We start from the raw sequence: 114680 nt of genomic DNA, 5'->3' as shown, positions 1-114680 counted from the left end.
GCCTCAGCGAGCTGACGCGCTGGCAAGCCCCCGCCGATATCGGTCGGCGTTACGCCCGGGTGTCCGGCGACTACAACCCGATTCATCTGAGCGCCGTGAGCGCCCGAATGTTCGGTTTCCCCCAGGCCATCGCCCACGGCCTGTGGAACAAGGCGCGGACCCTGGCGGCATTGAGCGAGCATTTGCCGGCGGCCGATATCGAGATTGCCGTGGACTTCCGAAAGCCGGTGCGCCTGCCCAGCGAGGTGTGCCTGCTGGCAAGCGCCGCGGGTTCGAGCGGTGACCTGCGCCTGATCGGCGTGGGCGACCTGGAGCATATGAGCGGGCATTGGCAACCGCTGGCCTGAGCCCACCTCAACCGCGACGAATCAGGAACACACCCGCCAGGATCAGCACCAGCCCGGCAATCTTGCCGAGGCTGATGGGCGCCTCGCGAAAACCCGCCCAACCGAAATGGTCCAGCGCCAGGGCCATGCCCAACTGCCCGGCCAGCACCAGGGCCATGAACAGCATGGCGCCGATCCGCGGCCCGGCGAAGGCCGCGGTGGCAATGAAAAACGCCCCCAGCAGACCGCCACACCAATGCCACCAGGTCAGGCTTTTCAAGGCACTCAGGCCGGGCACTTCGCGCTGGGCCATGGTCAGGACCAGCAAGGCCAGGGTACCGACAAAAAACGAGATCAACGCCGCCGCCAGCACGCTGGAAACCTGCTTGGCCAATTGGCCGTTGATTCCCGCTTGCAGGGGTAGGAAGGCACCGGCAATCACCGGCAGGCAAAGCAGCCACCAGACAGGGGCAGGCATAAAGTTTCTCCAAAGAAAGTCCAGGCTGCGGATTATAAGGCAAGTTGACGCCAAATCCGTGACGGGGTCGCCTGGCCATTAATTGTATATATATAACTTTCGTTGAGGCGCCCTGAGACTTTGCAATCAAAAAACACAAGTTACTGATTAATAACAGTTTACTAAGAGCAGATGCGCTCACCACGCCTTTGGCATTAATCCCTTCGCAGGAGCAAAAACAGTCGATATATAAGTTGTTAATACCAAGTTGAGAATGGTGAAAAAAAGCCCTTGGACCTTTTATAGCGACAACGGACGAAAACATCTCCAGCAACAGAACTGGGGAGTTATCGAAAACAACAAAACGTTGTAACAGGTGCAAGGAATCTCACTCATGAAAACTCAAGTCTGGTTGAAAACAAGCACAGCACTGGCCCTGATCCTGGCCCTCGGCCTGACCGGCTGCAGCAGCGGCGGTGGCGGCCACAAGAGCAGTTCCGGCAGCTCCTCGCCTGACAGCGCGGCAGGTGCCGACAGTGGTTCCGGCGGCGCAGGCGATGGTTCGGGTGGCGCAGGCGGAACCGGTGGTGGCACCGCAGGCACAGGCGGTACCGGCGGCACTGATGGTACAGGTGGTACCGGCGGCGGCACCGCAGGCACCGGTGGCACGGGCGGCACTGGCGGGACCGGAGGCACGGGTGGCGGGACCGATCCGACCAATCCAACGGATCCGACCGGCCCGACTACACCCACCACCACCCCGTTGGTCACCTCGACCCTGGTGTCTGACCTCGGCACCACCATCAGCGGCGTCGGCGACGGTGTCAGCACCCTCAGCAACGCGCTGACTCCGCTTCCGGTAGTCGGTGGGGTACTGCAAAGCGCGGTGAACACCTCCGGCAATGTGGTCGACACCGTAGGCGATGGCCTGACCAATGGCCTCGGCCAACTGGGCAGCGATCCACAGGCCTTGAGCAAGACCACGGCCATCGTCGGCAACGTGGTATCGGACGTCGGCGACGGCGTCTCGGACATCAGCGGCAGACTGGCCACCAGCACCAGCAGTATTCCCCTGGTGGGCGGCGTGGTCACCCGGGTGGCGCCGGTACTCGACGGCGTCGGCAGCAAGGTCAGCATGCTCGGCGACACCCTCACCACCGTGACCAGCAGCGGCCCCCTGGGGACAGTGACAGACAAGGTGGGCAACAACCTGCTGGTACCGGTCGTCACCCTGGCAGAAGGCCTGACCGGCAAGGTGGGCAGCACGACCGGCCTGGGTACCCCGGTCGACGGGCTGGTCACCCAGGTCGGCAGCGTGGTCGACAGCCTGGGTAACAAAATCACCGCCACCGGCGGCGGCAACCCGCTGACCAATACCCTCGGTGGCGCCCTGAACAACATCGGTACCACCGCCACCACGGCAGGAGGCCTGGTGACCACCAGCGGCTCGGGCACAGGTGGCGGTATCGGCGGCGCAGGCCTGCTGGAAACCGTCGGCGGTGCGGTGGTCAACCTGGGTAACGGCTTGAATGCGGGCAACACCAACACCCTGGTCAGTGCCGCGGGTGTAAGCGGTGCCTCGGTCGGCAACGTCGTGGCCTCGGTGGGCGGAGCCCTGGGTGGCACCGGTGTCGCCAATGTCGGCGCCACTGCGCCACTGGCCGGTGTCGGCGCCACGGTCGGCGCAGCGTTGAACCCGGTCACCAGTACCGTCACTGGCCTGACCCAGCAAGCAGGTGCCACAACCGGAGTGGGCAGCCCCGTCGCCGGTCTGCTCACCCAGGTAGGCGGCGCCGTCAGCACGGTAGGCACCAGCATCACCGCCAGCGCCCCCAACCCTGTGGTGAGCACCGTCGGCCAGACCGTCAACACCGTGGGCGCTACCGTCGCCACGGTCGGGACCCTGGTCAACGGCGGCACCACCAGCGGCAGCGGGACCACAGGCACCACCGGCGTGCTGGGCGGTGTACTCGGTGGCTTGACCGGAACCCTGGGCGGCAGCCGATAAGCGTTTTGCACCTGGCCGATTCGACGGCCCTACCTACAGCGCCTACGCTTGGTTGGAGACGAGGGATTCGATTGAGTCTCTCGTCTTTTTCTTGTCTGGAGCATGACGGTTGCAGTACTTGATCAAGGCCAAGACCCTGACAAGCGCCGCCGACTGAAGTACCTCTCGCGTTGCTGCGACTTGACCATGGAGTGTCCTATGCGCGCTTTGGCTCCCTTGCTGTTAGTCTCCCTTTGCTCATACGTCCACGCCGAAAACCTTCCCAGCTTTCTCAATAGCAACGAAACCATCCGCAACCTGCCGGTGCCCAACCTGCCGGCCGACGCCTATCGCCCCACGACCCCGGTGCCCAAGCTGGCGCCGCCCATGGAACCCCAGGCCCAGCCCCTGATGATGGGCACCACGGTCAACGTCAGCACCGTGCAGATCGAAGGTGGCACCCTCTATCCGCTGAACGAGCTGGCGGAGATCTACAAGCCGCTGATCGGCCATGCAAGCACCCTGGCGCAACTGATCGAGGCCACCCGGGCAATCACCCGCCGCTACCAGCAGGACGGCTACCTGTTGTCCTATGCGTTCCTGCCGCAACAGAGCTTCGAGCAGGGCACCGTGCGCGTGGTCCTGGTGGAAGGCTACATCAAGGACTATCAATTGCAGGGCGATATCGGCCCGGTCTCGGCCTACCTCGACAAACTGGTGGCAAAACTCAAGGCCGAACGGCCGCTGACCCGCAAGACCTTCGAGCACTACACCACCCTGATGAGCCGCATTCCCGGGGTCACCCTGCAAGCCCAGGTGCCGCCACCGGGCACCACCGACGGCGCGGCCTACCTGATTGCCCAGGCCAGCCGCAAACCCTTCACCAGCAGCCTCAGCACCACCGACGACAACCGCAATGGCCTGCAAGCCCTGCTGGCGCTCAGCAGCAACTCGCAGACCTCCATGGGCGAGCAGGTAACCCTCAGCGGCCTGTTCCCGCCGGGGGACGATCATGAGCACTACTACCGCCTGGACTACAACCAGTTTCTCAATGACGAAGGCACCCAACTGAGCCTGTACGGCACACGCTACCGCGCCGACCCGGGGACCAATGTGCGGCTCACCAACGGCCTCGAACTCAAGCCCCACCGAGAGAACGATCGCTACTCCATAGGCTTGAGCCACCCGGTCATCGCGTCGCCCAACGAGCTGCTGATCCTGGGTTCGCGCCTGTACGCGGTCAACGACAAGACCCGCTATCAAGTGGTGGGTTATCCGCAGAGCGTCGAACTGAAAACCGACGTTCGCGCCCTGGCCTTCGAGGGCGATTGGCGCAAGGCCAATGCACGACAACTGAGGATTCTCAGTGCCGGGGTGTACCAGGGGCTGGACGCCCTGGGCGCCAAGACCAACAACGACCTGTATGACCTGGACTTCTTCCGCGTGCGCCTGTCCGGCGTGCAGAGCGACAAGTTCTTCGACAACTGGCAAGGGGTGATGTCGGCGGCCCTGTACTGGAGCCGCGACAACCTGCCCGACAGCGAGCGCGCGGTGTTCGGCGGACAGAACTTCGGCCGCGGTTACCCCGACGACCAAGCCTCCGGCGACAAGGGTTGGGGCGTGGCCTACGAGGTGAACTACAGCTTCAATCGCGAAGACCGCTGGTTGCGAATCCTCCAGCCGTACGTGGTGCTGGATCGCTCGCGCACCTGGTTCAACGAGCTGCCGGTCAAGGGCAACAGCCTGTCATCGGCCGCCGTCGGCCTGCGCTTTGGCGACGCCAAGTACTACAACATCTCCCTCGAAGCGGCCAAGCCGATGTCCGATGAAGCGCTGGACACCCACAACCGGCGCCCGCGCTACACCCTGAGTTTCAGCTACCAACTGTAAGAAACCCCTCAAGACAAACGAAAACGACCCGCTCGAAAGCGGGTCGTCTTGTTCCGGCGAGCATCAGAAGTCGTAGCGCACCTTGGCGGTGAAGGTGTCGGCAGAGAAGTCGGTCTTGGTCAGGTAGTTGTACGAACCGCCCAGGCTCCAGGCACCGATACGATAGGTCGCGCCCAGGCTCGTTTCGTAGCTGTCGCGTACCGACGATGCAACGCTGGTGGTAACGGTGTTGAGTTGGCTACTTGCTGAGCACCTGGCCGGTGATGGTCGACTGATAGAGGTCCAGGCCCACGACGCCGCTCATAGACTTGTATAGATTTTCAGAATTGCCCTACAACACACCTGCCCTTCCCTGCAATAGGATTGCTCGGCTGACTAAAAGGAGTGTCACGTATGGCTAACCACGGTTACATGACCATCACCGGCAAGACGCAAGGACTCATTTCTGCAGGTTGTTCAACCCAAGACTCTATCGGTAATAAGTGTCAGGCAGGACATACCGACGAAATCATGGTGCTCTCTTACAGTCACAATATGATTAATATCGAAAACATTAATAAACCAACACATAGCCCAGTCACAATAACCAAAAATGTTGACAAGTCCTCGCCGCTCATCGCTCAAGCACTTTCAAGCAGAGAGGAAATAAACTGCATCATCAACTTTTACCGAGTATCGTCTTTGGGCATGCAGGAAAAATTCTACTCCGTTTCGATCAGTGGTGGAGTCATTGCCGATCTGACACTTGAAATGCCCCACGCTCTATTGCAGAACGATGCTGAACCGCAAGAACATGTCGCCATTCGTTATAGGGAAATCACCTGGACCCACCACTCTGCTGGGACCAGTGGACACAGTACGTGGGGAAACAACGAGTGAGGCCAATAGATGACAATTGCCAACCCAGCCGTTGCGATTATTGGCTGGTCAGTGACGCCGCTAGAAAACTAGGAAGCCAGGCCAGCACATTAGGCGCTAGGCACATCAAAGACGCTACTCTACGCTTGCAATTCAACCGCGAAGTTGCTTATTACGCAAAAAGTATTGTTAATGACGTTGCACAGGGTAAAAAAAGCCTTGAGCAAGGCCTGGAGGATATAAAAAACGAACAGAGCAGTTTGCTGAGTCAGTCATGGGAGGTCGCCAAAAAAGGGGCAGGCACAATTGCAGGGGCAATGCAAATTGTAACAGGCGCAGGGATATGCTTCGGCTCAGCCGGCACACTGTGTCTCGTGGCCGGCGTGCCGATCATGGCCCATGGAGCCAATAATGTTTATGAAAATGGGCGCAACCTCTTAGAGGATCGTACGGATACAGAGGGCCCAATCAGGAAGGGGTATCAAGCAGCAGCAAAATCCATTGGTTACGGAGAACGCGAAGGGAATATAGCCTATGGGGTAACCGATCTAGGGCTGTCTGTACATGCTCTTAGTCAATATGTATTAAAACCAGATGCTTGGCGCTTGTTCAGGTATGTCAAAGCAGACTATGTGCGATCCTACAAAGGCATGGGGGCTAGCGCTATGGGCTTTGAAATATATACCGATTTCCAAACAGGAAAGCAGGTATACCAAGAGACTGAAAAATGATTTTATGGGTATTCCCTGTATTGGCCGCCTGTGGCATCTTTGTTGCCTACCTCTTAAAGATACGTCTATCTGGCAGCAACTTAAATCATGCCAAACTCTATTCCTGCCTAATATTTAATGGATTATTTGTTGTGCCTTATATGGACATTCTTCAAAACAATGACTTTCTATTTCTGGGTCATCGACCGGAGATAGTTTCAGAATACCCACTCATTGGCTGGATTGCTTTTATCTGCATTTTTATACATCTATTTGCACTCCCTGCTAAACGGGACGTTAAATGGTGGTTTTCACGAAAGTAAACTCACATCGAGTCGTTCCCCATCCAAGAGGATGTTTCAAAGGCACATCCTGGTTATTCCCACAGGTCATCGGTTGGTTTATGCAGTGACCGCAGAAACGCAGACGACAAGTTTCGGCAGGCGCACCGGTGTCTTTCAGGCAGCCCTGCCGGCTTCTCCGCAAAGCGCCGGAACAAGTGGTGGGGAATGCAGAAAAGCCATCATTATGGCTTCATCAAGAAGTCAAACCGGCGGCACCAAGAATAGAGCATGGGAAAGAGCGGGAAGACTCAGGGCTTGACCAGATGAACGTACGGCTGCGGGAACAGGGTGTTCAGGGTTTCCAGCAGGCGCACGTGGTAGATGGGTTTGCGGAACAGGTCCAGCACTTGAAGGCGCAACAGGTCGCTGACGTCATCCATGTCGGCATGGCCCGAGGTGACGATCACCGGCAGGTGCTGGCGGGATGTGTGATCGCGCAGTCGCCTGATCAGCGACAGGCCACTCTCCTCCGGCATGCGCAGGTCGGTGATGACCAGCGCGATGTCCGGGTGTTGAGTGAGATGGGCCAGGGCGAGCTTGACCGAGGTCGCGGTGAAGCAACAGAAGCCTTCACCCTCCAGCAACTCGGCCAGCTCGAGCAGCACGTCCTCTTCATCATCCACGAGAAGAAGCTGCTGGCGTGGTGAAGAAGAGGAGCTCATGGGCAATACCTGAAAGTGACTGCGTACTGATACGCCTCGATAAAACCTTGAGGACCGGTATTACTAGCCGCCACCACTAGGAGCAGTGGTAGTGCTGCCCTCCAATGCCGCTTGCAGAGTCTCGAAGGTACCGGAGATAGCCTCCGATATGCCAGGTACAAATGTCGAGATGGCCACGGCCACCATGCCGGCGATAAGTGCGTATTCGATCCCTGACGCCCCCTCGTTGTTCTTGAGCAAACGCAGGAGCCGGGAGGCCTGAAGGGTGATCCATTGGGTGGCGAGAATGAAGAACATCTGGTTTCTCCTCAATGCACCGAGTGTTGCAGCGTTGCAACATGACTCCCATGTGCCACCACAGCATTGTCAACAAACCTCCAGCCAACAACTGTAAGAACGAATTAATCATTAAGTATTAGTTCGTCTCCCTGGCGTCAAAAAAAATGCGACATCGGACAGGGCACGGATGAGCCAAGTTATTTTTTCCGGCAGTAATGGCGTTTTGCAGCAGCTGTTCTACCTTCCAAATAGCGAAATAGTTGCATGTTCATAGCTGCCTGATTGCGAAATTGGCTCGTTGGAATCTGCGAGTCGGTAATGCGGCAGGAAAGGGAGAGCCGTCATGAACAGTCGTATCACCATGGGGTTGGCTGGAGTGTTTCTGGTGGGGGCCCTCATTGCCGGTTACTGGGGGGTGGCATTGAGTCGTCGGCCCGCAGCGGAGCCTGTAGCGCAGCCTTCCCCCGCCATCGTGCAAACCGTCACGGCTTCCGCCGAAGATGCGACACGCCAGCCCGTCGTGGTGCTGGTCCGCGACATACCTCCGTTCGTTCCCATCAAGGCCGGCGATGTCACGCTGGAGCGGCTGCGCACCGCCCCCGCCGGCAGCCTCAAAAGCCTCGATCAGGTCATCGGACGCACCCCCTGGCGGGCGCTGCCGGCGGGGACCTGGCTGAGCGAGGAAAGCTTCGAAGCCGGCGGTAGCGTGGCCCGCATGATCCGTCCCGATGAGCGCGCCCTGGCGGTCGCGGTAGACGAAGTCATCGGCGCCAGCGGGCAACTGAGCCCTGGCGACTACGTCGATGTGCTGCTGTTCCTGCGCCAGGACAGCAACAACCTGTTGCCCTCGGCCCAGGTCGTGGTGCCGGCCCTGCGGGTGCTTGGCATTGGCGAGCAATTGGGCCTGACCAACGATGGCAAGCCGGGGTCGCCACCCACCAGTGCCGAGGAAAAACTCAAGCAGGACCAGCGTCGCCTGAACGCGCGCAGCGTGTTGCTGGCCGTCCCGGAACCCTTGCTGAGCCGCTTGATGCTCGCCGCCCAAGCCGGCGTGCTGCGCCTGGCGGTACGTAGCGCCGACGAGAAACGCCTGGCGCATTACTGGGCGGGCGAAAAAAGCGCGTCGAAGCATCTGCAAAACCTCGACAGGTCCTTGATCCAGTTCAACCAGCTGGCCCTGTCCACACCCCGTCCCGCCACCGGCAGAACGTTCGACGCCACAGCGCGTCGCGCCCAGATAGAAGTCATACGCGGCATCGAAGCGAGTCAACAAACCCCCTGATCATGCAAGGACACCTCCTCATGCCCAATGATTCCAAGCCCCCGTTCAAAGGCCTGATCCGGGCCCTGATGTCGAGCGGTGTGCCTGTCGAGGGCGACGTCCCACCACGCAACCACGACCCGGACGGGCACCGCCCGTACTCCCTGGAAAACCGCAACTTCAATAAATGCAGTGGGCTATCGCAATGAGTCAGAACCTGAGCCAGACCTTCCTCGCGATCACCCGCAACGGCACCGACCTGGAATGGCTGCAAGGCGCCCTGGCGCCACTCGGGCAGGTGGTCAGCGCGGGCAGCGGCAGCCTCGACGAGTTGCTGGCGCTGGTGGATGTGACGTTCGCCAGCCTGGTCTTCGTCGGCCTCGATCGCGAGCATGTGGTCACCCAGTCGGCGTTGATCGAGGGCGCGCTGGAGGCCAAGCCGATGCTGGCCATCGTCGCCCTGGGCGACGGCATGGACAACCAACTGGTACTCAATGCCATGCGCGCCGGGGCTCGTGATTTCGTGGCCTACGGCTCGCGCTCCAGCGAGGTGGCCGGCCTGGTACGGCGCCTGAGCAAACGCCTGCCCCAGGTCACGCCAAGCACCCAGCTCGGCGGCCTGACCGTGCTCTACGGCACCCAGAGCGATGCCGATGGCGCGCTGCTCGCCAGCCATCTGGCGCTGGTGGTGCAGAAGAGCGGCCAGCAGACCCTGTTGCTCGACCTGGGCCTGCCGCGCGGCGACAGCCTGGCGCTGCTGGGGCTGGAAAGCTCGTTCCACTTCGGCGATGCCTTGCGCCATCTGCGGCGCCTGGATGCAACCCTGATCGACAGTGCCTTCACCAGCACCGAAGCCGGGCTGCGGATCCTGGCCTACGCCGGCCATGACGAGCCGCTGGAGCGCACCAGCGCCGCCGAGTTGTACATGCTGCTCAGCGCCCTGCGCCAGCATTTCCAGCACATCGTGGTGAACCTCACCGGACAACCGGACAGCGAAGCCCTGCGCACTTTCGTCGGCCATTGCGACAAGTTGCTCTGGTACACCGACCAGAGCGTGCTCGACTGCCGCCGCAACCTTGCGGTGCTCAACCTCTGGCGCGAAAAAGGCATGAAGCTGGAACACGCGTGCCTATTGGTCGACCGCTACCTGCGCGGGGTCGCTCCGGATGCGCAAACCCTGGGCAAGACCTTTGCCCTGGAAGCGATCGCGGTCCTGGCCTATAGCCCCGAGGTGCGTCTCAACGCGAAAAACCAGGGCGTCACGCTGTTCGAACTGGCCCCTCGCGAAGGCCTCACCCAAGCCCTGAAAACCCTCGGCGAGCGCCTGGCCAGACGCTCCCAAGGGCTGCCCGCGGCGAAGCCCGGCTGGTTCGAGCGCCTCAGGGGAAGTCGATGAGCAGAGAAAAACTTTTCGGCGCCCAGTCCCACAGCCCGGTCGGCAACACCGATCACGAGGGCCTGAAACTGGTGCTGCATCGCTACGTCATCGACGCCATCGAAGAGTCGGGAAAAAACCTGCTGGAAGGTTCGCGCCAGGCACTGGCGCGCTTCATTACCGACAAGGTGGCCGAGTACATCTCCCGCCTGCACCTGGCGATTTCCCGCTATGAAATGGAGCGCCTGGCCGAAGAACTGGTGGACGAACTCACCGGTTTCGGCCCATTGGAAGTCTTGCTGCGCGATCCGGCGGTGACCGAGATCCTGGTCAACGGCCCGCACCGGGTGTTCGTCGAGCGCGATGGCGTGCTGCACCAGAGCGACCTGCGTTTCATCGACGCGCACCATGTGGAGCGGGTCATGCAACGCATCCTCGCGCCCCTGGGCCGACGCCTCGACGAGTCCTCGCCCATGGTCGATGCGCGGATGCCCGACGGTAGCCGGGTCAACGCCATCATCCCGCCGATCGCCCTCGACGGCCCTTGCCTGTCGATCCGCAAATTCCGCAAGGACATGCTCAAGAGCAGCGACCTGATGGCCATGCAGACCATCGACCAGGCGATCTTAGAATTTGTCCAGGAGGCCGTGGGCAAGCGTTGCAACATCCTGATCAGCGGCGGCACCGGCACCGGCAAGACCACCCTGCTGAATATCCTCAGCCAGTTGATCGACCCTCACGAACGCCTGGTGACCATCGAGGACGTGGCCGAACTGCAACTGGGCCACCCCCATGTGGTGCGCCTGGAAACCCGTCCGCCGAACGCCGAAGGGCACGGCGAGGTCAAGGCCAGCGACCTGATCCGCAACGCCCTGCGCATGCGTCCGGACCGGATCATCCTCGGCGAGATCCGTGGCGTCGAAGTGCTCGATGTACTGACGGCGATGAACACCGGCCACGATGGTTCCATGAGCACCGTGCACGCCAACAATGCCCAGGATGCCCTGCTGCGCCTGGAAACCCTGGTGGGCCTGACCGGTCGCCAGGTGGCCGAACGCACCCTGCGGCAGATGATCTGCGCGGCCCTGGACGTGGTGATTCAACTGACGCGCCTGCCCGATGGCCGGCGCTGCGTCAGCGAGGTGGTGGAAGTGGTCGGCGTACGCGAGAACATCTACGTCACCAACACCCTGTTCCGTCTGAACCGTCGTAGCGGTTTCGGCTTTCTGCGCGAAGCGGCCAACCCCGCTGGCGACAAGCTGCGACGCGACGCCGACCTGCCCGTCAACTGAGCCAGGGAGCACCATCGCATGCTAGGTCCCGTGCTGCTTGCCGTCCTGTGCCTGACCTTGCTGGGGCTGTCGGGCTGGATGTTCTACCGCGGCCTGCGCCAGGCCCGCACCGCCCGGGTGCTCGACCGCCTGGCCCAGGGGCAACCGCAATCGAACGTGGAAAAGACCTCCTGGAATCGTCTCGAAAGGGCCTTTCTGCGCGCGGGCCTCGGTCGTCCCACCGAACGCCTGGGGCTATGGTTGGCGGTCTGGGGCGCGGGCTGCATGCTCGGGTATGGACTGGGCAAGTGGCCGGGGTTGCTCGCCCTGCTCGTCGCACCGCCCCTGCTGCTGCGCCTGTACATCAGTTGGCTGTACCGGCGGCGCCTCAAGCGCATGATCGAACAGCTGCCGCCATTGCTCGACCATGCCGTGCGCAGCCTCAAGTCGGGACGCACCCTGGCCGACGCGGTGCTGGGCGGCATCGAGGCTGCCGACAATCCATTGAAGCACGCCATGGGCCGGGTCCAGCGCAACGTGCTGCTGGGGGTCAACCTGCCGGATGCAGTGGCGGACTTCGCCGAACTGTACGAGCGCGATGAACTGCGCCTGCTCGCCCTCGGGCTCAAGGTCAATCACCGCTATGGCGGCAATGCCAGCGAGCTGCTGGAAAACCTGATCAAGCTGATCCGCGAACGCGACCAGGCCGCCCGGCAGCTGCGCGCGATGACCGGCGAAACCCGCATCACCGCGATGGTCCTCGCTGCCCTGCCGGTATCATTGGCCGGCTATTTCCTGATCGCCAACCCGACCTACCTGATGAGTATGTGGAACCAGAGTTCAGGCCAGATGATGCTGCTGGCCGCCTTCGGTTTGCAGGTCGTCGGTTGCGCGCTGCTCTGGCGCATGCTGCGGAGTGTTTGACATGACGGCCTTGCTGATCAGTGCCCTGTTGTTTCTCGCCGCCATGCTGCTGATGCTGGGCAGCTTGCTGGAACAGCGCCGGCGAACTCGCCAGGTGACCGAACGCCTGCAGGGACACCTGGCGCGCCACAACCCACTCGGCAACTGGCTGCACGTGCTGGGCGACAGCAAGGTCGGCCAGCACGCGATCAGGCTCGACAACGAAACCCAATTGCTGCTCAACCGCCTGGGCTGGCGCAGCACGCAGCAACGCTCGCTGTTCGCCGCCTGCCAGATCGGCGTACCGATTCTCGCCCTGGGCCTGACCCTGGTGATCCAGGGAGTGTTTTTCCCGGCGGTAAAAAACCACTGGATCGCTCCGGTATTCGCCCTGAGCATCGGCTACCTGTTGCCCAAGCGTCTGTTGGCCATGGCCGCCGGCAGGCGGCAGAAACAACTGGCGGTCGATATCTCGACCTTCATTCCCCTGGTGCGCATCCTGTTCGAGTCGGGCATGGCGGTGGAACAGGCCCTGCGGGTGTTGAGCAAGGACGCACAGAAGCTGCTGCCGGCCCTGACCCAGGAGCTGCGCCTGGTGCTGGCCCGGGTGGACTCCGGCCTGGAACTGGGAGAAGAACTGAACAAGTCCGCGCGGCTGCTGGCCGTCGATGAGTTCACCGATACCTGCGTGATCCTTCAACAACTGATCCACCAGGGTGGCGGGGCGATGAAGTCGTTGCAGTCGCTCAAGCTGCTGCTCGATGACCGGCGCCTGACGCGCCTGCAGGAATACATCTCGAAGATGTCCGCGAAAATGTCCGCCGTGATGATGCTGTTTCTCTTCCCGGCGTTACTGATCGTCCTGGCCGGACCTGGCGCCAGCGCCATTGCCCGGGCTTTCGCCCAATAGATAAAAGGAAAGACGCAGCGGCTCACACCGAATGGTAAACGCCGACATGCAGGGCGCAGCAAGCCCTCGGGGCTACCGGGGTTTGCTGCGCGTCGGGAGGGGTCAGTGCGCGGTCACGTGCTGGCGCAACCCCGAGTTGCTGGGGGCCAGCGCCAACGCCAGTTGGGTGCGGTTGTGCATATGGGTCAGGCGCAGTACCTGGGACACGTAGAGCTTCACGGTGTTTTCCGTGATCCCCAGTTCACAGGCAATCTGGTAGTTGGTCTGCCCCTTGCCTACCAGGCGGGCCACATCCAGTTGCCGGGGCGACAGCTGATTGAAGATCGCCGGGATTTCGCTCTGTTTCCCCTCGCCGCTGCCCTTGTCCGATGCCTGCGGCGCCGGTGGTGCGAGTGGCGCGCGACGTACTTTGTCCAGGTCCTGGTAAAGGTCGTCGATGGATTCGGAAAGGAACTGCAGCTTCTGGTTCAGATGCCCCAGTTGCAGGCTTTTCTGCCGTTCCTGCAAGGTCGCCTCCTGGCGTTGCAGGCCGGCCAGCAGCTCATCGAGGTCGATCGGTTTCTGGTAGTAGTCGGCGATGCCGGCGCGCAAGGCCTTGATCACATCCTGCTTGTCGGCCTGGCCGGTGAGCATGATGGCTTCGAAGACCCGATGCTTGCCGGCGATACGCTGCAGTTCCTGCACCAACTGGATGCCATCGAGATCGGGCATGTGCAGGTCGCACAGCACCAGGCCGATTTCGGCATCTTCATTGAACTGCTGGATCGCCTGACGGCTGGACTCACAAGGGACGCAGCGATAACCGCTGCCTTCAAGAAACTCGCAAAGTTCTTCGACTATCAGCGACTGGTCGTCGACCACGAGTACTTTGATGCGGGATACAAGCTTGTTCACGCGCAACTCCATGCCTGGCAAGCCCAAGACGAATGCTCCTGCCCTGCCGCGTCCACTTCGGGCAGGTACAGAATAAACGTAGACTACTTTGCGACTATGTACATAGCGATAGATGGCACAAGACTAGCGGGTCCACAACAGGGTCAGGGCCATGCCGACAAGGACAAAAGGGGCAAAGGCGTACTTTTGCCCCTGCCGCGGATCGAGGTGGCGCAAGGGTCTTGCCAGCGGTTGGTCGACAGCAGGCAGCAGCCTGGGAGCGAGCAGCCACCACAGGCCGCTGGCCAACGCGGCACCGATGAAGCTACCCAACAGGTGCAGAGGGTCGGACGCCAGCCCCAGGGCTGCCAGGAGCTTCACGTCACCACCGCCCATTCGGCCCAGCACGTAGCCTGGCACGGTCAGCAGCAACGCCAGCAACAGCGCCCTGCCCCCTTCCACCGCGTCGGCGCCCAGCCAGGTGTTGCCGGCCCATAGCAAGTAACCCAACGCCAGCAGCGCGCCCCCCAGGGTCAAGCCGTTGCCGAGATGACGCTGGCGGATATCCTGCACCGCACACAGCCCCAGCCAAGCCAATAAAATCCAATGCTGCATCGGTTAAAAAACATCCCTTCTGGCTGAATGATCCTATGCTGAAATCACCTACTAGCAGTCAGGGTAGACGCCTCCATGAAAGTGAACCTGCCTGGAAAACAAAAAGGTGCCGTGGCCATCGAATTCGCCATGGTCTTCATCATTTTTTTCGCCGTGTTTTATGGCCTGGTCAGCTACAGCGTGCCGCTGTTGATGGTGCAGTCCTTCAACAAGGCCACTGCCGAAGCGGTGCGACGCAGCGTCGCCCTGGACCCTGCCACGCCCGGCTATGACGCCGCCCTGATAACACGCGCGAGGGACACCTTGCGTGAGCAACTGACCTGGATTCCGCAGGCCTTCGGCTTCGACGCCAACAGCGCCAGCGATGCCAGCGTGACTTACGTGGGCGGCCTGCTCACGGTCCGTGTCCACTACTCCACCGACAAGCTCAGGCAGGTCATCCCCTTCCTGGTGCTGCCGGGCATGGGCAGCGTGCCCGCCCTGCCTGCGAACCTCAGCGCCCAGTCGAGTCTGCAATTTTGAGCTCGGGCGACAAACTCCTCGGGCGTTTTCTCGGCCGGACGCCCGCCCAGGCGCTTCCTCCCACGCTGCCCCTGGCCACGCCCGGGGTCGGCCTGCTGGTGCACCTGGACCACAACGCCCAGGTGCTGCAAATGACCGGCCCGCTGCGCCACGCCCTGGCCCAGCCGCCGTCCGCCAAGGGGCCGGCGCCGCTGCTGGATTACCTGCTGGCGCACAGTGCGCTGAGTGCCGAAGGCAGCCCTGGCGACTGGCAGGGGCACATGCTCGACCTGGACTTCCATGGCGCTGGCGGACAAACCCTGCACCTGCGCGGCTGGGTGCAACCGTCCCCCCAAGGCTGGCTCCTGCACCTGCTGGATATCGGCGACCTGTTGCTGGAGCGCCAGCAGGCGCAGCAACGCCAGGACTGCCAGCAGTTCGCCGCGCAGATCAACGAACAGCTGCGCCTGTGCAGCCTCTTCCGCCTGCCCGAGGTGCTGCATGAACAACTCCATGCCCTGGCCCAGCACTGGCATATCCCCTGCCTCGCCCTGGCACTGCTCGACGACCAGGAACAGGGCTGGTACATCCATGGCCTGTATCAGGCCCCCGATGCACCGCAGCTGTGGCACAAGGGCCAGGTCCTGGGCACCGGGCTGGACAGCCTGAACGGCAATGCCCCGCAGTCGCTGACCTTCACTCAAGGCCTGGGCGACTATCCGCGCCTGCAACGTGCGTTCGGCAACAGCGAAGGCTTTGTCGTGCCCTTTCGCGACGATCACGGCGTCGCGGCCTGGCTGCTCTGCGGTTTCTACCCGGTACGCCAGCAGGCACCGCAGTTGAGCGAACGGGACTGGCTGCAATTGAGCGCCGCCCTGGCCGGGCCCTTGCTCGGGCGCTTGCGCGAACAACAGCACCATCACCAACTGGAGCGCCTGGAAGCCTTGCAAGGTTTGCTCGGCACCGGCTGGTGGGAGCTGCTCCCGCAGGACAACGAGATCCAGCTGGCGCCGCAGCTGGCCCTCAACCTGCTGCTGGAACCCCAGACCCGGCGCTTGTCGCTGCCGGCCTGGCTGGCCCTGATCCACCCCGCCGATCGCCAGGAACTGAGCAGCCGCCTGCAAGAGTTGCGTCAGGGCAAACCCCTGCTGCTCTGCGTACGGTTGCAACGGGCCGACCCGCAGTCGCCGGCCCTCTGGTACCGCCTGCAGGGGCAGGCCCTGGGCATTGGCCAGAACCAGCGTTTTGTCGGTTTCATGCTGGACATCAGCGACATCAAGAACCAGGAACAGCAGGCGGCCGCGGCCCACGCCCGGCTGGACAACCTGATCGCCCATTCGCCGGCGGTGATCTATGTCCAGTGCTATGTCGAGGGCGCGCTGCAGCCGACATTTTTCAGCGACAGCCTGCAGCCGTTGCTCGGCTGGAGCCTGAACGACTGCAACGACGGCGCCCTGGCGGAACGGGTGCATGCCGATGACCGCGACCGCTATTTCGAGCGCAACCGGCAACTGCTGCGCGAAGGCGCGGTGCGCAGCCGCTACCGCCTGCTCGACAGCCGTGGCGAATACCACTGGGTGCTCGACGAGGCCAGGCTGCTGCGCGACGACCTGGGCATGCCGGTCGAGGCCGTCGGCCTATGGCTGGACGTCACCGACGCCACCCTGGCCGCCGAGCAGATACGACTCAGCGAAGAGCGCTACCGGATCCTGGTGGAAGACTCCCCGGCGATGATCTGCCGCTACCTGCCCGACCTGACCCTGACCTTCGGCAACCGGCCCCTGGCGACCTACCTGGAATGCCCGCCCGAACAACTGGCCGGGGCCAACCTCGGTGACTGGCTGTCCGCCGAACAACACGCCGCCTTCGTGCAACGCATCCGCCAGCTGACCCCGGAATTTCCGGTCAGCACCGCGGAAATCAACCTGCAACTGCCGGGGCGCGAACATGCCTGGTGGGTCTGGTCCGACCGTGGGGTGTTCGACGCGCAAGGGCGCCTGCGGGAGATCCAGGCCGTGGGCCGCGACAACACCGAAGTCCGCCGCTCCCAGCTGCAACTCATGCAAAGCGCGAAGATGGCCACCCTGGGTGAAATGGCCACCGGGCTGGCCCATGAAATCAACCAGCCGCTGAATGTCATGCGCATGGCCATCGTCAACGTGCTCAAGCGCCTGAACAACGGCGACGTGCAGCTCGACTACCTGCAGGACAAGCTCAAGCGCATCGATGCCCAGGTCCAGCGGGCCGGCCGGGTGGTGGACCATATGCGGGTATTTGGCCGCAGCTCGGAGATCGAGCAACAACCTTTCGACCCGGCCCAGGCGGTGGAAGGCTGCCTGTCGCTGCTGGCCGATGGCATGCGCGGCAAGGGCGTTGAATTGCGTATCGCGCCAATCGACTTCAACGTGCAGGTCCGGGGCCATGTCGATCAGCTTGAGCAAGTATTGATCAACCTGCTGGTCAATGCCCGGGACGCGCTGCTCGGCCGGCGCGAGCAGGATCCGGACCTGCGGCCGTGGATCGCGATACGCGCCGAACATGACGCGCAGCAGGTGCGGCTGCTGGTCGAAGACAATGCTGGGGGCATCGACCCACGCCTGCTGGGGCGCATCTTCGAACCCTTCTTTACCACCAAGCCGGTCGGCGTGGGCACCGGGCTCGGGCTCTCGGTGAGCTACGGCATAGTCGAGAACATGGGCGGGCGCCTGAGCGTCAGCAACACCGACGAAGGCGCGTGTTTCTGCATCGAACTGCCACTGGTACAGCGCGATCAGATCACCAGGTAAGCCCGGCCGGCCTGGCCGCAGCTGAGGTTGGCGCCCACCTCGACCCGGCCCAGATCGACGCCCAGTACCGCCAGGACATTGTTCAGCAGCGGATCCAGCAGGGGGCCGAGCAAGGCGCCGATAGCCGTGGCCAGCAAGCCGACCACGCCGTTCAACGCCGACAGCAGGGTATTGAGCACCACGCCGAGCAGGTTGCCGATGGTGGGCGGATGCTGAATCAGCGAGATGCCGGTCAGCGACGCACGCAGGCTGCCGACCACATTGGACGCGGTCACGCTGTGCCAATCGTCGTCCGCCAGTTCCTGCTTCATTTTCGGTGGATTGACGAAGGTGAAATTCGGCTCGTGGGTGGCGGCGATCGAGGTGTCGATCATCAACTCGCTACCGCCCCCGGCAAACGGGGTACGTGCCCCGCAAGGACCCAGCAGCCCCTGGCAGGTCTTCGCTCCGATATCCACCAGCGGCAACGGGCTCACGCTGACCTGAGCGGTCGAAGACAGCCAGTTGCTCGCGTCCACCCGACCGACCTTGAGCTTGACCGCGGAGGTGGTGGTGTCGACGGACAGGCTGTTGTCGCTGTCACTGACACAGGTATAGCCGGTGACATGACTGTCGCCGGCCGCCACCTCAAGGCTGATATCCAGGTTCGCGCCGTCCGGCAGGATCAGCAGGTCGGTCTTTACGCAGGAGCCGCCGAGTACACAATTGAGATCGAGGCTCAGCACTGTATTGAGCGTACCCACCACCGGCGACAGCAGCGCATTCACCGCCTGCAGCACGTTATTGATCAGCGAGAGATCCACTGTCAGCAACGCACGCACCTGGGCGGTTCGCACATAGATGCGATTGGGCCCCAGCGGGTCGGCGGCGGCCAGTTCCGGGTCGCCTATCGCAAACTCGGGGGGCGACACGATCTTGACCCGGGTGGTGACGCCCGCCAGCCCCAACACACTCACCGGCAGCTCGACGGCCGCGGCGCTCTGGCTGCTGGCCAACTGCAAGAACGCCTCGACCAGGCTCAGCAGTTGGACGTTGGCATCCAGCCCGGAGTCCGCGGTGCCGGTCTGCAACTTCAACAGGTCACCCAGTTTCACCGGGACCGTATTGATCGCAGCGGCCTTGATGCTGCCCAGGGCCGTCAGGACCTCGAGGGTGGCGCCATTTCTCTGGGCCACGCTGATGGCGGTCTGGAGCAGTTGGGTAATGTCGGTGTCGACGTCGAGCAGTTCGCTGTAGTTTCCGGCACTCACATCAAGGTCGATGGCCAGTTGCTTCAGGTAACTCAACAGGTTGATGTCGGCATCGACCAGGCCTTGCCAACCGAGCAGGCTGACATTGACCGCGCTACCCGCGAGGCCGCTGAGGGTCTGGTTCAACAGGTTGAGATCGAGCAATGTGCTGCGAATCGTCAATTGCGCCAGCGGCGGCTTGGGTTGGGCGGCTACCGCCGTGGCACTCAACGTAGTGGTAGCACTGAGGGGGTTGTCGGAGAACAGATTGGCAATACCAACGGCGATACTGGTGCGCACCGAAGCATCACTGACGACCACCCGGATGGCGCTGGCCTGGCTGGCATTGGGGCTGAAGGTGCGCAGGTTGTCGGCGCCGGTCTGCAGCGAGCCGCAGGTGGCGGTCAGCGGTCTGTTCTCTCCCACCACAAAGCCATTGCGCGCCGCGCTTTCTCTTGCGAATACCGCCGCGCTGCCCCCCGCCAGGCAATTTCCGCCCCGCGCCACCGCCTCCAGCGCCGCGTTATCGGCCACCCGCTGCAACTTTCGCTGTTCCAGGTAGAGGCTTGCGCTGTCGACCACCACCAGCGTGCACAACACTGCCGTGCTCAGCGCCAGCGCCCCTATCAGACCAATAGCGCCACGCTGCCGAGCCGGTCCGGAAAACTGCGTGCGGGGAAACATCGAGCACTCCTTTGCCGGCGCACCGCCGGGCGCAACCTCCGCTGGGTGAAAGGAGTGTAGTCAAGGCTGGAGCACAGCGCTGGCGATCTGCCAGTGCTGTGTTTGGGAAGTGGGCCGTATCGGGGCGAGAGCCTGTGCAGCCCTCGCCCCCGTGGTGGAATGCAGCGACTTACCTGGGCGGATAGTTCGCCAGGATCCGGCCGACGGTCTCCCTGATCGCCGTGCTGCGATCGGCGGGTTTCGGCGTGCTGCTGAGTATCTGCTCGTCACTGCCGCGCCACACCAGCTTGCCGTCCTTGCCATCGAACAGGTCGATCTGGATGGTGGCGACCTTGTAGGTGATGTTGCGGGTTTCGTTGTACATCGGCGCGCCCCAGTAGCCGTTCCACGGGCCACCCCAGCCACCGCCATAGTTAGTGGTGACCTGTTGCTGGCGGTTCTCGACGATCAGGTAAGTCTGGACGTCGAGATCGGCCTTTTTGCCCGCCGCGGCCGGACGCAGGCCGCGCTGGTCCAGTTGATCGCTGACTGCCTGGCGGATGCGCTGTTCGGTCAGGTCGCTCTTGATCCGTGGATCGTCGGGGCGGTATTGCAGGGCGGGTTCCTTGAAGCTCCAGCTGCGATAGGCAGCGAAGTCGCGACTGGCGTCGAAGTCATGGTTGACCTGGTTGGCGGCGCAGGCGCTGAGCAGCGCGGCCAGGGCCAGTAAAGCAAGAGGGCGGAACATGATGTGTCTCCAGAAGAGCCAATGCACCTGAAGGGATGTCGCCAGGGCCAATAAGAAAGTTGGCGAGCGAAGGCCAGGCAAGCCTGTTTTTAACCCAGCCCGGCATGCAGCCACGTTTCCTACAGAGCCTAACCAGGAGGATACGCCGCCATGGCCTTTTCCACAGCCTCGCGCAACGCATCGGCGCGCTCGCTCAGGCTGCCCTGGCTCGAGGTTTCCGCGCTGGCGCTCCACACCGGCTGGCCGCTGCCGCCGTCGAACAGGTTGACCCGCACCACCACGACTTCCACCTCGTAGGTGCGCACCACCGGCACTGTGTTGTACATGCCGTAGCCGGGGCCGTAGCGGTTGTAGCCATAACCTCCGTAACCGTAGCCGTAGTCGTCCTGCACCTGGCGCAAGCGCTTTTCCAGGTGCAGGTCGGCGCTGACCCACAGGTCCGCCGGGCGGTTGTCGTGCCGCGGGCGCAGGCCGCGCTGGTCGAGGGCGTTGCTGACCGCCTCGGCGACCTGCGCCGCATCGGCCCAGGCCGAACCGTTGGGCAGGCGCCCGTCGCGCCAGGCCCAGCTGCGATAGCGGCCATAGTCGCGCTGGGGCGCCGGATAGGCGCTGCGGTCGAAGGTCGTTGCCGCCTGCGGGGGCGCCGGCGGCAGCGGATTGGAACTGGCGACATAAGGATTGGGGCTCTGGCAGGCCGCCAGCCCCAGGAACATCACAAGCAAACCAGCGTGGCGTTTCATTTCGGGCTCCGCTCAGACCGGACGGCAAATCCAGTGCAGGTAACGCCCAAGCCCGGCAAAGCTTGGGTGACGACGATAGGCCAATTCCATTTCCAACAGATCCAGCAACTCGGCGCGGACCTGGAATTCCACCGGCATGTAGTCATGGAAAACCCGTACCCCGCTCTGGGTTTCGACCCGCCACAAGCCATCGAGTTGCGCCGCCAGTTCCCGCGGATCAAGGGGCTGTTGCGGGGTCAGGCTCTGCTTCTCGCCGGCCATGTCGTTCTTGCGCATCTTGCGAAAGTGGCCCTTGAGCAGGTTGCGATAGATCAGCGCATCGCGGTTGTAGAAGGCCAGCGACAGCCAGCCGTCCTGGGTGGTCAGTTGATGCAGCACCGGCAGGATCGCGTGCGGCTCGGCCAGCCATTCCAGCACTGCATGGCACAGCACCAGGTCGTAGGGTTCGGTGAGCTGGCCCAGCAGGTCCTGCCAGGGCGCCTGGATAAAGGTCGCCTGCTGGCCGGCCTCGGCGAAGCGCTGGCGGGCGCCTTCGAGCATGGGCTCGGCCGGCTCGGCCAGGGTCACCTGATGGCCACGCTGGGCCAGCCACAACGACATGTGCCCCAGCCCGGCGCCGATATCCAGCACCCGCAGCGGCCGGTCCGGCAAGGCTTCGGCCAGGTCGGCCTGGAGCACCGCCAGGCGGATCGCGCCCTTGGCGCCGCCGTAGATCTTCTCTGCGAAACGGGTCGCCAACTGGTCGAAATGACGGTCGCTCATCAGCTGAACCGCCGTTCGCTGTCGGCCAGCTTGCTGCGCACCACCTGCTCCAGGTCCAGTCCCAGTTCGCTGCACAACAGCAACAGGTACAGCACGATGTCACCGACTTCCTGGCCGGCGTGGGCCAGCTGATCGGCCGGCAGCTGCCGCGACTGGTCCTCGCTCAGCCACTGGAAGATTTCCACCAGCTCGGCCATCTCCACGCTGGCGGCCATGGCGAGGTTCTTCGGGCTGTGAAATTGCCGCCAGTCATTGCGGTCGCGAATGGCGTGCAGGCGTTGGGTCAGTTCGTCTAGGTTCATCGGGGTCTCCTGAAGGCGTATAGCTTCGGGGGGATGGCGAATGAAGGCAAGGCCCGCACCGCCCCTCTCAATCGATAACGCTGAACTCGACCCGCGCCGTCTGCCCGCCTTCGTCCAGCACGCTCAATTGATAAGGCCCCAAGCGTTCGAAGCTGGCGTTGATGCTGTCCTGGTTGGCACTCTCGCCCAACGGCTCGCCGTTGACGAACCACCAGCGCCGGCCGCTGCCGCCCAGCGCTGACAGCTTGAGCCGCAGCAGTTCCTGGCTGGCCGCCGGGCGGCGCAGCCGATCGCCCTCGCGCACGCCGACGATGGACAAAGGTGCAGCCGCCGCCAGGGCCGGCCCCGGGCACTCCGGGTCGTTGGCCGGCAGGCGCGCTTCACGCCGTTCGATGCGCGGCAGCCAGGGCTCCAGCGGCGCCGGCCACAGTGCGATATCCCGCGCCCGGGCGCCCGGGCACTTGGCGTCGACCCGCAGGCCCTTGGCATTGACCCAGACTTTTTCCAGCAGGCCGACGCCCAGGGGTTGATCCGCCGCCTGCAAGGTCGGCGGCGTGGTGCCGTCCAGGGTCCAGGCGAAACGCTGGCGGCGGCAGTTCGGATCGCCGCGGCTCATGGGCTGGCCCAGCGGCCAGCAGATCGCCGCCACCCCCACGTTCATCGGCACCGGCTGCACCAGCGCGCTGATGCCGCGCTGGCTGTCGCGGTTGATCAGCACATCGTGCACTTGCAGCATCAAGGGCGCCGCCGAGGCCAGGCCGAACTGCCCCGGCACCGGGGTGCCGTCCGGGCGGCCGATCCAGATGCCGATCAGGTAGCGCGGCCCGACCCCGATTGCCCAGGCGTCGCGAAAGCCGTAGCTGGTGCCGGTCTTCCAGGCCAGCACCGGGCGCTGCACCAGCTCGGCCCGCGGGTCGCGATCCGGACGCGCCTGACCGCTGAGAATGCGCCGCACGATCCACGCCGAACCGGGGGACAACAAGGGCCGCTCGCGCAGCCCATCGTCCGGTTGCAGGCGGAGGCTGGCGCTCTTGCCGCCACGGGCGAAAGCGCTGTAGCCGCTGACCAGGTCCTCCAGGCGGCTGCCGGCGCCGCCGAGAATCAGCGCCAGGTTCGGTTCCGCCAGCGCCGGCAGGGTCAGGGGCATGCCGCCGATGCGCATCTCGGCGGCAAACCGTTTCGGCCCGTAGGCTTCCAGCAGTTGCACCGCCGGCAGGTTCAGCGAGGTGGCCAGGGCCGTGCTGGCCGACACCGCGCCGCTGAAGCCCATGGAGAAGTTGCCCGGCCGGTAGTCGCCATAACGCCGGGGCACGTCTTGCAGCAGCGACTCGGAATGGATCAACCCGGCATCCAGCGCCATGCCATAGAGGAAGGGCTTGAGGGTCGAACCCGGCGAGCGCATGGCGCTGATCATGTCCACATGGCCGAAGCGCCGCGCGTCGTTGATATCCACCGAACCCAGGTAGGCACGCACGGCCATGCTCTGCGCCTCGACCACCAGGATCGCCGCCGAGGTGTGTTCCGGCAGGCGCGCGCGCCAGCCCAGCAACAGGTCTTCAAGACGGCGTTGCAGGTTGGCGTCCAGGGTGGTGCGGATCAGCGGCGGGCTGTCCGGGCGGTTCAGCCGGCGCGCCAGCAAGGGCGCCAGGCTCGGTTCCAGCCGCGGCGCCAGCAACAGGGGTTCCTGCAAGGCTTCATCCACCGCCGACTGCGGCCAGACCTGGAACTGCGCCAGGCGCTGCAACACCTTGTCCCGGGCCGCCTGTGCCCGCGCGGCATGCCGGTCCGGGCGCAGCCGGCTCGGCGCCTGGGGCAGCACCGCCAGCAGCGCGGCTTCGGCGTGGGTCAGGTGTCGCGGCGACTTGCCCAGGTAAGCCCAGCTGGCCGCGGCCACCCCTTGCAGGGTGCCGCCGAACGGCGCGCGGTTGAGGTAGAGCGTGAGGATCTGCTGCTTGCTCAGGTGCCATTCCAGCTGCGCGGTGCGCCACAGCTGGCGCAGCTTGCCGTGCCAGGTTCGCGAATGCGGATCGAGCAAGCGCGCCACCTGCATCGACAGGGTGCTGCCACCGGACAACACCCGTCCGCCCGTGAGGTTCTGCCAGGCGGCACGCGCCAGCGCCATCGGGTTGACCCCCGGATGACTGTAGAACCAGCGGTCTTCGTAGGTCAGCAGCGCGTCCAGGTAATAGGGCGAGACTTCGTCGGTGCGCACCGGATAACGCCAGACGCCATTGGCATCGGCGAAGCGCCACAGTGGCGTGCCATCCTCGGCCAGCACCACCCGCGCCAGGTCATCCTTGGGCAGCGGCAGCGGCCAGATGCGGTCGGCCAGCCAGAGCCCGGCCCACAGCAGCAACAGGCCGCCCAGCACGATCCGCAAGATGCGCCAGCCACGGCGGCCGCCCGGTTGCGCCGCTGGCAAGCCGGGCGACCTGGCCTGGCCGAATATTCGCCCGCCGAAACTGCGCAGGCGCGATACAACTAATCGAAAAATCAAACCCGCGAACCTCTATGCTTGGAACGGAACTCGCCAGCGCGATTGATGGCCAAAGGCTCAGGTCTGGCAAGCACGCCAACTTTTTCATCAGGATGCACGCATGCAGGTAGAAAGCTTTTTTGAATGGCTCGGCCAGGCGCTGGGCTCGGTCATACGGTTTATCGTCGATGGCCTCAGCGGTCTGTTCAACGCCCTGACGAACGCCGGCGGCAACTTTATCGACGGTTTGTCGCGGGCGCTGGGCATGGACACGTCGATCATCAGCATCATCACCCTGATCGTCGGGCTGATGCTGCTGTACTCGGCGGTCCGCGCCTTCATGCGCGCCTCGATCGTCATGGGCATCATCTGGCTGCTGCTGGGGTTGTGGCTGCTGAGCTGGGTGGTGCACTGATCGACAGACGACCGCTGCGCGGTCGGATCGCGAGCAAGCTCGCTCCTGCAGGTGGAGCGGGCTTGCGGCGACACCTTTCTCAACGCCCCTTGATCACCATCTCCGGCAGGGTTTCACCCACAGCCTGCCAGTTCGGCCGGTACATCGACTCCACTTGCGGCGGCGGCACACGATAGGTGCCGGGCGTGACCGCGCGTGCCAGGTACAGCAGGTGCGTGACGCTGTCGTAGCCGTCCAGGTTCAACGCCGCCACATAGCGGTCATCGCGGAACTCCTGGTGCTTGAGGCTGGCGTTCTGCATCGACTCACGCCATTGCTTGACCTGGCTGCTGGCGTTTTCCAGGCTGGCGGCGCTCTGTGCCAGGTTCTGGTTTTCCAGCTCCAGGCCGGCCGGCAGCAGGTCCACCACCAGCGCATCCGGTACCCGCTGCCTGGCGCTGACCGCCAGGTGCACCAGCACCAGGTCGCCGCTGCCCAGGGCCCGCAGGTCCAGCGGCTGGCCGTTCATCCCCAGGTATTCGCGCCGAATGCTCAGGTTCTCGCCACCGGCCAGCGGCGCATGCTGTGGATAACCGGAAAGGGTCAGCTGCTGGTACACCGGTTCGCTGCCCTGATTGCTCACCGACAACGGCGCCGCCAGCAACGCGCCTTCCAGCTTCAGGCCCGGCTGGCCGTTGTTCAGCTCGCGGCTTTCACCGCCACTGTTCAATTGCGCGGTCCAGTTGGCTTCCGGCTTGCCCAGCAGGCCACGACCGGCGAGGAACAGCGAGTTGCGCTCCTGGGTCGACAGGTACGGGCTGGCCGCCAGTTGGTCGGACAGCTCGAACAGCCGTTCCTCGCGCTTGCCCTGGGCCAGGTCGTTCTCTTCCAGCAGCGCCAGGATCAGCGCCTGATCCCGTAGCGGGCTGCCGTAGTCGGCCAGCCAGTCCTTGCTGTTGCGCGAGGCCGCAAGGCCGGCGGTCAAGGCCTGTTCGGCCCGTGGCTGGTCGCCCATTTTCTGCAGGGCGATGGCCAGTTGCACCAGCGGCAGGCCGGAGCGCGCATCGGTACGCCGTTCGAACAGGCTGCGCAGCGCGCCCAGCGGCGCCTGTTGACTGCGCGCCAATACCAGCCCGGCGTAGGCCTGCACGGCAAAACGCGTGTGCTCGGCGTTTTCGCTGTAGTTGACCTCGATCAGGTTGCGCTCTTGCAGGTAACGCAGCAGGCGTTCGTTGGCCTTCTTCAGCGCCTCGGCCGGCACCGCGAAGCCCTGGTCGCGGGCCCGCAGCAGGAAGTCGGTGACGTAGGCGCTCAGCCAGTATTCCTCTTCGCCGTCCGCGCCCCACAGGCCGAAGCTGCCGTTGTAGCGCTGCATGCCCAGCAGGCGCTCGATGCCCAGCTCGATCTTGCGCTTGCGCTCGGTATCCGGCTCGCCTTCCAGGCCCAGGCGTTTCAGGCTGACGGCATCGGCGTACAGCGCCGGGTACAGGCCGCTGGTGGTCTGCTCCAGGCAGCCGTAGGGGTAGGCCTTGAGTGCGCGGATCTGTTCGCCGAGGTTCAACGGCGGCCGGCTCGACAGGCTCAGCAGCGCTTCGCGCCCGGCCGGTTCGAACGCTGCCAGCTCGCCTTCCGGCAGGCTCCACGGCTGATCCTTGAGCACCGCGCGGTAATGCCTGAGCAACGCCGGATAGGCCGGCCGCACGCCCAGGGTCCATTCGCGGCTGAACGGCGGCAGGCTCTCGCCGGGAAGATCCAGGCCATTGACCAGCACCTTGACCTTGCCTTGGCCGAAGCCGCCCAGCGCCCGCACCGGGATACGCAGCGTGGTGCGCTGGCCCTGGGTCAGCTGCACGCTCTGATGGGTTTCGTTGACCAGCGCCAGCTGCCCTTCGGCGCTCAGTTGCACATCGAGTTTCTGCGCCTTGCCCGACAGGTTGGACAGGTCCAGCGCCAGGGTGGTCTGGTCGCCGCCGGCGAGGAAACGCGGCGCCGACAGTTCGGCGATCAGCGGCGCGGCGATCACCGTCTTGCCTTCGGCCATGCCATAGCGCTCATCGGTCCAGGCCTGGGCCATCAGGCGCACCTCGCCGTTGAAGTCGGGGATGTCGACACTGACTTCGCCTTCGCCCTGCTCGTTGAGAGTCACCGGCGCGCTTTGCAGGGCGACGATGGTGACGCTGGTGTCCGGACGCTTGCCGCCCTTGGCCAGCGCCGCGTCACCACCGAAGGCCAGGCTGGCCAGGCGACCCTGGCCGGCTTCGATCAACTGGCCGTAGATATCCAGCTGGTCGGCGCCATAGGCCTTGCGCCCGAACAGGCTGGAGTACGGGTCCGGGGTCGGGTATTCGGTGATGTTGAGGATGCCCACGTCCACCGCCGCCAGCAGCACATGAGCCTCTTTCGGCACGCTGCCATCGGCGTTCTTCGCCTGGATCTTCACCTTGAGCGGTTGCTTGGGGCGCATTTTCTCCGGCGCCGTCAGGGTCAGGCCGAGCTTGCGCTGGGTGCGATCCAGCGGCAGGTGCAACACGCCCACCGCGCGTTTGGGGGTGATGTTGGCCTTGCGCTCGCCGGGGCGGATGACTAGCGCGCTGACGTACAGGTCGTGGCGCGCCCATTTCGGATCGAGCTTGATCGCATAGCTCTTGCCCTCGGCCGGCACGTCGATTTCCTGCCACCACAGCGGCCCGTCGCTGGACTCCACCAGCAGGTAACCCTTGCCGGCGGCCGGCGGGGTCACCGTGACATTGGCGGTGTCGCCGTCGCCATACAGCGGTTTGTCCAGCGCCAGCTTGACCTGGTCGGGGCGCACCGCGCCGCCTTCGGCGTTGTCCTGCGAACGGTAGCCGGCCCAGAAGCGCAGGCTGCTGACCAGCCCGGTCTGCGGGTCCTCGACCTCGACGCGATAAGGGCCCCACTCCACCGGGAAGCTGACCTTCGCGGTGTCGCCGGCCTTGATGCCCAGGGTCTGTTCGTCCTGGGTGAGGAATTTCTCGTTGAAGTGATAACTCCAGCCGTCGCTTTCCGAGTAGTTCCAGTAGTAGTCGCGACGCTCGCGCACCAGGCGCACCTTGAGGTTGTCCGCGGCCAGCTTCTGGCCTTCGTTGTTGGCCACCAGCAGTTCGAATTCGGCCGGGCCGTCGCCCTCGGTTTCCGCGCCGTCGAACAGCGCGCGGACACCCGGCAGCCGCTCGGCCGGCCACACCGGCTGTACCAAGCGCCGGGTGATCGGGCGCCCGCCCGATTCCTGCAGGCTGGCCTGGACAATCAGTTGCAACGGCGAACGGGCCTCGGCCCATTTGCTTTCCAGGGCGATCAGCGCCTCGCCGTCGGCGTCCAGCGCGGACTCTTCCAGTTCCAGGTCCTGGCTCAGTTCTTCTTCGGTGATCGAACCGAACTGATAGCCCGGCAAGGCCTTGACCGCCTCGCGCAGCGGCCGCACGTAGACCTGGCCGCTCAGGCGATTGCCGGCGGCCGGGGCGCCATACAGGTAACGACCGTTGACGCTGAACTCGGCGGTGTCGGCCGGTTTGAGCGGTGTGTCGCTGCCCTTGAGTTCCAGCGCCAGGCGCTCGGGCAGGAAGTCTTCCACGAGGAATTCGTACAGCTGCGGCTTGCCGTCGCCGAGGTCGAACACCAGCTGCCAGCGCCCGGTCGGCGCTTCGCCGGCCAGTTGCAGCTGGTACTGATAGAGCCCCGAGGCATCGGCGTCCCAGACGAACTTGCGGCTGACCTGCTCATCCGGCCGGCGCACTTCGACGCTCACCGGCTGCGGCTTGACCGCATTGCCGTCCTTGTCCCGCAGCAGCGCGTTGAGCAGCACGGTTTCGCCAGGGCGATACAGGTCGCGGGGGCCGAACACGAAGAACTGCAACGGATGGGGCTGGGGGCCGCCGATATTGAATTCGGCCAGGTCCAGGGCGGCGCCGTTCAAGCGCAGCAGGCTGGTCTGTTCGCCCTGGTGGGCCAGCAGCACTTCGGCTTTCTTCGGCAGCGGCAGTTCGGCATGGCCGCCTTTCTCGGTCTTGCCCTGGCCGAGCACGCGGCCTTCGCCGTCCAGCAGTTCCAGGCTGACGCCGTCCAGCGCCTTGCCGCCTTCCAGGGCCTGGGTAAAGACATCCAGGCGGTTCTGGTAACGGTGCACCGACAGACCGATGTCGCTGAGGGTGAACAGGGTGGCCGGTTGCGAATAGTTGTAGGTGCCCGAGGCGCGCATCACCGCCAGGTACACACCCGGCTGTTGCAGCGGCTTGAGCCCGGCGATCGGCAGCAGCAGGGTTTCCCGGGTATTGCGCGCCGGATTGAGGTCGAAGCGGCCGCCATACACCAGGTCGGCCATCGGCAGCAGTTCGCGGGACTCGTAACTGTGCAGGCTGTTATTGCGCCCCCACTGGGCGAGGAACACCGGCAGCGACTCAGGCTTGATGCGGAAGAACTCGACATCGACCTTGTCGACGTTCAGCGCGATCACCGGCAGGCCTTCGGCGAGACGGGTCGGCAGCAGGGTGCCGCGGCTGGCGAAACCGACCGTGGCCTGCAAGTCGCGGGTTTCCAGGCGGCTGACGTATTCCGCGGCCAGGGTCGCGTCGTTCACCCCGCGCAGCCCGGCGTCGACGGTCAGCACCAGTTTGCGCTGCGGCTCCAGGTGGCGCAGGCGCAGCTCCATGAAGTTGTCCGACAGCTCCCAGGCGCCGTCGACCTTGCCGCTCTTGCTGTCCACCAGATGCAGCTTGTCGGCGAACTTCTGCTGCGGGTCCAGGGGCACCGAGAAACTCACCGACAGGGTGCTGGCCCCGTCGAGCTGCACCTCGGACACGTCCACCACGCTCAACTCGCGACCGGCGTAGCGCTGCTTGAGGACAGCGACATCCTGCACGGGCCGGGCCTTGGCCGCGGGCACCGCCGCTGCCGGAGCCGGGGCGGTCGCCGCCTTGTCGGAGGTCGAGGAATCGCAAGCGCTCAGCAAGGCCAGCGCACAGGCCAGGAACAATCCTTTGTTAAGCATGGGGCACTCATTGGCAGGAGTATCGAAGGGTTGAACTATATATCACCGCCGCCCGGCCGGCTGTGGCACAGCGCACATTGATCGACGGAGGGCCTATCGAACGACACCGTCCCCGTAGGGGGTGGCATGGCCGGGCAAGCTAGCAGCTACAATGCCGGCTCTCGCAAGGAGCCTGCATGTCCAGCCTGATTTCTGCCTGGCGCCACCGTCCGACCCATGGTCGGGTGTGGGCGCTGGCCGCGCCGATGATTCTTTCCAATATTTCCGTGCCGCTGGTGGCGCTGGTCGACAGCACCGTCATTGGCCATTTGCCCCACGCCCACCAGCTCGGCGCGGTGGCGGTCGGCGCCAGCCTCTATACCTTTCTGGCCTGGGCCATGGGTTTTCTGCGCATGGGCGCCACCGGCTTTGCCGCCCAGGCCGCCGGGCGTGCCGACGGTGCGGCGCTGCGGCAGACCCTGGTGCAGGGGCTGCTGCTGGCGATGGGCCTGGCCTTGCTGCTGGGCGCCATAGGCGTGCCGCTGAGCGGCGTGGCCTTGCAACTGATGCAGCCTTCGGCCGAGCTGGACGAAATGACCCGGAGCTTCTTCCATACCCGCCTGTTCGGGCTCCCTGCGGCGCTGGCCAGCATGGCCCTGGTCGGCTGGTTCCTCGGTACCCAGAACGCCCGGGCGCCGCTGGCGATCCTGCTGAGCACCAACCTGATCAACATCGCCCTCAACCTGTGGTTCGTGCTGGGCCTGGACTGGGGCGTGGCCGGTTCGGCCAGGGCCTCGGTGATCGCCGAATGGACCGGCGCGCTGATCGGCCTGGCCATGACCCGCCCGGCCCTGCGTGCCTATCCGGGGCAGATTGCCTGGACGGCGTTGCGGCGCTGGGCCAGCTGGCGACCGTTGCTGGCGGTCAACCGTGACATCTTCATTCGTAGCCTGGCCCTGCAATCGGTGTTTTTCCTGATCACCGTGCAAGGCGCTCGCCTGGGGGACGCGACCGTGGCCGCCAACGCCCTGCTGCTCAACGGCCTGTTGCTGACCGCCCACGCCCTGGACGGCCTGGCCCATGCGGTGGAGGCCTTGTGCGGCCACGCCATCGGCGCCCGCGATCGCCTGGCCCTGCGCCGTTCGCTGGTGGTGGCCGGCGGCTGGTCGCTGCTGGCCAGTCTCGGTTTTGCCGTGCTGTTCCTGTGCGCCGGGCACCTGTTCATCGAGATGCAGACCGACATCGCCGACGTGCGACAGACCGCCTTCATCTACCTGCCTTACCTCGCCGCCCTGCCGCTGATCGCGGTCTGGAGCTACCTGCTGGACGGCCTGTTCATCGGCGCCACCCGCGCCCGGGAAATGCGCAATGGCATGCTGCTCAGCGTGCTCATCGCCCTGCCCTGCGCCTGGGCCTTGCAGGGCCTGGGCAACCACGGGCTGTGGCTGACCTTCCTGCTGTTCATGCTGGTGCGCAGCCTGACCCTGCTGGCCTTCGCCCTGGGACTGCGCCGGCATGACGGCTGGTTCGCTCCGGCCCGCTGAATATTCCTGCGGGCATAAAAAAACCACCGCAAGCGGTTAATGCCGATCAGTTAAGCGATTGGCTCGACTGTAGGAGCGAGCTTGCTCGCGAAAAACGTCAACGATAACGCGTACTGCCTGGTTTAACGCGCTGTGCTGGAGTTCTTCGCGAGCAATCTCGCTCCTACAAAAAGCCTTAACTGATCGGCATTACCGCAAGCGATGGTTCTTTTCGAACGGTCGACCTATCAGGAAGACAGGTACGACGAGCGGGTCAGGCCCAGACGCAGGGCGTCGAGGAACTGGGTACGCTCGCTGGCGCTGATCTTCGCGCCGGCCACCTTGTCGCGGTAGTGGGTCATCAGCTCTTCCGGCGACAAGTGCACGTAGCGCAGCATGTCTTCGATGGTGTCGTGAGTCTCGATCCCGGCGTGGTACACGGTGCCGTTCGGGTTCTGGTAGATGTTCACCGAGTCGGTGTCGCCGAACAGGTTGTGCATGTCGCCGAGGATCTCCTGGTAGGCACCCACCAGGAACACCCCCAGCAGATAGTCCTCACCCTCTTTCAGGCCATGCACCGGCAGGCTGGTCTCGATGCTCTGCTCGTCGACGTACTGGTTGATCTTGCCGTCGGAGTCGCAGGTCAGGTCTTGCAGCACGGCGCGGCGCAGCGGCTCTTCGTCCAGGCGATGCAGGGGGATGATCGGCAGGACCTGGTCGATGGCCCAGGTGTCCGGCAGGCTCTGGAACACCGAGAAGTTGCAGATGTACTTGTCGGCCAGCTTGTCGTTGAGTTCGTCCAGCACCTGGCGGTGCGAGCGCTGGCGCGCCTTCAGCGAGTTGTGCAGGCGCCGGCACACGGCGAAGTAGCACTGCTCGGCCAGGGCTTTCTCGGCCAGGGTCAGCTTGCCGTCGGCGTACTGGGCGGCCACGTCGCTCATGTAGTGGGTGGCGCGCCAGTAGGTTTCGGTGACCATCTCGATGTCGGTCGGGCCCAGCAGGTCCACCAGCCATTGCACGGTTTCCGGCAGGCTGTCCTTGTTCTCGATCAGCGGCACGTCGTCGTTGTGTTTCTCGACGTCGGTCACCTGCACCACCAGCATGGCGTGGTGTGCGGTCAGCGAGCGGCCGCTCTCGGAGAAGATGTGCGGATGCGGCAGGCTCTGCGCGTCGCAGAACTCCTTGAGCATGCCCACCACGACACCGGCGTAGTCGTCCATGTCGTAGTTGATCGAACTGGCGTTGCGCGAGTGGGTACCGTCGTAGTCCACGCCCAGGCCGCCGCCGACGTCGATGTGATCCACCGGCAGGCCGAGGTTGCGCAGCTCGCCGTAGTAACGGATGGCTTCCTTGAAACCGTGCTGGTAGTCCGCCAGGTTGGCGATCTGCGAGCCCATGTGGAAGTGCAGCAGGCGGATGCCCTGGTCCAGGCCGGCGCTGCGGAAACGCTCGACTACCGACAGCAACTGCGCCGCCGACAAGCCGAACTTGGATTTCTCGCCGCCAGTGTCGGCCCACTTGCTCGACGCCAGGGACGACAGGCGCACGCGCAGGCCGACCTGCGGCTTGACCTTGAGCGAGGCGGCTTCTTCGATCACCAGGGCGACTTCGGATTCCTTCTCGATCACGATGAACACATTGTGGCCGAGCTTCTGGCCCATCAGCGCCAGGCGGATGAACTCGCGATCCTTGTAACCGTTGCAGACGATGGTGCCGCCTTTCGGCGCCAGCGCCAACACCGCCAGCAGCTCGGGCTTGGAGCCGGCTTCCAGGCCGATGGAAACGTTCTGGGTGGCGATGATGTTCTCGATCACCGCTTCCTGCTGGTTGACCTTGATCGGGTACAGCGCGGTGTACTTGCTCTGGTATTCCAGGCGCTCGATGTTGGCGTCGAAGGCACCGGTCAGCTGGCGCACGCGGTCCTGCAGGATATCCGGGAAGCGCACCAGCAGCGGCAGGGACAAGCCGCTCTTGCGCAGCTCCTCGACTTGTTCGAACAGGTCGATAGGCGAACTGTTCGGGCCGTTCGGACGAACTTCGACGCGACCGGCGTCATTGATCGCGAAATACCCGGCCCCCCAATGGCGAATCCCATAAACACTGCGGCTGTCCGCAACTGTCCATTGGCTGCCATCGTCTTTGCGTGTGCGTCGTACGGACATCGAAGTCCCCTATAAAAGAAGTCATAGAGCGCCACCCCGGTCCGGGGCTGGCGCAGTCTAAAGAATGAAAATGACGATTAGCCTGCAACGAGGACGTAGACCTCGGTTACAGCGCTGAGTTTAGAAACCGGTCATGAACAGGCTCTGTGAAAACCATGAAGACGACGGCAAACCTGAATCGATCAGGGCTGCATCAAGTCGGGGTGGTTTTCACAGAGGCTGCTAGCCGCCGGACTTCTTCGCCTTGAAACCGTGCTTGATCAGCTCTGCCAAGAGTAGCTCGACATGATCGCCCTGGATCTCGATGACACCGTCTTTCAACGCGCCACCTGTGCCACAACGTTTCTTCAACGTGGTCGCCAGCTCCTTGAGCGCGTCCTCGGCCAACGGCACGCCGGTGATGGTGGTCACCGTCTTGCCGCCGCGGCCCTTGCTTTCGCGGCGCACGCGAGCGATGCCGTCGCCGGCAGGGATAACGGTTTGTTTGCAGATGCAGGCTGCCACCGGCTGGCTACAGTCCGGGCAATGTCGACCTGCGTCGGTGGAAAATACCAGGCCGCCAAGGGCGGCGAAGGATGCGGCTTTTTTGGCCACCGGCAATCCTCTTGGGAGGACAAAGACTGGTCGAAGCACATGGCCTGTGCCATCGACCGCGAAGCCCCACTCAGGCAGGGGCAGCGCTACTGGACCGGGACACCCTTGCAGGAGCGAGCTTGCTCGCGATGGACGTTAACGACGACGCATGCACTCAGGTAGCACCCGTCACTCTTGCGTTCTTCGCGAGCAAGCTCGCTCCTACAAAAAGCAATACCGGTTCAGCTTGAAAAAGGTCGCGCAGTGTAACGGCAAAAAGCCGAATTGCTAAGAGCCTAACCGCGCCAATTTATACAACTTTAGCGACGCCGCGCCAGATAGCGCTGCAAGGCCGCCAGCGAGTCCGGGCAATAGGGCTTTTCGGCGATTTCCCGCATCACTTCGTCGATAGAAATGAAGCGCGCTTCCAGCACCTCTTCCGGCTGCAGGCGCAAAGGCCCGTCCCAGACCGCCGAAAAGGCCGAACACCAGAGGCGATTGCCGGTGTCTTCGAAAAAGAAATGGTCATGGGCGGTCAATTCCACCCCGCCCACCCCCAGTTCTTCCTCCAGCTCACGGGCCGCCGACTCGGCGTAGCTCTCGGTGGCCAGGACCATGCCGCCCGCGGCCACGTCCCAGTAACCGGGGTAAAGGGCCTTGCTCAGGGTGCGCCGATGCACGCACAGCTCACCGACGGAATTGAACAGCAGGATATAGGTGCCGCGCCCGATCAGGCCGCGTTCGCGCAACTCCGAGCGGGCCAGCGCGCCCAGCAACTGGTCTTCGCCATCGACCCAGGCGACTTGTTCGGCATCGGAGGCCGCGCGATGCGCAGCCTCATTGGAGGTAACCACCATGAATCAACCCTGGTTGAGCAATTGACGCAAGTCGATGACCGCCGCGTTGGCCCGGGAAATATAGTTGGCCATGACCAGCGAGTGATTGGCCAGCACGCCAAAGCCGCTGCCGTTGAGAATCATCGGGCTCCACAAGGTTTCCTGGGACGCCTCCAATTCACGGATGATCTGGCGCACGCTGACGGTGGCGTTCTTCTTGGCCAGCACGTCGGCGAAGTCGACTTCGATGGCGCGCAGCAGGTGCGACAGGGCCCAGGCCTGGCCGCGTGCTTCGTAGAACACGTTGTCGATCTGCATCCAAGGGGTTTCCACCACCTCTTCGTCGAGCTGCGGCGACTGGCCCGGCGCCGGGACTTCGGTTTTCAGCGCGGTGTTGAGCTTGACCCGGCCAACGCTGGCCGACAGGCGCTGGGACAGCGAACCCAGGCGGGTCCCGACGTCACCCAGCCAGTTGTTCAGGTTGTCGGCACGGGCATAGAACAGCGCGCTCTTCTGCTCCGGGTCGGACAGGCGCGCCTGGTAGCGGCTCAGGGAATTGATGCCTTCCTGGTACTCGGACTCGCTGGACGGCAGCACCCAGCTCTTGTTGTCGAAGTTGAAGCGCGGCTCGGCCTTGGCCAGATCGGCGTCCTCGGCGGACTGCGACTGGGAACGGGCGAAGTCCTTGCGCAAGGCCCGGGTCAGGTCGCGGACCTGCACCAGCACGCCGTATTCCCAACTCGGCATGTTGTCCATCCACAGGCCCGGCGGGAAACGGTCGTTGGAGATATAGCCACCCGGCTTGGTCAGCAGGGTGCCGGCCACGGTCTTGAGGGTTTCCACCGTGGTGTAGCCCACGACCATCTGCTTGCCTTCCTTCTCGGCGGCAACCTGCGCGCTCTGCTGGACCGGGAACAGCGACGGTTCCTGGCTCCAGTACCACCCCAGGGCTCCGGCCACCAGCAGGTACAAGCCCACCAGGGTGCCCAGGGCGCGGCTGAACAGCAGGCCACCAAAGTAGCTGCGTGTCGCCGACTTGGGTTCGGCAGCACGATCCGGCGCGCTGCCCGCGCGGTTCTTCCAGTCCAGCATGGCTATATCCTTTCAATCACTTGGGTTCATCGGTTCGACCACAACCCTGCTCCATCGTGCCTCGAACCGAGCGGATTAGAAATCATCCACCGTGCAAGACGCCACCTGCCGGGTGTATATCGAGCGGCCACTATAAATGAAGCACAGTTCAGAACCTATGCGACCAGTCGGTCGGGAACTGAATAAGGTCGCTTGGAAGATTGTTGACGTACGACACTCGTACAACCCACAAGAGGTGCTAGCATAGAGCCACTAGTCGATCTCAGCATGCCCCCTAACTAAGTAGTCAGGATATGACCGAGCCAGAAGACCCCAGCCGTGAGCGCCTCAAGCACCACTTTGCCCAGCGGGTAATTCACCAGGCGCGTCAGATCCTCGAAATATGGCAGCGCCTGCAGCACAGCGAATGGTCCAGCACCGACATGTCCGAACTCAGCGAGGCCAACCTGCGCCTGCTGCGTTTCGCCGAACGCTTCGAACAACCCGAACATACCCAACTGGCGCGCAGCATCAGCGATTCCCTGGAAGCGGTGGACGCCAACCGCGGGCGCCTGAGCAGCGGCCTGATCACTGACCTCAACCGCCTGATGCAGCGCCTGTCGCGCACCGGCCTGCGCCATGGCGACCAACTGGAACAGACCTTCCTGCCGCCTCTGCGCAAGCCGATCTACGTGATGCTGCAAGACCACGACCGCGGCGAGCGCCTGGCCAAGCAGCTGGAATTCTTTGGCCTCAGCGCCCAGTCCCTGGACAGCATCGCCGCGTTTCGCTCCTCGATGGTCGAGCGCCTGCCCGCGGCAATCGTCATCGACGTCGACTTTTGCGGCAACGGCATGGGCCTGCAACTGGCCGCCGAAGCCCAGGAAGGCCTGGAGCAGAAGCTGCCCCTGCTGTTCTTCAGCCTCCACGAAACCGACACCCCGACTCGCCTGGCCGCCGTGCGCGCCGGCGGCCAGGAGTTCCTCACCGGCACTCTGGAAGCCTCAAGCCTGCTGGAGAAGATTGAGATCCTCACCTGCGTCGCCCAGTACGAACCTTATAAAGTGCTGATCATCGACGACTCCCGCGCCCAGGCCCTGCACACCGAACGCCTGCTCAACAGCGCCGGAATCATCACCCGGACCCTGATCGAGCCGATCCAGGCGATGGCCGAACTGGCCGATTTCCAGCCGGACCTGATCATTCTCGACATGTACATGCCGGCCTGTACCGGCACCGAACTGGCCAAGGTGATCCGCCATAACGATCGTTATGTCAGCGTGCCGATCATCTACCTGTCGGCCGAAGACGACCTGGACAAGCAGCTGGACGCCATGAGCGAAGGCGGCGACGACTTCCTGACCAAGCCGATCAAGCCGCGCCACCTGATCACCACCGTGCGCAACCGCGCCGCCCGCGCGCGCAACCTCAAGGCGCGCATGGTGCGCGACAGCCTGACTGGGCTGTACAACCACACCCATATCCTGCAACTGCTCGAAGACTGCAGCTTCCGCGCGCGCCGCGAGCACAAGCCGCTGAGCTTCGCCATGCTGGATATCGACCACTTCAAGCGGGTCAACGACAGCCATGGCCACCCCATGGGCGACCGGGTGATCAAGAGCCTGGCGCTGTTTCTCAAGCAACGCCTGCGCAAGACCGACTTCATCGGTCGCTACGGTGGCGAAGAATTCGCCATCGTCATGCCCGACACCGACCTGGAAGCGGCCTGCAAGGTACTGGATGAAATCCGCCAGCGCTTTGCCGAGATCCACTACCCGGCCCAGCCGCAGGACCTGTGGTGCACCTTCAGCGCCGGGGTGGTCGAACTGCGGGAAGACTCCGACAGCCTGATGATGGCCAGCCAGGCCGACGAAGCGCTCTATCGCGCCAAGGACAGTGGTCGCAACCGAGTCCAGGCGGCGCGCCATCAAAGCGCCACTTTTTCACCGGAATCCACCGACCTGGTCATAACCCTGTAATACAAACGCAATAAATTCAGGCGCTTACCATTCAAGTCGTTGGTAGAACGCGATGCGCCTGAAGCTGCTGACCAATCTCAATACCCTGCTATTAGTCGCCGTTTGCCTGGCCCTGGGCGCCACGCTCTGGTGGTCGCAACGCGCCCTCGAGCGCCCCTATCTATTGATGGAGCGCTACCTGGGGTTGTCCCAGCAGTTCCAGAACCAGGCGGCGCGCAACATCGAGGACTACCTGGCCAGCGGCGACGCCCTGCGCCTGAGCAGCGCCAGCCAGGCCATCGAAACCCTGCAGGCCCAGCTCGACGAACTGCCCACCGAGCTGGCGCAGAGCCTGCGCCCGAGCCTGTCGGGCCTGGCCGAATTCAGCAAGACCGACCTGCTGGCCGCCGGCAAACTGGCCGGCGATCCGCAGGCATTGCTGCTACAGGCCGAGCGCGAGCTGGGGGCCAGCCTCGAACAACTGAGCCAGTACGCGACCGGGGCGGCCGGCAATCCGAGCGCCGCGACCTACCTGCCGCTGCTGCTGAACGCCTCCCAGCACCTGGGCAAGCTGTCCCTGGCCCGGGAAAAACTGGTGAGCAGCGGCCGCAGCGAGCTGGCCGCCGACGTCGAGCGCGAAGTGAGCAACATGCGCGCCCAGGCCGAGCAACTGGAAGCCCTGCCCTTGCTGGGTGTCGCGGCCAGCAACGAGTCGAACACCGATGACTTCGCCGCCATGATGGGCCTGGAGAACACCGCGAAGGCCGCCGCCGAAGACGCCGGCATCGGCCTCAAGCGCGAACTCAACAGCCTGCTCGGCCGCTACCCCGCCGAACTGAACCGCACCCGCGAGCAGATCCAGAAACGCGCCGACCTCAGCGCCGCCACCCACCTGAAAATCACCGCCGTGCAACAGGCCATCGCCGAGCTGGAGCCGGTCGTGCGTGCCCAGCATGGGCAGATCCAGGGCGAAGTGCGGCTGATACAGGGTGTGATGATCGGCCTGATCCTGCTGATCGCCTTGCTCATCGACACCCTGCAGCGCCGGCTGGCGCGGGTCCTGACCAATCTGGCACCGGCCCTGTCGACCTGGGCCGAAGGCGACTTCAGCCGCAATATCCAGCTGGGCCGGACCAACCGCGAACTGCACGACATCGAAGAATCCCTGAACCGTCTGCGCGCCTACCTGGTGGACCTGGTGGGCACCATCCGGCAGAACGCCGAACAGGTCGCCGGCAGCAGCCGCGCCCTGGCAGACCTGAGCAGCGGCCTGCACGGCGGCGCCGAGCGCCAGGCCGGGGATACCGCGCAGATCCGCGACGCCCTGGGCGAGCTGGAAGCGACCATCCAGCAAGTCGCCGGCGATGCCAGCCAGGCCGCCGATGCCAGCCGCAGCGCCGGGCTGGCGGTGGAACAGGGGCAGAAAGTGATCGGCCTGAGCCTGACCGGGCTGCATGCCCTGGTCGGCGAAGTGCAGGGCAACGCGCAGATGATCGAACAGCTGGCCGAAGAGTCGGCGACCATCGGCGGCGTGCTCACGGTGATCCGCTCCATTGCCGACCAGACCAACCTGCTGGCCCTGAACGCTGCCATCGAAGCCGCGCGGGCCGGGGAAATGGGCCGCGGTTTTGCCGTGGTCGCCGAAGAAGTGCGCTCCCTGGCCCAGCGCACCGCCGGCGCCACCGCCGAGATCCAGACTCTGATCGCCGGCCTGCAGGCCGCCGCCCGGCAATCGGTGGAAGGCATGCGCGCCCAGGTCGAACATGCCGAAGCCACCGCCAGCCAGGCCCAGGCCGCCGACGGTGCGCTGGATGAAATCGTCGGGGCGATCCAGACCATTTCCGATACCGCCATCCGCATCGCCGATGTCACGGCCCAGCAAAGCGGCGCCGTCAGCGAAATCCGCGACCACAGCGAGCGCATCCATCAGTTGGGTGGGGATAACCTGCAACGCATCGGCGAAGGCCGCGCACAAGGCGCGAACCTGCTGGCCCTGGGCGGCCAGTTGCACACGGCGGTGCAGGCATTCCGCGTCTGACCCTGTAGCCGCTGCCGAGCCTGCGAGGCTGCGATCGAGGACGCAGTCCTCGCAAAGCCGACCGATGTGGTTTGCCTGAAAGAACACGGTTGCAGACTTTGCGGCCGCTACGTCGGAATGCCGCCCAGACCGATCGCAGCCTCGCTAGCTCGGCAGCGGCTACAGGGCGCATGCGCAGAGTCAGCCGCTCTCCGCTATCATGCGCACACCTTAGATTCGCGAGATTGCCATGCGTCGCCTGCTTTGCCTGATGCTGTTCGTGCTTGCCCTGCCGGCGACCGCCGGGCTGCTGGACAGCCGCCCCAGTTCGACCCTGGGTTCGATCAACAACAGCGCCGACTTCCTGCCGGTGCGCGAAGCGTTCCAGCTGAGCCTGCTACAAAGCACGCCGCAATCGATCAAGCTGCGTTTCGTCGCCACCGAGGGGTATTACCTCTATCGCCACCGCTTCCAGTTCCGCGCCGAACCCGCCGACGTCACCCTGGGCGCCGCCCGGTTGCCCAAGGGCGAACAGAAGCACGACGAGTTTTTCGGCGACGTCGAGGTCTACCACGGCATTGTCGATGTCGAACTGCCGCGCACCGGCGCAGATCAACGGGCCTTCACCCTGGCCGTGACCTACCAGGGTTGCGCCGACAAGGGCCTGTGTTATCCACCGGAAACCGAGCGCTTGCCGATCGACGGCGCGGCCTCTTCGAGCAGTGCCTCAAGTGCCGGCAGCCCCGCTACCGACAGTGGGAAAACCGGCTGGAGCTGGCGCGAACTGGCGCTGTTCTTCCTCGCCGGCATCGGCCTGACCTTTACCCCCTGCGTCCTGCCGATGCTGCCGATTCTGTCCGGCGTGGTCCTCAAGGGCCAGGTCGGCGGCTGGCGCGGTTTCAATCTGTCGCTCGCCTACGTGCTGCCGATGGCGGCCTGTTTTGCCCTGCTCGGCGCCTTGATGGGGCTGTTCGGCGCCCAGCTCAATTTGCAGGCGCGCCTGCAATCGGCCTGGGTGCTGGTGCCCTTTGCGCTGTTCTTCGTGGTGTTCGCCCTGGCGATGTTCGATGTCTTCGAACTCAAGCTGCCGCGCTTTGTCAGCCAGCGCCTGGAGCGCATCGCCGGGCGCACCGAAGGCGGCTCGCTGTGGGGCGCGGCGGTTCTCGGGGTGGTGTCCAGCCTGCTGGTATCGCCCTGCGTTTCAGCGCCGCTGGCGGGAGCCCTGCTGTATATCAGCGCCAGCGGCGATGCCCTGGGCGGCGCCCTGAAACTGTTCGTCCTGGGCCTGGGCATGGGCGCGCCGCTGTTGCTGGTGGCCACCGGCGGCGCGGCCTGGCTGCCGAAAAGCGGGCCATGGCTGGTCTACGTGAAAAACGCCATCGGTGTGCTGTTGCTCGGCCTGGCGATCGGCCTGCTGAGCCGGGTCTTGCCGGGCCAGGTCAGCCTGTTGCTGATGGGCGCGCTGGCGGCGGGTGTCGGCCTGTTTCTCGGCGCCCTGGAGTTTGTCTACAAGGCTCCGCGCGCGCGCCTGGCGCAGCTGTGCGGGCTGTTCCTGCTGGTGTATGCCCTGGCCTGCTGGTACGGCGCATTCAGCGGCCAGACCGACCCGTTCAGCCCGCTCGCCCGCCTGCCGGTCGCGACCATCAGCAACAGCGCTGAGCAAACCAGCGCCGGCCAGTGGCAGACCGTCACCACCCCCGGCGAGCTGGACCAGGCCCTGGCCGATGCCCGGAACGCGGGTACCCCACTGCTCCTCGACTGGTACGCCGACTGGTGCATCAGTTGCAAAGTCATCGAACGCGAGGTGCTCAGCGACCGCCAGGTCGTCGAACGCCTGCGGGGCTATCGCCTGGTCCGCTTCGATATCACCGCCAGCAACCGCGAACAGCGCGCCCTGCTGGACCGCTACCAACTGTTCGGCCCGCCGGCGCTGATGTTCTTCGGCAAAGATGGCGTCGAACGTGCCGATGTACGCGTGGTCGGCGAAATCAGCGCCGCGGACTTCCTCGAGCGCATTGCCGCGGCGAATGACCGGATTTAGTCAGTTGGTCACATATTTCGGGTAAACATCGGTCATCGTGCTGCCTATTGCAGAGAACTGGACAGTCACAAAGGCTTTGCGGCATAGTCGCCGGGTTCTGACAACCGCACACTCCAATCACTGCGCAATAACAAGGAACGGCAGATGGCGACCCTACTGGTTCTTCACGGACCCAACCTGAACCTGCTCGGCACCCGTGAACCGGGGGTCTATGGTGCAGTCACCCTGGCTGAGATCAACCAGGACCTGGAACGCCGGGCTCGCGAGGCCGGCCACCATTTGCTCTACCTGCAAAGCAATGCCGAGTATGAATTGATCGACCGTATCCACGCCGCCCGCGATGAAGGCGTGGACTTCATTCTGATCAATCCAGCAGCTTTTACGCATACAAGTGTCGCATTACGTGACGCGCTGCTGGCGGTGAGCATCCCATTCATCGAAGTGCATTTGTCTAACGTGCACAAACGCGAACCTTTCCGCCATCACTCCTACTTCTCCGACGTTGCGGTGGGAGTGATCTGCGGCCTTGGCGCCAGCGGTTACCGACTGGCCCTGGAGGCCGCACTAGAGCAGCTTGAACAACAAGCTAAACGCCCCTGACCGACCCTTGGGAGTTGATGATTCATGGATATCCGTAAAGTTAAGAAACTGATCGAACTGCTGGAAGAGTCCGGCATCGACGAGCTGGAGATCAAGGAAGGCGAAGAGTCCGTCCGCATCAGCCGCCACAGCAAGACTCCAGCCCAGCAGTACTACGCACCGGCACCCATGGCTGCTCCGGCCGCCGCACCTGCCGCTGCCGCTCCGGCCGCCGCTGCCGCCGCACCCGCAGCTCCAGCTGCCCCTGCGCTGAACGGCTCCGTGGCCCGCTCGCCGATGGTCGGCACCTTCTACCGCAAATCCTCGCCAACCTCGCCAGCCTTCGTTGAAGTCGGCCAGAGCGTGAAGAAAGGCGACACCCTGTGCATCGTCGAAGCCATGAAGATGATGAACCACATCGAAGCTGAAACCAGCGGTGTGATCGAATCCATCCTCGTCGAAGACGGCCAGCCGGTTGAGTACGACCAACCGCTGTTCACCATCGTTTGAACCGCGGAGAGCCAACGATGTCTGCGAAGTTGGAAAAAGTTCTGATCGCCAACCGCGGTGAAATCGCCCTGCGGATCCTGCGTGCCTGCAAAGAGATGGGTATCAAGACCGTCGCCGTTTACTCCAAGGCCGACAAGGAACTGATGCACCTGGGCCTGGCAGACGAATCCGTCTGCATCGGCCCGGCCTCCGCCGCGCACTCCTACCTGCATATTCCGGCGATCATCGCGGCCGCCGAAGTGACCGGCGCCACCGCCATTCACCCAGGCTACGGCTTCCTCGCGGAAAACGCCGACTTCGCCGAGCAGGTCGAGAACTCCGGCTTCGCCTTCATCGGCCCGAAAGCCGAGACCATTCGCCTGATGGGCGACAAGGTATCGGCCAAGCACGCCATGATCGCTGCCGGTGTACCGACCGTTCCCGGTTCCGACGGCCCGCTGCCGGAAGACGAAGAAACCGCGTTGCGCATCGGCCGTGAAGTCGGCTACCCGGTGATCATCAAGGCCGCTGGCGGCGGCGGTGGTCGCGGCATGCGCGTGGTGCACAAAGAAGAAGACCTGATCTCCTCGGCCAAGCTGACCCGCTCCGAAGCGGGCGCGGCGTTCGGCAACCCGATGGTCTACCTGGAGAAGTTCCTGACCAACCCACGCCACGTGGAAGTCCAGGTGCTGTCCGACGGCCAGGGCAATGCGATCCACCTGGGCGACCGCGACTGCTCCCTGCAGCGTCGTCACCAGAAGGTGCTTGAAGAAGCACCGGCCCCGGGCATCGACGAAACCGCTCGCCAGGAAGTCTTCGCGCGCTGCGTCAAGGCGTGCATCGACATCGGCTACCGCGGCGCCGGTACCTTCGAGTTCCTGTACGAGAACGGTCGTTTCTACTTCATCGAGATGAACACTCGCGTGCAGGTAGAGCACCCGGTATCGGAAATGGTCACTGGCGTCGACATCGTCAAGGAGATGCTGAGCATCGCCGCTGGCAACAAGCTGTCGATCTCCCAGAAGGACGTGGTCATCCGTGGCCATGCCCTGGAATGCCGGATCAACGCCGAAGACCCGAAAACCTTCATGCCAAGCCCAGGCACGGTCAAGCATTTCCATGCTCCGGGCGGCAATGGCGTACGCGTCGACTCGCACCTGTACAGCGGCTATGCGGTTCCACCGAACTACGATTCGTTGATCGGCAAGCTGATCACTTACGGGGCAACCCGTGAAGAAGCCATGGCGCGCATGCGCAATGCGCTGGACGAAATCGTGGTCGACGGGATCAAGACCAACATCCCGCTGCACCGCGACCTGACTCGTGACGAAGGCTTCTGCAAAGGTGGTGTGAACATTCACTACCTGGAGCACAAGCTGGCCGGTCAACACTGATCGACACCGCACCAGACCGACAAGGCCGCTTAATTGCGGCCTTGTCGTTTCTGCCCCAGACCTTGTAGGAGCGAGCTCGCGATCCGCGCAGCGGCCATTACCGGCGCAGCCCGATCAGTCGCTATCGCGAGCAAGCTCGCTCCTACAAAGAGCGGGGTTGCCCATGGAAATGGCGCCTGGCGTGTCGTCTTCTGCTCCTTGCTCGCGTAAACTTGCGCGCTTCTCGCAGCCCGCTAGGCTGCACATTACATATTTCAAAGGTGCCCGCCATGCCTTGGCTGCAAGTCCGTCTCGCCATCAGCCCAGAACAAGCCGAAACCTACGAAGACGCTTTTCTCGAAGTCGGCGCCGTTTCGGTGACCTTCATGGACGCCGAGGATCAGCCGATCTTCGAACCGGAACTCAACACCACCCCGCTGTGGAGTCACACCCACCTGCTGGCCCTGTTCGAAGGCGGCACCGAGGCCGCCAGCGTGCTGGCCCACCTTGAGCTGCTGACCGGCAGCCCGCTGCCCGAACATCACAGCGAAGTGATCGAAGACCAGGACTGGGAGCGCAGCTGGATGGACAACTTCCAGCCGATGCGTTTCGGCCAGCGCCTGTGGATCGTCCCGAGCTGGCACGCCGCTCCCGAGCCGGACGCGGTCAACCTGCTGCTCGATCCGGGCCTGGCCTTCGGCACCGGCACGCACCCGACCACCGCCCTGTGCCTGGAATGGCTCGACGGCCAGGACCTGAAAGGCTGCAACGTGCTGGACTTCGGTTGCGGCTCCGGGATCCTGGCGATCGCCGCCTTGCTGCTGGGCGCCAAGCAGGCGGTGGGCACCGACATCGACGTGCAGGCCCTGGAAGCCTCCCGCGACAACGCCGGGCGCAACAACATCGCCGAAGAACTGTTCCCGCTCTATCTGCCGCAAGACCTGCCACAGGTCCAGGCGGACGTATTGGTCGCCAACATCCTTGCCGGCCCGCTGGTTTCCCTGGCGCCGCAGCTGTCCAGCCTGGTCAAGAGCGGTGGACGCCTGGCGCTGTCGGGCATCCTCGCCGAACAGGGTGAAGAAGTCGCGGCTGCCTACGCTCAGGATTTCGACCTGGATCCGATCGCCAACCTCGATGGCTGGGTACGCATCACCGGCCGTCGGCGCTAGAATGGCCGCCTGCATGAACCGGATCGCCGCATGACCGACAGTTTCGTCACCCAGTGCCCGCATTGCCAGACCAGCTTCCGCGTCAGCCACGCCCAGTTGAGCGTGGCCCGGGGCGTGGTGCGCTGCGGCTCGTGCCTGCAGGTATTCAACGCCGCACGGCAGTTGCTTGAGCAACGCGCTGGCAAGGACGCTGTCGCCGCGCCTCCCGCACCAACTCCCCCTGCCGAACCGCTGACCCCGCCGCCACCGCGCGCCATCAGCCAGAAGCAGTGGAGCGCCAGCGAACTCGACCTGGACAGCCTCGACCTGGACGAGGAGCTGGCCAAGCTCGAACAGCGGGAAATCCAGCCGACCAAGGCCTTCGGCCAGGAGCGCGCCTCCAGGGAAGACACCCTCAGCGCCCGCCGCGACCAGCCGGATGCCGAAGAGGAACACTGGCCCGACAGCCTGTTCAGCCAGCCACCAGGCGCCAGCGGCGATCTCGACGAAAAGCTCGAGCAGCCTGCCGTCGATGCCGACCGGTCCGGGCGTACCGAACCGTCGCTGTCCTTCAACCTGGACGACCTGGAAGACGAACCCAAGGCGCCCTCCCTGCTCCCGGACGACGACCTGGAACCCATGCCAGCACACAGCGCCCTGAAGGCCGACGAGCCCGATGAGATCGAGCCTGCCGCCAGCCCGACGCCACGACGCAACAAACGTGGCCGCACCGGGCCCGAGGCGCCGGACGCCGCGCTGCTGGACCTGGAAGACGACCCGATCCAGCTGGACTGGCAAAAGCGCCGCTCGCCCTGGGGCCGCCGCCTGCTCTGGAGCCTGTTGATCCTGCTGGCCGCCGCCGGCCTGGCGGGCCAGTACATTGCCTATCACTTCGACGAACTGGCGCGCCAGGACCAGTACCGCCCCTGGTTCCAGCAACTGTGCCCGGAACTGGGTTGCACCGTGCCCTCGAAGGTCGATATCGGCCGCATCAAAAGCAGCAACCTGGTGGTACGCAGCCACCCGGACTTCAGCGGCGCGCTGGTAGTGGATGCGATCATCTACAACCGTGCGCCATTCTCCCAACCCTTCCCGCTGCTGGAGCTGCGTTTCGCCGACCTCAACGGCCACCTGATCGCCAGTCGTCGCTTCAAGCCTGGCGAATACGTCAAGGGTGAACTCGAAGGCGTGTCGGAGATGCCGCCGCAGACGCCGATCCATATCGCGCTGGACATCCTCGATCCGGGCCCCAAGGCCGTCAACTACAGCCTAAGCTTTCACTCGCCCGAGTAAGACCTGCCACCCACGCAAAGGCCGCGCTGGATTGACGGCGGTTTTCTGACTGGCGCCCAGCGGACCAAACCGTTGGCGATAACAGAATAACTGTTCAGATTTTATCCAATTCAGCCTTTATCCGGTCATCGAGAGCGGGTATCATGCCAACCCTTTTTCGAACTCTCATGATCCGGCCCCACAACAGGGAAGTCCTATGTCGGCGGTACGCATCGGCCCATATACATTGCACAACGGCTTGATTCTCGCCCCCATGGCGGGAGTCACCGACCAACCCTTTCGTCAGCTTTGCAAGCGGTTGGGTGCAGGCCTTGTAGTCTCGGAAATGGTCACCAGCGACATGAGTTTGTGGAACAGTCGCAAATCGCGTCTGCGCATGATCCACGAGGGTGATCCCGAGCCGCGCTCGGTACAGATCGCCGGTGGCGATGCACAGATGCTGGCGGATGCCGCCCGCGCCAACGTCGAGTTGGGCGCACAGATTATTGATATCAACATGGGTTGCCCGGCGAAGAAGGTCTGCAACAAGGCCGCCGGCTCCGCGTTACTGAAAGATGAAGATCTGGTGAACGAGATCCTGCAAGCCGTGGTGGCTGCAGTCGATGTGCCGGTCACCCTGAAGATCCGTACCGGCTGGGACCGGGCGAACAAGAACGGCCTGACGGTGGCGAAGATCGCCGAACAGGCAGGTATCACGGCACTGGCGGTCCATGGTCGGACCCGGGCCGACCTGTACACCGGCGTTGCCGAGTACGACACCATTGCCGCGATCAAGCAGGCGGTGTCGATCCCCGTCTTCGCCAACGGCGATATCGACTCGCCCGAGAAGGCCCGCTACGTCCTCGACGCTACCGGTGCCGACGGGCTGTTGATCGGCCGGGCCGCCCAGGGGCGGCCATGGATTTTTCGTGAGATCGAACATTTTCTGCGTACCGGTCAAACCCTGCCGGCACCTGAGCTGTTCGAGGTGGAACGTATTCTGCTTGAGCATCTGGCCGCGCTGCATGCCTTCTATGGCGATGTCATGGGCGTACGCATTGCTCGCAAGCATGTGGGCTGGTATCTCGCAACTCTGCCGGGCGCCAGGGAGTTTCGCGCCCACTTCAATCGTGTGGAAGATACGGAAGCACAGTGCGCCAACGTTCGTGAGTTCTTTGCCGAGCGTTACAAGAGCCTGGTGACAGGGGACGGAGAGGGGGTGGCCGCATGACGATGATGACCGAGACTTTAGTGAGTGGAACAGCACCCGTGAGCGACAACGTGAATTTGAAACAGCACCTCAATACACCGAGCGAAGAAGGCCAGACCCTTCGCGGGAGTGTCGAGAAGGCGCTGCACAATTATTTCGCCCACCTTGAGGGCGCGGCCGTCACGGACGTGTACAACCTGGTGCTCTCCGAAGTCGAGGCTCCGTTGCTCGAAAGCGTGATGAACTACGTCAAGGGCAACCAGACCAAGGCCAGCGAGCTGCTCGGTCTGAACCGCGGCACCCTGCGCAAGAAACTCAAGCAGTACGATTTGCTGTAAGCATTCAATCAAACCAGAAAGGCGCCCGCGTAAAACCGGTCGCCTTTTTTGCTGACTCCTTTGCTTTTGATGGAAATTGAGATGACCGACCAGACTACCCGCCTGCCGATCCGCCGCGCCTTGATCAGTGTTTCCGACAAGACCGGGATCCTCGAATTCGCCAAGGAGCTGGAAGCCCTGGGCGTGGAGATCCTCTCCACCGGTGGGACCTTCAAACTGCTGCAGGACAACGGCGTGGCCGCAGTAGAAGTCGCGGATTACACCGGTTTCGCGGAAATGATGGACGGCCGGGTGAAGACCCTGCACCCGAAAATCCACGGCGGTATCCTCGGTCGTCGCGGTATCGACGACGCCATCATGAACGAGCACGGCATCAAGCCGATCGACCTGGTAGCGGTCAACCTCTACCCGTTCGAAGCCACGATTTCCAAACCAGGCTGCGACCTGCCGACCGCCATCGAGAACATCGACATCGGCGGCCCGACCATGGTCCGCTCGGCGGCCAAGAACCACAAAGACGTGGCCATCGTGGTCAACGCCAGCGACTACGGCCAGGTGCTGGAAAGCCTGAAGGCCGGCGGCCTGACCTACGCCCAGCGTTTCGACCTGATGCTCAAGGCCTTCGAACACACCGCGGCCTATGACGGCATGATCGCCAACTACATGGGCACCGTGAACCAGGCGGCCGAAACCCTGACCACCGAAGGCCGCAGCGAATTCCCGCGCACCTTCAACAGCCAGTTCATCAAGGCCCAGGAAATGCGCTACGGCGAGAACCCGCACCAGAGCGCGGCGTTCTACGTGGAAGCCAAGCCGGCCGAAGTCGGCATCGCCACCGCCACCCAGCTGCAAGGCAAGGAACTGTCGTACAACAACGTGGCCGATACCGACGCCGCGCTGGAATGCGTGAAGAGCTTCGTCAAGCCGGCCTGCGTCATCGTCAAGCACGCCAACCCGTGCGGCGTGGCCGTGAGCCCGGACGCTGAAGGCGGTATCCGCCAGGCCTACGAGCTGGCCTACGCCACCGATACCGAATCGGCCTTCGGCGGCATCATCGCCTTCAACCGCGAACTGGACGCCGAGACCGCCAAGGCCATCGTCGAGCGTCAGTTCGTCGAAGTGATCATCGCCCCTTCGGTCAGCGACGAAGCCCGCGCCATCGTTGCCGCCAAGGCCAACGTGCGCCTGCTGGCCTGCGGCCAATGGTCGGCAGACCGTGTTCCGGCCTGGGACTACAAGCGCGTCAACGGCGGCCTGCTGGTGCAGAGCCGCGACATCGGCATGATCGGCGCCGACGACCTGAAAGTGGTGACCCAGCGTGCCCCGACCGAGCAGGAAGTCAACGACCTGATCTTCGCCTGGAAAGTGGCCAAGTTCGTCAAGTCCAACGCCATCGTCTACGCCAAGAACCGTCAGACCATCGGCGTCGGCGCCGGCCAGATGAGCCGCGTGAACTCCGCCCGTATCGCCGCGATCAAGGCTGAACACGCCGGCCTGCAAGTGCAGGGCGCGGTCATGGCGTCCGACGCATTCTTCCCGTTCCGCGACGGCATCGACAACGCCGCCAAGGTCGGCATCACCGCGGTGATCCAGCCAGGCGGCTCGATGCGCGACAACGAAGTGATCGCCGCCGCTGATGAAGCTGGCATTGCCATGGTGTTCACCGGTATGCGCCACTTCCGCCACTAAGTATTACTGGGGCGCCACCCTCCCCTGTAGCCGCTGCCGAAGGCTGCGATAAGACCGGAAGGGTCTTCAGCGATCTGAAATCCTGCAACCGCTTCGCGGTTGATCGCAGCCTGGCGGCAGCGGCTACAAGGTCAGGCTTGCGCGCTTCCCCGAATTAGCGTCATCCGAGGTTTTTGAAATGAATGTACTGATCATTGGTAGCGGCGGTCGCGAACACGCCCTGGCCTGGAAAGTCGCTCAAGACCCACGGGTCGAGAAAGTCTTCGTTGCCCCGGGCAACGCCGGCACCGCCATCGAAGCCAAGTGCGAGAACGTGGCCATCGACGTATTGGCCCTCGAGCAACTGGCCGACTTCGCCGAGAAGAACGTTTCCCTGACCATCGTCGGTCCGGAAGTCCCGCTGGTCGCCGGCGTGGTCGACCTGTTCCGCTCCCGTGGCCTGGACTGCTTCGGTCCGACCGCTGGCGCGGCCCAGCTGGAAGGCTCGAAAGCCTTCACCAAGGATTTCCTGGCTCGCCACAAGATCCCGACCGCCGACTACCAGAACTTCACCGAGATCGAGCCGGCCCTGGCTTACCTGCGGGAAAAAGGCGCGCCGATCGTGATCAAGGCCGACGGCCTGGCCGCCGGTAAAGGCGTGATCGTCGCCATGACCTTGAGCGAGGCCGAAGACGCCGTACGCGACATGCTGGCCGGCAATGCCTTCGGCGACGCCGGTTCGCGCGTGGTGATCGAAGAGTTCCTCGACGGCGAGGAAGCCAGCTTCATCGTCATGGTCGACGGCAAGAACGTCCTGCCCATGGCCACCAGCCAGGACCACAAACGCGTCGGCGACGGCGACAGCGGCCCGAACACCGGCGGCATGGGTGCCTACTCCCCTGCCCCGGTGGTCACCGCCGATGTGCACCAGCGGGTGATGGACCAGGTGATCTGGCCGACCGTGCGCGGCATGGCCGACGAAGGCAATGTCTATACCGGCTTCCTGTACGCCGGCCTGATGATCGACAAGGCCGGCAACCCGAAGGTCATCGAGTTCAACTGCCGCTTCGGCGACCCGGAAACCCAACCGGTAATGCTGCGCCTGCAATCGAGCCTGGTGCTGCTGGTCGAGGCCGCCCTGGCCCAGGCGCTGGACAAGGTCGAAGCGCAATGGGATCCACGTCCGAGCCTGGGCATCGTCCTGGCCGCCGGCGGCTATCCTGGTGACTACGCCAAAGGCGCGGTGATCGCTGGCCTGGACGCAGCCGCCAAACTGGAAGGCAAAGTCTTCCACGCCGGTACCGCGCTCAAGGACGGTCAAGTGGTAACCTCCGGCGGCCGCGTGCTCTGCGCCACCGCCCTGGGCGACAGTGTAAGTGCCGCGCAGCAGCAGGCTTACCAACTGGCAGCTAAGATCGATTGGCAAGGCTGCTTCTACCGCAAAGACATCGGTTACCGGGCCATTGCCCGCGAGCGTGGCGAAAATCAGGAGTAATCCTGTCTTCCCGTCCGGCAGGAGCCCCAGGCCCTTGCCGGACGGCTCCAGCGCCGCGCATAGTTATAATCTGGCATCAACCTACGAAGGGATTTCGCCGTGCGCTGGCTCAGGACTGCCATAGGTTTCACCGTCACTCTGCTGACCCTGCTCTGCTTGATCCCGGCCCAGGCCGCACCAGGCAGTAACTGGGCCGTTTTGCTCGATGAACAGGCCGACCTGCAACTGAGCGATATCCGCTCCCCGCGCTACACCAATCAATTCAGCCCGATCGAACTGGAACGCATCACCGCCGCCGAACCCGGAGGCGCGTTATGGCTGCGTTTCAAACTGCAGCCGGGCAAGCACGAGCAACTGCTGCGGATCTTCGCGCCCGACCTGTCGCGCCTGGACATGTATGTGCTGGACGGCGACAACCTGGTCGAACAACTGACCTCCGGCACCCAGCAACCCCAGGCCGAACGGCCTTTGCCCAGCAGCGATTTCATGCTGCCGCTGCCGCAGAACCAGAAGACCCTCGATGTCTATCTGCGCCTGGTCTCCGACCATCAGCTGCGCCCTTACATCACCCTGCAACCGGCGGTCATGACCGCGGCCAATCAGGGCCAGAGCGTGCTCTACGGCCTGCTGTTCGGCTGCATGGGCATGCTGATGTTGCACAACCTGGTGCGCTACGCCTACACCCGTTCGCGCAGCAGCCTGTGGCTGGCGTCCTGCGAAGCCCTGGTCATGCTCAGCCTGGCGCTGATGCTCAACCTGTTCGGCCCCTGGCTGCCGGACTGGCATGCGATACAGACCCCAGGCGCCTACCTGGCGCTACTCTTGACCACCCCTTGCGGGCTGATGTTCGTCTATCGCTTTTTCGCCCCGCTGGGCCCGCACCCGCTGAACAAGCTGCTGCTGGTCGACATCCTGATGGTCGGCCTGTGCAGCCTGTTGCTGCTGTTCGTCGATTCGTTGCCGCTGAATCTCATCACCTACGGCCTGGTGGCCCTGGTCGGCCTGAGCATGCTGTTCATCGCCGGCTATCACTGGCACAAAGGCTACCGCCCGGCGCGCTACTTCGTGGCCGGCATGGGCATCTTCAACATCGGCGCGCTGATTGTGCTGCCGGCGCTGCTGGGGCTGACCATGGTCGCGCCCCAAGGGCTGATCGTCACCCTGCTGGTGACCATGTGCCTGAGCGGGCTGGCGATGAGCATTGCCCTGGGCGAGCGCCAGCGCAGCATCACCGAGGATGAGTTCAGCGTCAGCCGCGACCTGGCCGCCAGCAACGCCGAGGTCAATGCCAAGGCCGAGTTCCTGGCGAAGATCAGCCACGAGATCCGCACACCGATGAACGGCGTGCTGGGCATGACCGAACTGCTGCTGGGCACGCCGCTGTCGGTCAAGCAGCGCGACTACGTGCAGACCATCCACAGCGCCGGCAACGAGCTGCTGACCCTGATCAACGAGATCCTCGACATCTCCAAGCTCGAGTCCGGGCAGATCGAGCTGGACGATGTGCAGTTCGACCTCAATGCATTGATCGAAGACTGCCTGAGTATTTTCCGCGCCAACGCCGAGCAGCAGAACGTCGAGCTGATCAGCTTCATCCAGCCGCAGGTGCCGCGCGTGATCAGCGGTGACCCGACCCGCTTGCGCCAGGCCATGCTCAGCTTGTTGGAAAACGCCTTGAAGAAGACCGACGAAGGCGAGGTCCTGGTGGTGGTCGCGCTGGACGAGCGCACCAGCAAACCGCGCCTGCGCATCGCCGTGCAGGACAGCGGCCAGCCGATGGAAGCCGAAGAGCGCGATGCCCTGCTGCATTCGGAACTGCACAGCAAGAACTTCCTCGCCAGCACCCGCCTGGGCGGCAATCTCGGCCTGGTCATCGCCCGCCAGCTGATCCTGCTGATGCATGGCGAATTCGGGATCAAGACCAGCGCCAACCAGGGCAGCACCCTGTGGCTGACCCTGCCGCTGGACCCGGAGCGCCTGGAGCACCCGACCTCCGACCTGGATGGTCCGCTGCAAGGGGCGCGGGTGCTGGTGGTGGACGACAACGACACCTGCCGCAAGGTCCTGGTGCAGCAATGCAGCGCCTGGGGCCTGAACGTCAGCGCCGTGCCTTCGGGCAAGGAAGCCCTGGCCCTGCTGCGCACCAAGGCACACCTGCGCGACTACTTCGACGTGGTGCTGCTCGACCAGAACATGCCCGGCATGACCGGTATGCAACTGGCGGCCAAGATCAAGGAAGACCCGAGCCTGAACCACGACATCCTGCTGATCATGCTCACTGGCATCAGCAACGCGCCGAGCAAGGTCATCGCGCGTAACGCCGGGGTCAAGCGCATCCTCGCCAAGCCGGTGGCCGGCTATACCCTCAAGACCACCCTGGCCGACGAGCTGACCCAGCGCAACAAAGGCCAGTTCGTGCCGCATCAGCCCCATGCGCTGAGCGGGGTTCCGGCGCCGGTCAAGGTACCGAGCGACTTCCGCATCCTGGTGGCCGAGGACAACAGCATTTCCACCAAGGTGATTCGCGGCATGCTCGGCAAGCTCAACCTGCAGCCCGATACCGCGAGCAACGGCGAAGAAGCCCTGCAAGCGATGAAGGCCCAGCGCTACGACCTGGTGCTGATGGACTGCGAAATGCCGATCCTCGACGGTTTCTCCGCCACCCAGCAGTTGCGGGCCTGGGAAGTCGGCAACCAGCGCGTGCGCACGCCGGTGGTGGCGCTGACCGCGCACATCCTCACCGAACACAAGGAACGCGCGCGGCAGGCCGGCATGGACGGGCACATGGCCAAGCCGGTGGAGCTGTCGCAACTGCGCGAACTGATCGAGCACTGGGTGGCGCAGCGCGACCTGCAGAACCGCACCACGGCGCAACCGTCCTGAGCCGACAGCACGACAAACGCCTGTTAAACTCCGCTCGCCCTCCCTCGCTGTGAGTTTGCGCCATGCTCCATGTGCTGTTCAGCGTGTACCTGAAGATGCTGGTGCTCTACAGCCCCTTCTTCGTCCTGTCCTGCTTCATCAGCCTGACTCGCGGCTACTCCAACAAGGAGCGTCGGCGGCTGGCGTGGAACGTCGCCCTGGCGACCCTGGCCTCCAGCGTGCTGCTGTACCTGTTCGGACGGGTGATCTTCAGTGTGTTCGGCATCACCGTGGATGCCTTCCGCATCGGCGCGGGCAGCGTGCTGTTCATCTCGGCGCTGGGCATGGCCCAGGGCAAGTCGGCGATCCAGACCGACAACGTGCAGCAGGACGTGACCATCGTGCCGCTGACCATCCCCCTGACCGTCGGCCCCGGCACCATCGGCGCCCTGCTGGTGATGGGCGTCGGCCAGCCGCACTGGGACGACAAACTCACCGCGATCCTCAGCATCGCCCTGGCCAGCTTCACCGTCGGCGTAGTGCTCTACCTGTCCAACCGCATCGAGCGGATCCTCGGCGAGCAAGGCTTGCAGATCGTCAGCCGGCTGATGGGCCTGTTCGTCTGCGCCCTGGCGGCGCAGATCATCTTTACCGGGGTCAAGGGCTACCTGGGTTAGCGGCAGCGGCAAGCGGCAAGAACGAGCGGGCTCACTGGCGACAGTGAACCCGTGTTGTTTCTGGGGTAGGGAGTTTTAAGCGTCCAGGCGCCACTGCAAGGCATCCAGGGCGTCGCAGCCGTCTTGCAGCAGGAGATGAGCAGCGTTGACGAAATGAATCAAATCCTGGTCGCCCACACCTTTGACACTCAGGCAATTGAGGCTGTGCATCAGATCCCGCGAGGCCTTGATGCGCTGCACCGCACCGCCATGCAGATCGGCTGCGGGCGCGTTGCGATCGAGGTGGAACACCGGGGTGGGGGTGAGATTGCTTTGTAGGGGGATGAAGTCGGTCATTGGGAAGCTCCATGGTTAGCATTTCTGCATTCATAGGCTCGCTTTCCGACCGGCTAAGATCGGCCGCCGATGCGTCGGCGACCGGGCAACTATGGCTAGGCGAGGAGGCTGGGGCAACCGTCAAAGTGTTGCCATTACCTTCCGCAGAACCAGACTTGCCATACCGACCGGGGACGACCCTATTCCTCCTGTAGCCGCTGCCGAGCCCCAGCGAGGCTGCGATAGGACCGCAGGTCCTCCTGCGGTCTCAAAATCCTGCGCCCGCTGCGCGGTCGATCGCAGCCTCGCAGGCTCGGCAGCGGCTACAGGGTTGGCGCCGACCGGTAGGTCGCGCCCGGCTTTGGCTTTTGATCTACCCGCCCCATCGGCAGGCCGAGTGGAGGTGTTCATCAGGGGGATGGCGCGCAGCGCCGTACGGCGCAGCCGTACACATCGAGAGGAGGTCGAAGCGAAGCCGACCGGAGTCGATGCCCCCTGATGGACACCGTAACGAGGGAACCTGAGCGCAGCGAAGGCCGTACGCAGGGGCAAGCGTTTTTTGGTTACTTTTTGCTGGGCCGGCATTCCGGCGTTTGAAAAAAAGTGACCCGCCGTCAGGGCGGAACCCTAAGTGGCCGTTACCGCAGCAATGGATATGTACCCCGTCCAACACCACCAGCGCAGCCACCACCGCCATCGCGAGCAAGCTTCGCTCCTACAGAACGCGTCCCGACCACAAAGGCAGGCCTACGGCTTCTCGCCATACCAACGAGGCGTATACACCCACTCCCCACCTTCGGCTTTAGGGAACACGCAGGTGGTGGACGACCCCACCAACACCATGGTGCGCATGTCCACCTGCTCCGGAGTCAGTTCGCCCAGGGTAATGACCCGCAGGGTCTGCCCCGGCCGCCCGATATCCCGCCCCAGCACCACCGGCGTATCCGCAGTGCGGTGCTGGCGCACGATCTCCAGCGCACGCCCCAGCTGCCAAGGCCGCGAACGCGAAATCGGGTTATAGAACGCCAGCGCCAGATCAGCCTGGGACGCCAGGTCCAGGCGCTTCTCGATGATCGCCCAGGGCTTGAGGTTGTCCGACAGCGACAACACACAGAAGTCATGCCCCAAAGGCGCACCGGCCTGCGCCGCGGTAGCCAGGGACGCGGAAACCCCGGGGAGGATTTCCAGCTCCACCTGATGCCAGCCCGGCTCGCTGGACTCGTGCAGCGCCTCCAGCACCGCCGCGGCCATGGCGAACACACCCGGATCACCAGAGGACACCACCACCACCGAACGACCTTGGGCGGCGAGTTCGAAAGCGTGGCGGGCGCGCTGCATTTCTTCGCGATTGTCGGTGCAGTGCATGACCTGGTCGGCACGGAACGGGCCGGCCATGCGCACATAGGTTTCGTAGCCGAGAATATCGTTGGCCCGCGCCAGTTCGGCTTTCACCGCCGGCACCATCAGTTCGGCGGCGCCCGGGCCCAGGCCGATCACCGCCAGCCGGCCACGAGGGCGGCCGATCTGCTGCGGGTCCAGCGGCTGGCTGGCCACGGCAATGGCGATGTCTTCACCCATGCCGAGCGGCGGCAGCAGTTGCGGCACGGCCTGTTGCGCCAGCTCGGCGACGCTGCTGGCCGCCGGGGCGAAACGCAGGGGCACGCCCAGTTCGGCGGCGGCTGCGCGCAAGATCGGGCTGGCCATTTCAGTGTCAGCGGCGAGCAGGCAGGCGACGGATTGCACGGCGATTTTGGCGGTGTGCAGGGCGGCTCGTAGATGGTTGGTTAATTCAGCACCGCTATCGCGAGCAAGCTCGCTCCTACAGGTGAGGGCGATGAGGACGCTGCGCGGGTAGATCAGCAGTTCGTTGGCGGCGGGCTCGCGCTCGGCCGAGCCGACGCGGATGGTCAGCCGGGCCTGCTGGTCTTGCGGCAACCGGGCCTCGGCCAGCCAGGGCGCGGCACCTTCGATGCGCACGCTTTCCCCGCCCAGCAGGTCGGAGACAAAACGCTTGCCCAGCTCCAGATCGCCCAGGGCATAACCACTCGGCGGGTTGAGCAGGCAGGTGCCGAAGCGCAGCTCGCCACTGGTGGTGATGGCCGCCGCCACGCCCAGCCCGGCGGCGATTTCCCGGGCCATGACGTTCACCCCGCCCAGGCCACCGAGCAACGGCACCACGGCGCTACCGTCTTCGGCCACGGCCAGCACCGGCGGCTCCGCGCCCTTCTCCAGCAGCAGCGGCGCCAGGGTCCGGATGACGATGCCCGCGGCGCACAGGGCAATGATCGGCGTGTCCTGTTGGTACAGCTGGCGCAGGGTTGCGCCGAACTCCTGGTACGGGCGGTCGGCGCCCTCGACCCGTTCGGCCAGGCCGTGGATCAGCGCGTCCGGGTACAGCTGCTGGAGTTTGCGCGCCGTCGCCAGGCTGCCTTGGCCAAGGATGACGATGGCCGGCGCGGAACGGGCCATCAACCTTGCCACCTTTCACCGGGCACGATGATCAGCGAGAAATACGGCGAAGACATCGGCTGCACTTCATCCAGCGGCACGATCTTCTGGTTGGCCATGGTCGCCCGTTCGACGTACAGCGCACGCTCGGCCAGGCCCAGCTCCTCGAGCACCTGGCGCACCTTGGGAAAGTTGCGCCCCAGCTTCATCACCACCGCCGCGTCGGCATCGGCCAGGCGGCGCTTGAGTTCGTCGTGGGGCAGCACGCCGGAGAGCACCGACAGGCTCTGGTTGCGATACACCAGCGGCGCGCCCAGCACCGAGGCGCCACCGAGCATCGAGCACACCCCCGGCACCACTTCGGCCTGGTAACGCTCGGCCAGGCGGTCGTGCAGGTACATGTAGGAGCCATAGAAGAACGGGTCGCCTTCGCAGATCACCGCCACGTCGCGGCCGGCGTCCAGGTGTTCGGCCAACTGCGCGCTGGCGGTGTCGTAGAAGTCGCTGATCACTTGCTCGTAGGACAGCGGCGCCGGCAGCACTTCGGTGGTCACCGGGTAGACCAGCGGCAACAGGCTCTGTGCGTCCTGCAGGTGCGCTTCGATGATGCCGAAGGCATTACCCTTTTTACCCTTGGCGACGAAGTACGCCACCACCGGCGACTCGCGCAGCAGGCGCAGGGCCTTGACGGTAATCAGTTCCGGATCACCGGGGCCGACGCCCAGGCCGATCAAACGTCCAGGTTGCTGCATCATTCGATCTCCGTGGCCAGGGCGTTGACGGCGGCGGCGGCCATGGCGCTGCCGCCCAGGCGACCTTGCATGATCACAAAAGGCACGCCACGGCTGTCGGCGGCGAGCATTGCCTTGGACTCGGCCGCGCCGACGAAGCCTACCGGGAAGCCGAGGATCAGCGCCGGTTTCGGTGCGCCGGCGTCGAGCATTTCCAACAGGTAGAACAACGCGGTCGGGGCGTTGCCGATCACCACCACGCTGCCTTCCAGGTACGGCCGCCACAGCTCCAGGGCCACCGCCGAGCGGGTGTTGCCCAGCTCGCGGGCCAGCTCCGGCACGCGCTCGTCGCGCAGGGTGCAGATCACCTGATTGTTCGCCGGCAGACGGGCGCGGGTAATGCCTTCGGCCACCATCCGTGCATCGCAGAGGATCGGCGCACCGGCGGCCAGGGCCGCGCGCCCGGCCGTGCCTGCCCCCTCGGAAAACTGCAGGCCGTCGATGGCCTCGACCATGCCGCAGGCATGGATCACCCGCACCGCGAGTTTTTCCAGGTCCGCGGGAATGCGATCGAGCCTGGCCTCCTCGCGAATGATCGCGAAGGAGTTGCGATAGATCTCCTGACCGTCGCGGATGTAATCAATCATGGGTGTTGCTCCGTGGGCGGGCATCGAGCAATGCGCCGGCCGCTTCAAGGGAAAGGTTGCGGGCGTGCAGCGTGCCGAAACCCGGCTGCGCTGCATCGCGAACATAGAGGTCGTAACGACCGGGGGCGACGGCCAGCAAGGTGGCCGGTGCCACATGGGCGGCGGCGCAGGAACGCGAGCAGCCGGACAGGTGTACATCCAGGCCGTGGCGCTGGAGCAAGGCGGCCAGTTTTAGCGCGTCGCCCTTGGTATCGGCCAGGGCCTTGCCGCAGCCGCGGGAGCCGGTGCAGGCAATCAGATGGGCCAGGGGCTGCCCTGGCGAGCCGAGAAAACCCAGTTGTTGCAGGCGGCGCGTGACTTCAGGCGCGTCCTCGGCCCGCAGGTTCGGCAGCAGCAGGCTCTGCCAGGGGGTGAACCTCAGGCTGCCGTCGCCCCACTGCTCGGCCAGCTGCGCCGCGCCGCGCAGCATCGGCGGGTCCAGCCGCCCCAGGGGCGCGACGGCGCCGACATAGACCCGGCCCGGTTGCCGCTGTGGATAAGTACCGATATGCAGCGGCTCGGAAGGGGCAGTACGCTGCCAATCGCCCACCCGGATCACCGGCCCTGGCAAGCGTGCGGATACCTGCGCCAGCAGCGCGTCCACCGGGTGTTCCGCCAACAGCTGGCGCATGCGGGTCTGTTCGGGGCGGGCCAGGTCGAGGAACAGCTCCAGCACCGCCACCACCAGGGCCAGCCCATCCTCCAGCGCCACGCTGGCCAGGGGCGGGTCCCCAGGGCAGCCGGCCAGGCCGAAGGCCAGCCAGGGTTGGCCCGCGCCTTCGAACGCCGAGAGCCACAGGTCATGGGGATGCTCCAGCATGGCCAGGGCTTCGCCACCGTCGAGCTGCACGGCGAACTTGGGCGACAACTCATGAAAGCGCGGATGGCTCTGCAAGGTGGCGAGAATCTGCCCGGCCAGGGGCCGGGTGTCGATGAGCATCGTCCGGTCGATCCCGGCCGTGGGGCTGAGCATCAGGTTGCGCACGTCATCGCCGGCCGCGGTGGTCGGCCCCAGGCCGGCGGCCAGCAGACCGGCAATCAACGCCTGGGGTTCGGCGCCAATGCCGCGGATCTGCAGGTTGGCGCGGTTGGTCGCCTCGATCACCCCACCGGCATATCGCTCGGCCGCATCGGCCACCGCGCGGGCCTGGGCCGCGCTGATCGCCCCGCCGGCCAGCTTGATCCGGCAGATACCGCCGTCCAGCGCCGGCACGATACGCAGCAACCCCGGACAGGCCGAGGGGCGTAAGGCGGTGGACATCGGACGTTCGTTCAAGGGGGTGGCCGGCTGTGTGGGAAAGGCGCTTCGCGGGCGAAGGCGCGGTATTATGCCTGCTTTGTCCGAAGGCATGAAAAGCCTGCCTGTCGGAAGAACAGGTTTTACCCTCGAGGAATAGCGATGTCGCCCTGGCTGACAGTAGTGGGAATCGGTGAAGACGGCTTCAAGGGCCTGGGCAAGAACGCCCGGCGGGCCCTGCTGGGCGCTTCGCGGATCGTCGGCGGCCAGCGGCAACTGGACCTGTTGCCGGTGTGCATCCGTGGCGAGCGGCAGCTGTGGCCGAGCCCGTTCTCACTGGAGCCGGTGCTGGCCAAGCGCGGCGAGCCGGTGTGCGTGCTGGCCAGCGGCGACCCGATGCTGTTCGGCGTCGGCGCCAGCCTGGCACGCCAGGTGGCCCAGGAGGAAATGCACGTCCTGCCCTCGCCGTCCTCTTATTCACTGGCGGCCGCGCGCCTGGGCTGGCCGCTGCAAGAGGTGGTGACGCTCTCGGTGGTCGCCCGCCCCGTGGCCGCCCTCAGCGCCCAGCTGTTCAGCGGCGCGCGCCTGCTGGTCCTGAGCAATGACGGCCTCAGCCCCTCGGCCATCGCCGCGCTGTTGCGCGAACGCGGCTTCGGCCCGAGCCGGCTCAGCGTGCTCGAGCATCTGGGCGGCGAGGCCGAGCGACGGACCGACGGCACCGCCAACGACTGGAGCGACCCGGCCATCGCCGACCTCAACCTGGTGGCCGTCGAATGCCTGGCCGAGCCTGATACGCCGCGGCTGTCGCGCCTGGCCGGCTTGCCGGACTCGGCCTTCCAGCACGACGGCCAGTTGACCAAGCGCGATGTCCGCGCCATCACCCTCGCTCGCCTGGCACCTGTCCCGGGCGAACTGCTGTGGGATGTCGGTGCCGGCAGCGGCTCGATCGGCATCGAATGGATGCGCGCGCACCCCAGCTGCCGGGCCCTGGCCATCGAAGCCGACCCAGGCCGCCAGCAATTGATCGAACACAACCGCGATGCCCTCGGCGTGCCCGGCCTGCAGTTGATTCGCGGCAGCGCGCCGCAAGCGCTGGATGGCCTGGAAGCCCCGGACGCGATCTTCATCGGTGGCGGCGTGACCCGCCCCGGCGTGCTCGACACCTGTTGGGCCCGGCTCAAGCCCGGTGGCCGGCTGGTGGCCAACGCCGTGACCCTGCAAAGCGAAACGACCCTGATGGCCTGGCGCGAACGGCATGGCGGCGAGCTGACCCGCCTCCATGTCGCCCAGGCCCTGCCGCTGGGGGATTTCGACACCTGGCGCCAGGCGCTGCCCATTACCTTGCTCGACCTCGTCAAACCGCTATGATCACCCTGCCCTCCCCTGTAGGAGCGAGCTCGCTCGCGATCCAGGCCACACGGTCCATCTGGCGCACGCTATCGCGAGCAAGCTCGCTCCTACAGGAGGCCGTGGATGCGTGAAGAAACGGCGGAACAACCCGCCCCGCTGCGCAGCGGCCTGACCACCGGCAGCTGCGCCACCGCCACCAGCCTGGCGGCGGCGCGCCTGTTGCTCGAAGGCACCAGCGCCGATGCGGTGGAAATCGTCCTGCCCAAGGGCAAGCAGGTGCGGATGCGCCTGGAATTCTGCCGCCTGACCGACAACGGCGCCGAAGCCGGCACGATCAAGGATGCCGGCGACGACCCCGACGTGACCCACGGCGCCCTGCTCTATTCCCAGGTACGCCTGAGCCCGGACAGCGGCATTCGTTTCATCGCCGGTCAAGGCGTGGGCACCGTGACCCGCCCCGGCCTGGTGCTGGGTGTGGGCGAGCCGGCGATCAATCCGGTGCCGCGCCGGATGATCAGCGAGCACCTGACGACGCTGGCCCGGGAACGCGGCTACCAGGGCGGCTTCGAGGTCACGGTCAACGTCGAGGACGGCGAAGCCCTGGCGCTGAAAACCATGAACCCGCGCCTGGGCATTCTCGGCGGCCTGTCGATCCTCGGCACCAGCGGCATCGTGCGGCCGTTTTCCTGCGCGGCCTATATCGCCTCGATCCACCAGGGCATCGACGTCGCCAAGACCAACGGCTACCTGCACATCGCCGCCTGTACCGGTAACGCCAGCGAAGACACCATGCGCCGTGTCTACGACCTGCCGGAAATCGCCCTGATCGAAATGGGCGACTTTGTCGGCGCCGTGCTCAAGCATCTGCGCAAAGTGCCGGTGGACAAGCTCAGCCTGTGCGGCGGTTTCGGCAAGATCAGCAAGCTCGCGGCCGGGCACATGGACCTGCACAGCCGCCATTCCAGCATCGACCTGCCGCAACTGGCCGAATGGGCCGCGGCGGTCGGCGCCGACCAGGCGCTGCAAGACGCCATCCGTGGCGCCAACACCAGCCAGCAGGCGCTGGCCATGGCCAGCGCCGCCAACATCGCCCTGGGCGACGCGGTGTGCCAGCACGCCCTTAACTTTGCGCGCAGCGTGGTGCCGGCACAGGTCCAGGTCGAAGTCTTCGCCATCGACCGCCAGGGCGGCATCGTCGGCCATGCCGGGGCTTTTCGATGAAACCCATACTGCTGCTGGGCGGCGTGACCGAAGCCCTGGCCATCGCCCGGACCCTGGGGCCGGAGCACATCTATAGCCTGGCGGGTATCGGCCGCGTGCCCGCCGACCTGGACTGCCAGGTGCGGGTCGGCGGCTACGGCGGCGCCGAGGGCCTGGCCCGGTTCATCCGCGAGCAAGGCATCGAACTGCTGCTGGACGCCACTCACCCCTATGCCGCACAGATCAGCCAGAACGCCGCCACGGCCGCGCGGCTGTGTGGCATCCCCTGCTGGGCCCTGCGCCGACCGGCCTGGCAAGCACAGGCCGGTGACGACTGGCGCGAAGTCCGCGACTGGGCCGAGCTGGTCCTGGCACTCCAACCCTTCAAGCGCCCACTGTTCACCCTGGGCCGCGAGCCCTTGCAGCATCTGCATGAGATCCCCGCCGAGCAATTCTGGACCCTGCGCGCCCTCGACCCGTACCCCGGCAATGACCGGTGCGAAGTGATAGGCGCACGCGGCCCCTTCCTGATCGACAGCGAACGCGAACTGTTCGAGCGCCGCCACATCGATGTGCTGATCAGCAAGAACAGCGGCAGCAGCGCCACCGAACCCAAGCTGGAAGTGGCGCGCGAGCGGGGGGTGCCGGTGCTGATCCTGCAGCGGCCGCCGTTGCCAGCGGTCGATCGGGAATTCCATGACCTGGGCGAGTTGCTCCTGGCCCTGCGCTGACCTTCTGGCCGCGCCAAAGCGCGGCCGATACATCGAGTTACCAAGTCTCCCCGCCGAACGGCAAGGCGCAGCCCCGGCCCCCGCGCCACGGGACCTTCGCGTATTGAAGACCGCAGAAACACTTGCGGCGTTGGCCACGAACAGGCTTTGCGTCACGATCAAAGGCCTATCCATATAGTAACTTATTTGTTACCTTTAAGGCCGGCGATGATCACAGTCGAGGAATACCAGCAAGAGAACCAGCGCAGCCCCTTCGGTCGCTGGTTCGAAACGCTGGATACCCAGGCAGCCGTCAAGGTTTCCACTGCGCTGCTACGCCTGGAAATGGGCAACACGTCCAACATCAAGTGGTTCGACGGGCTTGGCGAATACCGCATCGATTGGGGCCCGGGCTACAGGATCTACCTGATCCAGGAAGGCCGGCACCTGGTGATCCTGTTTGGCGGTGGCGACAAGTCCAGCCAGCAGGCAGACATCAGGCAGGCAAAAAAACTGATCGCCGAATTCCATCACCGCAAGAAGGCCGAACTGAAAACGAGGTGACACCCATGGCACTGACTCGAAGCTTCAAGCACAGCATTGCCGAACGCGCCGAGCGCGACCCGGCGTTTTCCCAGGCGCTGCTGGACGAGGCTGCTACGCTGTTCCTCAACGGCGAACCGGAGATGTCGCGGATCATTCTGCGCGACCTGGTCAACGCCACCGTCGGCTTCGAAGCGCTGGCCCGGGAGACCGCCAAGCCGAGCAAGAGCCTGCATCGCATGCTGTCCGCCAGCGGCAACCCGAGCATGGACAACCTGGCCGCGATCTTTGCCGCCATCCGCGCCAAGCTCGGCGTTGCCATCGAGGTCCGCGCGGTACCGGCGCACTGAGCAACAGTGGCGCTGCGACACCACACCGCACGGCGCCTTTTTACTTATCCACAGCGATCAGGCTAAATACCTCCCTGTTCGCTCAACCTGACGGATCGTCACCATGTCCCGACAACGGCTCGCATTAGCCTGGATCGCCTGCCTCGCAGTGCTGTTCAACATGCTTGCCATGCCGCTTTCGGGAGCCATGCAGCAGACCGATCGAGCACCTGCCGAGCAACTGCTGTGGGGCAGTTTCTGTTCCTCCAGCGGTACCAAGCTGGTGGCGGTCTCCCTGGGCAAGCTGGAACAGCAGGCCCCGCAGAACGACGATCACTCCACCATGCAGCACTGCTGGTGCTGTTCCGGCTCGGCGCCCCTGGTCACCCTGCCAGGCCATGCGCCGCAGTTGTACTTCGCCCGTTTCGAGTCCAACCACAGCGTCGCGCCACCCGCGCAGGTCATGCCCACGCCGCGCCAGCAATGGCCGAGCCTCAATCCCCGCGCCTCACCTCTGGTCTGATTCCACCTCGCAATTGATCTGCGTGTCGAATCGTTCTGGAGAACTGCCATGTTGAAATCCATCCTGGTCAAGCAAGCCTTGCTGCTGGCCGCCCTGCTGTTGCCTGCTGGTTTTGCCGCCGCCCATGAATACAAGGCTGGCGAGTTGCAGATCGTCCACCCCTGGTCGCAGGAGCTGCCGCCCAATGCACCGACGGTGGCCGCCTATTTCGTCATTCACAACACCGGCAAGAATGCCGACCGCCTGCTCGGCGTCGACTCGCCGATCGCGGGCAAGGCCGAGCTGCATGAGCATGTGCAGCAGGGCGACCTGATGAAGATGCAGCAGGTGCCCAACGTGGCGATTGCCCCGGGCGATACCGTCACCTTCGCGCCCATGGCCTATCACGTGATGCTGCTGGAGCTCAAAGACCGCAGCCTGCTCGGCGACGGCAAGCGCTTTCCGCTGACCCTGCACTTCGAGAAGTCCGGCGACGTCACGGTCGAAGTGGCGGTGCAGAAGCAGGCGCCCGCGGGCACCCAGGAACACATGCACGCCCAGTAAGTACCGGCCGTCATTACCGTGAACTCCCTGCGCTCGCCTGGCACCCGGCGATCCGTGCGCACGCCCCTGAAAGTACGGCGTGGCAGCTGGATCAGCCTGTTCGCCATGCTGATGATCTTTATCGGTCCGCTGATTTCCCAGTCGATGCCGATGGATCGGGCCATGCCGATGAACCTGTCCATGTCGACGGACATGGACATGGGCGAGCCCGGCTGCCACGGTGAAACCCCGCACGGCGCAGGGCACGGCAAGGCCCAGGGCGAACACCATGCGCTCTGGGAAAAGTGCGGTTATTGCAGCCTGCTGTTCAACTGCCCGGCACTGCCTGGCAGCCTGTCGTTCACGGCGCTCGACAGTTCGCCGTCCAGCCACTTCCTCACCCCTTCGCCGCGCCTGGGCCATGCCCGGCAGACGGTGTTCCCCGGCGCCCGGACCCGCGCCCCGCCAGTCATTGCGTAAACCCCTCAACCGCACTTCACCCGGCCGACTGTAGAAAAGACAGCCGCAGGCTGCTGGCCGTGTTGTTTACGAAATGATTGATGGAACCTTTATGTCCAGGTTTTCTGCTGACACTCGCCTGTGCTCTGCCCAGGCCCCCGCTACCTTTGCCCTGAACGAACCTCGTGTACGTTTCAGCCATGCCATCGCCCTGCTCTGCGGCGCCCTGCTCACGCCACTGGCCCTGGCCGCCGAACAGCCGGTGGATCACAGCCAGCATGGCGAAGAACTGGGCCCGACGGTGATCACCGCCATCGCCCCCAGCTCGCCGCTGACCGTGGTCACCAACCCCAAGGATCCGCGCCAACCGGTCCCGGCCAGCGATGGCGGCGACTACCTGAAGACCATCCCCGGCTTCGCCCTGGTGCGCAACGGCGGCACCAACGGCGACCCGGTGCTGCGCGGCATGTTCGGCTCGCGCCTGAACATCCTCACCAACGGCGGCATGATGCTCGGCGCCTGCCCCGGCCGCATGGACGCGCCGACCTCCTATATCTCGCCGGAAACCTACGACAAGCTGACGGTGATCAAGGGCCCGCAAACCGTGCTCTGGGGCCCGGGTGCTTCGGCCGGGACCATCCTCTTCGACCGTGAGCCGGAAAACTTCGGCGAGCTGGGAACCCGGGTCAACGCCAGCGTCCTGGCCGGCTCCAACGGCCGCTTCGACAAGGTGGTGGATGCCGCCGCCGGCGGACCGCTGGGTTACGTGCGGGTGATCGGCAACCAGGCCCACTCCGACGACTACAAGGACGGCAACAACGACACCGTGCCGTCGCGCTACGAGAAGTGGAACGGTGATGTCGCCGTGGGCTGGACTCCGGACGCCGATACCCTGCTGGAACTCACCGCTGGCAAGGGCGACGGCGAAGCGCGTTACGCCGGGCGCGGCATGGATGGCTCGCAGTTCAAGCGCGAAAGCCTGGGGCTGCGTTTCGAGCGCTCCAATATCGGCGAGGTGCTGGATAAGGTCGAGGCGCAGGTCTACTACAACTACGCCGACCACGTGATGGACAACTACAGCCTGCGCACGCCGTCCGGCACCGGGATGATGGCCGGCCCCATGGCCAGCAACGTCGATCGCCGCACCCTCGGCGCGCGGATCAAGGCCACCTGGCGCTGGGCCGATGTGCAGTTGATCAGCGGTATCGATGCGCAGACCAATGAACACCGCCAGCGCAAAGGCATGGGCATTGACACCTACAAGGACCAGCCGCGCACCAAGGACGCCGACTTCCACAACTACGGCGCGTTCGGCGAGCTGACCTGGTACGCCGCCGACCGCGACCGGCTGATCGGCGGCGCCCGGGTGGATCGCGCCTCGGCCAAGGATTACCGCCAGAGCATCGGCTCCGCAACGATGACCCGACCCAACCCGACCGCTGGTAATACCCGCGCCGACACCCTGCCCAGCGGCTTCATCCGCTACGAGCATGACCTGGCCGACAGCCCGACCACGGTCTATGCCGGCCTCGGCCACGCGCAACGCTTCCCGGACTACTGGGAGCTGTTCTCGCCGAAGATGGGCCCGGCCGGATCGGCCAACGCCTTCGATTCGATCAAGCCGGAAAAGACCACCCAGCTCGACTTCGGCCTGCAATACAAGACCGCGGAACTGGAAGCCTGGGCCTCGGGCTACATCGGCCAGGTACGCGACTACATCCTGTTCAACTACCGCCCGGGGATGATGGGCATGACCTCGCAAGCCGAGAACATCGACGCACGCATCATGGGCGGCGAACTTGGCGCGGCCTACAAGCTGACCGACAACTGGAAGGCCGACGCCACCCTGGCCTACGCCTGGGGCAAGAACAGCAGCGACGGTACGCCACTGCCGCAGATGCCGCCGCTGGACGCGCGTTTCGGCTTGACCTACAGCGAGGACAACTGGAGTGCCGGCGCCCTGTGGCGGGTGGTGGCGGCGCAGAACCGCATCGACGAAAACAAGGGCAACGTAGTCGGCAAGGACTTCGGCAAGAGCGGCGGCTTCGGTGTGTTCTCGCTCAACGGCGCCTATCGGATCAACAAGAACCTGAAGGTCAGCACCGGCGTCGACAACCTGTTCGGCAAGGCTTACGCCGAGCACCTGAACCTGGCCGGCAACGCCGGGTTCGGCTACCCGGCCAATGACCCGCAAGCCATCAACGAACCGGGGCGCACGCTCTGGACCAAGGTGGACCTGAGCTTCTAACCACAACAAAACCTGTAGCCGCTGCCGACAGGCTGCGATCGGCCGGAACGGCCGCAGCGTACTCAAGATCGCTGAAGGCCTTCGGCCTTATCGCAGCCTTCGGCAGCGGCTACAGAGACAATTGCCCATGCGGAGCATTCCCTGATGAGCCAACCCAAAGTGTCGTTCTACAACCTGGCCTGGCGCTGGCATTTCTACGCCGGGCTGTTCGTAGCCCCTTTCATGGTGATGCTGTCCCTGACGGGGATCATCTACCTGTTCAAACCCCAGCTCGACCCATTGATGTATAGCCACCTGCTGCAGGTGCCGGCGGGGCACCATATCCTCAGCGCCGATGAGCAGCTCCAGCGGATCCGGGCCGCTTATCCCCAGGGCCAGGTCAAACAGTACCTGCCGCCACTCGAAGCCGGGCGCAGCGCGCAGTTCGTGGTGCAGAAGGAAGGTGGCGAACTCAATGTGTTCGTCGACCCTTACCACGGCAACATCCTTGGCCAGCAGGACGCCAGGAACAATCTGCAAGCCATCGCCCGGGCCATTCATGGCGAGCTGATGATCGGCACCCTCGGCGACCGCCTGGTGGAGCTGGCGGCGGGCTGGGGTATCGTCCTGGTGGTGTCCGGGCTGTACCTGTGGTGGCCGCGCGGCAAGTCGTCGGCCGGGGTGTTGTGGCCGCGCCTGGGTAGCCGCGGCCGCGTGCTGTGGCGCGACCTGCACGCCGTGGTCGGCTTCTGGGGCGCGGCGTTCCTGCTGCTGATGCTGCTCAGCGGCATGACCTGGACCGGCTTCTGGGGCAAGCAATACGCCGAGCTGTGGAACCGCTTCCCGGCGGCGATGTGGAATGACGTGCCCAAGTCCGACCAGCAGGCCGGCGAACTCAACAGCGCCAGCCGCCAGACCGTGCCCTGGGCCATGGAGAACACGCCGATGCCAATGTCCGGCGACCATGCCGAGCACATGGCCCACGGCGCCGCGCACGAAGGGCCTGCGGCGCCCGTGATCAGCCTGCAGCAGGTGCAGGACATCGCCACTCGGCGCCAGGTCGAGGCCGGTTACAGCATCACCTTGCCGACCACCGCCAGCGGCGTGTTCACCATAGCCGTGTTCGCCGACGACCCGCGCAACGACGCCACCCTGCATGTCGACCAATACACCGGCAAGGTCCTGGCCGATGTGCGCTGGGAGCAGTACAGCAATGTGGCCCGCGCCACCGAAGTCGGGGTGATGCTGCACGAAGGCAAGATGTTCGGCCCGTTCAACCAGATCGTGGTGCTGCTGATCTGCCTGATGATCCTGCTGAGCGCCGTCAGTGGCCTGGTGATCTGGTGGAAGCGCCGCCCCCAGGGGCGCCTCGGTGTACCGCCGCTGCGCCACGACCTGCCGAAATGGAAAACCGCGATGGCGATCATGCTGGCGCTGGCCGTGGCCTTTCCCCTGGTTGGCGCCTCGCTGGTGGCCGTGTGGCTGCTGGATCGCTTGCTGCTGTCGCGCTGGAACCGCTCGGCTGAATCGGCCTCATCTTCATCATGAATCAGGCGAGATGCGCGGTTTAGAAGGATCTGTAGACTGCTATGGCTTCAATTTCCGACACGCATAATGTTACTTTGTAACACTTTCATGTAGGATCCCTACCCGCAGCGCCAAGGCTGCGGGTATTCCTTTCGAAGAAGCGATTCAACCGCCCCGATGAACTGCCCCTCAATAAATAAGTACCTGGTGTCCAGCCTCTGCCTGCTGGTCCTGAATCACTCCGCCCAGGCCGACGACGCACCGCTGACGCTGCCCACCGGCACCATCAGCGCGCCCGCCATCGATGCCCAGGACATCAGCCTGCACACCCCGACCACCGCCGGTTCGCGCCTGGGCCTGAGCGCCCTGCAAACCCCGGCCAGCACCGAGAGCCTGAGCGGCGAACGCATTCGCCAGCGTGGCGACCGCAGCGTGCAGGACGCGGTGTCGCGCGGTACCGGCATCAGCCGCACCGGCACCCCGGGCGACGGCGGCACTTCATTGTCGGCCCGCGGCTTTACCGGCCAGGGTTCGGTGATGCAGTTGTATGACGGCAATCGCCTGTACAGCGGCATGGGCACCGTGACCTTCCCGGTGGACACCTGGTCGGTGGAACGGGTGGATGTGCTGCGCGGCCCGGCCTCGGTGCTGTATGGCGAAGGCGCCACCGGCGCGGTGGTCAACGTGATCCCGAAGAAGCCCTTCACCGGCGAGATCGAAAACCACCTGCGCCTCGGCTACGGTTCCTACGACAGCCAGCAGCAGGCCCTCGACAGCGGCGGCTCGCTGAGCGACACCCTGAGCTATCGCCTGAACCTCAACCGCCTGCGCAGCAACGGCTGGATCGATCGCGGCGACAGCGCCAGCGACTTCATCAGCGCGGCGCTGCGCTGGCAGGCCACGGACGACCTGGCCTTCACCCTCGCCCACGACTACGGCGACCAGCAGCCGATGAATTATTTCGGCACCCCGCTGGTCAATGGCCGCTTCCATGAGGGCCTGCGGGACAAGAACTACAACATCGGCAACGACAAGCAGCACTACAACGATCAGTGGACGCGCCTGACCAGCGAGTGGCAGCTTTCCGACACCCTCAGCGCCAGCAATGAGCTGTATTACCTCAAGGCCCAGCGCCGCTGGCAGAACGCCGAAAACTACAGCTTCAGTCAAAGCCGCCAGCAGCTACTGCGCAGCGGCAACTACGCCATCAAGCACCAGCAGGAACAGGTCGGCGATCGCCAGACCTTCACCTTCAAGCACAACCTGTTCGGCCTCGACAGCCAGACCCTGGCCGGGGTCGATTACAACCGCATCCGCTTCCAGCTCAACAGCAACTCGCCGTTCAACGATGCGCTGCCGGATGGCCAGCCGCTGGATCTGCAACACCCGGACAAGGGCCGTTTCGACAGTGCCTCGGCCTATCGCCCGCAGTTCCAGAGCACCACCCAGCAGATGTCGGCCTTCGCCGAAAACCGCACCCAACTGAGCGAGCGCTGGTCGCTGGTGACTGGCGTGCGCCGCGACTACGTGCAGGTGGATCGCGACAACCTGGTGGACGGCAGCCAAAGCGACAAGACCCTGACCGGCAACAACTGGAAGGCCGGGCTGGTGTTCGCCCTGACGCCGGACACTTCGTTCTACGGCCAGTACGCCACCAGCACCGACGGCGTCGGCGGCCTGATTTCCCTCAGCCCGAGCCAGCAGCAATATGACCTGGCCCGTGCCCGGCAGAGCGAGATCGGCCTCAAGCAGATGTTCTGGGACCAGCGCGGCGAGTGGACCCTGGCGGCCTATCACATCGTCAAGAAGAAGCTGCTGACCGACGACCCGGGCAACCCGACGCTCAAGCAGCAGGTTGGCCAGCAGTCGTCCCGCGGCCTGGAAGCCAGCCTCGACCTGCAACTGCCGCACGCCTGGCGGCTACAAGCCAACGCCGCCATCGTCAAGGCCCGGTACGACGACTTCGAAGAGCAGGTCGGCAACCGGTTCGTCTCGCGCAGCGGCAATCGCCCGGTGGACGTGCCACGGCGCACCGCCAACCTGTGGCTGGACAAGGCCGTGACCGATAACCTGCGGGCCGGCGCCGGGGTGCGTTATGTCGATGCCCGTTACGCCGACCTGGCCAACCGCAACGAGCTGCCCAGCTACACCGTGGTCGATGCGCTGCTGTCGTGGAAAGCCCTGCGCAACACCACCTTCGGCTTGCAGTTGAACAATCTGTTCGACCGGCAGTACGCACAAAGCCAATACAATGAGGGCCAGCAATGGATCCTCGGCGAACCGCGGTCGTTTTTCGTGACCGCCGATTACGCCTTTTAACCAATACCTGTAGCCGCTGCCGAAGGCTGCGATCGGCCTGGGCGGCATTCCGACGTAGCGGACGCGCTCTTGAGGTCCTCGGAAGGTCCTGCGGACCTTTTCGCAGCCTGCGGCAGCGGCTACAGGGAATCACACGGACACCGCATGACCTCGCTGAACCTCACCAACCTGGCCTGGACGCCCTTGGGCCAGGGCCACTGCCATCACCAGTTCCAGCTGCGTGAGGCCAGCCTGCGCGTGGCGCCGGGGGAGTTCGTCGGGCTGATCGGCCCCAACGGCAGCGGCAAGACCAGCCTGCTGCGTTGCAGCTATCGCTTCAGCCGGCCGGACCAGGGCGAAGTCCGGCTCGATCACTACAACGTCTGGAAACAGACGCCGCGCTGGTGCGCCCAACGCATCGCCGTGGTGTTGCAGGAATTTCCCGAGGCCTTCGGCCTGACCGTCGCAGAGGTGGTCGCCATGGGTCGCACCCCACACAAGGGCCTGTTCGACGGCGACAGCGCCGCAGACCGTACCATCGCCCGCCAGGCGCTGGAGTCGGTGGGCCTGCTGGGTTTCGAGGCGCATGCCTTCGCGACCTTGTCCGGCGGGGAAAAGCAGCGCGTCATCCTGGCCCGCGCCCTGGCCCAACAACCGCAACTGCTGATCCTCGACGAGCCGACCAATCACCTCGACCCGCGCTATCAACTGGAGCTGCTGCACCGGGTCAAGCGCCTGGGCATCGGCACCCTCGCCAGCATCCATGACCTGAACCTTGCCGCGGCCTTCTGCGATCGCCTGTACGTGATCGATCACGGGCGCATCGTCGCCAGCGGCACGCCGGCCGAAGTGCTGACCCGCGAACTGCTGCAGCAGGTGTTCGGCGTCCAGGCCCTGGTCGACCAACACCCGCTGTCCGGCTACCCACGCATCACCTGGATAACCCAACCATGACTCCGCGCGCCTTACTCAATTGCCTGTTCCGCTCCAGCCTTGGCCTGGCCCTGTCACTGCTCGCCGGCCAGGCCTGCGCCGAAGCCACCCGTTACCCGCTGACCGTCCACAGCTGCAACCGCGAGGTGACCTTCAAGGAGGCGCCGAAACACGCCCTGAGCCACGACATCAACATGACCCGGATGATGCTCGCCCTCGGCCTCAAGTCGCGCATGGTCGGCTACAGCGGCATCAGCGGCTGGAAGGCGGTGACGCCCGAGATGCGGACTATCCTCGACGGCCTGCCGGAGCTGGCGGCCAAGTACCCGTCGGTGGAAACCCTGCTCGACGCCAATGTCGATTTCTTCTTCGCCGGCTGGGACTACGGTATGCGCGTCGGCGGCGACCTGACTCCGCAGACCCTGACGCCGCTGGGCATCAATGTGCTGGAGCTGACCGAGTCCTGCGCCTTCGTGATGAAGCGCCCGCCGGCCAGCCTCGACGACACCTATAACGACCTGCGCAACCTGGGACGGATCTTCGACGTGCAGGACCGTGCCAACCAGTTGATCGCCGACATGCAGCAACAGGTCGCCGCGATCCAGCAGGACCTGCCCACGGAAAAACCGCGGGTGTTCCTCTACGACAGCGGCGAAGACCGCGCCATGACCTCCGGCCGCCTGGGCATGCCGCAAGCGCTGATCGACGCCGCCGGCGGGCGCAACATCCTCGATGACGTCGAGGCCAGCTGGACCCGGGTCAACTGGGAAACCGTGGTCGAGCGCAACCCGCAGGTGATCGTGATCGTCGACTACAGCGAAATCAGCGCCGAACAGAAGCAGCAGTTCCTGCTGGACAACAAAGCGCTGCAATCGGTGGATGCGATCCGCAACCGGCGCTTTATCGTGATCCCCTACGTGCAGGCCACGCCGGGCATCGATAACGTCGAAGCGGTGCAAACCCTGGCCAAGGGTTTCCACGGCGCATGATCGATCGTCGTTATGCCTTGCTGCTGACTGCCCTCGGCGCGCTGCTGCTGGCGTCCTGCGTGCTGTCCCTGGGTTTCGGCTCGGCGCGGGTGCCGGTGGACGTGGTCTGGCGCATCCTGCTGCACAAGACCCTCGGCCTGGGCGAGGTGGGCTGGAGCGCCGGGCAGGAACATATCGTCTGGCTGATCCGCGTGCCGCGCATGCTGCTCGGCGCCCTGGTCGGCGCCGGGCTGGCGCTGATCGGTGCGGTGCTGCAAGCGGTGACGCGCAACCCGCTGGCCGATCCGCACCTGCTCGGCGTGACCTCCGGCGCCACCCTGGGCGCGGTGATCGTGGTGCTGCATGTGGGTGAAATCGTCGGCCTGCTGACCCTGCCCATCGCCGCCTTTATCGGCGCCCTGGCGAGCATGCTGCTGGTGCTCGGCATCGCCGCGCGCCATGGCCGGCTCGACAGCGACCGCCTGCTGTTGTGCGGGGTGGCGGTGTCCTTCGTGATGATGGCGGTGGCCAACCTGCTGCTGTTCATGGGCGACCACCGCGCCAGCTCGGCGGTGATGTTCTGGATGCTCGGCGGGCTGGGCCTGGCGCGCTGGGAACTGCTGGCGGTGCCGGCGGCCAGCGTGCTGCTCGGGCTGGTCCTGCTGCTGGGCATGGCGCGGCCGTTGAACGCGCTGATGGCCGGCGAGCAGACCGCCGTCACCCTCGGTTTGAATGCCCGCAATGTGCGGCTGCGGGTGTTCCTGATCGCCTCGCTGATGACCGGGGTGCTGGTGTCCATCAGCGGTTCCATCGGCTTCGTCGGGCTGATGGTGCCGCATATCGCCCGGCGCCTTGTGGGTGCCGAGCATCGTCGGCTGTTGCCGGTGTGCGTGCTGCTGGGCAGTGTGTTCCTGGTCTGGGTCGATGTCGCCGCCCGCACCCTGATCGCCCCCGAAGACCTGCCCATAGGCGTGGCCACGGCGGCCATTGGCGGGTTGTTTTTCATCGGCCTGATGCGCCGCCGCTGAAAAAGCGGTGTGCCTGATGCGCCGCCATCGCGGGCAAGTCGGATCGCCGCCCGCTCGCTCCTACAGAAGAACAATGCGCACGGTTTGGCGGGCGCTGCCCTGTAGCCGCTGCCGCAGGCTGCGATCGCGACCGAAGGGCGCGCAAGGTTTCGAGATCGCTGAAGGCCTTCGGCCTTATCGCAGCCTGCGGCAGCGGCTACAAAGGCGGTCGCCAGCAGCACCAATGGAGCGCATTCGCCCGCACCAAAGACGCCTGATGGCCCCGCATTGGTGCGCCAGCGCTCTCCCCCTGCTCCGTAAAAGCGACGTTTTCATGCCCTGTGCCGACTAGGCACACCCCTTGCTAAACAGCCCTTCAGTAGTCCGCATCTGCCAACCAAGAAAACTCATAAGTTCATGGAGATCGCACAATGAAGCGTCGCAGCTTGATCAAGGCTTTCACACTCACGGCAAGCATTGCCGCGATGGGCATGACCTGGACCGTCCAGGCCGCCGAGACCATCAAGGTCGGTATCCTGCACTCGCTGTCGGGGACCATGGCGATCTCCGAAACCTCGCTCAAGGACATGGCGCTGATGACCATTGACGAGATCAACGCCAAGGGCGGCGTCAATGGTAAAAAGCTCGAGGCGGTGGTGGTCGACCCGGCGTCGAACTGGCCGCTGTTCGCCGAGAAAGGCCGGCAGCTGCTGACCCAGGACAAGGTTGCCGTGGTGTTCGGCTGCTGGACCTCGGTGTCGCGCAAGTCGGTGCTGCCGGTGTTCGAAGAACTCAACGGCCTGCTGTTCTACCCGGTGCAATACGAGGGCGAAGAGATGTCGCCGAACGTGTTCTACACCGGCGCGGCGCCTAACCAGCAGGCGATCCCGGCGGTGGAATACCTGATGAGCGAAGACGGCGGCAGCGCCAAGCGCTTCTTCCTGCTCGGCACCGACTATGTCTACCCGCGCACCACCAACAAGATCCTGCGCTCGTTCCTGCATTCCAAGGGCGTGGCCGACAAGGACATCGAAGAGGTCTACACCCCGTTCGGCCACAGCGACTACCAGACCATCGTCGCCAACATCAAGAAGTTCTCCGCCGGCGGCAAGACCGCGGTCATCTCCACGGTCAACGGCGACTCCAACGTGCCGTTCTACAAGGAGCTGGCCAACCAGGGCCTGAAAGCCACCGACGTACCGGTGGTGGCCTTCTCCGTCGGCGAGGAAGAACTGCGCGGCATCGACACCAAGCCGCTGGTGGGCAACCTCGCGGCCTGGAACTACTTCGAGTCCGTGGAGAACCCGGTGAACCAGAAGTTCGTCGCCGACTGGAAAGCCTACGCCAAGGCCAAGAAGCTGCCGGGCGCGGATAAAGCCGTGACCAACGATCCGATGGAAGCCACCTACGTCGGCATCCACATGTGGGCCCAGGCGGTGGAGAAAGCCAAGTCCACCGATGTCGACAAGGTCCGCGAGGCCCTCGCCGGCCAGACCTTCGCCGCGCCGTCGGGCTACACCCTGACCATGGACAAGACCAACCACCACCTGCACAAGCCGGTGATGATCGGCGAGATCCAGCCGGACGGTCAGTTCAACGTGGTCTGGCAGACCGAAGGCCCGATCCGCGCCCAGCCGTGGAGCCCGTTCATCCCGGGCAACGACAAGAAGCCGGATTACGCGGTGAAGAGCAACTGATCCGGACCTCAGGCCTGACGCCTTCCCTGTAGGAGCGAGCTTGCTCGCGATCGACCGCGAAGCGGTCACAGGAGCGATCGCCGCGAAGGGTCTTGCGGACCTCATCGCGAGCAAGCTCGCTCCTACAGTGTCCGGGTGTACCGCGAGGTCATCCGGACGCTTTCAAGGACACTGATATGCCCACTGCCCTCTACCGTTTCATTCTCGCCTGCCTGCTGTTGCTGCCCTTGGCCGCCAGGGCCGGCGACGCCGAAGATTTTGTCGCGGCCAACGCCACGCAACAGGCCCGGCTCCTGGAAAGCTGGGCCGCGCAGCCCGACCCGGCGCACCTCGAACTGCTCGGCGCCTTGCAGCAAGGCCAGCTGACCGTCGATGGGCAAGCCAAGACCCTGCGCCTGAACAATCGCCTGCGGGGCCTGATCGACACCGCCATGGCCAGCCATCAACTGCTCGCCAGCGATGCCGCCATCCGTCTGGCCGCCGCGCAGCAGTTGCAGAAAAGCGCCAAGCCGGCGCAATTGAAGTTCCTCGATGCCAGCCTGGCCGCCGAACAGGACCAGGCCGTGCATGACGCCCTGAGCCTGGCCCTGGCCAACCTGCAACTGGTGGACAGCGACCCGGCCGTGCGCCTGGCCGCGGTACGCCTGCTGGGGGAAACCGGCGACCCGCTGGCCCGCACCCGCCTCGAAGGCCTGCTCGAACCCGGGGTGGAAGCCGATGCCGGGGTACGCACCGCCGCCGAAACCAGCCTGGCCCAGGTCAAGCGCAAGCTGCTGGTGGGCGAAGTGCTCGGCCAGGCCTTCAGCGGCATGTCCCTGGGTTCGATCCTGCTGCTGGCGGCCCTGGGCCTGGCGATTACCTTCGGCCTGCTCGGGGTGATCAACATGGCCCACGGCGAGATGCTGATGCTCGGCGCCTACTCCACCTACATGGTGCAGTTGCTGTTCCAGCGCTACGCCCCGCAGGCCATCGAGTTCTACCCGCTGCTCGCCCTGCCGGTGGCGTTCTTCGTCACCGCCGGCATCGGCATGGCCCTGGAGCGCACGGTGATCCGCCATCTCTACGGCCGGCCGCTGGAAACCCTGCTCGCCACCTGGGGCATCAGCCTGATGCTGATCCAGCTGGTGCGCCTGGTGTTCGGCGCGCAGAACGTCGAGGTGTCGAACCCGGCCTGGCTGTCCGGCGGGATCCAGGTGCTGCCCAACCTGGTGCTGCCCTACAACCGCATCGTGATCATCGCCTTCGCGCTGTTTGTCGTCGTACTCACGTGGCTGCTGCTGAACAAGACCCGCCTGGGCCTGAACGTGCGCGCGGTCACCCAGAACCGCAACATGGCCGCCTGCTGTGGCGTGCCCACCGGACGGGTGGACATGCTCGCCTTCGGCCTCGGCTCCGGCATCGCCGGCCTCGGTGGCGTGGCCCTGAGCCAGATCGGCAACGTCGGCCCGGACCTGGGCCAGAGCTACATCATCGACTCGTTCCTGGTGGTGGTGCTCGGCGGCGTCGGCCAACTGGCCGGTAGCGTGTTCGCCGCCTTCGGCCTGGGGATAGCCAACAAGATTCTCGAACCGCAGATCGGCGCCGTGCTCGGCAAGATCCTGATCCTCGCGCTGATCATTCTGTTTATCCAGAAACGCCCGCAAGGCCTCTTCGCATTGAAAGGACGGGTGATCGACTAAGCGGGGCATGCTCACGCCCATTGACGACCGCGCCGTTGCCTCGCTGGCGGCGGCACCGAGAAGGAAGATGAATATGTTTGCCAACAGCCCTATCGAAACAGGCCTCGCCACCAACGAGGCAACAGCCCTGCGGGGTGCGACTGTCAACGCGCCATGCCACGTTGCGGGTCTTGCCGAGGGAGCAACCATCACCTGCGCTCCGCGCCTTGCCTGGCACGCCGGCAGCCTGCGCCGCGGTGCGTTCCTGGACGCGAGCACGCCCCGATGAATCAGCCTCTACTAGTAACCGCTACGCAAAAGGCCGGGCCCAAGGTTTCCGTCGCCGTCGGCGCGCTGATCCTGGTGGTGCTGCTGGCCCTGCCGCTGCTCTCGCTGCTGGCGCCGGACAACCCGCTGCACGTCTCGGCCTACACCCTGACCCTGGTGGGCAAGATCCTCTGCTACGCCATCGTCGCCCTGGCCCTGGACCTGGTCTGGGGGTATGCCGGGCTGCTGTCCCTGGGCCATGGCCTGTTCTTCGCCCTCGGCGGCTACGCCATGGGCATGTACCTGATGCGCCAGGCCGCGGAGGACAGCCTGCCGGCGTTCATGACCTTCCTGTCGTGGACCGAGTTGCCCTGGTACTGGAGCGGCACCGGCAGCTTCCTCTGGGCCCTGTGCCTGGTGGTGCTGGCACCGGGCTTGCTGGCGCTGGTGTTCGGCTTCTTCGCCTTCCGCTCGCGGATCAAGGGCGTGTATTTCTCGATCATGACCCAGGCCCTGACCTTCGCCGGCATGCTCCTGTTCTTTCGCAACGAGACCGGCTTTGGCGGCAACAACGGCTTCACCAACTTCCGCACCATCCTCGGCTTCGGCATCACCGAGCCCGGGACCCGCGCGGTGCTGTTCCTGGCCACCGTGCTGTTGCTGGTGGCCAGCCTGTACATCGGCTGGCGCCTGGCCCGGAGCAAATTCGGCCGGGTGCTGACCGCGCTGCGCGATGCGGAAAACCGCCTGATGTTCTGCGGCTACGACCCACGCGGCTTCAAGCTGTTCGTCTGGGTGCTGAGCGCGGTGCTCTGCGGCCTGGCCGGCGCCTTGTATGTACCGCAGGTGGGCATCATCAACCCCAGCGAAATGTCGCCGACCAACTCCATCGAGGCCGCCGTGTGGGTCGCCCTGGGCGGTCGCGGCACACTGATCGGCCCACTGCTCGGCGCCGGCGTGGTCAATGGCATGAAGAGCTGGTTCACCGTGGCCTTCCCGGAATACTGGCTGTTCTTCCTCGGCGCGCTGTTTATCGTCGTGACCCTGTACCTGCCTAAAGGTGTAATCGGCCTGCTGAAAAAACGAGGTGAACAATGAGAGTCACTGCGACGGCTGACTTCATGCTTGAGCCCATCCTCGAACCCAACAAGGACGCCGGTAGCAGCCGCGACGCCATCGGCCTCGGCCAGGCCGCCGGCAAGGGCCTGAACACCCGCCACGGCACCATCCTGACCCTGGAAGACATCAGCGTCAGCTTCGACGGTTTCAAGGCGCTCAACGACCTCAACCTGTACATCGGCGTCGGCGAGTTGCGCTGCATCATCGGCCCCAACGGCGCGGGCAAGACCACCCTGATGGACGTGATCACCGGCAAGACCCGGCCCACCCACGGCAAGGCCTGGTTCGGCGAGACCCTGGACCTGACGCAGATGAGCGAGGTGCAGATCGCCCAGGCCGGCATCGGCCGCAAGTTCCAGAAGCCCACGGTGTTCGAAGCCCTGAGCGTGTTCGAAAACCTGGAGCTGGCGCAGAAGACCGACAAGTCGGTGTGGGCCAGCCTGCGGGCGAAACTTTCCGGCGAGCAGAAGGAGCGGATCGACGAAGTGCTGGAAACCATTCGCCTGACCGCCTCGGTGGAGCGCCAGGCCGGCCTGCTGTCCCACGGCCAGAAGCAGTTCCTGGAGATCGGCATGCTGCTGATGCAGGACCCGCAACTGCTGCTGCTCGACGAGCCGGTGGCAGGCATGACCGATGCCGAGACCGAGTTCACCGCCGAGCTGTTCAAGCGCCTGGCGGGCAAGCATTCGCTGATGGTGGTGGAGCACGACATGGGCTTCGTCGGCTCGATCGCCGACCACGTCACCGTCCTGCACCAGGGCAGCGTGCTGGCCGAAGGGTCGCTGGAACAGGTGCAGGAAAACGAACGGGTGATCGAGGTCTATCTCGGCCGCTGATCCACCGGATAGCTGTTGTAGCCGCTGCCGAAGGCTGCGATCGACCTCGAAGAGGGCGTACTCTGGAAGGCCCGGGAAGGTCCTGCGGACCTTATCGCAGCCTGCGGCAGCGGCTACAGGTATGAGGGGAATTTGAAATGCTGCAAGTCGACAAGTTGCACCAGTACTACGGCGGTAGCCACATCCTGCGGGGCCTGAGCTTCGAGGCGAAGGTCGGCGAAGTCACCTGCCTGCTCGGGCGCAACGGGGTGGGCAAGACCACCTTGCTCAAATGCCTGATGGGCCTGCTGCCGGCCAAGGAAGGCGCGGTGAACTGGGAAGGCCAGGCCATCACCGCCTACAAGCCCCATCAGCGGGTGCATGCCGGCATCGCCTACGTGCCCCAGGGCCGGGAAATCTTCGGCCGCCTGACCGTGGAAGAAAACCTGTTGATGGGGCTTTCTCGTTTTGGCGCGAAGGAGGCCAAGGAAGTGCCGGCCTTTATCTACGAGCTGTTCCCGGTGCTGCTGCAAATGAAACAGCGGCGCGGCGGCGACCTGTCCGGCGGCCAGCAACAGCAGCTGGCCATCGGCCGCGCCCTGGCCAGTCGGCCACGGCTGTTGATCCTCGACGAGCCCACCGAGGGCATCCAGCCGTCGGTGATCAAGGAAATCGGCGCAGTGATCAAGAAACTCGCGGCACGCGGCGACATGGCGATCCTCCTGGTGGAACAGTTCTACGACTTCGCCGCCGAACTGGCCGATCAGTACCTGGTGATGTCCCGAGGCGAAATCGTCCAGCAGGGCCGCGGTGAAAATATGGAAGCCGAGGGTGTGCGCGGACTGGTTACGATCTAACCTGTAACGTCCCGACACTAAGCACGAATCATGAACCTGCCTGCCCACACCGCCCTGTTCACCCCCAGCTGGCATGCCGAGCTGGAACTCGGCTACGCCCGCTTTGGCGACAGCACGCGCCCGGTCCAGCGCCGGCACAAGGGCCCGTTGCGGGTGCAGAAGCACCTGTACGCCGAAGGCCCCGAGGTCTGCCAGCACATCATCGTCCACCCGCCCGGCGGGATTGCCGGCGGCGACCGCCTGCAGATCCGCGCCAGCGTCGACAACGATGCCTGGGCGCAACTGACCAGCCCCGGCGCCGCCAAGTGGTATCGCGCCACCGGGCCGGCCTGTCAGACCCTGGAATTGCACGTCGCCGCCGGTGCCACCCTGGAATGGCTGCCCCAGGAAACCATCGTGTTCAGCGCCGCCCAGGCCGAGCTGAGCACCCGTATCGAGCTGCAAGGCGACGCCCGGCTGTTCTACTGGGACGTGGTAGCCCTCGGTCGCCCCGCCAGCGACGAACGTTTCGACCTCGGGCACTTCCAGTCGCACCTGGACATCCGCCGCGACGGCCAGTTGCTCTGGCACGAACGCCAGCGCATTGCCGGCGGCGACGGCTTGCTCGACTCGCCGATCGGCCTGGACGGCCAGCCGGTCTTCGCCACCTTGCTGGCCACCGGCGAGATCGACAGCCCGTTGCTGGAGCGTTGCCGGGCACTGCCTCATGCCGTGCGCGGCGACCTGACGCAACTGCCCGGCCTGCTGGTGGCCCGCTGCCTGGCCAGCGAAGCGCTGCTGGCCCGCGCCTGGCTGATCGACCTGTGGCGCTTGTTGCGCCCCGCCCTGCTGGGCCGCGAGGCGCTGCCGCCGAGGATCTGGAGCACATGACACAACGACACGACTTTCCTGTAGCCGCTGCCGCAGGCTGCAATCGTCCGCGTAGCGGGCGCCGAACCCGGCGCCGCGCTGTATCAGGCAGATCGCGTCAACCAGGGTGCGTCTCCTGCGGAGCCGATCGCAGCCTGCGGCAGCGGCTACGGATGCATCGCGCCATGCCCTCTTTCAACTGCTCAACAACGGATTTCCAACGATGGACCTGACCCCACGCGAAAAAGACAAACTGCTGATCTTCACCGCCGGCCTGGTGGCCGAACGGCGCCTGGCGCGGGGGGTGAAGCTCAATTATCCGGAAGCCATGGCCTACATTTCCGCGGCACTGCTCGAAGGCGCCCGCGACGGCCAGACCGTGGCCGAGCTGATGCACTACGGCACCACCCTGCTGACGCGCGAACAGGTGATGGAAGGCATCCCGGAGATGATTCCGGAAATCCAGGTGGAAGCGACCTTCCCCGACGGCACCAAGCTGGTCACCGTCCATCAACCGATCGCCTGAGGCCGCACATGACGTATTCCATCCGCGATGCCGTGCATGCCGACCTGCCGGCGATCCGCGATATCTATAACGACGCCGTACTCAATACCACGGCGATCTGGAACGAGCAGGCCGTGGACCTGGGCAATCGCCAGGCCTGGTTCAGCGCCCGCCAGGCCCAGGGTTACCCGATCCTGGTGGCGGTCGACGCCGACGACAGCGTGCTCGGTTATGCCTCGTTCGGCGACTGGCGACCTTTCGACGGTTTCCGCCATACCGTCGAGCACTCGGTGTATATCCGCAACGACCAGCGCGGCAACGGCCTCGGCCCGCGCCTGATGCAAGCGCTGATCGAACGCGCCAGAACCTGCGACAAGCACGTGATGGTCGCGGCCATCGAAAGCGGCAATGCCGCCTCGATCCGCCTGCACGAACGCCTGGGCTTCGTCACCAGCGGACAGATGCCGCAGGTGGGCACCAAGTTCGGGCGCTGGCTGGACCTGACCTTCATGCAGCTGACCCTCGATCCGGGGGCGCTGCCGCCCACCATCCACAAGGAGTGATACCCGATGAACGCCGCCCAACTGCGTCGAGTCCATGCGGAGAGCTTTGCCCACTATCGCCAGGGGTTGATTGATCTGTTGTTCGACGCCGTGGGCCACGGCGCCTCGCTGGGTTTCATGGCCGACCTCGACGAGGAACAGGCCCGCGCCTACGTCAACAGCGTCCAGGCCAGCGTGGCCGACGGCAGCCTGCTGCTGTGGGTGGTGGTGCAGGACGAGCGGGTCCTGGCCAGCGTGCAACTGGCGCTGTGCCAGAAGCCCAACGGCCTCAATCGCGCCGAGGTGCAGAAGCTCCAGGTGCGCCACGACGCTCGCCGCCGTGGCATGGGCCAGCAGTTGATGCACGCCGTGGAGCACGCGGCGCGCCAGCACAAGCGCGGCCTGCTGTACCTGGACACCGAGGCCGGCTCGGACGCCGAAGCCTTCTACAGCGCCCTCGGCTACACCCGCGTCGGCGAACTGCCGAACTACTGCCAAAGCCCGGACGGCACCTACAGCCCGACCGCCATTTACTTCAAGACTCTGGGGCAACCCGTATGATTCCAGGCCAATACCAGATCCAGCCCGGCGACATCGAACTCAACGCCGGTCGCCGCACCCTCAGCCTGAGCGTCGCCAACAGCGGCGACCGGCCGATCCAGGTGGGCTCGCACTATCACTTTTTCGAAACCAACGACGCCCTGACCTTCGACCGCGCCGCCAGCCGTGGCATGCGCCTGAACATCCCGGCCGGCACCGCCGTGCGCTTCGAGCCGGGGCAGACCCGCGAGGTGGAACTGGTGGACCTGGCCGGGCATCGCCGGGTGTTCGGCTTTGCCGGGCGGATCATGGGCGACCTGGACTGAATGCAATCCCTGTAGCCGCTGCCGCAGGCTGCGATGGCCTGCGCAGCAGGCCTGCGGTTCTGGATCAGCAATCCGGGACCAACGTTCATCACCCGTCGTGCAATCGGGAACCAAGGTCCTTCGGCCCTTATCGCAGCCTTCGGCAGCGGCTACAGGTGCCCGACTCAATTCTTAGGAAGGTGCAATGAAGATTTCCCGCCAAGCCTATGCCGACATGTTCGGCCCCACCGTCGGCGACAAGGTCCGCCTGGCCGACACCGAGCTGTGGATCGAAGTCGAGAAGGACTTCACCACCTACGGCGAAGAAGTGAAGTTCGGCGGCGGCAAGGTGATCCGTGACGGCATGGGCCAGGGCCAGTTGCTGGCGGCCGAAGTGGTCGACACCCTGATCACCAACGCGCTGATCATCGATCACTGGGGCATCGTCAAGGCCGACGTCGGCCTCAAGGACGGGCGCATCGCCGCTATCGGCAAGGCCGGCAACCCGGATATCCAGCCCGACGTGACCATCGCCGTCGGTGCCAGCACCGAAGTCATCGCCGGCGAGGGCATGATCCTCACCGCCGGCGGCATCGACACCCATATCCACTTCATCTGCCCGCAGCAGATCGAAGAGGCGCTGATGAGCGGCGTCACCACCATGATCGGCGGCGGCACCGGGCCGGCCACCGGCACCAACGCCACCACCTGCACCTCGGGGCCCTGGCACATGGCGCGCATGCTCCAGGCGGCGGACTCGTTCCCGATGAACATCGGCTTCACCGGCAAGGGCAACGCCAGCCTGCCGGAGCCCCTGATCGAGCAGGTCAAGGCCGGGGCCATCGGCCTCAAGCTCCACGAAGACTGGGGCACCACCCCGGCCAGCATCGACAACTGCCTGAGCGTCGCCGACCAGTACGACGTGCAGGTGGCGATCCACACCGACACCCTCAACGAGTCGGGTTTCGTCGAAACCACCCTCGGCGCGTTCAAGGGCCGCACCATCCACACCTATCACACCGAAGGCGCCGGCGGCGGCCACGCCCCGGACATCATCAAGGCCTGCGGTTTCCCCAACGTGCTGCCGAGCTCGACCAACCCGACCCGGCCGTTCACCCGCAACACCATCGACGAACACCTGGACATGTTGATGGTCTGCCACCACCTGGACCCGAGCATCGCCGAGGACGTGGCCTTCGCCGAAAGCCGCATCCGCCGCGAAACCATCGCCGCCGAAGACATCCTCCACGACCTGGGCGCCTTCTCGATGATCAGCTCCGACAGCCAGGCCATGGGCCGGGTCGGCGAGGTCATCACCCGCACCTGGCAGACCGCCGACAAGATGCACCGCCAGCGCGGCCCGTTGCCGGGCGACGGCGCCGGCAACAGCAACTTCCGGGTCAAGCGCTACATCGCCAAATACACCATCAACCCGGCGATCACCCACGGCATCAGCCACGAAGTGGGCTCCATCGAAATCGGCAAATGGGCCGACCTGGTGCTCTGGCGCCCGGCGTTCTTCGGGGTCAAGCCGACGCTGATCCTCAAGGGCGGGGCCATCGCCGCCAGCCTGATGGGCGATGCCAACGCCTCGATCCCGACCCCGCAGCCGGTGCATTACCGACCGATGTTCGCCAGTTTTGGCGGCAGCCGGCACGCTACCAGCCTGACCTTTATCAGCCAGGCCGCGCTGGAGGCCGGGGTGCCGCAGCAACTGGGGCTGAAAAAGCAGATCGCGGTGGTCAAGGGCTGCCGCGACGTGCAAAAGACCGACCTGATCCACAACGACTACCTGCCGGACATCGAGGTCGACCCGCAGACTTATCAGGTCAAGGCCGACGGCGTGCTGCTGTGGTGCGAGCCGGCGGACGTGTTGCCGATGGCCCAGCGCTACTTCCTGTTCTAGAAACCTGGATCCACGGGCGCCCCTGCGGGCCGCCCAACGGTCGGCAGGGTCGGGGGGCTTGCCGTGTTGAACGGCTCAATCGCGACTAGAATTCGACACGCCGTCCTCACTCTTGCTGCCTGACAAGGTCCCCGGCCATGCGTCTACCCGATTTCATCGCGCAACATGTCGATCGCATCGTTGATGAGTGGGAGCGTTTCGCCCGCTCCATTGCCCCCGATACCGACTCCCTGACCCGCCTGCAATTGCGCGACCATGCCAAGTCCATCCTGCTGGCCGCCGCTCGCGACATGCGCACTGCCCAGACCGCCAGCGAACAGGCGGCCAAGGCCAGGGGCGAAGGCCCGGAAAAGACCCCGAGCCTCGACGAAGCCGCCGCCAGCCATGGCGAGTTGCGCCATAACGTCGGCTTCGACCTGGTACAGATGACCTCGGAGTTCCGCCACCTGCGCGCCTGCGTAATCCGCCTCTGGGTCGCCAGCCTGGAGTCGCCGCAGCTGGCCTATTTCCACGACATGATCCGTTTCAACGAAGCCATCGACGAGGCGCTGGCCGAATCCACCGCGGCGTATGCCGAACAGGTCAACCGCTCGCGGGATATCTTCCTGGCGATTCTCGGTCACGACCTGCGCGCGCCCTTGCAGGCGGTGAGCATGTCCACCGAGATGCTGGCGCGCAAAGTCGCGCTGGACGCCGATGCGCTGACCTATGTGTCGCGGATCAAGAGCAGCGCCAGGCACATGGCGGCGATGGTCGGCGATCTGCTGGAGTTCGTGCGTAGCCGCCTGGGCAGCAGCCTGCCCATTGAACCCGCGCCCATGGACATGGCCAGTGCTGCCAAGGCGGCCATGGACGAAGCCTGCGCCGGCCAGCCGGACTGCACGCCGGTGCTGAACTTCCATGGCGACAGCCATGGCATCTGGGATCGCGGGCGCATCGAACAGATGCTGCAGAACCTGATCGGCAATGCCCTGCAGCATGGCAGCGATAACCGCACCGTGACCGTCACCCTCACCGGCGGCGCCGACCAGGTGCTGCTGACCATCCATAACTATGGTCCGCCGATCCCCAAGGAAGCCCTGAGCACCCTCTTCGATCCCCTGGTGCGCAGCGCCAACGAAGAACTCGGCAGCCCGTCCACCAGCCTCGGCCTGGGCCTGTTCATCGTCAAGGAAGTGGTCACCGCGCACCAGGGCAGCATCGACGTCAGCTCTAACGAGAGCGATGGCACCACCTTCAGCGTGACCCTGCCGCGGGTATCGCGCGCCGAACCGTTGTAGCCGCCAACCAGGATGAACACCCGTAGCCGCTGCCGAGCCCGCGAGGCTGCGATAGAGGTGGGCGGCATTCCGACGAAGTCCTCGCAAAGCCTGGGCACGCAGTTTTCCAGGAAGAATGGGTTGTCCGGTTTTACGACCGCTTCGCGGCCGGGCGCAGCCTCGCGGGCTCGGCAGCGGCTACAGGGATATCGCCGTCCATGCTAGAAGCGCGATGCATGATAACGCGCAGCCTCAATCGGCGAGCAGGCGCCCCAGGCGCTGCTTGAGCATCTGGTTTTCCGTGCGCAACTCGCGGACTTCGTCGAGCAGTTCCAGCGCCAGGGCGACGCCTTCCCACTCCAGCTCCAGATCGCGCCGCAACTTGGCGGCGCGCTTGGCGACCGCCAGTTCATAGTCGGTGAAACGCCAGTCGCGGGGTGTCGAGCCATGGGGATCGAGGATCCCGTGCTCGACGATTTCAATCACATAGGCGGCCGGCAGATCGGCCACCTCGCAGAACTCTTCCATATCCAGCTGAACGATCAGGGTGCTCATGGTTAGCGACTCCTATGTCCCAGATCAGAATGGGTTGCAGATCAGAAATGCTCCCGCGGGTTGAAGGCGGCTTTCTTCGCCAGTTCCTGCCACAACGCCTTGACGTCGTCGCCGCAAGCCTTGGGCATCACTGCCTTGAGCTGCACGAACAGATAACCGCGATGCCCGGCCTTGTTCGGCAGGCCATGGCCCTTGGCGCGCATGCGCTGGCCGTTCTGGCTGCCGGCCGGAACCTTGAGGTTGATCTTGCCGGTCAGGGTCGGCACCGCGACCTCGGTCCCCAACGCCAGCTCCCAAGGGGCCAGCGGCAAGGTGATGATCAGGTTCTCGCCCTCGATATCGAACTTCGGATGGGGCGCGAAACGAATGGTCAGGTACAGGTCGCCATTGGCCCCGCCACCGACGCCCGGCGCACCCTGGCCCTTGAGGCGGATGCGCTCGCCGTCGGCGACACCGGCCGGGATCTTCACGTTCAGGCTCTTGCTGGTGTTGCTGACGTGCTGGCCGGCGGCGTTGTACTGCGGCACCTTGAAGCTGACCTTCTTCGACTCGGCCGACAGGGTTTCTTCCAGGAAGATCGGTAATTCCATTTCCACGTCTTGCCCCCTGCGCCCGGCGCTGCGCGAGTGTCCACCACCGAACCCCGGCCCGCGGTTGCCGAAGATCGAACTGAAGAAGTCCGAAAAATCCCCGCCATCGCCAAAGCCGCCCGCCTCCGCTCGACCTTTCCAGCCCGGTGGGCCCTGGAACGGCTGGCCGTGCTGGCCATAACGCCGCAGGTCGTCGTATTCGGCCCGCTTGTCCGCGCTTTTCAGCGCTTCATAGGCTTCAGAGACGTCCTTGAACTTGGCTTCGGCGTCTTTTTCCTTGCTGACATCGGGGTGGTATTTGCGCGCCAGCTTGCGATAGGCGGCCTTGATCGCCTTGTCGTCCGCCGTCGGCTCCACCCCGAGAATCTTGTAATAGTCTTTGAAGTCCATCTAAGGATCACCATCCGTTATCAATGTGGCGCGGCGGGACGTACAGCATGCACTCTTGAGCAGCGTCGAGGCTGATCGATCTCAATACTGTGACTCACGCGGCGCAGCAGAAGTTTATCGGCAGCTGGCGGCGGTTCTTGCGACCGCCCGGTGGCTGCCCGGCCCATGCCTGCAAGTTTGGGGTAAAGAATAGTCTTTCAAGGCTTGCGGGTTTCGATTTAGCGGATAGTCGGCCTTCGATTCTGCGAACGACTGGCATACACTGCGCGGCCGTTTTTTCCAACCGGAACTCGAAAGACATGAAAAACGCATCTGCGGCCCGTGCCTGCGGTATCGACTTCGGCACGTCCAACTCCACGGTCGGCTGGCTGCGCCCCGGCATGGAAACGCTGATTGCGCTGGAAGACGACAAGATCACCCTGCCGTCGGTGGTGTTCTTCAACATCGAAGAACGCCGTCCGGTGTATGGCCGCCTGGCGCTGCACGAGTACCTGGAAGGCTACGAAGGCCGGCTGATGCGCTCGCTGAAGAGCCTGCTGGGCTCCAAGCTGATCAAGCACGACACCAGCGTGCTGGGCACGGCGATGCCGTTCAAGGACCTGCTGGGCCTGTTCATCGGCCAACTCAAGAGCCGCGCCGAAGCCGCCGCCGGCCGGGAGTTCGAGGAAGTGGTGCTGGGCCGCCCGGTGTTTTTCGTCGATGACGACGCCGCCGCCGACCAGGAGGCCCAGGACACCCTGGTGGAAGTGGCGCGCAAGCTGGGCTTCAAGGAAGTCTCCTTCCAGTACGAGCCAATCGCCGCAGCCTTCGACTACGAGTCGACCATCGAACGCGAAGAGCTGGTGCTGATCGTCGACATCGGCGGTGGTACTTCCGACTTCTCCCTGGTGCGCCTGTCGCCCGAACGCCGTGGCCTGGACAACCGCCACGAGGACATCCTCGCCACCGGCGGCGTGCACATCGGCGGGACCGACTTCGACAAGCAATTGAGCCTACAGGGCCTGATGCCGCTGTTCGGCTACGGCAGCCGGATGAAGAGCGGCGCCTACATGCCCACCAGCACCCACATGAACCTGGCGACCTGGCACACCATCAACTCGGTGTACTCGCAGAAGTCCCAACTGGCCCTGGGCAGCATGCGCTACGACATCGAAGACACCGGCGGCATCGACCGCCTGTTCAAGCTGATCGAACAGCGCGCCGGGCACTGGCTGGCGATGGAGGTGGAAGAAACCAAGATCCAGCTGACCCACGCCGATAACCGCGTGGTGCCCCTGGACCGTATCGAGGCGGGCCTGAGCGTGGACCTGAGCCGGGCACTGTTCGAGTCGTCCATCGACAGCCTGCTGGAACGCATCCGCGGCAGCGTCACACAGCTGCTGGGCGATGCCAATGTCGGCGTCGGCCAGGTCGATACGGTGTTCTTCACCGGCGGTTCCAGCGGCATCCCGGCCCTGCGCCAGAGCGTCGCGGACATGCTGCCCAACGCACGCCACGTCGAAGGCAACATCTTCGGCAGCATCGGCAGCGGCCTGGCGATCGAAGCGAAGAAACGCTACGGCTAAACGCCCTCCCCTGTAGCCGCTGCCGCAGGCTGCGATCGGCCGAAACGGCCGTAGCGATGTCAAAATCGCTGAAGGTCCTGCGGACCTTATCGCAGCCTTCGGCAGCGGCTACAGGGATAGCGTCAGCTCAAACCAACCCCGCCAGCTTCAACTCGCTCTTCAGGTAGGCGTAGTAAATCGGCCCGGCCACCACCCCCGGCAGGCCGAACGCCGCCTCGAACACCAGCATCGCCAACAGCAGTTCCCAGGACTTGGCGCTGATCTGCCCGCCGACGATCCGCGCGTTGAGGAAGTATTCCAGCTTGTGGATAAAGATCAGGTAGCCCAGCGCCGCCGCGGCCACCCAGATCGACAGCGACAGGCCGACGATGGTGATCAGGGTGTTGGAGATCAGGTTGCCGATCACCGGCAGCAGCCCCAGCAGGAAGGTCAGCACGATCAGGGTCTTGGTCAGCGGCAGCTTGACGCCGAACATCGGCAGGACCAACGCCAGGAAGATCCCGGTGAAGAAGGTGTTGAGCAGGGAAATCTTGATCTGCGCGAACACGATGTTGCGAAAGGCCTGGACCAGCAGGTGCAGGCGGTCGAACAGCGCGGCCGCCAGCGGTTTGCGCTTGGTCAGGTCGGGCATGCGCTGCAAGGCGATGATCGCCCCCAGCACCATGCCGATCAGCAAGGTCACGAACATGTGCGCCGCGTCCTTGCCCACCAGCTGCAACTCGCTCAGGTGCTTGCTGGCCCAAGCGCCGATGGCCACCTGGAACTCCGCCGCGCTGGCCGGCAGATAGGAATCAAGGAACGGCGGCAGCTGGCCGCGCGCCTTGTCCACCACCGCCATGAATTTGTCCAGGGAAGCCCCCGGGTTCTCCGCTTCGTGCAGCAGGAAGCTGATGGCGCCGGCGAACAGCAGCGTCAACACGCTGACCACCAAGGTGCCGAGCAGGGCCACCGCCAACCAGCGCGCCCGCCGACCTTCGATCAGCCGTTGCAGTTGCGGGGTGAGCATGTTGACCAGCTCGAACACCAACAGGCCCGCCAGCAGGCTGGGTAATAGCCGCAACGGTATTACCAGCAACAGGCCGCCAAAGATGATCACCCAACTGAACAACAACAGATGACGCTGAGAAAACGTTGGCATACAGCCTCAAACAAACAGCGTGAAAGGATTGGCAGTCTGCCAGCGTTGCACTGGCGATGCGAGGCCGACAGGCGCGGGTTTGCTGGCGATCAACGATACAGGGTGTGTCAGGCAAACCGCCGCGACCGGATCGTGAACAAGCTCGCGCCTGAATGGAAGAAGGTTATTGCTTCTTCAGGCAGGTGCTCATGAAGGTCTTGCGCTCATCGCCCTTGAGGGCTTTGGCAGTGGCGTCGGCGTTGCAGGTCTTCATCCGTTCCTGCGGAGTGGACGGGGTTGCCGCGGCAGCCGGGGTGGCTTTCAGGCAGGTGCTCATAAAGGCTTTGCGTTCATCGCCCTTGAGGGCTTTGGCGGTGGCGTCGGCGTTGCACGTGGTCATCTTGTTCTGCTGGGCGGTGGCGGCAAATCCTTGGGAACAGAGCAGCAGGCCAACCATCAACAAAGGGATACGCAGCGTCTTCATGGAGTTTTCTCCTTGTTACCGCACCGACGGGCGCGGCCTCCAGCGCAGTGTAGACAAACCCTGTTACAGGTTCACCTGTTCTGTAGGCTGGTGCGCCGGTACTGCTCGGGGGTGCAGCCGGCCTGGCGCTGGAACATCGCGATAAACGCCGAGGCGCTGCTGTAGCCCATGTCGAACGCCACCTCCTGGACACTGCGCGCACTGTCCAGCGCCTCGATGGACGCCAAAAAGCGCAGGCGCTGGCGCCACTCGCCGAAACTCATGCCCAGTTCGCGCACGAATTGCCGGGCCAGGGTGCGTTCGCTGACATGGATCTGCCGCGCCCAATCGGCCAGCGCGCGGTTATCCCCCGGGGCGGCCTGCAATGCCTCCAGCACGCCGAGCAAGGCCGGGCTGCTGGCATAAGGCAGGTAACCGTCATGCACCGGCGCCTGCTGCAACTGGTCGAGCATTACCTGGGCCAGGCGGCTGTCCGTTTCCTGCTCGGGGATCTGCACATCGCGCGCGGCGAAGTCCTTGAGGATCGCCTTGAGAATCTCGCTGATAGCCAGGGTGCAAGCCTGCTGCGGCAGCCCCCGGCACAGCTCCGGGGCCAGGCACACGGCGCGGTATACGATCGGTTGCGGGCTGTAGAAGCTATGCTCGGTGCCCGGCGGAATCCAGATGGCGTACTGCGGCGGCGACATGAAGCGCTGGCCGGCGATCTCCATGTGCATCACGCCGTGGGCCGAATACTCCAGGCAGCCCCAGGAATGGCGATGCTCCAGCGCATGGCTGTGGGCGTCGAAATCGGCGTAGCGGAAGTACACCGGGGCCGGCAGACCGCTGAAAGGCAGCAGGTCGATGTGTTTTTTGCTCATGTTGTCCGGATTCAGGGGCGGGTTGTCTGGATCGAAGTATAGGCCTGGATCCAGACAGAGGGATAATCACCCTTCATCAACGTCCTGGTTTTCCTCATGCCATACGCTTATCCATTACTGGCCGTCTTTATCTGGGCCGGCAATACCGTCATCAACAAGCTGGCGGTCGGGGCAATCTTCCCCGCGGAGATCGGTTTCTATCGCTGGCTGCTGGCCGGCCTGTTGTTCACACCGTTCATGCTCAAGGCGGTGCTCGCCCACTGGGCGGTGATCCGCCCGAACCTGGGCAAGATCTTCATCCTCGGCGTGCTGGGCATGGCGGTGTACCAGAGCCTGGCCTACTTCGCCGCGACGCTGACCTCGGCCACCAACATGGGCATCATCCTCTCGCTGATGCCGCTGATGTCGCTGGCCATGGCGATCGCCAGCCTCGGCCAGCGCCTGACGGCCGGCGCCCTGGCCGGTGCCGTGCTGTCGTTTGCCGGGGTGCTGGTGGTGGTGTCGTCCGGCAGCCTCGACGTGCTGCTGGAACACGGCGTGAACTTGGGCGACGCGATGATGCTGATCGCCACCCTGGCCTACGCGATCTACAGCACCCTGCTGAAAAAATGGCAGCTGCGCCTGCCGCCGCTGGTACTGCTGTACCTGCAGGTGCTGGTGGCCGTGGTGGTGCTGTTTCCGCTGTTTCTGGCCTCGCCGAGAACCGGCCTGACCCTGCACAACATTCCCCTGGTGCTCTATGCCTGCCTGCTGGCCTCGATGCTCGCGCCGCTGGCCTGGATGCAGGCGGTGGTGCGCCTGGGCCCCAGCCGCACCACGCTGTTCTTCAACCTGCTGCCGCTGATCACCGCGCTGATTGCCGCCGTGGTGCTGCATGAACAACTGGCGCTGTATCACCTGGTGGGTGGGGTGCTGACCCTGGGCGGGGTGATCCTGTCGGAACGCTGGACCACGGTGCTGGGGCGCAAGGTCAGCGTCGCCTGACAGATCGTCATCGCGAGCCAGCTCGCGCCTGCAAGGGACGGCTCGATCCTGCAGGAACGAGCTTGCTCGCAATAAATCTCAAGACCGCCACATCCCTCTCGGGCTATACCCCCGCCGCCTTCAACCGCTGCGCATGCTCGACGAACAGCCGGATCGGCTCGGCGCCCCGGCCCACCAGCCCCAACGACTGGTTGACGATATCGAAGTGGTCCAGGGGGTAATCGTCGCCAATCACCGTGCCCAGGTGCGAGCTGTAGCGGCCGACCATGCCATCGCACTGCCCGGCCTCGCGGACAAAGGTCCTGGCGAACAGCCGGCAGCTGCGGTTGGTGCCGTCGAACAGGTTGCGCCCGCGATTGGTCTTGCCTGGCTGCAAGGTGCCGGACCAGGAGTAATAGCGCACCCCGTTGACCTCTTCCGGCCCCTGCCCGCCCCAGGTCTCCGGTAGGCCCTGGGGATACTGGCGGTTGAACAGCGCCACGCCCTCGCTGGTCAGCGAGCGGTGCGCGGCATGGATATCCGCCGGCAGCTTCGGCCCGCGATAGCCGGTGTCCAGCCAGCTCATCAGCACGGCAAGCACCCGCAGGATAAAACTCAGCACCCGCCCGCGCAGGGTGTCGATGGAATGGTGGCGCTCGATGTAGTCGGCCAGCTCCGAGCCATGATTGGGCCCGGCCACCGAGGTCACCGAGGCCACCCAGTCCGGGCGCTTGGCCGCGGCATAGCGGGCGGTGAGCGCCCCCTGGCTGTGGCCGATCAGGTTGACCTTGTCGGCGCCGGTTTCGCGACGGATCTCCTCGATCCGCGCCAGCAACTGCTCGCCGCGCACCTCCGTGGAATGCAGCGGCGAAACCTGCACCGCAATCACCGTGGCCCCGCCGCGACGCAACGCCGACTCGATGCCGAACCAGTAGGAGTACAGCACCAGCCGGATAAACCCCAGCATGCCGGGGACCAGGACCAGCGGGTAACGCGTGGCAAGCTCTTGGGGCATGGAAACATCCTTGTGATCGGACTTGTATCAGGGACCGCGGCGCCCGAGGCTGGATGCGACAGCAGCCAAGAGCATCGACAGCCAAGATGACAGCTTCGCGACCACTGTATGACATTCCCCGGAGTCTATGACATCGCCCCGCCACTCCCCGGCGCCCGGTCTGGAGGAGCGAGCTTGCTCGCGAAAAAATCTCCCGGTCACCGAGGCCACCCACTATTTCAACCCCACCACCCCCGCCACGATCAGCCCCACCGACAGCAGCTTGACCAGCGTCAGGCTCTCCCCCAGCAAGGCAAAACCGAGGAACACCGTGCCCAGGGAGCCGATGGCGGTCCAGATCGGGTAGGCGATGCTCACCGGCAGTTCCCGCATCGCCAGGGTCAGGAAGTAGATGCCGCCCAGCGCGGCCAGCACCGTCAGCAGCGACGGCCAGAGCCGGGTGAAACCCTCGGCGTACTTCATGCCCATGGCGAAGGTGACTTCGAAGGCGGCGGCGATCAGCAAGAACAGCCAGGCCATGTCGCCTCCTCAGAAGGTCCGCGCCAGCGCCAGCAGGCGTTGCTCGGCTTCGGCGCAGGACACCTGGAACGTGCGCTCGGCCGACTCCTCGCCTTCGGCCGCGACCACCGTGACGTCCTCGATACCGATAAAGCCCAGCGCGGTGCGCAACCACGGATCGGCGTGGTTCATGGCTTCCAGTTCGCCACCCGGGCCGAAGCCGAAACCGCCGCGACTGGTGACGATCAGCGCTTTCTTACCCCGCACCAGCGGCTCGTATTGAGCGATGCCGTTGTCCTGCACGGTATTGAAGGTCAGGCCCAGGCGCACGATCTGGTCGACCCAGGCCTTGAGGCCGCTGGGCACGCTGAAGTTGTACATCGGCGCCGAGATCACCAGCAGCTCATGCTCCAGCAACTCCGTCACCAGTTCGTCGCTCAGGGCCAGGTCGGCCTGCATCGACAGGGGCCGCGCCTGCGGCTCGGGATAAAACGCCGCGGCGACGAATGCCTCGCTGACATGGGGCAGCGAAGCGCGGCCGACTTCCCGACGGGTCAGTTGGCCCTGGGGATGGGCCTCGAGCCAGGCCTGGAGAAAGCGCTCCGTCAGCCGCCGCGAATGGGAGCGTTCGCCACGGGGGCTGCCATGTACTGCTAGAATTCTGCTCATCTGTCATTCCTCATCCTGGATCATTCTGGAAGACTGTGAAAAAGCCTTCCTGGGCAAGGAATAAAGCTATTGATGCCGGCTCCCGGGAACAAATGAGCAATAGTTGATCAAGGTGAATTCATTTCATCCATAAGGTAGCCCTTTATGTTTGCCAACCTGCCGCTGACCGCTTTGCGCGCCTTCGAATCGGCGTCCCGACTCCTGAGTTTCAAGGCCGCCGCCGAGGAACTGGCGGTCACACCCACGGCGATTTCCCACCAGATCCGCTCCCTGGAAAGCTGGCTGGGCGTGCCGCTGTTCGAGCGCCTGCCACGCCAGGTGCGCCTGACCGAATGCGGCGAGCGCCTGTTCCACAGCCTGCACGGCGCCTTGCTGGAAGTGGCGCAGAGCGTCGACAGCCTGCGCCCGCAACGCAGCGGTGCGAACCTGATGATCTCCACCACGCCGGCCTTCGCCGCGCTGTGGCTGGTACCGCGCCTGGGGCGTTTTTATACCCGGCACCCGAATATCAACCTGCGCCTGGACACCAACTGCGAGGTCATCGACCTGCAGCAGGACGCGAGCGTCGACCTGGTGATCCGCTACAGCCTGGACGACTACCCGAACCTCTATGGGTTGTGCCTGTTCGACGAGTGCTTCGCGGTCTACGGCTCGCCGGAACAGGTGGCCCAGGCCCGCCAGCAAACGCCGACGCTGATCAGCGTGCGCTGGCACAACTCCAAGCTCTATGCCCATGGCTGGCAGGCCTGGTGCGACAAGGCGCAGGAAAGCTGGATGGAGGATCGCCCGGTGTTTCGCGAATACGACGAGGAACACTACGCGCTGCAGGCGGCCATTGCCGGCCAGGGCCTGGTGCTGGCCAGCAATATCCTGGTGTCGGAGAGCGTAGGCAGCGGCCTGCTGGTGCCCTATCGCCCGGAAATCCATGTCGACGGCGCAGGCTACAGCGCCTTGTGCGTGCCCGGGCGTGAACGGCATCCGCCGGTACGGGTGTTTTTCCAGTGGCTGCGCGAAGAAGCCCAGGCGGCCGGACATCCGATGCTCGCCGCCGGTTGACGCCCATTGGAGACCCGGTAGGAGCGAGCTTGCTCGCGATACGGTTCACGCGGTCATTCAGGGACAGCGCGTTATCGTTTGTCGCGAGCCAGCTCGCTCGGCCTCAACGGGTCGGCTTGACCGCCACCGGCGCCTTGCCCGAGCGCATCTGCTCGAGCAGCGGCGCACACTGGTTCGGCTCGCCGCCGCTCGGTGCCACCAGCGCCAGCAACCCGGCCGCCGGCCCGGCGATCACCCCCAGCGCCACCATGCCGGCGCCGCGCAACATCAGCGGTACGGCCTTGACCCCGGCCTCCGGCTTGATGAACTTGCCTTGCACATAGAGCGGCGAGCGCAGGGAGAACAGGCGCAAGCCCTTGGATTCCGGAGTGATGGTCAGGTCCAGTTGCTCGCTGGCCATGTTCGCGGTGCCGTCGATGTAGACGATCGCGTTCTCGGTATCGAACACGAACAGGCGAGTGGTGGCCAGGCCGGTCTTGATGCCGAAGTCGGCGGCGGCGCAATTGATCTTCACTTCCTTGTCGCCAAACATCTTGCCGATCACATAGTTGCCGACGTTGAGCCCGGCGATCTCCATCAGGCTGCGGCTGATGGCGCCGTCGTTGATCAGCATCTTCAGATCGCCGTTGGCGCTGCCGAGCAGGGCCGCCACCGAATTGCCGCGCCCGGCGAGATCGGCATCGCCGTTGAGTTCGCCGAAACTGGTTTTCATCAGCTCGAAGCTCGGGAACAGCTGCTTGAGCTTGAAGTTGCGCGCGGTCAGTTTGGCCCGGCCTTCCAGCGGCGTAGCCTGGCCATTGAGGCGGATCTGCGCGTCCAGCTTGCCGCCGGCCACGCCGAAACGCAGCGGTTCCAGGCTCAGGCGACCGTCGTCGAGCACCAGGTGGGTGTACAGGTCGGTGAAGGGCAAATCAGCGCTTTGGACGATGCGCTTGCCGGTGAATTCGACATCGGCGTCCATGTCGCGCCAGCGCTCGGTGCGGAACTCTTCCACCGGCAGCACCTTGTCCGCCGGTTGCTTGCTGTCGCCGCCACGGGCCTTCTGCTCGGCATTGGAGTCGGCACCGATCAGCGGCGCCAGGTCGCTGAACAGCAACTGATTGGACACCAGCGCACCGGTCAGCTTGGGCCGCGGCTGGCTGGCGACGTAGGTCAGGTTGCCGTGAATGTCGCTGTCGCCGATCTTGCCGTTGAAGTCTTGGTACTGGAACTTCGCCCCGGCCGGATCGCGCAACTGCACACTCAGGTGGCCATCGGTGGCATAGGCCGGCGAATCCGGCAGGGTCACGCCGGTCAGCGGGTACAGGTTGCTCAGGCTGGTGCCGGCGAGCTTCATGCGCAGATCCAGCGCGCCGAGGTTGAGCGGGTCGGTCAGGGTGCCCGCCAGTTCGACGCGGGTATCGCCGATCGTTGCCTGAACCTGCAGCGGGAACGGCTTGCTCGCGTCCTGCAGCGCCAGCAGGCCGCCGATCTTGCCGGAGCCGACCAGGGCCTGGCCGTGATATTGCCCCTTGGCCTTGAAGGCAAAGGCGTAGGACTGGGGAGCTGCGCCCTTCTCCTCGGCTTTCTTCGCCGCCTTGTCGCCGACGATGTCGCTGAACGGAATCGGCTTGCCCAGCGGATCGATCAGCAGGTCGAGGCGGGTTTTCAGGCTTTGGTCATTGAGGACGACATGCCCTTTGTCGAAGCCGATGGCGCCGATGTCCACCACCCAGTTGGAGGGTTCGGCATCCGGGTCTTGCGGGTCGAACCGGAAGGTCCAGTTGGCGCGGCCGTCGGCCAGGCGCTCGAGGGCGGCGTTCGGCTCGGTGAGGTCGATGCGCGGAATGCGCACGCGCTGCGCCAGCAAGGCCAGGGGTGAAATACGCAATTCGACGCGCTTGAGGCTGACCATCTGCGGCGCCTTGGACCACTCGGGGTTACCCAGGGTCAGGTCCTCGGCCACCACGTGCGGCCACGGCACCCAGGCCCGCCAACCGCCTTCGTCGAGCTCGCGCTGCCAGATCACCGCCAGGTTGCCGTTGATGGCGAAGGGGCGATGCAGTTCTTCGGAGACTTTTGCATTGAGTGGCGGCTTGATCCGGTTCCAATCGAAGAACGCGATGATCAGTACCAGCACGGCCAGCAGCAGGAAAAGGCTACCGACTGTCCAGGCGAGAATTTTACGGGTGCGCGTCATGCACAGGGCTCCTGACTACTGACGGGCGCCGGGATAACGACGCCCCTGTGAACTGCCGGGGTTGAAATCCACCGGTCATGAAAACTACGACTGACAAACGGCCCGCAGGTTTAACCCAACGCCGCGAATCAGACACAAAAGCCAGGATTTTTCTGACCGAAGCGCCAGCTTGGCGTTACCGCCGCCGCACTTTTGCGAGGCGCAGATGGGTCGAAAATACCCACCCCGGTGCAAAACCCTTCTCTGGAAACACCCGTTCTAGAGCCTTCGGGCCGAACAATCAATTCTGTTGATTATTACCATTGTCTTTATGAACTTTTATATCGATTTAGCGCGCGTAACATTGGCTCCGTACCCACTTTATCGCCCTCCCAAGGAGCAACCATCATGAAACGCCAATTACTGCTTAGCCTGACCCTCTCGATCCTGGCAGCCAACGCTTTCGCCCTGCCAGCTGCTGAACAGGCTACCCCACAAGTCAAAGCAAGCACCTCGGTATTCACCCAGACCCTGGCATCCGACGGTAGCGACCGCACTCCACAAGGCCAGACCCTGGCGTCCGACGGCAGCGACCGCACCCCACAAGGCCAGACCCTGGCGTCCGACGGTAGCGACCGCACCCCACAAGGCCAGACCCTGGCGTCCGATGGCAGCGACCGCACCCCACAAGGCCAGACCCTGGCTTCCGACGGCGGCGACCGCACCCCACAAGGCCAGACCCTGGCTTCCGACGGCGGCGACCGCACTCCACAAGGCCAGACCCTGGCTGAAGACGGCTTCGATCGCACTCCCCTGGGCCAAGCTGTAGCTGAAGGCGGCCGTGATCGCCTGGAAGAGAAAGGTCTGGTTTAAGACGGCAACGACCGTTTGGCCTAACGCAACCCAGCTGTGAGTCAAGCCTATGATGCCTCTACAAAAAAGCCCGGTCCCTGGATCGGGCTTTGTTTTTTCCTGAGCCGCGCCGTTTTTTCTGCACGCACCGCTCCGCTCCGAACCTCGCCTTCAGCCCACCGCCCCCCACCAGGTTCGACGCCGGCAAAGTTGATTTGCTAGAGTGCGCCGCTCTCTTGATCAGAAACCAGTCAGCCGATGCTGCCCCGCGCCGAACAGAAACAACAGACTCGCAACGCTCTGATGGACGCCGCCCGCCACCTGATGGAATGCGGCCGCGGATTCGGCAGCCTGAGCCTGCGCGAAGTGGCAAAAACCGCCGGCATCGTGCCGACCGGTTTCTACCGGCATTTCGCCGATATGGACCAGCTCGGCCTGGAACTGGTCAGCGAAGTCGGCCAGACCTTCCGTGAAACCATCCGCCTGGTGCGCCATAACGAATTTGTCATGGGCGGCATCATCGATGCCTCGGTACGGATCTTCCTCGACGTGGTGGCGGCCAACCGCTCGCAGTTCCTGTTTCTCGCCCGCGAGCAGTACGGCGGTTCGCTGCCGGTGCGCCAGGCGATCGCCAGCCTGCGGGAAAACATCAGCGCCGACCTGGCAGCCGACCTGACCCTGATGCCCAAGCTGCAACACCTGAACATCGCCGACCTGACGGTGATGGCCGACCTGATCGTCAAGAGTGTGTTCGCCACCTTGCCGGACATCATCGACCCGCCCGCGCAAGCCCTGCCCGAACACCTCACGCCCCAGGCGAAAATCACCCAGCAGCTGCGTTTCATCTTTATCGGCCTCAAGCATTGGCAGGGGCTGGGCAGCACCGAATAAGCCCGCCGCTTCGCTCAACCTTCCTCCAGCGTCTCATCTACCCGCTATGGCTTGCGCCAGAGCGGCGCTTTGCCGCGCATCAAAAAACAGCACAACGCACCAACTCAGTGCTATAAATCAGCTCGAATCCTGAATTTGTAACAAAATAAAACATAAGCCTGCCCCATTTTCAGGCGCTTCCCACCTGTTTCCGATCAGACCGGGCGATTGGCAAGGCACTTGCTCTACACCCTGCATCGCTCATAGCTGGAAGCCTTCAAATGCTGGTGATTCATCGCAGAATCGCGCCGCAACCCGACTGGTCCGCCGAGTTGCACCTGACCTTCGAAGCCCGCAGCAAAAGCCGCTTGCGCTGTTTTAGTGCCGACGGCGAAGACGTCGGGCTGTTTCTGGAGCGTGGCCAGCCGCCGCTGCACGACGGCGAATGCCTGCAGGCCGAGGATGGCCGGATCGTGCGGGTCTGCGCGCGTCCGGAAACCCTGCTGCATGTCACCTGCCGCAATGCCTTCGAACTGACCCGCGCCGCCTATCACCTGGGCAATCGCCACGTCGCCCTGCAAGTCGGCGATGGCTGGCTGCGCCTGCTGGACGACTATGTGCTCAAGGCCATGCTCGAACAGCTCGGCGCCAGCACCGCAACCATCGAGGCGCCGTTCCAGCCGGAACACGGTGCCTACGGCGGCGGCCACCATCATTCCCGCCACGGCGACGAGGATTTCAACTACGCGCCGCGACTGCACCAGTTCGGCGTCCGCCCGTGAATCCGGCCTGGGCCTTGCTGCGCCTGGCCAGCCCACAGCTGCCGATTGGCGGCTACAGCTATTCCCAGGGCCTGGAAATGGCCGTGGAACAGGCCACGGTCAACGACCCGCACAGCGCCCGGCGCTGGATCGGCGACCAGTTGCTGCTCAACCTGGCGCGCTTCGAAGCGCCGCTATTGCTGGCCCATTGCCAGGCGGCCGCGGACGAGGACTGGGCGCAATTGCTGCAGCTGTGCCAGGCACATCGCGCCAGCCGCGAAACCCGCGAACTGCACCAGGAAAGCCGGCAAATGGGCTATTCCCTGCAACAGTTGCTGAACGGCCTGCCCGAGCTGGATGCGCCGGCCCGCGCCTTTCTCGAGCAGATCGCCGAACCGCACCTGGCCCTGGGTTGGGCCCTGGCCGCGCGGGCCTGGCGGATCAGTCCGCAGGACGCCCTGGCCGCCTGGCTGTGGAGTTGGCTGGAAAACCAGCTGGCGGTGCTGATGAAAACCCTGCCCCTGGGCCAGCAAGCCGCCCAGCGCCTGACCAGCGAACTGCTGCCGCTGTTGCAACAGGCCCAGCGCAATGCCTCGAACCTCGACCCCGGACATTACGGCAGCGCCGCTTTCGGCCTGTCCCTGGCGTGCATGGCCCATGAGCGCCAGTACAGCCGTCTGTTCCGTTCATGAATCCTTTTACTTTGGCGTTTTTTACTTTGGAGAAGCATATGAACGCACAACCTCTGCGTGTCGGCATCGGCGGCCCGGTGGGTTCCGGCAAGACCGCCCTGACCCTGGCCCTGTGCCTGGCCCTGCGCGAACGCTACAACCTGGCGGTGGTGACCAACGATATCTACACCCGCGAAGACGCCGACTTCCTGGTGCGCAACGAGGCCCTGGCGCCCGAGCGCATCATCGGCGTGGAAACCGGCGGCTGCCCGCACACGGCGATTCGTGAAGACGCCTCGATCAACCTCGAAGCGGTGGATCAGCTGAACCGGCGTTTTCCAGGCCTCGACCTGATTCTGGTGGAGTCCGGCGGCGACAACCTGTCGGCGACCTTCAGCCCCGAGCTGTCCGACCTGACCATCTACGTGATCGACGTGTCGGCAGGCGACAAGCTGCCGCGCAAGGGCGGCCCGGGCATTTGCAAGTCCGACCTGCTGGTGATCAACAAGATCGACCTGGCGCCCCTGGTCGGCGCTTCGCTGGAGATGATGGATGGCGATACCAAGCGCATGCGTGGCGGCAAGCCGTTCGTCTTCAGCAATCAGAAGACCGGCCAGGGCCTGGAGGAAATAATCGCCTTTATCGAACGCCAGGGCCTGCTGACCGCGGCCTGATCGCTCTATTCACCCAGATTAACAAGGAAGCCTGTCCATGACCCTCAAACGTATTCTCGGCACCCTCGCCCTGCTGCTGACTCCCGCCCTGGCCTTCGCTCACCCGGGCCACGGCGACAATGGCCTGATGGCCGGCATCAGCCACCCGATCGGCGGCCTCGACCACCTGCTGGCGATGGTTGCGGTCGGCCTGTGGGCCGCGCAGCAGCAAGGCGCGGCGCGCTGGGCACTGCCCTGCACCTTCGTCGGCACCATGCTGATTGGCGGCGTACTGGGGTTTGAAGGGCTGAACCTGCCGGCCCTGGAAAGCGGGATCGCCGCGTCGGTCCTGGCCCTCGGCCTGGCCGTGGCCCTGGCGGTGCGCCCACCGCTGAGCCTGGCGGTAGCCACCACCGCGCTGTTCGCCCTGTTCCACGGCGTGGCCCATGGCCTGGAACTGCCGGACATGTCCAGCCCCTGGAGCTATGCCGCGGGCTTCGTCGCTGCCACCGCGGCACTGCACGCGGCCGGTTATGCCGTGGTGCGGGTCCTGCCACAGGCCGCCGCGCCGCTGGTACGCCTGGCGGGCGCGGCGTCGGCACTGACCGGCGCCTGGTTACTGGCAGGCTGAGACTGTCTCTGTAGGAGCGGCCGGTCGACGCTCGATTGCCCACGATGCGTTCTTGGAGACAGATCGCGTCGTCAGGATCGCGAGCAAGCTTCGCTCCTACAAGCAAACGTCCACCGGCGCGTACCACGATCCCCGGGGCCTTCTCTGCTACCATGTCGCGCATTCCACCCTGCCGTGACGACGCCAGCCAATGCCCGATGTTTCCAGCCCCGTATCCCCGTCTGAATCGACCGCCCTGTTTACGGCCGTGCAGCAGCATTTCCACACTGTGATCGTGCCGCTCTGGCAGGGGCCGGGCTGGAATCCGGAACTGGCGTTGCCCTTCGAGGCGCTGGACGCCGAGCATGCCCCGCTACCGCCGCAACGTTATCGGGCCATGGCCTGCGCCCGGCAGCTGTACCTGTTTTCCAGCCTGATCGGCGATGGCCGTACGCCGCTTGCCCAAGAACGCGCCGCGGCGCTGTTTCGTTCCCTGCAACGGCACTTCCACGACGCCGAGCACGGCGGCTGGTTCTACAGCATCGATGCCCAGGGCACGCCGCTGGACAGGCGCAAGGACCTCTACACCCACGCTTTCATCATCTTTGCCTGCGCCCATTACTGGGCCAAGGTCCGCGAGCCGCTGGTGGAGTCGGTGCTCAATGCCGCGCTGAAAGTGGTGGCCGAGCGTTTTGCCAGCGGCGACGGCCTGTACGAGGCGGTCCTCGCCGAGGACTGGTCGTCCCTGGCTTCCGGCCCCTTGCAGAACCCGCTGATGCACCTGGCCGAAGCCTTCCTCGCCACCCTGGCCGTGCGTGACGACGCCGCCGTGCAAGGCACATTGCTGGCCCTGTGCGAGGCCATGCAGCAGCGCTTCATCGAGCCGCAGCATGGGCTGATGATGGAGAAACCGCTGGGGGCTGTGGATAACTGGTTCGAGCCGGGACACCAGTTCGAATGGTTCTTCCTGCTGCAATCCTCGCCCCTGCTGCGTGGCTGCCCGTTGCACGCCTCGCTGGAACGGGCCTTTGCCTATGCCGAGCAGGTCGGTGTGGATAACCACAGCGGCGCGGTGAGCGGCATGTTGAGCATTGAGGGCGCTGTGCTCGACCCGACCCAGCGCATTTGGGCCCAGGCCGAATACCTGCGTGCCCTGACCTTGCGCCAGGGCAGCGCCGGGCGCCTGCAGCGCCAGTTGCTGGCGCTGCAAAAACACTTCCTGCATGCCAAGGGCTGGAACGAATGCCTGGACGCCCATGGCGTACTCAGCCGCCGGGACATGCCGTCGACCACGCCTTATCACCTGGCGACCTGTTATCTCGGGCTGGCCGAATACTTCGGCTGACCTTCAACCGCTATCGCGAGCAAGCTCGCTCCTACAGGATCGCGCGGTCCGTTGTAGGAGCGAGCTTGCTCGCGATCGAGCGCCTGCGCTCAGTAAGGCCTCAGGCAATCCACTTGCGATCCCCGGTAAAGCTGATGGTCAGCCAGCGCGCAGCGTCGGCCGGGCCGAGGGCTGTGGATATCTCCTCGCGCAGTTCATCCAGGGTCGCCACGCCGTGCAGGGGATAACCCGCCGGCAGCACGATGTGGATCTCGATGAAACGCGCCCGGCCATGCTTCTGCACATAAGAGATGTAGTCGTCGAAACCGTGGGTGGCCTTGGCGGCGTCCATCACGCTGCGCACCTTGTCGTCCAGTTGGTCCGGAGCGATGCCCAGCACGTCGCGCAGGGCCGGGCCGAGGATCTTGAACGCCGGCGGCAGCATGCTCAGCGCCAGCACGATCAGGATCAACGGGTCGACATACACCGCCCACTCCCCGTGCCCGTATTGCTTGAGCAGCAGGGCCGTGACGAAACTGATCAACAGCCCCACCGACAGCATGGCGTCCACCAGCCAGCTGATGTTGTCGAACTGGATCAGCGATGACTTGAGCTTGCGGTTGCGGTGCCGGACGTAGAAGAAATAGCCGAACTCGACGACGGTGAACACCGCCGCATAGACGATCACCAACCCCAGCTCGATCTCGCGCCCGCCATTGATAATGCCGAACACCCCATTGAGAAACGCATAGATGGCGATCAACAGCAGGAAGCTGCCTTCGATCAGCAGCACCATGGGTTCCAGGTGCCAGAAGCCGAACTGGAAACGATGGTTGCTTTCCTTGGCGATCAGCTTGGCGGTGATCAGCATCAGGACTTTGATGAAGGTGGCGATCAGCGAAAAAAATCCATCGAACAGGATGGATTGGGCGCCAGAAACAAAACCTGTGACTATCCCGGCGATCGCCACGGCGAACATCAGGATGGTCGATTGTTTGAGCAGTGCCTGCTCACCTCGGTTACTCACATTTGCTCCTCGAAAACCTTTGAAATCGCGGCCTTGCCGCAAGGCCGCGGTGGGTTGCGGAGCGGGAGTCTACCTTGTGCGGGCTGATTCGGGCCTGAACGGCTGTGTTGCCAAACGCATCAGGCGAGGTGTGTAGCCGCTGCTGCAGGCTGCGATGGTCCGGGCCACGTTGGTCGCAGGACCTTCAGCGATCTTGAGATCCTGCGACCGGTTCCCGGTCGATCGCAGCCTGCGGCAGCGGCTACAGGCGGAACATTCAGCCCTTGGCGTTGCGCTCGATGGCGAAGCCGGCCCAGGTCTGGCTTACCGGCATCAGCTCCAGGCTGTTGATATTGACGTGGGCCGGCGTATTGAGCACCCAGAAGATGGTGTCGGCGATGTCCTGCGGCTGGATCGGCTCGGCACCGGCGTAGGTGGCGTTGTAACGCTCCTGGTCGCCTTTGAAGCGCACCAGGGAGAACTCGCTTTCGCACAGGCCCGGCTCGATGTTGGTCACCCGCACACCGGTGCCTTGCAGGTCGCAACGCAGGTTCAGGGAGAACTGTTTGACGAACGCCTTGCTCGCGCCATACACGTGGCTGCCCGGATACGGATAGTTACCGGCGATGGAACCGAGATTGACGATGCCGGCGCCGCGGCCATGGGCGATCAGCCGTGGCAGCAGCAGGCGGGTGCTGTACATCAGGCCCTTGATGTTGGTGTCGACCATGGTGTCCCAGTCGTCCAGGTCGCACTTGGGCGCCGGGTCGACCCCCAGGGCCAGGCCGGCGTTGTTGATCAGCCCGCGCAGTTTGGCGAAGGACGGCGGCAGGTTGGCGATCGCGTCTTCCATGGCCTTGCGGTCCCGCACATCGAGCACCAGGCCGTGCACTTCGGTCTGTTTCGACAGCTCGGCGCACAGGGCGTTGAGACGCTCTTCGCGGCGACCGGTCAGCACCAGCGACCATCCGGCCTCGGCAAAACGACGGGCACAGGCTTCGCCGAAACCGGAGGTCGCGCCGGTAATAAACAGAGTGGAAGTCATGGTGTTCTCCTTGCTGGGCGTCGAACCGCCGTGGAAATGAAAAATCGTTTCGCAGCATGCCCGGCCTGAATCGCAGCGGCAACCGGAGGTTGCTCCGCCGGGCTAAGTACTGCTCCCTGTAGCCGCTGCCGCAGGCTGCGATCGAGCTCGAAGAGGGCGTGCTCTTCAAGATCGTTGAAAGGCCCTTCGGGCCTTATCGCAGCCTGCGGCAGCGGCTACAGGGATTGGAGCTGTACAAAAAACGTTCGATTGGCGCAAAGCCTCAATCTGCCTAGCCCGCAGCCATATGCACGCACCTTATCCACAGGACGCTCCACAGTCTTTGGGGGCAAGTGTAAAAGTCTGCAAGCCGCTATCCACAGGGGCTGCAGGCGGTTTTAGAAAGTTTTTTGCTTGACCCGGGCACGGTGTCCATGCAGCCCCGGTCGACGAAGGCGACCGGGCGATCAGGCGAGGGATGGCTTCAAGCCAGTAACGACGCTGCCTGGGCGAGTCTTTCCAGAGTTTAGTCACAGACTTATCCACAGGCTTGTCCAGGGTGTTTTCGCCCTTGGCCTGCGACAATAAAAAGGTTGACAACGGCTGCCCAAGGTCCGGCCAAAACGCCTGATCAAAAAACAACCACACGCCTGGAGGCCTCGCCGATCAAGGCGTCCAGCCAGCTACTCCCACGTTACCCACAGCCAGTTCCACAGCAAACGGGGACAAGTCAAAACCGTGGCAAAACAACTATTTGCAGCGTCTTTATGCCGCGTTTTGCCAGCTTGCGCAGAATGTTTTCCACAATTTTCGGCTTCGGCTGTGGACAAGCCCATCTCCCCTCTGTAGCGAGCTTGCCCGCGAAGAACCCGAGAACGACGCGCACATCCAGACAGCCAGCGTCATCGTTGACAAGCATCGCGAGCAACCGAGCGTCGACCGGCCGCTCCTGCAAGATCAGGGGGACAAAAATGCCCCGGCGGCACGGGCCGGCGGGGCAGGTTTCATCCACGGTACGCGGGCTCAGTGCCCGCCCAGATAGGCGTTACGCACCTCCTCGTTGACCAGCAGTTCCTTGCCGGTGCCGCTCAGGCGGATCTCCCCGTTGACCATCACATAGGCCCGGTCCGACAGCTTCAGCGCGTGGTTGGCGTTCTGCTCGACCAGGAAGATGGTCATGCCGGTGGAGGCCAGCTCGCGCAGGGTAGCGAAGATCTGCTTCACCACGATCGGCGCCAGCCCCAGGCTCGGTTCGTCCAGCAACAGCAGCTTGGGTCGGCTCATCAGCGCCCGGGCGATGGCGAGCATCTGCTGCTCGCCGCCGGACATGGTCATGGCCCGCTGGGTCCGACGCTCCTTGAGCCGCGGGAACAGTTCGAACATGCGCTGCATGTCTTCGGTGGCGTACTTGTCGCCGATGGGGATGGTGCCCATCAGCAGGTTCTCTTCCACCGTCATGTCCGGAAACACCCGGCGCCCTTCCGGCGACTGGGCGATGCCGTTGGAGGCGATGTAGTGCGAGGACTTGTGGGTGATGTCCACACCGCGATAGATGATCTGCCCGGACTCGGCCCGCGGCTGGCCGAAAATCGACATCAGCAGCGTGGACTTGCCGGCACCGTTGGAGCCGATCAGGCTCACGGTTTCACCTTCGTTGATGTGCAGCGAGACTTTCTTCAGGGCCTGGATCGGCCCGTAGTACACGTCCAGGTCCTTGAGTTCGAGGATGGGTGCAGTCGTCATACCAGCTCCTCTTCGTCCGCACCCAGGTAGGCGGCAATCACTTTCGGATCGTTGCGGATCGCTTCGGGCCCGCCCTCGGCGATCACGTTGCCGTGGTCGAGCACCACGATATGGTCGGAAATACTCATCACCATGCCCATGTCATGTTCGATCAGCACCACGGTCAGGTCGTGCTCGTCGCGCAGCAGCCGGATCATCGCGCTGAGCGCTTCGGTTTCCTGGGGGTTGAGGCCGGCGGCCGGTTCGTCGAGGCAGATGATCTGCGGCCGGGTGCACATGGCGCGGGCGATTTCCAGGCGGCGTTGCTGGCCGTAGGACAACTCGCCGGCCAGGCGGTTGGCGCAGTCCACCAGGTCCACCACTTCCAGCCAGTAGAAGGCGTGGTCCAGCGCATCGCTTTCGGCCTTCTGGTAACCCTTGGTGTTGAGGATGCCGGACAGCAGGTTGCGGTTGACCCACATGTGCTGGGCCACCAGCAGGTTCTCCAGCACCGACATTTCCCTGAACAGGCGAATGTTCTGGAAGGTCCGCGCCAGGCCCGCCCGGTTCACCAGGTGGGTACCGCCGAACATCTTGTAGAACAGCCGGCTGGCAAAGCGCTTGGGCGACACGAAGTCGGTCACCCGGAACGGCTCGCCCAAGAGCTTGATGACGTTGGTCGGCGTGCCCCGGGTATTCAGGGCGATATGCCCGCCCGTGGCCTTGTAGAAACCGGTCAGGCAGTTGAACACCGTGGTCTTGCCGGCGCCGTTGGGGCCGATCAGGGCGAAGATGGAGTTGCGCTTGACCTCCAGGCTGACGTCGCTCAGGGCCTTGATGCCACCGAAGTGCATCATCAGGTTCTCTACCTTCAGGATCACTTCATCGCTCATGATGCGCTCCTCTCGGTCAGGGCACCCTTGCGCGGGGTCACGCCGGTGCGGCTGATACGAATCAGGCCGCGGGGTCGCCAGATCATCATCAACACCATGAGGATGCCGAACAGCAGCACCCGGTACTCGGAGAAGCTGCGCAGCAGCTCCGGCGCCACGGTCAGCACGAACGCCGCGATCACCACGCCCACGGTCGACCCCATGCCGCCCAGGACCACGATGGCCAGGATCAGCGCCGACTCGAAGAAGGTGAAGGACGAGGGGTTCACAAAGCCCTGGTAACTGGCGAAGAACACCCCGGCCAAGCCAGCGGTGGAGGCGCCGATGGTGAAGGCCGAGAGTTTCACCAGCACGTGGTTCAGGCCCATGGCGCGACAGGCGATCTCGTCTTCGCGCAGCGCTTCCCAGGCCCGGCCGACCGGCATGCGGGTCAGCCGGTGCTTGATGTAGAGCACCAGCAGCACCACGATGAACAGCACGATATAGATGAACAGGAACTTCAGGTTGGGGTTGTATTCCAGGCCGAAGAACTCGTGGAACGGCACCCCGCCATCCTTCGCCCGCCGTCCGAACTCCAGGCCGAAGATGGTCGGCGACGGCACTGGCATGCCGTTCGGACCGCCGGTGAAGGACAGCCAGTTGTTGAGGACCAGGCGGATGATCTCGCCGAAGCCCAGGGTCACGATGGCCAGGTAGTCACCGTGCATGCGCAACACCGGGAAGCCGAGTATGCACCCCGCCAGCGCCGCGGCGAGGGCCGCCAGGGGCAGCACGGTCCAGAAGCCCAGGCCCAGGTACTGGTAACCCAGCGCCAGGCCGTAGGCACCGATGGCGTAGAACGCCACGTACCCCAGGTCGAGCAGCCCGGCCAGGCCGACCACGATGTTCAGCCCCAGGCCCAGCAGCACGTAGATCAGGCCGAGGATGACCACGGTCAGCAGGTACTTGTTGGCGAAGAATGGGAAGACGATGGCGATCACGATCAGCGCCGGGATGATCCAGCGCAGCCGCGACTTGTAGTCCGGCGCCCGCACATGCACGCCGGAGCCGCTGCTTTCGAAGCCCTGGAGGATCTTCAGGCCCTTGGGCGTCTGCAGGAACAGGCTCAAGGCGAAGCGGCCGATCATCACGATCGCCACCAGCCAGCCGACACGGGCCGGTTGCAGGTTGAAGCTGTAGCCCTCGAGTACCACACCCACGATAGGACCGAACACGATCAGCGAGATCAGCCCGGCCAGCACGGCGTCGACGACGCTCTTTTTGATATCAATCGGTTTATTGGCAGCAGACATACTTATACCTTCGCCACGAGTGGGCGACCCAGCAGGCCTTGGGGACGGAAGATCAGAATCAGCACCAGCAGCGAGAAACTGAACACGTCTTTGTAGTCGGAGTTGATCAGACCGGAGAACAGCGACTCGGAGATCCCGAGGATGATCCCGCCAAGCATCGCGCCCGGCAGCGAACCGATGCCGCCGAGTACCGCCGCGGTGAACGCCTTGATGCCGATGACGAAGCCGGCATAGAAGTCGAACGTGCCGTAGTTCATGGTGATCAGTACGCCCGCCAGCGCAGCCATGGCGGCGCCGATGATGAACACGTAGGAAATCACCCGGTCGGTGTTGATCCCGAGGATCGAGGCCATCTTGCGATCCTGCTGGGTGGCGCGGCACATGCGGCCGAGCTTGGTGTACTTGATGATGTAGGTGAGCAACGCCATGCCGGCGAATGCCGCCACCAGGATGAAGATCTTGGTGTAGGTGAGCTGGACGAAACCGGTGCCGATCTCGACCTTCCAGGCGCCGGCCAGCAGCGTCGGTACACCTTGTTGCTTGGCGCCCTGGCTGATCTGCGCGTAGTTCTGCAGGATCAGCGAGATCCCGATGGCGCTGATCAGCGGCGCCAGGCGGGTGGAGTTGCGCAGGGGTTTGTAGGCGACGCGCTCGATGACCCAGCCATAGATCCCCGTCACGACGACGGTGAAGACTAGGGTACCGAGAATGAGCAGCGGGAAGGATTCGATGCCGAAATAGGCCAGCAGAGCCAGACTGATTGCCGCGAGGTAAGCGGAAATCATGTAAACCTCGCCGTGGGCGAAGTTGATCATGCCAATGATGCCATAGACCATTGTGTAGCCGATGGCGATCAGACCATAGACAGACCCGAGGGTCAGTCCATTGATCAGTTGCTGCAGGAAAATACCATCCATAACGCAATCTCACGCATTTGAGAGACTGCACACAGCGGATACGACGGCCTGGGGTTCAACCACCCGCGCAACACGACAGTTGTGCAGCTCTACGAGAAAAGACAGGTACTGCACGGACACGCATGCGGCAGGCCTGCGCCCTCCCCTGGAGGATGGGCCGGCCTGCCCAGACGCTCATGTCACTTCTGTTTTTCCAGCTGGTGGTATTTGCCGTCCTTGTCCCACTGGTAAACCACGTAGTCGGAGACTTTCAGGTCGCCCTTGGCGTCCCAGGTCTTCTCGCCCATCACGGTTTTCACCGGGTTGGCCTTGAGCCACTTGGCGGCGTCTTCGCCCTTGTTGGATTTGGCGCCGTTGAAGCCGGCAGCCAGGGCCTGGACCGATGCGTAGGCATACAGGGTGTAGCCTTCAGGCTCGGTGCCGGCCTTGCGGAAAGCGTCGACCACGGTCTTGCTGTCCGGCAGCAGGCGTGGGTCGGCGCCGAAGGTCATGTACACACCGTCGACGTACTGCGGGCCGCCAGCGGTGGTCACCAGCTCGTCGGTGACGATACCGTCGTCGGACATGAACTTGACGTCTTTCAGGCCCTGCTCGCGCAACTGGCGGACCAGCGGACCGGCTTCCGGGTGCAGGCCGCCGAAGTAGACGACATCGGCACCGGCGGCGCGGATCTTGGTGACCACGGCGCTGAAGTCTTTTTCGCCACGGGTCAGGCCTTCGTACAGCACCGGCGTTACGCCGCGCTTGCTCAGCTGTGCCTTGGTGGCGTCCGCCAGGCCCTGGCCGTAGGTGTCCTTGTCGTGCAGGACCACGACTTTCTTGCCCTTGAGCACGTCGACGATGTAGTCGCCGGCGACGATGCCCTGCTGGTCGTCACGCCCGCACATGCGGAACATGGCGGAGAGGCCACGTTCGGTAACCTGCGGGTTGGTGGAGCCCGGGGTGATGGCGATCACGCCCGCTTCGTCGTACACCTCGGAAGCAGGGATGGTGTTGGAGGAGCAGAAGTGTCCGACCACGCCGATCACCTTGTCCTGGTCCACCAGGCGGTTGGCCACGGCCACAGCCTGTTTCGGTTCGCAGGCGTCGTCGCCCTTGACCAGCACGATCTTCTCGCCGTTGACGCCGCCCTTGGCGTTGATTTCGTCAGCCGCTGCCTGTGCACCCTTCATGTACTGCTCGCCAAATGCCGCGTTGGCGCCTGTCATGGGACCCGCTACGCCGATCTTGATGTCGGCCTGAGCAAACGCAGAAACGCCCAACGCAGCTGCCACTGCGAGGGCCAGAAAGCCTTTCTTGTAAAACGTCTGGGACATGAGGTGGTGCTCCAAGGTTTTTTTAGTTGGCACTGCGACTTCACCGATTGCTCAGAGCAAGGGCCGTGCCATTGGTTTTTTATTCTGAAAAAAGTCGCTCTTTTATTGTTATTTCGACTGTTTCGAGCCCTTTTTTATTGGGCGTGCAACCGTCTAAACCGCGGAAGGTAAAACCCTACAAAACATAAGGCGCAACCCGACTGCGCCATCATTGCAACCACGGTGCAAATCAACGTGCAACCAGCCTGTAACAGCCTGCGTAACCGAACTGCACACTACTGGTGCAGGACTGCTACGCCCCGCACCACTACAGGCTAGTCGCTGCGCCGAAAAGCGCCGCATCGCGCAACATATTTCCTCCGTCAGATAACGATCCGCAGGCACTGGCCCGCGTGATACAGCGAGAACCCGGCCTCGTACAGGCAACTGCGCAAGCCCACGCCCGCCAGGGGCTGCATGGGGGCGAAGGGAATCGGCAAGGCCTGAGGGTTTCCCTTACACAGGTAATCGGCGAACGCCTTGCCAACCACGGTGCCCGTGGTCACGCCCCGGCCGTTGTAGCCGGTGACGGCCACCAGACCGGGCGCCGGCTCGAACAGGCGCATCAGGTGATCGGGGGTAAAGGCGATACGACCGGTCCAGGTGCACTCCCACTCCACTGTCTTCAAGTAGGGGAAATAATGCTGCTGCACCCGGTCGGCCCAAGCCTTGAGGAACCAGGCCGGCTTCTGGTTGCCATTGCCCAGGCTGCCCAGCAGCAGACGGCCGTCGGCGTCCCGGCGAATGCTGCTGAGCACCTGGCGAGTGTCCCAGGAGCCCTGCCCCCCCGGCAGGATCCGCTGCGCGGCTTCCTCGGTCAGCGGCCTGGAGGCGACCTGATAGTAGTAACCGGGGAAAAAGTTGCGCCGCAACTCGGTCC

The 114680-nt window shown here is 64.4% G+C and carries 104 protein-coding genes (2 of these 104 only partly in view); 65 read left to right on the top strand and 39 right to left on the bottom strand.

What is annotated here, in order from left to right:
- Nucleotides 1-347, top strand: partial view of a MaoC family dehydratase gene (locus tag IF690_RS04440; RefSeq protein ID WP_202698991.1) — the 3' end only. The gene continues 508 nt to the left of window position 1, outside the view; 347 of the gene's 855 nt are visible here — the last part of the coding sequence; its start codon lies beyond the left edge, outside the window; its stop codon occupies nt 345-347.
- Nucleotides 348-354: 7 nt separating this feature from the next.
- Here the strand turns inward: IF690_RS04440 and IF690_RS04435 are convergent, their stop codons facing one another.
- Complete coding sequence (locus IF690_RS04435; protein WP_202698990.1) at nt 355-804, bottom strand: DMT family transporter; 450 nt, start codon at nt 802-804, stop codon at nt 355-357.
- 373 nt (nt 805-1177) lie between these two features.
- Between IF690_RS04435 and IF690_RS04430 the strand changes: the two genes are divergently transcribed.
- The 4 genes from IF690_RS04430 (at nt 1178) to IF690_RS04415 (ending at nt 6249) form a co-directional block, all read left to right on the top strand.
- Nucleotides 1178-2791, top strand: coding sequence for a collagen-like triple helix repeat-containing protein (locus IF690_RS04430; protein WP_202698989.1), 1614 nt, complete (start codon nt 1178-1180; stop codon nt 2789-2791).
- A gap of 198 nt (nt 2792-2989) precedes the next feature.
- Nucleotides 2990-4660 (top strand): ShlB/FhaC/HecB family hemolysin secretion/activation protein, encoded by a 1671-nt coding sequence (locus IF690_RS04425; RefSeq protein ID WP_202698988.1) that lies wholly within the window; start codon nt 2990-2992, stop codon nt 4658-4660.
- Nucleotides 4661-5053: 393 nt separating this feature from the next.
- A complete protein-coding gene (locus IF690_RS04420) occupies nt 5054-5539 on the top strand; it encodes an Hcp family type VI secretion system effector (RefSeq protein ID WP_202698987.1) in 486 nt (161 codons plus the stop codon).
- On the top strand, nt 5536-6249 hold the full coding sequence (locus tag IF690_RS04415; RefSeq protein WP_202698986.1) for a DUF4225 domain-containing protein: 714 nt from the start codon (nt 5536-5538) through the stop codon (nt 6247-6249). The genes IF690_RS04420 and IF690_RS04415 overlap by 4 nt, the downstream gene beginning before the upstream one ends.
- Nucleotides 6250-6820: 571 nt before the next feature.
- On the opposite strand, the gene IF690_RS04410 is transcribed toward IF690_RS04415, so the two are convergent.
- Together IF690_RS04410 and IF690_RS04405 are read right to left on the bottom strand one after the other, a co-directional pair.
- A complete protein-coding gene (locus IF690_RS04410) occupies nt 6821-7234 on the bottom strand; it encodes a response regulator (RefSeq protein ID WP_202698985.1) in 414 nt (137 codons plus the stop codon).
- Nucleotides 7235-7297: 63 nt separating this feature from the next.
- Nucleotides 7298-7531, bottom strand: a complete 234-nt coding sequence (locus tag IF690_RS04405; RefSeq protein ID WP_202698984.1) for a Flp family type IVb pilin — start codon at nt 7529-7531, stop codon at nt 7298-7300.
- Nucleotides 7532-7856: 325 nt separating this feature from the next.
- Between IF690_RS04405 and cpaB the strand changes: the two genes are divergently transcribed.
- The 6 genes from cpaB to IF690_RS04375 are packed head-to-tail and all read left to right on the top strand — an operon-like array spanning nt 7857 to nt 13233.
- Nucleotides 7857-8795: a Flp pilus assembly protein CpaB gene (cpaB, locus tag IF690_RS04400; protein ID WP_202698983.1), complete on the top strand. Its 939-nt coding sequence runs from the start codon at nt 7857-7859 to the stop codon at nt 8793-8795.
- A 20-nt stretch (nt 8796-8815) separates the two neighbouring features.
- Entirely contained in the window at nt 8816-8983 is a 168-nt protein-coding gene (locus IF690_RS04395; protein ID WP_202698982.1) for a hypothetical protein, read from the top strand.
- Nucleotides 8980-10170, top strand: a complete 1191-nt coding sequence (locus IF690_RS04390) for a CpaE/TadZ family protein (RefSeq protein ID WP_202698981.1) — start codon at nt 8980-8982, stop codon at nt 10168-10170. Before IF690_RS04395 ends, IF690_RS04390 begins: the two co-directional genes overlap by 4 nt.
- Complete coding sequence (locus tag IF690_RS04385; RefSeq protein ID WP_202698980.1) at nt 10167-11441, top strand: TadA family conjugal transfer-associated ATPase; 1275 nt, start codon at nt 10167-10169, stop codon at nt 11439-11441. Before IF690_RS04390 ends, IF690_RS04385 begins: the two co-directional genes overlap by 4 nt.
- A gap of 18 nt (nt 11442-11459) precedes the next feature.
- Entirely contained in the window at nt 11460-12344 is an 885-nt protein-coding gene (locus IF690_RS04380) for a type II secretion system F family protein (protein WP_202698979.1), read from the top strand.
- Between the two features lies 1 nt (nt 12345).
- Nucleotides 12346-13233, top strand: a complete 888-nt coding sequence (locus IF690_RS04375) for a type II secretion system F family protein (protein ID WP_202698978.1) — start codon at nt 12346-12348, stop codon at nt 13231-13233.
- Nucleotides 13234-13335: 102 nt separating this feature from the next.
- Here the strand turns inward: IF690_RS04375 and IF690_RS04370 are convergent, their stop codons facing one another.
- Both IF690_RS04370 and IF690_RS04365 read right to left on the bottom strand, forming a co-directional pair.
- Entirely contained in the window at nt 13336-14127 is a 792-nt protein-coding gene (locus IF690_RS04370) for a response regulator transcription factor (RefSeq protein WP_202698977.1), read from the bottom strand.
- A gap of 123 nt (nt 14128-14250) precedes the next feature.
- Nucleotides 14251-14721, bottom strand: coding sequence for a prepilin peptidase (locus IF690_RS04365; RefSeq protein ID WP_202698976.1), 471 nt, complete (start codon nt 14719-14721; stop codon nt 14251-14253).
- Nucleotides 14722-14796: 75 nt separating this feature from the next.
- On the opposite strand from IF690_RS04365, the gene IF690_RS04360 reads away from it, so the two are divergent.
- Nucleotides 14797-15243: a TadE/TadG family type IV pilus assembly protein gene (locus IF690_RS04360; protein ID WP_202698975.1), complete on the top strand. Its 447-nt coding sequence runs from the start codon at nt 14797-14799 to the stop codon at nt 15241-15243.
- Nucleotides 15240-18008 (top strand): PAS domain-containing sensor histidine kinase, encoded by a 2769-nt coding sequence (locus IF690_RS04355; RefSeq protein ID WP_202698974.1) that lies wholly within the window; start codon nt 15240-15242, stop codon nt 18006-18008. Before IF690_RS04360 ends, IF690_RS04355 begins: the two co-directional genes overlap by 4 nt.
- On the opposite strand, the gene IF690_RS04350 is transcribed toward IF690_RS04355, so the two are convergent.
- The 6 genes from IF690_RS04350 to pbpC all read right to left on the bottom strand — a co-directional run bounded on the left by IF690_RS04350 (nt 17993) and on the right by pbpC (nt 24823).
- Nucleotides 17993-19921 (bottom strand): TadG family pilus assembly protein, encoded by a 1929-nt coding sequence (locus IF690_RS04350; protein ID WP_202698973.1) that lies wholly within the window; start codon nt 19919-19921, stop codon nt 17993-17995. The genes IF690_RS04355 and IF690_RS04350 overlap by 16 nt on opposite strands.
- Before the next feature lie 169 nt (nt 19922-20090).
- Nucleotides 20091-20648, bottom strand: a complete 558-nt coding sequence (locus IF690_RS04345) for a DUF4136 domain-containing protein (protein ID WP_202698972.1) — start codon at nt 20646-20648, stop codon at nt 20091-20093.
- 128 nt (nt 20649-20776) lie between these two features.
- Nucleotides 20777-21388, bottom strand: coding sequence for a DUF4136 domain-containing protein (locus IF690_RS04340; RefSeq protein WP_202698971.1), 612 nt, complete (start codon nt 21386-21388; stop codon nt 20777-20779).
- Between the two features lie 12 nt (nt 21389-21400).
- Nucleotides 21401-22150 carry a methyltransferase gene (locus IF690_RS04335; RefSeq protein WP_202698970.1) on the bottom strand — a complete coding sequence of 250 codons (750 nt, stop codon included), beginning with the start codon at nt 22148-22150 and terminating at the stop codon, nt 21401-21403.
- On the bottom strand, nt 22150-22452 hold the full coding sequence (locus IF690_RS04330; protein WP_044460979.1) for a MazG-like family protein: 303 nt from the start codon (nt 22450-22452) through the stop codon (nt 22150-22152). The genes IF690_RS04335 and IF690_RS04330 overlap by 1 nt, the downstream gene beginning before the upstream one ends.
- A 67-nt stretch (nt 22453-22519) precedes the next feature.
- Nucleotides 22520-24823, bottom strand: a complete 2304-nt coding sequence (gene pbpC, locus IF690_RS04325; RefSeq protein WP_202701296.1) for a peptidoglycan glycosyltransferase PbpC — start codon at nt 24821-24823, stop codon at nt 22520-22522.
- Nucleotides 24824-25049: 226 nt separating this feature from the next.
- Between pbpC and IF690_RS04320 the strand changes: the two genes are divergently transcribed.
- On the top strand, nt 25050-25343 hold the full coding sequence (locus tag IF690_RS04320; protein WP_007921634.1) for a hypothetical protein: 294 nt from the start codon (nt 25050-25052) through the stop codon (nt 25341-25343).
- Between the two features lie 79 nt (nt 25344-25422).
- Here IF690_RS04320 and IF690_RS04315 read toward each other — a convergent pair whose 3' ends face one another.
- On the bottom strand, nt 25423-30327 hold the full coding sequence (locus IF690_RS04315) for an alpha-2-macroglobulin family protein (protein ID WP_202698969.1): 4905 nt from the start codon (nt 30325-30327) through the stop codon (nt 25423-25425).
- Between the two features lie 176 nt (nt 30328-30503).
- Between IF690_RS04315 and IF690_RS04310 the strand changes: the two genes are divergently transcribed.
- A complete protein-coding gene (locus IF690_RS04310) occupies nt 30504-31850 on the top strand; it encodes an MATE family efflux transporter (RefSeq protein WP_202698968.1) in 1347 nt (448 codons plus the stop codon).
- Nucleotides 31851-32077: 227 nt separating this feature from the next.
- On the opposite strand, the gene speA is transcribed toward IF690_RS04310, so the two are convergent.
- The 4 genes from speA to IF690_RS04290 all read right to left on the bottom strand — a co-directional run bounded on the left by speA (nt 32078) and on the right by IF690_RS04290 (nt 36492).
- On the bottom strand, nt 32078-33991 hold the full coding sequence (speA, locus tag IF690_RS04305; RefSeq protein ID WP_202698967.1) for an arginine decarboxylase: 1914 nt from the start codon (nt 33989-33991) through the stop codon (nt 32078-32080).
- Between the two features lie 222 nt (nt 33992-34213).
- The gene (locus IF690_RS04300) at nt 34214-34585 is read right to left on the bottom strand and encodes a translation initiation factor Sui1 (protein ID WP_007921638.1); all 372 of its coding nucleotides are present in this window, start codon (nt 34583-34585) and stop codon (nt 34214-34216) included.
- A 299-nt stretch (nt 34586-34884) separates the two neighbouring features.
- Nucleotides 34885-35421 carry an NUDIX hydrolase gene (locus tag IF690_RS04295; protein ID WP_202698966.1) on the bottom strand — a complete coding sequence of 179 codons (537 nt, stop codon included), beginning with the start codon at nt 35419-35421 and terminating at the stop codon, nt 34885-34887.
- A gap of 3 nt (nt 35422-35424) precedes the next feature.
- Entirely contained in the window at nt 35425-36492 is a 1068-nt protein-coding gene (locus IF690_RS04290; RefSeq protein ID WP_202698965.1) for a DUF2333 family protein, read from the bottom strand.
- A 293-nt stretch (nt 36493-36785) separates the two neighbouring features.
- Between IF690_RS04290 and IF690_RS04285 the strand changes: the two genes are divergently transcribed.
- The 14 genes from IF690_RS04285 to tspR all read left to right on the top strand — a co-directional run bounded on the left by IF690_RS04285 (nt 36786) and on the right by tspR (nt 55598).
- On the top strand, nt 36786-38450 hold the full coding sequence (locus IF690_RS04285) for a response regulator (RefSeq protein WP_202698964.1): 1665 nt from the start codon (nt 36786-36788) through the stop codon (nt 38448-38450).
- Between the two features lie 52 nt (nt 38451-38502).
- On the top strand, nt 38503-40467 hold the full coding sequence (locus tag IF690_RS04280) for a methyl-accepting chemotaxis protein (RefSeq protein WP_202698963.1): 1965 nt from the start codon (nt 38503-38505) through the stop codon (nt 40465-40467).
- 229 nt (nt 40468-40696) lie between these two features.
- Nucleotides 40697-42487, top strand: a complete 1791-nt coding sequence (locus IF690_RS04275) for a protein-disulfide reductase DsbD (RefSeq protein WP_202698962.1) — start codon at nt 40697-40699, stop codon at nt 42485-42487.
- 144 nt (nt 42488-42631) lie between these two features.
- A complete protein-coding gene (gene aroQ / locus IF690_RS04270) occupies nt 42632-43087 on the top strand; it encodes a type II 3-dehydroquinate dehydratase (protein ID WP_007921644.1) in 456 nt (151 codons plus the stop codon).
- Between the two features lie 24 nt (nt 43088-43111).
- Nucleotides 43112-43576: an acetyl-CoA carboxylase biotin carboxyl carrier protein gene (gene accB / locus IF690_RS04265; RefSeq protein ID WP_124310280.1), complete on the top strand. Its 465-nt coding sequence runs from the start codon at nt 43112-43114 to the stop codon at nt 43574-43576.
- 17 nt (nt 43577-43593) lie between these two features.
- Nucleotides 43594-44949, top strand: a complete 1356-nt coding sequence (gene accC, locus IF690_RS04260) for an acetyl-CoA carboxylase biotin carboxylase subunit (RefSeq protein WP_007921646.1) — start codon at nt 43594-43596, stop codon at nt 44947-44949.
- 269 nt (nt 44950-45218) lie between these two features.
- Entirely contained in the window at nt 45219-46097 is an 879-nt protein-coding gene (prmA, locus tag IF690_RS04255) for a 50S ribosomal protein L11 methyltransferase (protein WP_202698961.1), read from the top strand.
- Nucleotides 46098-46127: 30 nt separating this feature from the next.
- Complete coding sequence (locus IF690_RS04250) at nt 46128-47369, top strand: DUF3426 domain-containing protein (protein ID WP_202698960.1); 1242 nt, start codon at nt 46128-46130, stop codon at nt 47367-47369.
- Nucleotides 47370-47565: 196 nt separating this feature from the next.
- Entirely contained in the window at nt 47566-48579 is a 1014-nt protein-coding gene (gene dusB, locus IF690_RS04245) for a tRNA dihydrouridine synthase DusB (RefSeq protein WP_202698959.1), read from the top strand.
- Nucleotides 48576-48896, top strand: coding sequence for a DNA-binding transcriptional regulator Fis (gene fis, locus IF690_RS04240; RefSeq protein WP_007921650.1), 321 nt, complete (start codon nt 48576-48578; stop codon nt 48894-48896). The genes dusB and fis overlap by 4 nt, the downstream gene beginning before the upstream one ends.
- Before the next feature lie 81 nt (nt 48897-48977).
- On the top strand, nt 48978-50585 hold the full coding sequence (gene purH / locus IF690_RS04235) for a bifunctional phosphoribosylaminoimidazolecarboxamide formyltransferase/IMP cyclohydrolase (protein ID WP_202698958.1): 1608 nt from the start codon (nt 48978-48980) through the stop codon (nt 50583-50585).
- Nucleotides 50586-50763: 178 nt separating this feature from the next.
- Nucleotides 50764-52059 (top strand): phosphoribosylamine--glycine ligase, encoded by a 1296-nt coding sequence (purD, locus tag IF690_RS04230; protein ID WP_202698957.1) that lies wholly within the window; start codon nt 50764-50766, stop codon nt 52057-52059.
- Nucleotides 52060-52158: 99 nt separating this feature from the next.
- On the top strand, nt 52159-54942 hold the full coding sequence (locus IF690_RS04225) for a hybrid sensor histidine kinase/response regulator (RefSeq protein WP_202698956.1): 2784 nt from the start codon (nt 52159-52161) through the stop codon (nt 54940-54942).
- Between the two features lie 62 nt (nt 54943-55004).
- The gene (gene tspR, locus IF690_RS04220; protein WP_009046767.1) at nt 55005-55598 is read left to right on the top strand and encodes a type III secretion system genes modulator TspR; all 594 of its coding nucleotides are present in this window, start codon (nt 55005-55007) and stop codon (nt 55596-55598) included.
- A 75-nt stretch (nt 55599-55673) separates the two neighbouring features.
- Here the strand turns inward: tspR and IF690_RS04215 are convergent, their stop codons facing one another.
- The 5 genes from IF690_RS04215 to cobG form a co-directional block, all read right to left on the bottom strand.
- The gene (locus IF690_RS04215; RefSeq protein WP_202698955.1) at nt 55674-55934 is read right to left on the bottom strand and encodes a hypothetical protein; all 261 of its coding nucleotides are present in this window, start codon (nt 55932-55934) and stop codon (nt 55674-55676) included.
- Between the two features lie 726 nt (nt 55935-56660).
- On the bottom strand, nt 56661-58382 hold the full coding sequence (cobJ, locus tag IF690_RS04210; RefSeq protein WP_202698954.1) for a precorrin-3B C(17)-methyltransferase: 1722 nt from the start codon (nt 58380-58382) through the stop codon (nt 56661-56663).
- Nucleotides 58382-59113 carry a precorrin-2 C(20)-methyltransferase gene (locus tag IF690_RS04205; RefSeq protein ID WP_202701294.1) on the bottom strand — a complete coding sequence of 244 codons (732 nt, stop codon included), beginning with the start codon at nt 59111-59113 and terminating at the stop codon, nt 58382-58384. Before IF690_RS04205 ends, cobJ begins: the two co-directional genes overlap by 1 nt.
- Nucleotides 59113-59739, bottom strand: a complete 627-nt coding sequence (locus tag IF690_RS04200) for a precorrin-8X methylmutase (protein WP_202698953.1) — start codon at nt 59737-59739, stop codon at nt 59113-59115. The genes IF690_RS04205 and IF690_RS04200 overlap by 1 nt, the downstream gene beginning before the upstream one ends.
- Nucleotides 59732-61039: a precorrin-3B synthase gene (gene cobG, locus IF690_RS04195; RefSeq protein ID WP_286673835.1), complete on the bottom strand. Its 1308-nt coding sequence runs from the start codon at nt 61037-61039 to the stop codon at nt 59732-59734. Before cobG ends, IF690_RS04200 begins: the two co-directional genes overlap by 8 nt.
- Nucleotides 61040-61177: 138 nt before the next feature.
- Here cobG and cbiE point away from each other — a divergent pair, with 138 nt between their 5' ends.
- The 26 genes from cbiE to IF690_RS04065 all read left to right on the top strand — a co-directional run bounded on the left by cbiE (nt 61178) and on the right by IF690_RS04065 (nt 87951).
- Nucleotides 61178-62383, top strand: a complete 1206-nt coding sequence (cbiE, locus tag IF690_RS04190) for a precorrin-6y C5,15-methyltransferase (decarboxylating) subunit CbiE (protein ID WP_202698951.1) — start codon at nt 61178-61180, stop codon at nt 62381-62383.
- Between the two features lie 105 nt (nt 62384-62488).
- Nucleotides 62489-63586: a cobalt-precorrin-5B (C(1))-methyltransferase gene (locus IF690_RS04185; RefSeq protein ID WP_202698950.1), complete on the top strand. Its 1098-nt coding sequence runs from the start codon at nt 62489-62491 to the stop codon at nt 63584-63586.
- Entirely contained in the window at nt 63583-64296 is a 714-nt protein-coding gene (locus IF690_RS04180; protein ID WP_202698949.1) for a cobalt-precorrin-6A reductase, read from the top strand. Before IF690_RS04185 ends, IF690_RS04180 begins: the two co-directional genes overlap by 4 nt.
- Before the next feature lie 207 nt (nt 64297-64503).
- Nucleotides 64504-64839 carry a type II toxin-antitoxin system RelE/ParE family toxin gene (locus IF690_RS04175; protein ID WP_009046759.1) on the top strand — a complete coding sequence of 112 codons (336 nt, stop codon included), beginning with the start codon at nt 64504-64506 and terminating at the stop codon, nt 64837-64839.
- Nucleotides 64840-64844: 5 nt separating this feature from the next.
- A complete protein-coding gene (locus IF690_RS04170) occupies nt 64845-65168 on the top strand; it encodes a helix-turn-helix domain-containing transcriptional regulator (RefSeq protein ID WP_007932872.1) in 324 nt (107 codons plus the stop codon).
- 103 nt (nt 65169-65271) lie between these two features.
- Nucleotides 65272-65670, top strand: a complete 399-nt coding sequence (locus IF690_RS04165; RefSeq protein WP_202698948.1) for a DUF2946 domain-containing protein — start codon at nt 65272-65274, stop codon at nt 65668-65670.
- A 48-nt stretch (nt 65671-65718) separates the two neighbouring features.
- Nucleotides 65719-66213, top strand: coding sequence for a copper chaperone PCu(A)C (locus tag IF690_RS04160; RefSeq protein WP_252189531.1), 495 nt, complete (start codon nt 65719-65721; stop codon nt 66211-66213).
- 54 nt (nt 66214-66267) lie between these two features.
- The gene (locus IF690_RS04155) at nt 66268-66672 is read left to right on the top strand and encodes a DUF2946 domain-containing protein (RefSeq protein WP_202698947.1); all 405 of its coding nucleotides are present in this window, start codon (nt 66268-66270) and stop codon (nt 66670-66672) included.
- Nucleotides 66673-66763: 91 nt separating this feature from the next.
- The gene (locus tag IF690_RS04150) at nt 66764-68899 is read left to right on the top strand and encodes a TonB-dependent copper receptor (RefSeq protein ID WP_202698946.1); all 2136 of its coding nucleotides are present in this window, start codon (nt 66764-66766) and stop codon (nt 68897-68899) included.
- A gap of 144 nt (nt 68900-69043) precedes the next feature.
- Nucleotides 69044-70426: a PepSY-associated TM helix domain-containing protein gene (locus IF690_RS04145; protein WP_202698945.1), complete on the top strand. Its 1383-nt coding sequence runs from the start codon at nt 69044-69046 to the stop codon at nt 70424-70426.
- Nucleotides 70427-70597: 171 nt separating this feature from the next.
- On the top strand, nt 70598-72724 hold the full coding sequence (locus tag IF690_RS04140) for a TonB-dependent receptor (RefSeq protein WP_202701290.1): 2127 nt from the start codon (nt 70598-70600) through the stop codon (nt 72722-72724).
- 144 nt (nt 72725-72868) lie between these two features.
- Nucleotides 72869-73657 (top strand): ABC transporter ATP-binding protein, encoded by a 789-nt coding sequence (locus IF690_RS04135; protein ID WP_202698944.1) that lies wholly within the window; start codon nt 72869-72871, stop codon nt 73655-73657.
- Nucleotides 73654-74625 (top strand): ABC transporter substrate-binding protein, encoded by a 972-nt coding sequence (locus IF690_RS04130; RefSeq protein WP_202698943.1) that lies wholly within the window; start codon nt 73654-73656, stop codon nt 74623-74625. The genes IF690_RS04135 and IF690_RS04130 overlap by 4 nt, the downstream gene beginning before the upstream one ends.
- The gene (locus tag IF690_RS04125) at nt 74622-75632 is read left to right on the top strand and encodes a FecCD family ABC transporter permease (protein ID WP_202698942.1); all 1011 of its coding nucleotides are present in this window, start codon (nt 74622-74624) and stop codon (nt 75630-75632) included. The genes IF690_RS04130 and IF690_RS04125 overlap by 4 nt, the downstream gene beginning before the upstream one ends.
- A 410-nt stretch (nt 75633-76042) precedes the next feature.
- Nucleotides 76043-77308, top strand: a complete 1266-nt coding sequence (urtA, locus tag IF690_RS04120; protein WP_009046748.1) for an urea ABC transporter substrate-binding protein — start codon at nt 76043-76045, stop codon at nt 77306-77308.
- 176 nt (nt 77309-77484) lie between these two features.
- Entirely contained in the window at nt 77485-78987 is a 1503-nt protein-coding gene (urtB, locus tag IF690_RS04115) for an urea ABC transporter permease subunit UrtB (protein ID WP_202698941.1), read from the top strand.
- 264 nt (nt 78988-79251) lie between these two features.
- On the top strand, nt 79252-80331 hold the full coding sequence (gene urtC, locus IF690_RS04110) for an urea ABC transporter permease subunit UrtC (RefSeq protein WP_202698940.1): 1080 nt from the start codon (nt 79252-79254) through the stop codon (nt 80329-80331).
- On the top strand, nt 80328-81188 hold the full coding sequence (gene urtD, locus IF690_RS04105; protein ID WP_202698939.1) for an urea ABC transporter ATP-binding protein UrtD: 861 nt from the start codon (nt 80328-80330) through the stop codon (nt 81186-81188). Before urtC ends, urtD begins: the two co-directional genes overlap by 4 nt.
- Nucleotides 81189-81325: 137 nt before the next feature.
- A complete protein-coding gene (urtE, locus tag IF690_RS04100) occupies nt 81326-82024 on the top strand; it encodes an urea ABC transporter ATP-binding subunit UrtE (protein ID WP_023970269.1) in 699 nt (232 codons plus the stop codon).
- Nucleotides 82025-82054: 30 nt separating this feature from the next.
- Nucleotides 82055-82894, top strand: a complete 840-nt coding sequence (locus IF690_RS04095) for an urease accessory protein UreD (protein WP_202698938.1) — start codon at nt 82055-82057, stop codon at nt 82892-82894.
- 202 nt (nt 82895-83096) lie between these two features.
- The gene (ureA, locus tag IF690_RS04090; protein WP_007927275.1) at nt 83097-83399 is read left to right on the top strand and encodes an urease subunit gamma; all 303 of its coding nucleotides are present in this window, start codon (nt 83097-83099) and stop codon (nt 83397-83399) included.
- An 8-nt stretch (nt 83400-83407) separates the two neighbouring features.
- Nucleotides 83408-83941, top strand: a complete 534-nt coding sequence (locus tag IF690_RS04085; RefSeq protein ID WP_202698937.1) for a GNAT family N-acetyltransferase — start codon at nt 83408-83410, stop codon at nt 83939-83941.
- Nucleotides 83942-83947: 6 nt separating this feature from the next.
- Nucleotides 83948-84481, top strand: coding sequence for a GNAT family N-acetyltransferase (locus tag IF690_RS04080; protein ID WP_202698936.1), 534 nt, complete (start codon nt 83948-83950; stop codon nt 84479-84481).
- The gene (locus IF690_RS04075) at nt 84478-84786 is read left to right on the top strand and encodes an urease subunit beta (RefSeq protein ID WP_023970264.1); all 309 of its coding nucleotides are present in this window, start codon (nt 84478-84480) and stop codon (nt 84784-84786) included. Before IF690_RS04080 ends, IF690_RS04075 begins: the two co-directional genes overlap by 4 nt.
- A 184-nt stretch (nt 84787-84970) precedes the next feature.
- Nucleotides 84971-86671, top strand: coding sequence for an urease subunit alpha (ureC, locus tag IF690_RS04070; protein ID WP_202698935.1), 1701 nt, complete (start codon nt 84971-84973; stop codon nt 86669-86671).
- Nucleotides 86672-86808: 137 nt separating this feature from the next.
- Nucleotides 86809-87951 carry a sensor histidine kinase gene (locus IF690_RS04065; RefSeq protein WP_202698934.1) on the top strand — a complete coding sequence of 381 codons (1143 nt, stop codon included), beginning with the start codon at nt 86809-86811 and terminating at the stop codon, nt 87949-87951.
- 231 nt (nt 87952-88182) lie between these two features.
- Here the strand turns inward: IF690_RS04065 and IF690_RS04060 are convergent, their stop codons facing one another.
- Nucleotides 88183-88485 (bottom strand): chaperone modulator CbpM, encoded by a 303-nt coding sequence (locus tag IF690_RS04060; RefSeq protein ID WP_202698933.1) that lies wholly within the window; start codon nt 88483-88485, stop codon nt 88183-88185.
- Nucleotides 88486-88526: 41 nt separating this feature from the next.
- Entirely contained in the window at nt 88527-89465 is a 939-nt protein-coding gene (locus IF690_RS04055) for a DnaJ C-terminal domain-containing protein (RefSeq protein ID WP_202698932.1), read from the bottom strand.
- Between the two features lie 299 nt (nt 89466-89764).
- Here IF690_RS04055 and IF690_RS04050 point away from each other — a divergent pair, with 299 nt between their 5' ends.
- Complete coding sequence (locus IF690_RS04050; RefSeq protein ID WP_009041945.1) at nt 89765-91030, top strand: Hsp70 family protein; 1266 nt, start codon at nt 89765-89767, stop codon at nt 91028-91030.
- Nucleotides 91031-91157: 127 nt separating this feature from the next.
- On the opposite strand, the gene IF690_RS04045 is transcribed toward IF690_RS04050, so the two are convergent.
- The 3 genes from IF690_RS04045 to IF690_RS04035 all read right to left on the bottom strand — a co-directional run bounded on the left by IF690_RS04045 (nt 91158) and on the right by IF690_RS04035 (nt 93491).
- Nucleotides 91158-92168 carry an AI-2E family transporter gene (locus IF690_RS04045; protein WP_202698931.1) on the bottom strand — a complete coding sequence of 337 codons (1011 nt, stop codon included), beginning with the start codon at nt 92166-92168 and terminating at the stop codon, nt 91158-91160.
- A 163-nt stretch (nt 92169-92331) separates the two neighbouring features.
- Complete coding sequence (locus tag IF690_RS04040) at nt 92332-92631, bottom strand: PsiF family protein (RefSeq protein ID WP_202698930.1); 300 nt, start codon at nt 92629-92631, stop codon at nt 92332-92334.
- Nucleotides 92632-92702: 71 nt separating this feature from the next.
- Nucleotides 92703-93491, bottom strand: a complete 789-nt coding sequence (locus tag IF690_RS04035) for an AraC family transcriptional regulator (RefSeq protein ID WP_202698929.1) — start codon at nt 93489-93491, stop codon at nt 92703-92705.
- A gap of 96 nt (nt 93492-93587) precedes the next feature.
- On the opposite strand from IF690_RS04035, the gene IF690_RS04030 reads away from it, so the two are divergent.
- Nucleotides 93588-94475: a DMT family transporter gene (locus IF690_RS04030; RefSeq protein WP_202698928.1), complete on the top strand. Its 888-nt coding sequence runs from the start codon at nt 93588-93590 to the stop codon at nt 94473-94475.
- Nucleotides 94476-94578: 103 nt separating this feature from the next.
- On the opposite strand, the gene IF690_RS04025 is transcribed toward IF690_RS04030, so the two are convergent.
- From IF690_RS04025 to IF690_RS04015, 3 genes are all read right to left on the bottom strand, one after another.
- Nucleotides 94579-95469: an esterase/lipase family protein gene (locus IF690_RS04025; protein ID WP_202698927.1), complete on the bottom strand. Its 891-nt coding sequence runs from the start codon at nt 95467-95469 to the stop codon at nt 94579-94581.
- 213 nt (nt 95470-95682) lie between these two features.
- Nucleotides 95683-95988 (bottom strand): DMT family transporter, encoded by a 306-nt coding sequence (locus IF690_RS04020; RefSeq protein WP_202698926.1) that lies wholly within the window; start codon nt 95986-95988, stop codon nt 95683-95685.
- Nucleotides 95989-95997: 9 nt separating this feature from the next.
- The gene (locus IF690_RS04015) at nt 95998-96636 is read right to left on the bottom strand and encodes an FMN-dependent NADH-azoreductase (protein WP_009046728.1); all 639 of its coding nucleotides are present in this window, start codon (nt 96634-96636) and stop codon (nt 95998-96000) included.
- A 144-nt stretch (nt 96637-96780) separates the two neighbouring features.
- Between IF690_RS04015 and IF690_RS04010 the strand changes: the two genes are divergently transcribed.
- Nucleotides 96781-97692 (top strand): LysR substrate-binding domain-containing protein, encoded by a 912-nt coding sequence (locus IF690_RS04010; protein WP_202698925.1) that lies wholly within the window; start codon nt 96781-96783, stop codon nt 97690-97692.
- 103 nt (nt 97693-97795) lie between these two features.
- On the opposite strand, the gene IF690_RS04005 is transcribed toward IF690_RS04010, so the two are convergent.
- Nucleotides 97796-99871: an AsmA family protein gene (locus IF690_RS04005; RefSeq protein ID WP_202698924.1), complete on the bottom strand. Its 2076-nt coding sequence runs from the start codon at nt 99869-99871 to the stop codon at nt 97796-97798.
- 387 nt (nt 99872-100258) lie between these two features.
- On the opposite strand from IF690_RS04005, the gene IF690_RS04000 reads away from it, so the two are divergent.
- From IF690_RS04000 to IF690_RS03970, 7 genes are all read left to right on the top strand, one after another.
- Nucleotides 100259-100723 (top strand): hypothetical protein, encoded by a 465-nt coding sequence (locus IF690_RS04000; protein ID WP_087089941.1) that lies wholly within the window; start codon nt 100259-100261, stop codon nt 100721-100723.
- A 237-nt stretch (nt 100724-100960) separates the two neighbouring features.
- A complete protein-coding gene (locus tag IF690_RS03995) occupies nt 100961-101593 on the top strand; it encodes a TetR family transcriptional regulator (RefSeq protein WP_124322986.1) in 633 nt (210 codons plus the stop codon).
- 260 nt (nt 101594-101853) lie between these two features.
- Nucleotides 101854-102354 (top strand): urease accessory protein UreE, encoded by a 501-nt coding sequence (gene ureE / locus IF690_RS03990; protein ID WP_202698923.1) that lies wholly within the window; start codon nt 101854-101856, stop codon nt 102352-102354.
- Nucleotides 102351-103025: an urease accessory protein UreF gene (locus IF690_RS03985; protein WP_202698922.1), complete on the top strand. Its 675-nt coding sequence runs from the start codon at nt 102351-102353 to the stop codon at nt 103023-103025. The genes ureE and IF690_RS03985 overlap by 4 nt, the downstream gene beginning before the upstream one ends.
- 38 nt (nt 103026-103063) lie before the next feature.
- Nucleotides 103064-103678 carry an urease accessory protein UreG gene (gene ureG / locus IF690_RS03980; protein ID WP_202698921.1) on the top strand — a complete coding sequence of 205 codons (615 nt, stop codon included), beginning with the start codon at nt 103064-103066 and terminating at the stop codon, nt 103676-103678.
- A 37-nt stretch (nt 103679-103715) separates the two neighbouring features.
- Nucleotides 103716-104288, top strand: a complete 573-nt coding sequence (locus IF690_RS03975; RefSeq protein WP_202698920.1) for a HupE/UreJ family protein — start codon at nt 103716-103718, stop codon at nt 104286-104288.
- A gap of 190 nt (nt 104289-104478) precedes the next feature.
- Nucleotides 104479-105612: an AGE family epimerase/isomerase gene (locus tag IF690_RS03970; protein WP_202698919.1), complete on the top strand. Its 1134-nt coding sequence runs from the start codon at nt 104479-104481 to the stop codon at nt 105610-105612.
- 100 nt (nt 105613-105712) lie between these two features.
- On the opposite strand, the gene IF690_RS03965 is transcribed toward IF690_RS03970, so the two are convergent.
- The 9 genes from IF690_RS03965 to amaA form a co-directional block, all read right to left on the bottom strand.
- Nucleotides 105713-106618 (bottom strand): cation diffusion facilitator family transporter, encoded by a 906-nt coding sequence (locus IF690_RS03965; RefSeq protein ID WP_023970246.1) that lies wholly within the window; start codon nt 106616-106618, stop codon nt 105713-105715.
- 256 nt (nt 106619-106874) lie between these two features.
- Nucleotides 106875-107642 carry an SDR family oxidoreductase gene (locus IF690_RS03960; protein ID WP_202698918.1) on the bottom strand — a complete coding sequence of 256 codons (768 nt, stop codon included), beginning with the start codon at nt 107640-107642 and terminating at the stop codon, nt 106875-106877.
- Between the two features lie 709 nt (nt 107643-108351).
- Nucleotides 108352-108633 carry a hypothetical protein gene (locus IF690_RS03955; protein ID WP_202698917.1) on the bottom strand — a complete coding sequence of 94 codons (282 nt, stop codon included), beginning with the start codon at nt 108631-108633 and terminating at the stop codon, nt 108352-108354.
- A gap of 11 nt (nt 108634-108644) precedes the next feature.
- Nucleotides 108645-109364 (bottom strand): ABC transporter ATP-binding protein, encoded by a 720-nt coding sequence (locus tag IF690_RS03950; protein WP_009046717.1) that lies wholly within the window; start codon nt 109362-109364, stop codon nt 108645-108647.
- A complete protein-coding gene (locus IF690_RS03945; protein WP_023970244.1) occupies nt 109361-110236 on the bottom strand; it encodes an ABC transporter ATP-binding protein in 876 nt (291 codons plus the stop codon). Before IF690_RS03945 ends, IF690_RS03950 begins: the two co-directional genes overlap by 4 nt.
- Nucleotides 110233-111528: a high-affinity branched-chain amino acid ABC transporter permease LivM gene (gene livM, locus IF690_RS03940; RefSeq protein WP_202698916.1), complete on the bottom strand. Its 1296-nt coding sequence runs from the start codon at nt 111526-111528 to the stop codon at nt 110233-110235. Before livM ends, IF690_RS03945 begins: the two co-directional genes overlap by 4 nt.
- 2 nt (nt 111529-111530) lie before the next feature.
- Nucleotides 111531-112445 (bottom strand): ABC transporter permease subunit, encoded by a 915-nt coding sequence (locus IF690_RS03935; RefSeq protein ID WP_009046714.1) that lies wholly within the window; start codon nt 112443-112445, stop codon nt 111531-111533.
- A gap of 179 nt (nt 112446-112624) precedes the next feature.
- Nucleotides 112625-113761, bottom strand: a complete 1137-nt coding sequence (locus tag IF690_RS03930; protein WP_202698915.1) for a branched-chain amino acid ABC transporter substrate-binding protein — start codon at nt 113759-113761, stop codon at nt 112625-112627.
- 362 nt (nt 113762-114123) lie between these two features.
- Nucleotides 114124-114680: the end of an L-pipecolate oxidase gene (amaA, locus tag IF690_RS03925; RefSeq protein WP_202698914.1), read on the bottom strand. It continues 727 nt past the right edge of the window; 557 of the gene's 1284 nt are visible here — the last part of the coding sequence; its start codon lies off the right edge, out of view; its stop codon occupies nt 114124-114126.

The sequence above is a fragment of the Pseudomonas sp. SK3(2021) genome (assembly GCF_016772375.1).
Lineage (GTDB): Bacteria > Pseudomonadota > Gammaproteobacteria > Pseudomonadales > Pseudomonadaceae > Aquipseudomonas > Aquipseudomonas chlororaphis_I.
Note: the sequence above shows the minus strand (reverse complement) of the source record. Positions and strands in the feature narration are given on the sequence as shown.

Coding starts and splice junctions, on each gene's coding strand:
- IF690_RS04435 (WP_202698990.1), bottom strand. CDS start 804: ATGCCTGCCCCTGTCTGGTGGCTGCTTTGCCTGCCGGTGATTGCCGGT.
- IF690_RS04430 (WP_202698989.1), top strand. CDS start 1,178: ATGAAAACTCAAGTCTGGTTGAAAACAAGCACAGCACTGGCCCTGATC.
- IF690_RS04425 (WP_202698988.1), top strand. CDS start 2,990: ATGCGCGCTTTGGCTCCCTTGCTGTTAGTCTCCCTTTGCTCATACGTC.
- IF690_RS04420 (WP_202698987.1), top strand. CDS start 5,054: ATGGCTAACCACGGTTACATGACCATCACCGGCAAGACGCAAGGACTC.
- IF690_RS04410 (WP_202698985.1), bottom strand. CDS start 7,234: ATGAGCTCCTCTTCTTCACCACGCCAGCAGCTTCTTCTCGTGGATGAT.
- IF690_RS04405 (WP_202698984.1), bottom strand. CDS start 7,531: ATGTTCTTCATTCTCGCCACCCAATGGATCACCCTTCAGGCCTCCCGG.
- cpaB (WP_202698983.1), top strand. CDS start 7,857: ATGAACAGTCGTATCACCATGGGGTTGGCTGGAGTGTTTCTGGTGGGG.
- IF690_RS04395 (WP_202698982.1), top strand. CDS start 8,816: ATGCCCAATGATTCCAAGCCCCCGTTCAAAGGCCTGATCCGGGCCCTG.
- IF690_RS04390 (WP_202698981.1), top strand. CDS start 8,980: ATGAGTCAGAACCTGAGCCAGACCTTCCTCGCGATCACCCGCAACGGC.
- IF690_RS04385 (WP_202698980.1), top strand. CDS start 10,167: ATGAGCAGAGAAAAACTTTTCGGCGCCCAGTCCCACAGCCCGGTCGGC.
- IF690_RS04380 (WP_202698979.1), top strand. CDS start 11,460: ATGCTAGGTCCCGTGCTGCTTGCCGTCCTGTGCCTGACCTTGCTGGGG.
- IF690_RS04375 (WP_202698978.1), top strand. CDS start 12,346: ATGACGGCCTTGCTGATCAGTGCCCTGTTGTTTCTCGCCGCCATGCTG.
- IF690_RS04365 (WP_202698976.1), bottom strand. CDS start 14,721: ATGCAGCATTGGATTTTATTGGCTTGGCTGGGGCTGTGTGCGGTGCAG.
- IF690_RS04360 (WP_202698975.1), top strand. CDS start 14,797: ATGAAAGTGAACCTGCCTGGAAAACAAAAAGGTGCCGTGGCCATCGAA.
- IF690_RS04350 (WP_202698973.1), bottom strand. CDS start 19,921: ATGTTTCCCCGCACGCAGTTTTCCGGACCGGCTCGGCAGCGTGGCGCT.
- IF690_RS04345 (WP_202698972.1), bottom strand. CDS start 20,648: ATGTTCCGCCCTCTTGCTTTACTGGCCCTGGCCGCGCTGCTCAGCGCC.
- IF690_RS04340 (WP_202698971.1), bottom strand. CDS start 21,388: ATGAAACGCCACGCTGGTTTGCTTGTGATGTTCCTGGGGCTGGCGGCC.
- IF690_RS04335 (WP_202698970.1), bottom strand. CDS start 22,150: ATGAGCGACCGTCATTTCGACCAGTTGGCGACCCGTTTCGCAGAGAAG.
- IF690_RS04330 (WP_044460979.1), bottom strand. CDS start 22,452: ATGAACCTAGACGAACTGACCCAACGCCTGCACGCCATTCGCGACCGC.
- IF690_RS04320 (WP_007921634.1), top strand. CDS start 25,050: ATGCAGGTAGAAAGCTTTTTTGAATGGCTCGGCCAGGCGCTGGGCTCG.
- IF690_RS04315 (WP_202698969.1), bottom strand. CDS start 30,327: ATGCTTAACAAAGGATTGTTCCTGGCCTGTGCGCTGGCCTTGCTGAGC.
- IF690_RS04310 (WP_202698968.1), top strand. CDS start 30,504: ATGTCCAGCCTGATTTCTGCCTGGCGCCACCGTCCGACCCATGGTCGG.
- speA (WP_202698967.1), bottom strand. CDS start 33,991: ATGTCCGTACGACGCACACGCAAAGACGATGGCAGCCAATGGACAGTT.
- IF690_RS04295 (WP_202698966.1), bottom strand. CDS start 35,421: ATGGTGGTTACCTCCAATGAGGCTGCGCATCGCGCGGCCTCCGATGCC.
- IF690_RS04290 (WP_202698965.1), bottom strand. CDS start 36,492: ATGCTGGACTGGAAGAACCGCGCGGGCAGCGCGCCGGATCGTGCTGCC.
- IF690_RS04285 (WP_202698964.1), top strand. CDS start 36,786: ATGACCGAGCCAGAAGACCCCAGCCGTGAGCGCCTCAAGCACCACTTT.
- IF690_RS04280 (WP_202698963.1), top strand. CDS start 38,503: ATGCGCCTGAAGCTGCTGACCAATCTCAATACCCTGCTATTAGTCGCC.
- IF690_RS04275 (WP_202698962.1), top strand. CDS start 40,697: ATGCGTCGCCTGCTTTGCCTGATGCTGTTCGTGCTTGCCCTGCCGGCG.
- aroQ (WP_007921644.1), top strand. CDS start 42,632: ATGGCGACCCTACTGGTTCTTCACGGACCCAACCTGAACCTGCTCGGC.
- accB (WP_124310280.1), top strand. CDS start 43,112: ATGGATATCCGTAAAGTTAAGAAACTGATCGAACTGCTGGAAGAGTCC.
- accC (WP_007921646.1), top strand. CDS start 43,594: ATGTCTGCGAAGTTGGAAAAAGTTCTGATCGCCAACCGCGGTGAAATC.
- prmA (WP_202698961.1), top strand. CDS start 45,219: ATGCCTTGGCTGCAAGTCCGTCTCGCCATCAGCCCAGAACAAGCCGAA.
- IF690_RS04250 (WP_202698960.1), top strand. CDS start 46,128: ATGACCGACAGTTTCGTCACCCAGTGCCCGCATTGCCAGACCAGCTTC.
- dusB (WP_202698959.1), top strand. CDS start 47,566: ATGTCGGCGGTACGCATCGGCCCATATACATTGCACAACGGCTTGATT.
- fis (WP_007921650.1), top strand. CDS start 48,576: ATGACGATGATGACCGAGACTTTAGTGAGTGGAACAGCACCCGTGAGC.
- purH (WP_202698958.1), top strand. CDS start 48,978: ATGACCGACCAGACTACCCGCCTGCCGATCCGCCGCGCCTTGATCAGT.
- purD (WP_202698957.1), top strand. CDS start 50,764: ATGAATGTACTGATCATTGGTAGCGGCGGTCGCGAACACGCCCTGGCC.
- tspR (WP_009046767.1), top strand. CDS start 55,005: ATGCTCCATGTGCTGTTCAGCGTGTACCTGAAGATGCTGGTGCTCTAC.
- IF690_RS04215 (WP_202698955.1), bottom strand. CDS start 55,934: ATGACCGACTTCATCCCCCTACAAAGCAATCTCACCCCCACCCCGGTG.
- cobJ (WP_202698954.1), bottom strand. CDS start 58,382: ATGGCCCGTTCCGCGCCGGCCATCGTCATCCTTGGCCAAGGCAGCCTG.
- IF690_RS04205 (WP_202701294.1), bottom strand. CDS start 59,113: ATGCAGCAACCTGGACGTTTGATCGGCCTGGGCGTCGGCCCCGGTGAT.
- IF690_RS04200 (WP_202698953.1), bottom strand. CDS start 59,739: ATGATTGATTACATCCGCGACGGTCAGGAGATCTATCGCAACTCCTTC.
- cobG (WP_286673835.1), bottom strand. CDS start 61,039: ATGTCCACCGCCTTACGCCCCTCGGCCTGTCCGGGGTTGCTGCGTATC.
- cbiE (WP_202698951.1), top strand. CDS start 61,178: ATGTCGCCCTGGCTGACAGTAGTGGGAATCGGTGAAGACGGCTTCAAG.
- IF690_RS04185 (WP_202698950.1), top strand. CDS start 62,489: ATGCGTGAAGAAACGGCGGAACAACCCGCCCCGCTGCGCAGCGGCCTG.
- IF690_RS04180 (WP_202698949.1), top strand. CDS start 63,583: ATGAAACCCATACTGCTGCTGGGCGGCGTGACCGAAGCCCTGGCCATC.
- IF690_RS04175 (WP_009046759.1), top strand. CDS start 64,504: ATGATCACAGTCGAGGAATACCAGCAAGAGAACCAGCGCAGCCCCTTC.
- IF690_RS04170 (WP_007932872.1), top strand. CDS start 64,845: ATGGCACTGACTCGAAGCTTCAAGCACAGCATTGCCGAACGCGCCGAG.
- IF690_RS04165 (WP_202698948.1), top strand. CDS start 65,272: ATGTCCCGACAACGGCTCGCATTAGCCTGGATCGCCTGCCTCGCAGTG.
- IF690_RS04160 (WP_252189531.1), top strand. CDS start 65,719: ATGTTGAAATCCATCCTGGTCAAGCAAGCCTTGCTGCTGGCCGCCCTG.
- IF690_RS04150 (WP_202698946.1), top strand. CDS start 66,764: ATGTCCAGGTTTTCTGCTGACACTCGCCTGTGCTCTGCCCAGGCCCCC.
- IF690_RS04145 (WP_202698945.1), top strand. CDS start 69,044: ATGAGCCAACCCAAAGTGTCGTTCTACAACCTGGCCTGGCGCTGGCAT.
- IF690_RS04135 (WP_202698944.1), top strand. CDS start 72,869: ATGACCTCGCTGAACCTCACCAACCTGGCCTGGACGCCCTTGGGCCAG.
- IF690_RS04130 (WP_202698943.1), top strand. CDS start 73,654: ATGACTCCGCGCGCCTTACTCAATTGCCTGTTCCGCTCCAGCCTTGGC.
- IF690_RS04125 (WP_202698942.1), top strand. CDS start 74,622: ATGATCGATCGTCGTTATGCCTTGCTGCTGACTGCCCTCGGCGCGCTG.
- urtA (WP_009046748.1), top strand. CDS start 76,043: ATGAAGCGTCGCAGCTTGATCAAGGCTTTCACACTCACGGCAAGCATT.
- urtB (WP_202698941.1), top strand. CDS start 77,485: ATGCCCACTGCCCTCTACCGTTTCATTCTCGCCTGCCTGCTGTTGCTG.
- urtC (WP_202698940.1), top strand. CDS start 79,252: ATGAATCAGCCTCTACTAGTAACCGCTACGCAAAAGGCCGGGCCCAAG.
- urtD (WP_202698939.1), top strand. CDS start 80,328: ATGAGAGTCACTGCGACGGCTGACTTCATGCTTGAGCCCATCCTCGAA.
- urtE (WP_023970269.1), top strand. CDS start 81,326: ATGCTGCAAGTCGACAAGTTGCACCAGTACTACGGCGGTAGCCACATC.
- IF690_RS04095 (WP_202698938.1), top strand. CDS start 82,055: ATGAACCTGCCTGCCCACACCGCCCTGTTCACCCCCAGCTGGCATGCC.
- ureA (WP_007927275.1), top strand. CDS start 83,097: ATGGACCTGACCCCACGCGAAAAAGACAAACTGCTGATCTTCACCGCC.
- IF690_RS04085 (WP_202698937.1), top strand. CDS start 83,408: ATGACGTATTCCATCCGCGATGCCGTGCATGCCGACCTGCCGGCGATC.
- IF690_RS04080 (WP_202698936.1), top strand. CDS start 83,948: ATGAACGCCGCCCAACTGCGTCGAGTCCATGCGGAGAGCTTTGCCCAC.
- IF690_RS04075 (WP_023970264.1), top strand. CDS start 84,478: ATGATTCCAGGCCAATACCAGATCCAGCCCGGCGACATCGAACTCAAC.
- ureC (WP_202698935.1), top strand. CDS start 84,971: ATGAAGATTTCCCGCCAAGCCTATGCCGACATGTTCGGCCCCACCGTC.
- IF690_RS04065 (WP_202698934.1), top strand. CDS start 86,809: ATGCGTCTACCCGATTTCATCGCGCAACATGTCGATCGCATCGTTGAT.
- IF690_RS04060 (WP_202698933.1), bottom strand. CDS start 88,485: ATGAGCACCCTGATCGTTCAGCTGGATATGGAAGAGTTCTGCGAGGTG.
- IF690_RS04055 (WP_202698932.1), bottom strand. CDS start 89,465: ATGGACTTCAAAGACTATTACAAGATTCTCGGGGTGGAGCCGACGGCG.
- IF690_RS04050 (WP_009041945.1), top strand. CDS start 89,765: ATGAAAAACGCATCTGCGGCCCGTGCCTGCGGTATCGACTTCGGCACG.
- IF690_RS04045 (WP_202698931.1), bottom strand. CDS start 92,168: ATGCCAACGTTTTCTCAGCGTCATCTGTTGTTGTTCAGTTGGGTGATC.
- IF690_RS04040 (WP_202698930.1), bottom strand. CDS start 92,631: ATGAAGACGCTGCGTATCCCTTTGTTGATGGTTGGCCTGCTGCTCTGT.
- IF690_RS04035 (WP_202698929.1), bottom strand. CDS start 93,491: ATGAGCAAAAAACACATCGACCTGCTGCCTTTCAGCGGTCTGCCGGCC.
- IF690_RS04030 (WP_202698928.1), top strand. CDS start 93,588: ATGCCATACGCTTATCCATTACTGGCCGTCTTTATCTGGGCCGGCAAT.
- IF690_RS04025 (WP_202698927.1), bottom strand. CDS start 95,469: ATGCCCCAAGAGCTTGCCACGCGTTACCCGCTGGTCCTGGTCCCCGGC.
- IF690_RS04020 (WP_202698926.1), bottom strand. CDS start 95,988: ATGGCCTGGCTGTTCTTGCTGATCGCCGCCGCCTTCGAAGTCACCTTC.
- IF690_RS04015 (WP_009046728.1), bottom strand. CDS start 96,636: ATGAGCAGAATTCTAGCAGTACATGGCAGCCCCCGTGGCGAACGCTCC.
- IF690_RS04010 (WP_202698925.1), top strand. CDS start 96,781: ATGTTTGCCAACCTGCCGCTGACCGCTTTGCGCGCCTTCGAATCGGCG.
- IF690_RS04005 (WP_202698924.1), bottom strand. CDS start 99,871: ATGACGCGCACCCGTAAAATTCTCGCCTGGACAGTCGGTAGCCTTTTC.
- IF690_RS04000 (WP_087089941.1), top strand. CDS start 100,259: ATGAAACGCCAATTACTGCTTAGCCTGACCCTCTCGATCCTGGCAGCC.
- IF690_RS03995 (WP_124322986.1), top strand. CDS start 100,961: ATGCTGCCCCGCGCCGAACAGAAACAACAGACTCGCAACGCTCTGATG.
- ureE (WP_202698923.1), top strand. CDS start 101,854: ATGCTGGTGATTCATCGCAGAATCGCGCCGCAACCCGACTGGTCCGCC.
- ureG (WP_202698921.1), top strand. CDS start 103,064: ATGAACGCACAACCTCTGCGTGTCGGCATCGGCGGCCCGGTGGGTTCC.
- IF690_RS03975 (WP_202698920.1), top strand. CDS start 103,716: ATGACCCTCAAACGTATTCTCGGCACCCTCGCCCTGCTGCTGACTCCC.
- IF690_RS03970 (WP_202698919.1), top strand. CDS start 104,479: ATGCCCGATGTTTCCAGCCCCGTATCCCCGTCTGAATCGACCGCCCTG.
- IF690_RS03960 (WP_202698918.1), bottom strand. CDS start 107,642: ATGACTTCCACTCTGTTTATTACCGGCGCGACCTCCGGTTTCGGCGAA.
- IF690_RS03950 (WP_009046717.1), bottom strand. CDS start 109,364: ATGACGACTGCACCCATCCTCGAACTCAAGGACCTGGACGTGTACTAC.
- IF690_RS03945 (WP_023970244.1), bottom strand. CDS start 110,236: ATGAGCGATGAAGTGATCCTGAAGGTAGAGAACCTGATGATGCACTTC.
- livM (WP_202698916.1), bottom strand. CDS start 111,528: ATGTCTGCTGCCAATAAACCGATTGATATCAAAAAGAGCGTCGTCGAC.
- IF690_RS03935 (WP_009046714.1), bottom strand. CDS start 112,445: ATGGATGGTATTTTCCTGCAGCAACTGATCAATGGACTGACCCTCGGG.
- IF690_RS03930 (WP_202698915.1), bottom strand. CDS start 113,761: ATGTCCCAGACGTTTTACAAGAAAGGCTTTCTGGCCCTCGCAGTGGCA.